Genomic DNA, 112033 nt, shown 5'->3' on the forward strand with positions numbered 1-112033 from the left:
AAGCGTATTACCGATGCTTGAAAACCGGTTTGCGTTTCTCCACGAACGCAGCCATGCCTTCCTTCTGATCTTCCGTCGCAAAAAGCGAATGGAACAGGCGTCGCTCGAAATGCACGCCTTCCGCGAGCGTCGTTTCATATGCGCGGTTGATCGACTCCTTCACCATCATCACCGCCGGCAGCGGGAATTCCGCAATGGTCGCGGCCGCAACGATCGATTCGTCAAGTAGCGACTCAGCCGGAATAACGCGCGAAACCAATCCGGCACGCTCGGCTTCCGCCGCGTCCATGAAACGGGCGGTCAAACAGAGATCCATCGCCTTCGCTTTCGAGACGGCGCGCGGCAGTCGCTGCGTGCCGCCTGCCCCCGGCATGATGCCGAGCTTGATTTCCGGCTGGCCGAACCTGGCACTGTCGGCAGCAAAAATGATGTCGCACATCATCGCCAGTTCGCAGCCGCCACCAAGCGCGAAGCCCGCGACCGCGGCGATGATCGGCTTGCGGATCGAGCGAACCGTCTCCCAGTTGCGAGTGATGTAGTCGCCTTTGTACACATCCATATAGGTGTAAGTCGACATCATGCCGATGTCGGCGCCGGCGGCAAACGCCTTCTCGCTTCCCGTCACCACCATTGCACCGATCGCGTCGTCGGCGTCGAACTCGCGCAGCGCGGCTCCCAGTTCGTCCATCAATGCGTCATTCAAGGCGTTCAACGCCTTCGGACGATTCAACGTGATCAAACCGACCCGTCCCCGCGTCTCAACCAGAATGTTCTCGTAAGCCATGCCGCCTCCTTCTAATGGTTAATCCCACGCGCGAAACGCTTCGCGCAGCTCTCTTAATAATGCTACCATTCGCCAACCAACCGGTCGGTCAATTATTAGACAGGCTTTTCCCCAACGCACAGCCAAGCCCTCTGCCATGACACATCCGCTATTCACCAAGCACGAAGACACGCTGCAAAAGGCACTCACCGCGACTGAAACGCGCGGTTACTGGAGCCCTTTCGTTGAAATGCCCAGTCCGAAAGTGTACGGGGAAACAGCCAACGCGGACGGTGAAGCCGCCTTCAAAGCGCTGCTCAACACGACGTTCGAACTGGACCAGCCGTCGACGGGCGAAACGGTCGGCGCCGAAGTTTCGCCGTTCGGCTTCCCACTCGGCGTGCAGTATCCGAAGGCCGATCCTGAGGCGCTGATCGCAGCCGCCGCCGTCGCGCAGCGTGACTGGCGCGCGGCAGGCCCGCAGGCGTGGATCGGCGTGTGCCTCGAAATCCTCGCGCGGGTGAATCGCGCCAGCTTCGAAATTGGCTACAGCGTGATGCACACGACCGGCCAGGCATTCATGATGGCTTTCCAGGCCGGCGGCCCGCATGCGCAAGACCGCGCGCTCGAGGCGGTCGTGTACGCGTGGGACCAACTGCGCCGCATTCCCGCCGATGCGCACTGGGAAAAACCGCAAGGCAAGAATCCGCCGCTTGCGATGCACAAGCGCTATACCGTCGTGCCGCGCGGCACCGGCCTCGTACTCGGCTGCTGCACGTTCCCGACGTGGAACGGCTACCCGGGCCTCTTTGCCGATCTGGCCACCGGCAACACGGTCATCGTCAAGCCGCATCCGGGCGCTATCCTGCCGCTCGCGCTGACCGTGCGAATCGCACGTGCCGTGTTGCGCGAAGCCGGCTTCGACCCGAACGTCGTCACGTTGCTGGCGACCGAACCGAACGACGGCGCGCTCGTCCAGGACCTGGCCCTGCGCCCGGAAATCAAGCTGATCGACTTCACCGGCAGCAGCCAGAATGGCACGTGGCTCGAGCGCCATGCACACCAGGCTCAGGTCTATACCGAAAAAGCGGGCGTCAACCAGATCGTGATCGACTCCGTCGACGACATCAAAGCCGCCGCGCGCAACATTGCCTTTTCACTGGCGCTGTACTCCGGCCAGATGTGCACCGCGCCGCAGAACATTTATGTGCCGCGAGCGGGTATCCGCACCGCCGACGGCACGCTCAGCTTCGACGAAGTCGCTCAGGCCATTGCCGGCGCAGTGCAAAAGCTAGTCGCCGACCCGGCTCGTGCAGTCGAACTGCTCGGCGCGATTCAGAACGAAGGCGTCACTCAGCGTATCGACGAAGCCGCCAAACTCGGCCGAGTTCTGGTCGAAAGCCAAACGCTAGAACATCCGGCGTTTGCCGGCGCCCGCGTCCGCACCCCGCTTGTGCTGCAACTGGACGCCGCCACCGACAACGCGCAGTTCGCCAAAGAATGGTTCGGCCCGATCTCGTTCGTCGTCGCAACGGACTCGACCGCGCAGTCGCTCGAACTCGCTGGTGCGATCGCCGCCGAGCACGGCGCGCTGACGCTGTCGGTATACAGCACCGACGAAGCAGTGCTCGATGAAGCGCACGAGGCATCGATCCGCGGCGGCGTTGCCCTGTCGATCAACCTGACCGGCGGCGTGTTCGTCAATCAGTCCGCGGCGTTCTCCGACTTCCACGGCACGGGCGCAAACCCGGCGGCCAACGCCGCGCTGGCCGATGCAGCCTTCGTCGCGAACCGCTTCCGCGTCGTTCAAAGCCGCGTTCATGTTGAACCGAAAGCGGCGCCGGCGGTAGCTGGCTGAATGGCATAAGACTAGCCATAAGAAAGCGCACGGCTCCGTTCCTATGCCGTTTGGCCGAATGGACCGGGCCGTGCGCCGCACCTAATATGAGACATCGGATCGGCATTGCGCGCCGCTCCGTCCAGCGGAAACTCCAATGAACGACGCCTTCATCTGCGATGCGATTCGCACACCCCTCGGCCGCTACGGCGGCGCACTGAAAGATGTCCGCGCGGACGACCTCGGCGCCGTGCCGATCAAGGCGCTGATGGAGCGCAATCCGGGCGTCGACTGGCGCGCTGTCGACGACGTGATTTACGGCTGCGCTAATCAGGCCGGTGAAGACAATCGCAATGTCGCTCGCATGTCGGCATTGCTGGCCGGTCTGCCCACGGATGCGCCGGGCGCGACGATCAACCGCCTGTGCGGCTCGGGCATGGACGCGGTCGGCACCGCCGCGCGCGCGATCAAGGCGGGCGAAGCGCGTCTGATGATTGCCGGCGGCGTAGAAAGCATGACGCGCGCGCCGTTCGTGATGGGCAAGGCAACGAGCGCGTTCTCGCGTCAAGCCGACATACACGACACGACCATCGGCTGGCGTTTCATCAATCCGCTAATGAAGCGTCAGTACGGCGTCGACTCGATGCCGGAGACCGCGGAAAACGTCGCGGTCGAGTTCGGTGTCAGTCGTGCTGACCAGGACGAGTTCGCGCTCGCGAGCCAGCAAAAAGCAGCCCGCGCGCAACGCGACGGCACATTGGCCGAAGAAATCGTTGGCGTCGATATCGCGCAGAAGAAGGGTGACCCCGTGCGCGTCCTGCTCGACGAGCATCCGCGGGAAACTTCGCTCGAAAGCCTGGGCAAACTCAAGGGTGTGGTTCGTCCGGACGGCAGCGTGACGGCCGGCAACGCGTCCGGCGTCAACGACGGCGCCTGCGCGCTGTTGCTCGCGAACCAGCAGGCAGCCGACCTGTACGGCCTGCGCCGCCGCGCACGCGTGGTGGGTATGGCAACCGCTGGCGTCGAGCCGCGCATCATGGGCATCGGTCCCGCGCCAGCGACGCAAAAGCTGCTCAGGCAACTCGGCATGACGCTCGAACAGTTCGACGTGATCGAGTTGAACGAAGCGTTCGCGTCGCAAGGACTCGCCGTGCTGCGCACGCTCGGTCTGCGCGACGACGATCCGCGCGTCAATCCGAACGGCGGCGCCATTGCGCTCGGCCATCCGCTGGGCGCATCGGGCGCGCGTCTGATCACGACCGCGCTGTATCAGCTGGAACGGATCAACGGCCGCTTTGCGCTGTGCACGATGTGCATCGGCGTAGGCCAGGGCATTGCGCTCGTCATCGAGCGGCTTTGAATTGCGCCGCAGCACCCGTCGGCTAAGAGACTTTGAGGAGACACCCAATGTCATATGAAGCGATTCGCCTGGATCTCGACGCATCGAGCCATGTCGCAACCATCACGCTGAACCGCCCTGACAAGCTCAACAGCTTCACGCGCGCGATGCACAGGGAACTGAGCGACGCGCTCGATCAGGTCGAAGCGTCAGGCGCACGCGCGCTCGTGCTGACAGGTGCGGGACGCGGCTTCTGTGCCGGTCAGGATCTCGCCGATCTCGACTTCACGCCCGGCGCAATGACGGATCTCGGCGAACTGATCGACGAGCATTTCAACCCGCTGATTCGCCGTCTGCAAGCACTGCCGTTGCCGGTGATCGCCGCGGTCAACGGCACGGCCGCCGGCGCCGGCGCCAATCTCGCGCTGGCTTGCGACCTCGTGCTCGCGGCTCGCTCGGCCAGCTTCATTCAGGCGTTCGTGAAAATCGGCCTCGTGCCCGATTCCGGCGGCACATGGTTGCTGCCGCAGCGCGTCGGCATGGCGCGCGCGTTGGGGCTGGCCATCACCGGCGACAAACTCGGCGCGGAAAAAGCCGAAAGCTGGGGCTTGATCTGGCAGACCTTTGACGACGCGGAACTCCCCGCCGTTGCCGCCAAACTCGCAGCCCAACTCGCGCAGCAACCCACACGCGCCATCGCGGCGATCAAGCAGGCCATGCGCGCGGGCGCGACGCAGACCCTCGACCAGCAACTCGATCTCGAACGCGATCTGCAACGCGAACTCGGCGCGTCTCACGATTACGCGGAGGGTGTGCAAGCCTTTGTGGAAAAGCGCGCGCCGCGCTTCGAGGGCCGCTGATATGTCCACTCAAACCACTTACGCCAATCAGATGACGCCAGACGAACTCGCTCGCGCAACGGCTGTTGCGATGTACGAAAACGACGCATGCAGCCAGACGCTCGGGCTCGAAATCGTGGAAGTCCGTCCAGGCTATGCCCGCTTGCGCATGGCAGTGCGCGACGACTTTCTGAACGGCCACCAGATTTGCCACGGCGGCCTGATTTTCACGCTGGCCGATTCGACCTTCGCGTTCGCCTGCAACACGTACAACATCAACACGGTCGCAGCCGGTTGTTCGATCGAATTCCTGAAGCCTGTGCGAGGCGGCGACGTGTTGACGGCTGAAGCGGTCGAACAGACACTCAGCGGCCGCACTGGCATCTACGATATTCGCGTCACCAATCGCGCCGACGAAACCGTCGCCATGTTTCGCGGAAAATCGGCGCAAATTAAAGGCAACCTGATTCCCACGGGCGACTGAAAGGCCAGCGCGCGTCGACCGCCGGCAAAGCGGCGCTCGATTCGCCGCAGCGCGCATCCGATTCGCAACAGCGTCGGGTGACCGGCGCGACATCTCAAAAAGTAGCAGCCCGTCCCCGGTTTTCGCGCGAGAAGCGCACCGCACATCAGACTCAAGCATTGAGGCAGCAAGGAGACATTCATGACGACCGCCCTTCCGCTCGACCCGATCGAGACCGCCAGCCGCGACGAACTTGCCGCGCTTCAACTTGAACGGCTCAAATGGTCGCTGAACCATGCGTATGAGAATTCGCCGGTCTATCGACGCAAGTTCGACGAAGCCGGCGTTCATCCGAGCGAAGTCACAACGCTCGCGGACCTGGCGCGCTTTCCGTTCACCACCAAGAAAGATCTGCGCGACAGCTATCCGTTCGGGATGTTCGCCGTACCGCAGGAGCAGATCTCACGTATCCACGCGTCGTCCGGCACGACCGGCAAGCCGACCGTCGTGGGCTACACCGCGCGCGACATCGACACGTGGGCGAATCTCGTCGCGCGCTCGATCCGCGCCGCCGGCGCGAAGCGCGGCGACAAGGTTCACGTGAGCTACGGCTACGGCCTGTTCACCGGCGGCCTCGGCGCGCATTACGGCGCTGAGCGCGCCGGCTTGACCGTGATTCCGTTCGGCGGCGGCCAGACCGAGAAGCAGGTGCAACTGATCCAGGACTTCCGGCCGGACATCATCATGGTGACGCCGAGCTACATGCTGTCGATCGCCGACGAACTCGAGCGTCAAGGCATCAATCCGGCCAGCTGTTCGCTACGCCTCGGCATCTTCGGCGCGGAGCCGTGGACAAACGACATGCGTCAGGCGATCGAAAAGCGCATGGGCATCGATGCCGTCGACATCTATGGACTGTCCGAGGTGATGGGCCCGGGCGTCGCGTCGGAGTGCGTGGAAACGAAGGACGGCCCGACCATCTGGGAAGATCATTTCTATCCGGAGATCATCGACCCCGAAACGGGCGAGGTGCTGCCGGATGGTGAGCTCGGCGAGCTGGTGTTCACGTCGTTGACCAAGGAAGCCTTGCCGATCATCCGCTACCGCACGCGCGACCTCACGCGTCTGTTGCCGGGCAGCGCGCGCACGATGCGGCGGATGGAAAAGATCACCGGCCGCTCGGACGACATGATGATCGTGCGCGGCGTGAACGTATTCCCGACGCAGATCGAAGAACTGCTGCTCAAGCAGCGTGCGCTCGCGCCGCACTATCAGATCGTGCTGACCAAAGAAGGCCCGCTCGACGTGTTGACGCTGAACGTCGAGCCCTGCCCGGAAACCGCGCCGGATACGGCTGCGCTGAGCACGGCGAAACAGGCTCTGGCCTACGACATCAAGGCGCTGATCGGCGTCAGCGCGGTGGTGAACGTGCTGGCGGTGAACGGCATCGAACGTTCGGTGGGCAAGGCGCGGCGCGTGGTGGACAAACGCAAGGCCGGGCTGTAAAAAACTCGCGGAAAAAAAACGGCGTCACTACGGATCTGTATCCGGACGTGACGCCGTTTTCAATTGCTCAGCGTGGCTCTCCGAAGCGCGGCATTAAGTTGACAACGCGCGCGGCCCACGTGATTCGCCAATCACGCGGCGGCGCCTTCGCTCCCCCAAGCCGCCGCTTCACTCACCCGTACGCTCACGAATTCGGCAGCAACAACCACATCCGGCCGCCCTGCTTCATCTTGCCGGCGAGATCGCCGGCGTCGTCACCGAGGCCCCAGAAATAGTCGGCGCGCACGCCGCCCTTGATCGCGGAGCCCGTGTCCTGCGCGAACACGAGGCGGTTCATCGGCGAGTTCGTCAACGGACGCGTGGTCTGCAGGAACACTGGCGTGCCGAGCGGAATCGACGTGGGATCGACCGCGATCGAACGCTCCGGCGTCAACGGCACGCCGAGCGCACCGATCGGACCGTCCGCGCCGGCGCTCGGCATGCTTTCGCCGGACGGCATCTCACGGAAGAACACGAAGCGCGGATTTGTATCGAGCAGCATGTCGACCCGCGTCGGGTTCGCACGTGCCCATGCCTTGATGCCTTGCATGGTCGCTTGCGCGGGCGTGATCTCGCCGCGATCCAGCAGCCAGCGCCCAATCGATTTGTACGGCTGATTGTTGGTACCGCCGAAGCCGACGCGCATCACGCTGCCATCTTCCATCACGATCCGCCCGGACCCCTGCACCTGCAGAAAGAACGCTTCGATCGGATCGTCGACCCAGACGAGTTCGTTGCCGTTGAGCACACCCGCGCGTTCGAGCTGCGCGCGCGCCGGCAGCGCCGAACCCGCGCGATAAGCGGCGGGCCAGCGATACAAAGCCGTCTGATACACGCCGTGGCGCGTCCGCGAGCCGCGCAGCAAAGGCTCGTAGTAACCGGTGACGAGACCGTCGAGCGTGCCGTCGGTATTCGCTAGCTGGAAAGGCGTGAAATAGGCTTCGAAAAAAGCCCGCGCACTGGTGACGTCGAGATCGTCGATCTGCGAAGCCGCCGCACAGGCGCGCGACCAGTTCGGTTGACGCGCAAGCCTCGCGCAGTTCTGCCGCAGCGCGGCCGTCGCGCCGATCAGCGAGTCGTCCTGCCAGCCCGGCACCTGCCGCCAGGCCACTGCCGTGAGTCGCGTCGCGGCAATCTGGCCGGGTATGATCGCGGCACCCGAGGGTGGCGCAACCGAAGGCCGGACCGCCCCGCCACCGCCGCAGGACGCCAGCAGCACTGCAACCGAAAGCGCGCCGAGCCATGCTCCGGCGTTGCGGACAAAACGCATACAATGTTCGTTCTTGATGGAAACCGCCATGTCTGATCTGTTCGACGAATACCCGATGCTCATCTTCGCGCTGGAAGCGCTCCTCGCGCTCTTCCTGCTCGTCTTCATCGTTGTGTGGACGTCGTCCGGCAGGAAGAAGGCCGCGCGTGCCTCTAAAAGCGAACAACCCAGGCAGCAAAAGCCGCAGTGACGCTATGCGCTCAACCGCGCGTTCAACGGCGCGATTGACTGCGCGTTTGACTGTTTAAAGACCGCAGGCGCGCGTTCCGGTTCAATGCAACGTGCGCGGCATGCGCAAGATGAATTCCGGCACCGGTGCGTCGAAACGCTCACCATCCTCTGCCACGCAGAAGTAATCGCCACGCATGGTGCCGACCGGCGTCGCGATAACCGCCCAGCTCGTGTATTCGAAATGCTCGCCCGGTTTGAGCAGCGGCTGATGTCCCACCACGCCCAGGCCTTTGACTTCCTGAACGTTGTTCTCGCTGTCGGTGATCACCCAGTGACGCGCGATCAACTGCGCGGGCACCTGACCGGTGTTACGGATGGTCAGCGTGTATGCGAACGCATACTGGCGGCGCTCCGGGTCCGACTCTTCGGGCAGATATTGCACCTGCGCCGAGACGCTGAATTCGTACTGGCTCATCCTGATTCCGATCTGATGAAACGGGCTGTGAAAAATCGCGAAAAGGCCCGAACGCCAATGGTTTTCGGTGCATCGGCGAAGCGGCGCTTCTGGTGTGGCATTCTGCTTGATGCGCGGCACGCCCGCAACCGGACATATCTTTCGGCCAGGCTGCGGTTAAGGAGCTTGTCACCAATCCAGCCGTTGCGGCGAACGTTGGCCGGCATCGAACCGTCCGCGCGCCGGTCCTGAGCTGCACAAACCGGTAAAATGACGCTTTCCCGCTTGCATCCGCTCCCCGCCATGACGCAATTTCGCATCGCCCCCAGCATTCTGTCCGCCGACTTCGCGCGCCTCGGTGAAGAAGTCCGCAACGTTGTCGCCGCCGGCGCCGACTGGATTCACTTCGACGTGATGGACAACCACTATGTGCCGAACCTGACCATCGGCCCGCTCGTCTGCGAAGCGATCCGCCCGCACGTCGACGTGCCGATCGACGTGCACCTGATGGTGCGCCCGGTCGACCGCATCGTGCCGGACTTCGCCAAGGCCGGCGCGAACCTGATCAGCTTCCACCCGGAAGGCTCGGACCATATCGACCGCACGCTGTCGCTGATCCGCGATCACGGCTGCAAGGCCGGCCTGGTGTTCAACCCGGCCACGTCGCTGAACTATCTGGATCATGTGATGGACAAGCTGGACCTCGTGCTGATCATGTCCGTGAATCCGGGCTTCGGCGGCCAGTCGTTCATTCCCGAAGCGCTCAACAAGCTGCGCGAAGCCCGCAAGCGCATCGACGCGTACAAGGAGCGCACCGGCCGCGAGATTCATCTGGAAGTGGACGGCGGCGTGAAGGTCGACAACATCGCGGAAATCGCGGCGGCCGGCGCGGACACGTTCGTGGCCGGCTCGGCGATCTTCGGCCAGCCGGACCACAAGGTCGTGATCGACAAGATGCGCGCGGCACTCGCCAACATCCAGCACTAACCACGCATCCGCCCTATGACCGCTCCGTTCCCTGCCCCAACCTTCACCGGCCCACGCCTGCAAGCCGCGATCATCGACCTCGACGGCACGATGATCGACACCGCCGACGATTTCACCGCCGGCCTGAACGGGATGCTCGCGCAACTCGACGCGGAGGAAACGTCGCGCGAGGAAGTGGTCGGCTATGTCGGCAAGGGTTCGGAGCATCTGATCCGCAGCGTGCTCGCGCCGCGCTTCGAAGCGGATCACGCGCAGGACCGCTTCGACGAAGCGCTCGCGATCTATCAAGAGGAATACGCGAAGATCAACGGTTTGCACACGCGGCTTTACCCCGATGTGGAAGCCGGTCTGATCGCGATGCGCGATGCCGGCCTCAAGCTTGCGTGCGTGACCAACAAGCCGCACCGGTTCGCGACGGAGCTGCTGCAACAGTACGGACTCGCGCAGTATTTCAGCGTCGTGCTCGGCGGCGACAGCCTCGCGAAAAAGAAGCCCGACCCGCTGCCGATGCTTACCGCCGCCGCGCAACTCGGCGTCGACGCGCAGGCCGTCGTCGCGATCGGCGATTCGGAAAACGACGCGCTCGCAGGCCGCGCGGCGGGCATGGCGACGCTCACCGTGCCGTACGGCTACAACCACGGCCAAGCTATACAAACAATAAAATCCGATGGTATAGTTGCCTCGCTGCTCGACGCCGCCAAGGCGATCGCAGCGCACCAATCCACGACTTGAAAAGTCCTTCATCCTCATGTTTCTGAATAAAAAACGGAGTCTGATTAGCATCGACCGGGGAGCCTGGCCCTGGCGTCGCTGGTCGCGCTAACCTCGCCTGAGGTACGCTGAAGCTCGTCTTCGGCAACCGTTTTTTACTTCGCTGCGCTCACGCGTTTTTTCCATCGTTCTGTTTCGCTGCATCGGTTGATTCGGCCTGCGTGTACCCGCAAAGTACATCCGTGCGCTGAAACCCTTTGCACGCGTCGATGGGAAACTCGCGCCGATCGGACTCATCGTGTCGACAACCCGACGCACGTCCCGACCGGTCGCGCAACGCCCCGCTTTGTCCGACGCACGCCGCCGCCGGACCACCGTACAGGATCGGAACATGACCGAACTCGAATTCCAGTCCCTCGCCAATGAGGGTTTCAATCGCATTCCGCTGATCGCCGAAGCGCTCGCCGACCTCGAAACGCCGCTCTCGCTGTACCTGAAGCTCGCGCAGACCGAGCGCAACGGCGCCAACTCGTTCCTGCTGGAATCGGTGGTGGGCGGCGAACGCTTCGGCCGCTATTCGTTCATCGGACTGCCGGCGCGCACGCTTTTGCGCACCCGCAACGGCGTGTCGGAAGTGGTGCGCGACGGCAAGGTCGTCGAAACGCATGAGGGCGATCCGCTCGAGTTCATCCAGCAATTCCAGGGGCGCTTCAAAGTGGCGCAGCGTCCTGGGCTGCCGCGTTTCGCGGGCGGTCTCGCCGGGTATTTCGGCTACGACGCGGTGCGCTACATCGAGAAAAAGCTCGCGCACAGCGCGCCGAAGGACGATCTGAATCTGCCCGACATCCAGTTGCTGCTGACCGAAGAAGTCGCGGTAATCGACAACCTCGCGGGCAAGCTCTATCTGGTGGTGTACGCCGATTCGACCCAGCCCGAGGCGTACACGAAGGCGAAACACCGTCTGCGTGAACTCCGTCAGCGTTTGCGTACGACCGTGCAGCCGCCGGTCACGTCAGCGAGCGTGCGCACCGAGACCTATCGCGAATTCGCGAAGGACGATTACCTCGCCGCCGTGCGCAAGGCGAAGGAATACATCGCCGCCGGCGAACTGATGCAGGTGCAGGTCGGCCAGCGTCTGACCAAGCCGTATCGCGACAATCCGTTGTCGCTCTATCGCGCGCTGCGGTCGCTGAATCCTTCGCCGTACATGTACTACTACAACTTCGGCGAATTCCACGTGGTCGGCGCGTCGCCGGAAATTCTGGTGCGCCAGGAAAAGCGCGGCGAAGATCGAATCGTGACGATCCGTCCGCTCGCCGGTACGCGTCCGCGCGGCAACACGCCGGAACGCGACGCCGAACTCGCGACCGAACTGCTGAACGACCCGAAGGAAATCGCCGAGCACGTGATGCTGATCGACCTCGCGCGCAACGACGTGGGCCGAATCGCGCAGATCGGCTCGGTGGTGGTGACCGACAAGATGGTGATCGAAAAGTACTCGCACGTGCAGCACATCGTGAGTTCGGTGGAAGGCAAGCTGAAGCCGGGCACCACCAATTTCGACGTGCTGCGCGCGACGTTCCCGGCCGGCACGTTGTCGGGCGCGCCGAAGGTCCGCGCGATGGAACTGATCGACGAACTCGAACCCGTGAAGCGCGGGCTGTATGGCGGTGCGGTCGGCTATCTGTCGTTCACCGGCGAGATGGATCTGGCCATCACGATCCGCACGGGCGTGATCGCGAACGGCAATCTGTATGTGCAGGCGGCCGCGGGCGTGGTCGCGGATTCGGTGCCGGAATCCGAATGGCAAGAGACCGAGAACAAGGCGCGCGCCGTGTTGCGCGCCGCCGAACAGGTTCAAGACGGCCTCGATAGCGACTTCTGACCGGAGACACACCATGCTGCTCATGATCGACAACTACGACTCGTTCACCTACAACCTGGTGCAGTACTTCGGCGAACTCGGCGAAGACGTGCGCACCTATCGGAACGACGAAATCACGCTGGACGACATCGCGAAGCTCAACCCCGAGCGCATCTGCCTGTCGCCAGGTCCCAGCAATCCGCAACATGCGGGCATCACGCTCGACGTGCTGCGCCAATTCGCCGGCAAGACGCCGATTCTCGGCGTGTGCCTCGGCCACCAGGCGATCGGCGAAGCGTTCGGCGGCCGCGTGGTGCGCGCACAAACCATCATGCACGGCAAGGTGAGCACGATCGAAACGGACTGCAAAGGCGTGTTCGCGGATCTGCCGAAGCATTTCGTCGTGACCCGCTATCATTCGCTCGCGATCGAACGCGAGTCGCTGCCCGACTGCCTCGAAGTGTCGGCCTGGACCGAAGACGGCGAGATCATGGGCGTGCGTCACAAGGAATTGGCCGTCGAAGGGGTGCAGTTCCATCCTGAATCGATCCTGTCCGAACACGGCCACGCGCTGCTCGAAAACTTCGTGAAGCAGTCGAAGCTCGCACACGGCAAGACGTCCCAACGCAACGCCTGATAAAAACAGAGAGACGAGATCATGTCGATTACGCCCCAGGAAGCGCTGCAACGGACCATCGAGCACCGCGAGATTTTCCACGACGAAATGCTGCATCTGATGCGGCTCATCATGCGTGGCGAACTCTCGCCCGTGATGGCCGCCGCGATCATCACCGGCTTGCGCGTCAAGAAAGAGACGATCGGCGAGATCACCGCCGCCGCCACCGTGATGCGTGAATTCGCGCGCCACGTCGACGTGCAGGACAACTCGAACTTCGTCGACATCGTCGGCACCGGCGGCGACGGCGCGCACACCTTCAACATTTCCACCGCGACGATGTTCGTGTCAGCGGCGGCTGGCGCGAAGGTCGCGAAGCACGGCAATCGCGGCGTGTCGAGCAAGTCGGGCAGCGCGGACGTGCTCGAAGCGCTCGGCGTGAACATCGATCTGCAGCCGGACCAGGTGGCGGCGTCGATCGCGGAAACCGGCATGGGCTTCATGTTCGCGCCGAACCATCACCCGGCCATGAAGAACATCGCGGCCGTGCGCCGCGAACTCGGCGTGCGGACCATCTTCAACATTCTCGGGCCGCTGACCAATCCGGCCGGCGCGCCGAACCAGTTGATGGGCGTGTTCCACGGCGACCTCGTCGGCATTCAGGTGCGCGTGATGCAGCGCCTCGGCGCGAAACACGTGCTGGTGGTGTACGGGATGGACGGCATGGACGAAGTGTCGCTCGGCGCGGCGACCCTGGTCGGCGAGTTGCGCGACGGCGAAGTGCGCGAGTACGAGATCCATCCAGAAGATTTCGGCATGCAGATGGTGTCGAACCGCACGCTGAAAGTGGCCGACGCGAGCGAATCCAAAGCGATGCTGCTCGAGGCGCTCGACAACAAGCCAGGCGTCGCGCGCGAAATCGTCACGCTGAACGCGGGCACGGCGCTGTACTCGGCGAACGTGGCGTCGTCGATCGCGGACGGCATTCAACTCGCGCGCGAAGCGATCGCGAGCGGCAAGGCCCGCGCGAAGGTCGACGACCTGATCCGCTTCACCCAGCAATTCAAGCAGTGACCCAGTAGCAATCAACGTAGCGAGACACTTATGAGCGACATCCTCGACCGCATCATCGCGGTCAAACGCGAAGAAGTTCGCGCGGCCGAACAGAGCGCGCCGCTGGAAGAGCTGCGCCTCGAAGCGTCGTCGCGCGATATCCGCGATTTCGTCGGCGCGTTGCGCGCCAAGCACGCGGCCGGTCTGGCCGCGGTGATCTCCGAAGTGAAGAAAGCGAGCCCGTCCAAAGGCGTGCTGCGCGAGAACTTCGACCCGGCCGAGATCGCGCGGTCGTATGAGAAGCACGGCGCCGCCTGTCTGTCCGTGCTGACCGACGTGCAGTTCTTCCAGGGCAGCGTCGCGTATCTGCAGCAGGCGCGCGCCGCGTGCCAGTTGCCGGTGCTGCGCAAGGACTTCATCGTCGATCCGTACCAGATCGTCGAAGCGCGCGCGATGGGCGCCGACGCGATCCTACTGATTGCCGCCGCGCTTGAAACGTCGGAAATGCAGGACCTCGAAGCGCTCGCGCATTCGCTGGGACTCGCGGTGCTGGTCGAAGTGCACGACAGCAACGAACTGAAAGAAGCCTTGACGCTGAAGACGCCGCTGATCGGCATCAACAACCGCAATCTGCGCACCTTCGAAACCTCGATCGAGACCACCATCGGCATGCTCGATGCGATTCCCGACGACCGCATCGTCGTCACCGAATCGGGCATTCTCGCGCGCGCCGATGTCGAAAGCCTGCGCGCGATGGACGTGCACACGTTCCTCGTCGGCGAAGCGTTCATGCGTGCGGACGAGCCGGGTGTGGAACTTGCGCGGATGTTTTTCTAAACACCGTCGGTAAGCGCAAGGACACGCATCATGGGCATGGAACGCGAAATCAAGCTGGCGCTGCCGGCTGGGCAGGTGCAGGCGGCGACGCAGTGGTTCGTCGCACGCACCGGCGAGCAGGGACGCCCGGTCGAGCTGGTGAACATCTACTTCGACACGCCGCAGCTTGCGTTGGCCGGCTCGAAGAGCGCGCTGCGTCTGCGCCAAACGCCCGACGGCTGGCTGCAAACCTTCAAGACGGTCGGCGAAGCGAAGGACGGTCTGCATAGCCGGCACGAGTGGGAGATGCCGGTGGCGGGCGCGAAGCTGGAGATCGACGCGTTGCTGCGCGCCTGCGACGAGCCGTCAGCGGCCGCCGCGTTGCGCGATGCAGCCCCGACGTTGATCGACCTGTTCCGCACGAATTTCACGCGCACGCTGTGGCACGTCGAAACAGACGGCGCGGAAATCGAAGCGGCGATCGATCAGGGCGACGTGCTCGCGGAGGTCGACGGCGACAAGCGCCGTGCGCCGATCTCGGAAGTCGAACTCGAACTGAAGTCCGGCGACGAAGCCGCGCTGCACGCGCTCGCGGTGGAACTCGGCAAGCGCGTAAGCGGCCTCGCGCCGGATAACGTCAGCAAAGCGCAGCGCGGGTATCGGTTGCGTTCGGGTTGAGCGGTGATGAACGCGCCGCCGCACCTTGAGCCGAAGCGCGTTTGCTGCGACACTCCCCCGCCATGACCTCCGCATCCCGAACCCGCTCCAACCCGTCGCAGGCTTCCCTGTTCGGCGACGCCGTCTCCACACCGGCCAGCGACGTGACTAGCCCGCCAAAGTCGCAACCGGAGCCATCGAGCACCGCCGTTCCGCCGACGCTCGAAGCCCAATTCGCCGCGCTCCCCTCGGCATGGCGCGCGCATCTGAAGCCGTTCATCGACAGCGACGCCTACGCGCCGCTGTGCCGTTTCGTCGACGGTGAACGCGCCGCCGGCAAAACCGTCTACCCCGCCGACGTGTTCCGCGCGCTGCGCCTGACGAGCCCCGACGAAGTCAAAGTGGTGATCCTCGGCCAGGACCCGTATCACGGCGAGGACCGCGGCACGCCGCAAGCGCACGGGCTCGCGTTTTCCGTCGCGCCGAATGTGCGCACGCCACCGTCGCTGCGCAACATTTTCAAGGAGATCGCCGCGAGTCTCGGCCACGAGCCGCCGCGTCACGGGTGCCTCGATACCTGGGCGAAGCAAGGCGTGCTGCTGCTGAACACGGTGCTCACAGTCGAACGTGACAGCGCGGCGAGTCACGCAAAACGCGGCTGGGAAAAATGCACGGACACGCTGATCCATGAACTGGCGATGCGCCACGACGGCCTCGTGTTCATGCTGTGGGGCGCCCATGCGCAAGCCAAGCGCGCGCTGCTCGGCGGCAAGTCGCACTACGTGCTGGAGGCGCCGCATCCGTCGCCGCTGTCGGCGCATCGCGGCTTTCTCGGCTGCGGGCACTTCATGAAGGCCAACGAATACCTGGTGAAGCACGGCCGCGCACCGATCGACTGGCGCCTGCCGGATGACGCGCAAATGCTGGCGTGACACCGCGACTCACACAGCCAGCTCGCCAATAGAAAACGCCACGGACTCTCGTCCGTGGCGTTTCGCTTTGAACCTTCATGCGCCGCAGTGAAGCGGCCAACCCCTTACGCAGCGGCGATCGCTTCGCGCGCCGCAGCCAGCGCGGCGGTGGCTGCGTCCGCACCCATGTTCAGGCCTTCCGCGTAGATGAAGTTCACGTCGGTCATGCCGAGGAAGCCGAGGAAGCTCTTCAGATACGGCGTCTGGCTGTCGTTCGGCGTGCCCAGATACTTGCCGCCGCGTGCCGACACGACATACACCTTCTTGCCCTTCACGAGACCTTCGGGGCCGTTCGCCGTGTACTGGAACGTGATGCCGGCGCGGGCGATGAAGTCGAAGTACGTCTTGAGTTGCGACGAGATGCCGAAGTTGTACATCGGCGCGCCGATCACGACGATGTCGGCGGCTTGCAGTTCGGCGATCAGCGCTTCGCTGCGCGCGGCGATCGCGGCTTGCTCGGCGGTGCGCTGGTCGGCCGGGGTGAAGAACGCGCCGAGGACGGCGTCGTCCAGGTGCGGCAGCGGTTCGGCTTGCAGATTGCGGACGACGACTTGCGCGCCCGGATTCGACTGTTGCAGCTTTTCGGTCAGCTCGTTGACGAGCAGCGTCGAATTCGCGCCTTGCGAGCGGGCTGCCGAGTTGATTTGCAGGATCGTGGTCATGGTTGACTCCAGTAGGGGCGCGCAATGTTGCGCGAGTGGAGGCATTGTGTTTTTTTACCGACCCGGGAAAAAGCCATCCGGCGGCGACGGATTGTTGCACTGGTAGAACAATCCGCCGGGCACGACCGTCAATTGATGCCGCCGCTGCCTACGATCAGCTTGCCAGCCAGCATTCGCGCGCCTTACGCGCGGCGGCCCGTTTGTCTGTGACCGCGAGTTTGTAGCGCGCCACCTCCGGCCCGTCCAGCTTGAGCTGGGTGGTGCGCAGCTCGTCGCGCCGGAACGCATGGATTTCGACCTTCGCGCCCGGCTGGTAGCGGGCGAGCAGGCCGTCGAGATTCGCGCCGGTAATGCGCAGGCCGTCGAGCGCGATCAGCACGTCGCCGGCCGACAGCCCCGCTTTCTGCGCGGCGCTGCCTTCGTGGACCGCCGCCAGCGTGCAATCCGCGCCGCCGCGCAGACGCGCGCCGAGCGACGGCTTGCCGTTCTTGTCCAGCTCGGGCGCGAGCGCGACGCCGAACGGCGCGAGCAGCGGGCCGAGCGGCAGATCGCGCGTACCGTGCACGGCTTCGGCGAACAGTTCGCCCAATTCCGCACCGGTCGCTTCCGCGAAAATCGTCTCGATCTCGCTTTCCTGCACGCCGGCCGGTTTGCCGCGATAAAAGTCACGGCCGAAGCGCTGCCACAACAGACGCATCACGTCGTCGAGCGATTTGCGGTTGCCGGTCTGTGCGCGGATCGTCAGATCGAACGCGAGTGCGACCAGCGAGCCCTTCGTGTAGTAGCTGACGATCGCGTTCGGCGCGTTCTCGTCCTGCCGGTAGTACTTGACCCACGCATCAAACGAGCTTTCGGCGACGGTTTGCTTGAGCCGCCCGCTACCGCGCTGCACGCCGCCGACCACCTTGCCGAGCAGGCCGAAATAGTCGTCCTGCGAAATCAGGCCGCTGCGCACGAGGATCAGGTCGTCGTAGTAGGACGTGAAGCCCTCGAACAGCCACAGCAGCGACGTGTAGTTTTCGACGCTCAGGTCATACGGCGCAAACACCGCCGGCTTGATGCGCTTGACGTTCCACGTGTGGAAGTATTCGTGGCTGCACAGGCCGAGGTAGGTTCGGTAGCCTTCGCTCATTGCGTCGCGGCCCTGCACTGGCAGATCGCCACGATTGCAGATCAGCGCGGTGGATGCGCGGTGCTCCAGCCCGCCGTAACCGTCGGTGACGGCTTGGGTCATGAACACGTAGCGGTCGACCGGCGCTTTCTTCGTCTTCGGTTCGAACAACGCGATCTGCGCTTCGCAGATGCGCTTCAGGTCAGCGGACAAGCGAGCCATGTCCAGCCCGATCACCCGCCCGGCGATCACGATGTCGTGCGGCACGCCATGCGCGTCGAAAGTCGCCAGCTGGAATTCGCCGAGCGTGACCGGATGATCGATCAACTCGTCGTAGTTCTGCGCGCGATATTCGCCGAAGCCGTAGCGCTTCGTGCCGCGCGCTTCCGGCAGCGCGGTCGCGACGCGCCAGTTGCGATACGCGGCGCCTTGCGGCTTCTGGATATCCACCACGCACTGCGCTTCCTCGTGACCGAGCGGCGACACGAATACGCTCGTGCCGTTGAAAAAGCCGGTCGTATCGTCGAGATGCGCGGCGCGCACCGACAGGTCCCACGCATATACCTCGTAGCGCAGCGTCAGCGCGCCTTTAACCGGCGCGACCTGCCACGTGTGCTTGTCGGTTTTTTCCACGCGCACCTTGCGGCCCGCGTCGTTCGTCGCGCGCAGTGTGACGATGTTGCGCGCGAACTCGCGCACCATGTAGCTGCCCGGAATCCACACCGGCAGCATGAAACGCTGGCCGGCCGGATCGGGATCTGCGACGGTTACGGTGACTTCAAACAGATGGGCGGCGGGTTGCTTCGGAACGATGGTGTAGCGGATCGGCTTCATCGGCGGGGATCAGGAGAGGTGAGGCGGGAAATTTGATCGATGCGTCGAATCGATGCAACGGGATCGACGCGGCGGCATGGATGCGGCGAGTCTGGATGCGAAAGGAGGCGCCTTGTGCGCCTCCTTGCTTCTGCCTGTGCCGCGCGGTTCAGTGCACTGCGGACATTTCGCGGTCCAGCCGGTCGGCCGGCACGGCGCCCGGCAGGCGGCGGCCGTCGGCGAGGAACACCGTGGGCGTGCCCTCGACGTTCATCGCGTGGCCGAGCGCCAGGTTCTTGTCGATCGCGGCGGTGTCGCAGGTGCCGGCGGCGGTGGGCGCCTGATGGTTCTGCATCCACGATTCCCAGGCCTTCGCGCGATCCGTCGAGCACCAGATCGACTTCGACTTGGCCGTCGAATCCGGCGACAGCACCGGGTACAGGAACGTGTAGACCGTGACGTTGTCGAGCGACTTCAGCGACGTTTCGAGCTGCTTGCAGTACGGGCAGTTCGGATCGGAGAACACGGCGATCTTGCGCGCGCCGTTGCCGCGTACGACCTTCACCGCGTTCGCGAACGGCAGGCTCGCGAAGTCGATGCGGTTGGTTTCGGACAGACGCGCTTCCGTCAGATTCTTGCGGGTCTTCGCGTCGACCATGTCGCCGAGCATCAGGTAATCGCCGTTCGCGTCGCTATAGACGATCTGCGTGCCGAGGTTCACTTCGTACAAGCCAGCGATCGGCGACTTCGTGATGCTCTTGATCGTCACGTCGGCCAGACGCGTTTGCAGGGTGGCTTTGAGCTTGTCGGTCGTCTGGTCGGCCTGCGCCGAGCAACCGATCGTGAAGGCGGCGATCGCAAGCGCGCCGGCCACCATGCGGAAGGTTTTTTTCATGCTGAATTCCTGGGTTTCGATCGCGCGTGCTGCGCGGTGTGTCACGTGCCCGGTCGGACCGGAACGCCGTCAATCCGCTCATGATACCTGTGTTGCCGGCCGTGGCTGCCGGTGCGCGCGTGTGTGCGCGCTTTAGCCGAGCGCGGCCGACACCAGCCAGCGCTTGATGAACGGCTGCGCGCCCACGAAGGCCATACCGGTGTTGCGCAGCGCCTTGGCGAACGGGCCGGGCACGGAGAACAGTTTTTGCAGCCCGTCGGTGGCGATCATCAGCGCGCGGATGTCTTCGCGGCGCGCGCGTTCGTAGCGGCGCAGCAGCACCATGTCGCCGAGATTGCGGAACGATTCCTTGCCCGCGACGGTGTCGGCGAGCGCGGCGACGTCGCGCAGCCCGAGGTTCATGCCTTGGCCCGCCAACGGATGAATCAGATGCGCGGCATCGCCGACCAGCGCGACGCGCGGCGCGACCAGCCGGTCCACCGTTTGCAACGCGAGCGGGAAGCCCTGCGCGGGGGTCACGCAGTCGAGCGCGCCGAACTGGCCGCCGGTCGCGCGCTCCACTTCGGCGGCGAGCTGCGCCGGATCGAGCGCGAGAAGCTGTTCGGCATGCTCGGTGCGCGCCGACCAGACTAGCGACACGTGACCGTCAGGCATTGGCAGCAACGCGATGATCTCGCCGTCGCGGAACCACTGGTAGGCGGTCTCGCCGTGCGGTTTTTCCGCTTTGAAATTGGCGACGACGCCGGTTTGCCGGTAGTCGCGCCGGTTCATCTTCGAGCCGATCTGCGCGCGCACCCACGAATGCGCGCCGTCCGCGCCGACCACCAGATCGGCCTCGACGACGTTGCCGTTGGCGAGACCGACGCTCGCGCTGTCGGCGGTGAAGTCCAGCGCCTGAGCGCGCGTGTCGATCCACGTGAGATTCGGCTGGAAGCGCAGCGCCGCATCCAGCGCGCGCTCGATCACCGACGACTCGACGATCCACGCGAGTTGCGGCACCGAAGCCTGAAACGCGGAGAAGTGCAGTTCAGCATGCGCGTCGCCGTAGACACGCATGTCGTAGACGGGGCCGAGCCGCGCCATGTCGAGCGCCTGCCAGACCCGCAGGCGTTCGAGCAGCGCCTGCGAACTCGACGACAACGCATAGACCCGCGAGTCGAAGGCGGCGCCGGCGGGCAATGCCGCGCACGGTTGCGCGAGCAGCGCCACGCGCAGTCCGCCTTGCGTGAGCGCGAGCGCCGCGGTCTTGCCGACGAGCCCGCCGCCGATCACGGCGGCATCAAAGGTCTGGTGATGTGCGTTCATCCGCGCATTATAGCTGCGGGGGTTGCGGGGGACGGATCGGCGCGTGCGGCATTTGCGCCTGAACAAGCCGCCTTTGACGGCTGGCCGCTAGTGTTGTGAACCCGCCGCCAGCGCCGCGTTCGCCTCGCGCAGTCGCATGAAGCGGCGATCGGCCTGGAGGATGCGCCACGCGCTCGCTTCGAGCTGGCCTTTGCGCTCGCGCTGGTCGCCCCGCACCGCGCAATCCGGAAAGACCTGGTCGTACACGCGCCAGAGCGAATCGAAGTCGTTTTTATCGGCGAATTGCGCGATGCGCAGCCGATCGTCCTGCGACAGGCGGTTCGTCAGGCAATCGACCGTCTGCCGGTCCGTGTTGGCCTGCGCGTCGTCGAAATTCTGTGATAACCAGGTCGCGACCGCGCCCCCGACCAGCACCACCCCCACGCCTGTTCCCAGCCATCTGACTACTCGCACATTGTTCCCCCGGAAAGAGCTCTGGCGGCTCTGAGCCGACGATTCTACAGCGGGCGCAGAAAAATAGGCCGGGATCGCGGTTGCCGCGCGGCCCGATTAGCTGGCCGTCCTTCCTGCTCGTGCTGCTCTTCGCTACCCTTCTCTGCCCCGCCCGCCTCTCCCGCCGCCGCAGCGGTAAGCCAGCGCGAACGGGTTACAATTGCGCTTTCCGTGAAACTCGCCCTCGATCGCGCACTCGACCATTGAGCCAACGCCCCGATTCGGTGACCTGTCCCGCTCCGCTGCGTTTGCCCGCCACGCCCCACGCGTAGGCTTCCGAACCCGCACGCAGCGTCGAGCGCATCACGCAACTTACTGATTCACTGAAGGATTTCCATGAGCCTCAAATGCGGCATCGTCGGCCTGCCTAACGTCGGCAAGTCCACCCTGTTCAACGCGCTGACCAAGGCGGGCATCGCCGCCGAAAACTATCCGTTCTGCACGATCGAGCCGAACGTCGGCGTGGTCGAGGTGCCGGATGCGCGTCTGAAGGCGCTCGCCGACATCGTCAAGCCGGAGCGCATCCTGCCGGCAGTGGTGGAGTTCGTCGACATCGCCGGTCTGGTGGCGGGCGCGAGCAAGGGCGAAGGCCTCGGCAACCAGTTCCTCGCGAACATCCGCGAAACCGACGCGATCACGCACGTGGTGCGCTGCTTCGAAGATGACAACGTGATTCACGTTGCGAACAAGGTCGATCCGCTGTCGGACATCGAAGTGATCAACACCGAACTCGCGCTGGCCGACCTCGCGACCGTGGAAAAGGCGCTGTCGCGCTATTCGAAGGCCGCCAAGTCGGGCAACGACAAGGAAGCCGCGAAGAACGCCGCCGTGCTGGAAAAGGTGCGTGCGCAACTCGACCAGGCCAAGCCGGTCCGCGCGCTCGATCTGTCGGACGACGAAAAGGCCACGCTCAAGCCGTTCTGCCTGATCACCGCGAAGCCGACCATGTACGTGGCGAACGTGAAGGACGACGGCTTCCACAACAACCCGCACCTTGACGCGGTGACGAAATTCGCGGCGGCCGAGAATGCGCCGGTGGTGGCCGTGTGCGCGGCGATCGAAGCGGAAATCGCCGACCTCGACGAAGCCGACATGGAAGTGTTCCTCGCCGACATGGGCATGGAAGAGCCGGGCCTGAACCGCGTGATCCGCGCGGGCTTCAAGCTGCTCGGCCTGCAAACCTACTTCACGGCCGGCGTGAAGGAAGTGCGCGCGTGGACGATCCACGTCGGCGACACCGCGCCGCAAGCGGCGGGCGCGATTCACACCGACTTCGAGCGCGGCTTCATCCGTGCGCAGACGATCTCGTTCAACGACTACATCACGTACAAGGGTGAGCAAGGCGCGAAGGAAGCCGGCAAGATGCGCGCGGAAGGCAAGGAATACGTCGTGCACGACGGCGACGTGATGAACTTCCTGTTCAACGTCTGAGTCGACGTTCGACCGCGCAGCCTGCGCGTTCAGAAAAGCCCGCTTTCCGCGGGCTTTTTTTATTGCCGCCGGCCGATTGCAGCGAGGCGCCGACCGCGCGCGCGAGATCGGTGCGGATCTGCGGCAGCGGCCCCTGGCCGCATCGAATCCAGTGGTGCGTTCTTTTTCGATTGTTTCCGTTTCGTGACAGCCGGTGTTAAATTGCGGCTTCCGGCGCGCCGTCGACCGCAGGCCGCGCCGCCCGGCTACCGACGCCACGTCCGACGCCGGACTGTCATCGAACACAAATAGAATCGCGCGATTCACTTCTGCGCCCATTCACGGAGACAAAATCGATGAATTGCAAGCCGCTGTTCCGTTCGCTATCCATTGCCGCCGCGTTGAGCATCGGCTTCAGCCAGGCGGCCCACGCCGCGACTGAAATTCAGTTCTGGCACGCGATGGAAGCCGCGTTGGGCGAACGTCTGGGCGACATCGCCACCGACTTCAACGCATCGCAAAGCGACTACAAGATCGTGCCGGTGTTCAAGGGCACCTACGACCAGACGCTCGCCGCCGGCATCGCCGCGTATCGCAGCGGCAACGCGCCGGCCATTCTGCAGGTCTACGAAGTCGGCACCGCCACGATGATGCAGGCGAAGAAGGCCGTGATCCCCGTCACCGACGTGTTCAAGCAGGCGGGCGTGCCGCTCGACCAGAAGGCGTTCGTGCCGACCATCGCGAGCTATTACAGCGACGCGAAAACCGGTCAGCTGATCTCGATGCCCTTCAACAGCTCGACGCCGGTGCTGTACTACAACAAGGACGCGTTCAAGAAGGCCGGGCTCGATCCGAACCAGCCGCCGAAGACCTGGGCCGAGCTGCAGACCGCCGCGCAGAAGCTGAAGGCGTCGGGCATGTCGTGCGGCTATTCGTCGGGCTGGCAGAGCTGGATTCAGCTCGAGAACTACAGCGCGTGGCATGCCGCGCCGTTTGCGTCGAAGAACAACGGTTTCGACGGCCTCGACGCGCAGCTCGAATTCAACAAGCCGTTGCAGGTCGCGCACATCCAGTTCCTGCAGAACATGCAGAAGGACGGCACCTTCACCTATGTCGGCCGCAAGGACGAACCGGTGTCGAAGTTCTATAGCGGCGACTGCGGGATCATCACGAACTCGTCGGGTTCGCTCGCCACGATCAAGAAGTACGCGAAGTTCAGCTTCGGCACCGGCATGATGCCGTACGACGCGAACGTGAAGGGCGCGCCGCAGAACGCGATCATCGGCGGGGCGAGCCTGTGGGTGTTGTCGGGCAAGGACCCGGCCGTCTACAAGGGCGTCGCGAAGTTCCTCGCGTATCTGAGTTCGGCGCCGGTGGCCGCGAAGTGGCACCAGGACACCGGCTATCTGCCGATCACGACCGCCGCCTATGATCTGACGCGCCAGCAGGGCTTCTACGAGAAGAACCCCGGCAGCGACACCGCGATCCGCCAGATGCTCAACAAGCCGCCGCTGCCGTTCACGAAGGGCTTGCGGCTGGGCAACATGCCGCAGATCCGCACGGTGATCGATGAGGAACTCGAACAGGTGTGGGCGCAGAAGAAGACGCCGCAACAGGCGCTCGACTCGTCGGTCTCGCGTGGCAACGAGTTGCTGCGCCGTTTCGAAAAAGCCGGCAACTAAGGCGGCAACCAAGAGACAACCGGGACGCATAAGGCGTTCGTCGGTACGGATTCCGGTGCGCTCGCACCGGAATCCGTAGTGCAGCCAACTTTGGAATCCTCGATGGAAAAGCGCTCCAGCTTCGGCACCAGCCTGCTGCCCTATCTGCTCGTCGCGCCGCAACTCGCGATCACGGTGCTGTTCTTTCTGTGGCCAGCGGGCGAAGCGCTCTGGCAATCCACGCAGAGCCAGGATGCGTTCGGCACGTCGAGCGAGTTTGTCGGGCTCGCGAACTTCAGGCAACTGCTTTCCGATCCGCTCTATCTGTCGTCGTTCAATACGACGCTGATCTTCTGCGCGCTCGTCACGGTGTCGGGGCTCGTGATCTCGCTGTTGCTCGCGGTCTGTGCCGATCGCGTGACGCGCGCCGCGAAGACCTATCAGACGCTGCTGATCTGGCCGTATGCGGTCGCGCCCGCCATCGCCGCGGTGCTGTGGACGTTCCTGTTCAACCCGAGCATCGGCCTCATCACCTACGCGCTGGCGAAGTACGGCATCGTGTGGAATCACGCGCTGAACGCGGGCCAGGCGATGTTCCTGGTGGTGCTCGCGTCGGTGTGGAAACAGATCAGCTACAACTTTCTGTTCTTCTATGCGGGCTTGCAGGCGATTCCGCGCTCGCTGATCGAAGCAGCGGCGATCGACGGCGCCGGTCCCGTGCGGCGCTTCTTCGGCATCGCGCTGCCGCTCCTGTCGCCGACCAGTTTCTTCCTGCTGGTGATCAACATCACCTACGCGTTCTTCGACACTTTTCCGGTTATCGACGCGGCCACCGGCGGCGGCCCCGCGCAAGCGACCCGCACGCTGATCTACAAGATCTTCGCCGAAGGCTTCCAGGGGCTCGACATCGGCAGCTCGGGCGCGCAGTCGGTGATCCTGATGGCGATCGTCGTCACGTTGACCGTCGTGCAATTCCGCTTCATCGAACGCAGGGTTCAATACTCATGATCGAGAACCGCCGCGGTTTCGACCTCTTCTGCCACGCGGTGCTGATTCTCGGCGTCGTGCTGGTGGTATTTCCGGTGTACGTCGCGTTTTGCGCGGCGACCATGAGCGAGCACGAAGTGTTCAGCGTGCCGCTGTCGCTCGTGCCGAGCACCCATCTATTCGAGAACGTCGCGACCATCTGGTCGCGCGGCAGCGGCAACGCGGCGGCGCCGTTCGGCCGCATGCTGTTCAACAGCCTCGTGATGGCGCTGGCGATCTCGATCGGCAAGATCGCGGTGTCGATGATCTCCGCGTACGCGATCGTGTTCTTCCGCTTTCCGTTTCGCACGCTGTCGTTCTGGCTGATCTTCATGACGCTGATGCTGCCGGTCGAAGTGCGGATCTTCCCGACCGTGCAGGTCGTGTCGTCGATGCACCTGAGCAACACGTACAGCGGTTTGACGTTGCCGCTGATCGCATCGGCCACCGCGACGTTCCTGTTCCGCCAGTTCTTCATGACGCTGCCCGACGAGCTGATGGAAGCGGCGCGCATCGACGGCGCGGGCGCGATGCGTTTCTTCTGGGACGTGGTGCTGCCGTTGTCGAAGACGAACATGGCCGCGCTCTTCGTGATCACGTTCATCTATGGCTGGAATCAATACTTGTGGCCGATCCTGATCACGAGCCAGCAATCGCTGATGACCGCGGTGGTCGGCATCCGCAGCATGATCGCATCCGGCGACACCGCAACCGAATGGCACCTCGTGATGACCGCGACGCTGCTCGCGATGCTGCCGCCGCTCGCCGTCGTGCTGACGATGCAGCGCTGGTTCGTGCGCGGGCTGGTGGATTCGGAGAAGTGATCGACGCGGCGTGGCATGGCGACACCCGGACACGACGATGGCATTGAACAGAAAACACCGCGCGGGGCGCGGCAAGCAACGAAAGGCTAAAACGGCATGGCTGCACTGACTCTGCAAGGCGTTAAAAAAACCTACGACGGCAAACAGTTCGTGCTGCACGGCATCGACGTCGACGTGGCCGACGGCGAGTTCGTCGTGATGGTCGGGCCGTCCGGCTGCGGCAAGTCCACGTTGCTGCGGATGGTGGCCGGACTCGAACGCATCTCGGATGGCCGCATCTCGATCGCGGGCAAAGTAGTCAACGAACTGGAGCCGAAGGATCGCAACATCGCGATGGTGTTCCAGAACTACGCGCTCTACCCGCATATGAGCGTGGCCGAGAACATGGGCTACGCGCTGAAGATTGCCGGCGTGGACCGCGCGCAGATCGCGAAGCGCGTGCAGGCCGCCGCGCAGATTCTCGAACTCGAAGCGCTGCTGCAGCGCAAGCCGCGCGAATTGTCCGGCGGGCAGCGGCAGCGCGTCGCGATGGGCCGCGCGATCGTGCGCGAGCCGGCGGTGTTTCTGTTCGACGAACCGCTGTCGAATCTCGACGCGCGTTTGCGCGTGCAGATGCGCCTCGAAATCCAGCGGCTGCATGCGCGCCTTGCCACCACGAGCCTGTACGTCACGCACGATCAGATCGAAGCGATGACGCTCGCGCAACGCGTAATCGTGATGAACAAGGGCCACGCCGAACAGATCGGCGCGCCGACCGAAGTCTATGAACGGCCGGCCACCGTGTTCGTCGCGAGCTTCATCGGCTCGCCGGGGATGAATCTGCTCGAAGGTCGCGTGTCCGATGACGGCGCCACGTTCGAGGTCGCGGGCAACGGGCCGAAGCTGCCGCTCGCGGGCGTGGCGTCGATCGGCCGCGAAGTCGCCAAAGGCCGCGAATGGACGCTCGGCATTCGCCCCGAGCACATGAGCCCGGGCCAGCCGGACGTCTCGCACGCGACGCTCACCGTCGATTCCTGCGAACTGCTCGGCGCGGACAATCTCGCGCACGGCCGCTGGGGCAAGCACGATGTGACGGTGCGTTTGCCGCACACGCATCGGCCCGCGGCGGGCGATGCGCTGCAGGTGGCGCTGCCGGCGCAGCATCTGCACTTCTTCGATGCGGCGACGGGACAGCGCGCGAACTAAGGCCCCGCGAAGCACGCGCCCGACCGGAACCAGAACAACCACCACGCGAAAGACCATGACGAGCATTGCCCTCAAGCGCATCGGCCGCCACGCGGCGGTGGCCGTGGCGCTGTTGTTCGGGGTGTCGGCGGCGCCGGTGTTTGCCTATGTAGCGCCCGCCGCGCCCGGCAGCACGCCGGACGAAGCGCACCTCAGCAATCACAACACCTACACCAATCGCGACGGCAACATCGTCCACGCGCCAGCGCGCTCGCTATCCGGCAACGCGCCGCAAGGCGCGAGCGCGCGCTGCCGCGACGGCACCTACAGTTTCAGCAAGCATCACAGCGGCACCTGCTCGCGACACGGCGGCGTCGCCGACTGGCTCTGAGCGTCCACGCCGCCGCGCGCAGCGGCGCATGAGCCTGCATCCGGCAGGCGCGCATTGTTGTCGCGGCACCCGCCGCTCTGGCCGAGACCATGACCGCACCTGCTCGCCACACGGCGGCATCGCTGCGGCTCCGCGCATCGCCACACGAGCCGACCGCTGCCCCCTGCCGCCCCACCCGCGCCGCGAAGTACAATGCCACTGAACCACCCGCCCGCGCGCGGGGCGTCGCGCAGTTCGACGCCGCACGCTATGCCGCGCCGGCCGGCGCCGGGCACTCGCCCGGCCTCAACACCGCTAAGACCGATTACCCATCCACCCCACGACTGCCCGCCCCACGCGGCCGGCGTCGTCAACGTCTATTGCAAGCAAATGGCCCAATACGTCTTCACCATGAACCGGGTCGGCAAGATCGTGCCGCCCAAGCGTCAAATCCTGAAGGACATCTCGCTGTCGTTTTTCCCCGGCGCGAAGATCGGCCTGCTCGGCCTGAACGGCTCGGGCAAGTCGACGCTGATCCGCATCATGGCCGGTGTGGACAAGGACATCGAAGGCGAAGCCACGCCGATGCCGAACCTGAACATCGGCTATCTGCCGCAGGAACCGCAGCTCGACCCGACCAAGACGGTGCGTGAAGCGGTCGAGGAAGGTCTCGGCGACGTCTTCAACGCGCAGAAGAAGCTCGACGAAATCTACGCGGCCTACGCGGAACCGGACGCCGACTTCGACGCGCTCGCCGCCGAGCAGGCGAAGTACGAAGCGATCCTCGCGACGTCGGATGGCGGCAGCGCCGAGCAGCAGATTGAAATCGCCGCCGACGCGCTGCGCCTGCCGGCCTGGGACGCGAAGATCGAGCATCTGTCGGGCGGCGAAAAGCGCCGCGTCGCACTCTGCAAGCTGCTGCTCGAAAAGCCGGACATGCTCCTGCTCGACGAGCCGACCAACCACCTGGACGCGGAATCGGTCGACTGGCTCGAACAGTTCCTGACGCGCTTCCCGGGCACCGTGGTCGCGGTGACCCACGACCGCTACTTCCTCGACAACGCCGCCGAGTGGATTCTCGAACTCGACCGCGGCCACGGCATTCCGTGGAAGGGCAACTACAGCAGTTGGCTCGATCAGAAGGAAGAGCGTCTGAAGCAGGAAGAGTCGTCGGAATCCGCGCGTCAGAAGGCGATCAAGAAGGAACTGGAATGGGTGCGCCAGAACCCGAAGGGCCGTCAGGCGAAGTCGAAGGCGCGTATCGCCCGCTTCGAGGAACTGAACAGCCAGGACTACCAGAAGCGCAACGAAACTTCGGAAATCTTCATCCCGGTCGGCGATCGTCTCGGCAATGAAGTGATCGAGTTCAAGAACGTCAGCAAGTCGTATGGCGACCGTTTGCTGCTCGATAACGTCAGCTTCAAGATTCCGGCGGGCGCGATCGTCGGCATCATTGGACCGAACGGCGCCGGCAAGTCGACGCTGTTCCGCATGCTGACCGGCCGTGAACAGCCGGACTCGGGCGAGATCGTCCAAGGCCCGACCGTCAAGCTCGCGTACGTGGACCAGAGCCGCGACGCGCTGGAAGGCTCCAAGACCGTGTTCGAGGAAATCTCCGGCGGCGCGGACGTGCTCACGGTCGGCAAGTACGAAACGCCGTCGCGTGCGTACATCGGCCGCTTCAACTTCAAGGGTGGCGATCAGCAGAAGATCGTCGGCAACCTGTCGGGCGGCGAGCGCGGCCGGCTGCATCTGGCGAAGACGCTGATAGCGGGCGGCAACGTGCTGCTACTCGACGAACCGTCGAACGACCTCGACGTCGAAACGCTGCGCGCGCTCGAAGACGCCTTGCTCGAATTCGCCGGCTCGGTGATGGTGATCTCGCACGATCGCTGGTTCCTCGACCGGATCGCGACACACATCCTCGCGTTCGAAGGCGATTCGCAAGTCACGTTCTTCGACGGCAACTACCAGGAATACGAAGCGGACAAGCGCGCGCGTCTCGGTGAAGAGGCTGCGCGGCCGAAGCGTCTGCGTTACAAGCCGATCACGCGGTAACGCGAAGATCGGCGGCCCGCCCGGTGGGTTCGGGGCGGGCCGCTTCGCTGTTTTTGCTTCGCTGTTTTTGCTTCGCTGTTTTACTTCGCGGTTCCGCGCTGCCGTTTCGCTTTGCCCGTTCACTCCGTCGTTGCGCGGGTCATGTCGGCGGCGGTTTCGCTCGCACCCGCTTTGCTTATCGCCGCGCGTCGTCGCGGGTAGCGGCCCCGTGCCCAGGCGCGACGCGCCTGTATCGCAGCGGCGAAATGGGCGGTAGGGCACACGCATTGCGAGCCGCAACGTGATACATGTCGTCGTTCTGGCGGGACGCAGACCCCTGCACCGGGATAGGCGTGCTCTACGCGATCTGCGTACGTAAAGAAAAGCAAGTCATAGCCACACCACGTGCGACGCGGTGACGAGGAGGCAAGCATGGCGATGTCGAAGGGCAAGCGCTGGTTGGTCGGCGTGGGCGGCGTGTTGCTGGTGCTGGTCGTCCTCGCGTTCGGCGCGTTGCGGTTCGCGCAGCAGGAGGTCAAGAATCGCGTGGTCGCGGCGCTGGGCCCGCTCGGTAGCGCCGAAAGCGTCGACGTCGGCCTCACCGCGGTTCATCTGACCCACGTGCTCATCAAGGCACCGCCGGGCTGGCCGGCCGGCGACCCGCTCCGAGCCGACGAAATCACCATTACTCCCGACATCCACGATCTGCTCGCGCGGCGTATGCACATCCGCAGCGTGGTGGTGCGCGGCTTCGACATGGCCGTGCTGCGCACGAAGGACGGGTCGATCAACCTGCTGCCGAATCTGCGTGAAGCGGTGAACCGCTCCGACGGCGAAGCCGGTGGCGTGATGACGCCCGCCTCGCGCGAGAAGCAGGTCGATCACATCAGCTTCGAGCAGGGCAACTTCCACTTCTACGACATGACGGTCGGGCCGCCGCCGTTCAAGGTGACGGTCAGCAACGCGAACGCGAGCGTCGACAATCTGCAATTGCCCGCGCTCAGCGAGCCGACCAACGTCAGCGTGAGCGGCTCGATCAAGGGACCGGCGCACACGGGCACCGTGTCGTTCGGCGGCTGGATCAAGATCGCCAGCCGGGATTCGCAGACCACCAGCACGCTGCGCGGCGTCGATCTCGTGATGCTCGACCCGTATCTGCTGAAAAAGGCCGGCGCGAGGGCGCAGGTGACGGGCGGCACGGTCGACCTGACGGTCGAATCGACGGTGCGCAACTATCGGTTGCATGCACCCGGCACGGTGACGGTCCACAATCTGCGGCTCGCCGATAGCGACAATCCGTTCGACACCTTCCTGTCGATTCCGACCAAGGCAGTCGTCGCCGCGCTCAAGTCGCACAACGGCGACATCACGTTGCATTTCGTGCTGGACGGCGATTTGCGCGATCCGAAATTCTCGGTGCGGGACGGGATCATGATGCGACTCGGCGCGGGCTTTGCGAAAGCGTTGGGCGTGAGCGTCGAGGGCGTGGCGAAAGGTGCGGGAGAGACGGTGAAGGGACTGGGGAACGCGTTGAAGAATCTGCTGGGTCAGTAGGTCGGGACGCGCGGTCGCCGAAGAGCGATGAAGATAAGCGAAGCCCGGTGAGCCAGCCTGCAAAAGCGAAACCGGCGCCGCGCATAAGACGCGAGCGCCCTCCTCACCGCCTTAAACCGGCAACCCCAATTCGCGCAGCTTCGCTTCGGTCTGCGCGGCGCTGACGTGATGCACGCCGTGCCAGCCGAGCGCCGTCGCGGCTTGCGCGTTCTTCAGATTGTCGTCGATGAAAACCAGTTCGCGGGGCTCGATGCCGGGCATCTGCACCTCGATCCGCTCGCGCATGGCGGCGAAGATCGCCGGATCGGGCTTCACCAGCCTCACCCGCCCCGACACGACGATGTCGCGGAACCGCTGCAGCACCGGGTAATGCTCCCACGCATACGGAAAGGTCTCCGCCGACCAGTTGGTCAAGCCGAACAGCGGCACGTTGGCGGCTTCGAGCTTTTCCATCAACGCGACGCCGTCGTCCAGCACACCGGCCACCATCACGTGCCAGCGCTCGTAGAACGCGCGGATCAACGCTTCGTGATCGGGAAACTTCGCGATCAGCTCGTCGGTGGCCTCGACGATCGGCTGGCCGCCGTCCTGTCGGATCACCCAGTCCATCGAGCACACGTGCGTCAGAAACCAGCGGCGCTCGGTTTCGTCGGGGATCAGCTCGCGATACAGATACTCCGGACTCCAGTCGATCAGCACGCCGCCGAAATCGAACACCACTGCCTTGATCGCCATGCGTTCTCCGTTAGCCGACTCGTTGGGACGTTCAGACGGGTTGCGTGCGCAACTCGAGCCACGCCTTCGCGTCACCCGACACGTGCGGCGACAGACGCTCGCGCACGGTTGCGTGATACGCGTTGAGCCACGCGCGTTCGTCGTCGCGCAGCAGCGACAGCTCGAGGCAGCGGGTGTCGATCGGGCACAGCGTCAATGTCTCGAACTTGAGGAAATCGCCGAACTCGGTTTTGCCGGCCGGCACGTTCAGCACGAGATTTTCGATCCGCACGCCCCACTTGCCCGGCCGGTAGATGCCGGGCTCGACCGACGTGATCATGCCTTCTTCCATCGCGGTCCACGGCTCGGCCGGCGCGTAGTGCGAGATCACCTGCGGGCCTTCGTGCACGTTCAGGAAGTAGCCCACGCCGTGACCGGTGCCGTGACCGTAATCGGCGCCGGCTTCCCAGATCGGCGCGCGAGCGATCGCGTCGAGCATCGGTGAACGGATGCCGCGCGGGAACTGCGCACGCGACAGCGCCATCGTGCCCTTGAGCACAATCGTGAAATCGCGCCGCTGGGCTTCGCTCGGTGTGCCGATCGGCACGACGCGCGTGATGTCGGTGGTGCCGCTCAGGTATTGCGCGCCGGAGTCGATCAGCAATAGGCCGTTGCCTTCGATCACCGCGTGCGCTTCATCGGTGGCGCGGTAGTGCGGCATCGCACCGTTCGCGTTGAAGCCCGCGATCGTCGCGAAGCTCAGCGATACGAAGCCCGGCCGACGCGCGCGCGCAGCCGTCAGGCGTTCGTCGATGGTCAGCTCGGTGATCGTCTCGCGGCCCAACGCGCTTTCGAACCACGCGAAGAATTCGGCCAGCGCGGCGCCGTCCTGCTCCATCGTCGCGCGCACGTGCCCGGCTTCGGCTGCGGTCTTGCACGACTTGAAGAAAGTGGACGGGTTGACCGACTCGACCACCTTGACCGTCGACGGCACCGCCTGCAGTGAACCGTAGGTGATGCGGCGCGGGTCGATCAGCAGCGTGCTGCCGGCGGGCAGCTCGGCGAGCGCATCCGCCGCCTTCGCGTATGGCTCGACACTGATGCCGTCGCGCGCGAGCGAGTCGGCCAGCTCGTTCGACACCTTGCCGTCCGCGACGAACAGCGACACGCGATCCACGCCGATCAGCGCATGGGCGACAAACACCGGGTTATAGCTGACGTCGGCGCCGCGCAGATTCAGCAGCCACGCGAGGTCGTCGAGCGTGGAGACGAAATGCCATTGCGCGCCCTGCTCCGCCATCGCGCGACGAATCCGCACGAGCTTTTCCGCGCGCTCGACGCTCGCGTGCGGCGCGGCGTGTTCGAACACGGCGGCGGCGGGCAGCGACGGACGTTGCGGCCAGATCGCGTCGAACAGATCGACGTCGGTGCGCAGTTGCACGCCACGCGCGTTGAGCGCCTGGCTCAAGGCCCGCGCCGCCGCCACGCCGAGCACCGCGCCGTCCACGCCCACCGTGCCGCCCGTCGCCACGTTCTGCGCGAGCCATTCGAAATGCGGCGAGGTCTGCTGGCCGCCGGTCATCTTCATCAATTGCACGCCGGTGCCGGCGAGTTGCGCGTTGGCCTGCTCCCAGTAGCGGCTGTCGGTCCACACGCCGGCGAAGTCGGCGGTGACGATCAGCGTGCCGGCCGAACCGGTGAAGCCGGACAGCCACTGACGGCCCTGCCAGCGCTCCGGCAGATATTCGGACAGATGCGGGTCGGCGGACGGCACCAGATAGGCGGCGACGCCTTCGCGCGCCATCGCGCCGCGCAAGCTCGCGAGCCGTTCGGGAATGGAGGAAGTGTCGGGGTGTCGGGCATTCATCGGAGTCACCTGCAAAGATTCATCGACGGGAAAGCAAGCCGACCGTCGCGGCCACAGCGATCATCGCGACGGCGGTGCAGACCGGCCATTCGAGCGTGTCGCCGTCATGAAAGAGACCGGTCACGTTGCCGGCCATTCGGGCGACGCTCGTGCCGAGCACGCCGGCCAGCAACGCCACCCACCAGCGGGCGCGGCTCGCGCCGCGCAACGGATGCAGCCACCAGCCCACAAGACCGATCGCCACCCCCAACACGATGATGCCGGGCCAGCCCATTATTGGCTGGCCTCGCGCACTTTCAGATTTATCTGATAGGCGCAAGGGGGCAAGACGACTAGCATTTTTGTCTCATTAACTTTAGAAGTTCAGCACGGCGCTTTCCGCATAGCGGTTGAGTTTAGGGGTCGGGGTGAGGTTAGGCAAGCCGCAAGCCTTGCGGAAAAGTCCAATGCCCGGTCGTTGCCAGCTGAAGCCGCCCCATGCGAATCGCCCTTATCGAACCGGATGTGCAACACGCTAAACTGGTCGACCGGCTGATCTTCGCCGGCGGGCATGTGTGCCAGCACTTCACTGCGAGCGCACCATTCCTGCATCGCGCCACCGACGAATTCTTCGACCTTCTGATCACCGAAAGCTGGGCCGGCGATCATTCCGCCGAAGACGTAATCGCGAGCGCCCGTTGCATCCTGCCGAGCCTGCCGGTCATCGTGCTGATGTCGGCGCCGCGCGAAAGCCAGATCGTCGCCGCCTTGCACGCCGGCGCCGACGACTGCCTGAGCAAGCCGGTGCGCGGCCCCGAGATGCTGGCGCGGGTGGATGCGCTGCTGCGCCGCGCGGGCCTGCGGCGGCCAGCTAACCGGCGGCGGGACATCATCGGCGGCTATGCGTTCGATGCCGCGCACTTCGCCGTCACCTTCCGCAATCTGACGGTCATCCTGACCCCGAAAGAATTCCGCCTCGCGCTGCTGCTGTTCAATAACCTCGCGCGACCGGTATCGCGCGCGCACATCCTCGAAACCGTCTGGGCGCGCCGCCGCGACGTAAAGTCGCGCACCATCGACACCCACGCGTCGCGTGTCCGAAGCAAATTGCAACTGCGCCCCGAGTTGGGCTACTCGCTGACGCCCGTGTACGGCTACGGTTATCAACTCGACGCGATCCCGCAGGAAGCCGCCGTCGAAGCGGGTTGACAGGCTCAGGATGTACGAATCGTGGAAACGCTATAATATTGCGCTAAACCATAGCTCCCCAAAATGCAGCTTCTAACGATCGGAATCAATCACCACACTGCGCCTGTCGCCTTGCGCGAACGCGTGGCGTTTCCGCTCGAACAGATCAAGCCCGCATTGGACACCTTCAAGAGCGTCTGGCTCGGCCGCACGGCCCGCACGGCGCCGGAAGCGGCGATTCTGTCGACCTGCAACCGCACTGAACTCTACTGCGCGACCGACGACCAGGCCGCCCGTGAGGCCGCGATCCAGTGGTTTTCGAAGTATCACAACCTGCCTATCGACGAACTCGCGCCGCACGTCTACGCGCTGCCGCAGTCGGAAGCGGTGCGCCATGCGTTCCGCGTCGCGTCGGGGCTCGATTCCATGGTGCTGGGCGAAACGCAGATCGTCGGACAGATGAAGGATGCGGTGCGCACCGCGTCCGAAGCCGGCGCGCTCGGCACCTATCTGAACCAGTTGTTCCAGCGCACGTTCGCCGTCGCGAAGGAAGTGCGCAGCACGACGGAGATCGGCGCGCAGTCGGTTTCCATGGCGGCGGCCGCCGTTCGGCTCGCCCAGCGCATTTTCGACAAGATCTCGAACCAGCGCGTGCTGTTCATCGGCGCGGGCGAGATGATCGAATTGTGCGCGACGCACTTCGCCGCGCAACATCCGCGTGAACTCGTCGTTGCCAACCGCACCGCCGAGCGCGGCTCGCGGCTCGCCGAGCGCTTCAACGGCCGGGCCATTCCGCTGTCGGAATTGCCGGCGCGAATGCACGAATTCGACATCATCGTGTCGTGCACCGCGTCCACGTTGCCGATCATCGGTCTGGGCGCGGTCGAGCGGGCGGTCAAAGCGCGTCGTCACCGGCCGATTTTCATGGTCGATCTCGCCGTTCCGCGCGATATCGAACCCGAAGCCGGCCAGCTCGAAGACGTGTTCCTGTACACCGTCGACGACCTCGGCGCGATCGTCCGCGAAGGCAATGCGTCGCGGCAAGCCGCCGTCGCGCAAGCTGAAGCGATCATCGAAACGCGCGTGCAGAATTTCATGCAGTGGCTCGACGCACGCAGCATCGTGCCGGTGATCCGCCACATGCACACGCAGGCCGACGTGCTGCGCCGCGCCGAAGTCGAACGCGCGCAGAAAATGCTCGCGCGCGGCGAAGACCCCGCCGCCGTGCTCGAAGCGCTGTCGCAGGCGCTGACCAACAAGCTGATCCACGGCCCCACGCACGCGCTCAATCGCGCGAGTGGCGAAAACCGTGACACGCTCATCGAACTGATGAGCGGCTTCTACAAACACTCCGGTTCCACCGAGCGTTAGCGGCGCAACTGCCGCCGCGCTTGTCCGCGCCGCCGCAAGTGGCGCGCGACGTGCTTCCGATCAGGGCATCTGCCCACTCCCCTAGTCGCCGTCCTTGCCGGAGTTCGCTCCGATACCCGTCCGATGAAAACGAGCATGCAACGCAAGCTCGACCAGCTCACCACCCGGCTGGCCGAACTGAACGACCTGTTGAGCCGCGAGGACATCACCTCGAATCTCGATCAATATCGCAAACTCACGCGCGAACATGCGGAGCTTGGGCCGGTGGTCGAACACTACGCGCTGTGGCGCGAAGCGCGCAGCGACGAGCAAACCGCGCAGGAACTGCTGACGGACGCGTCGATGCGCGATTTCGCGGAGGAAGAAATTCGCGCGGCGCGCGACCGGATGGAGCACCTCGGCGCCGGGCTGCAGAAAATGCTGCTGCCGAAAGACCCGAACGACGACCGCAACATCTTCGTCGAAATCCGCGCGGGGACCGGCGGCGATGAGTCCGCGCTGTTCGCCGGCGATTTGCTGCGTATGTACCTGCGCTATGCCGAGCGCAATCGCTGGCAAGTCGAGATGATGTCGGCGAGCGAGTCCGACCTCGGCGGCTACAAGGAAGTGATTGTGCGGATCGCCGGCGAAGCCGCGTATTCGAAGCTCAAGTTCGAATCCGGCGGCCACCGCGTGCAGCGCGTGCCGGCCACCGAAACGCAGGGCCGCATTCACACGTCCGCGTGCACGGTCGCCGTGATGCCGGAAGCGGACGAAATCGGTGAAGTCGAGATCAATCCTGCCGATCTGCGGATCGACACGTTCCGGGCGTCGGGCGCGGGCGGTCAGCACATCAACAAGACCGACTCCGCGGTGCGCGTCACGCACTTGCCGACCGGCATCGTCGTCGAGTGTCAGGACGACCGCTCGCAGCACAAGAACAAGGACCGCGCGCTGAAAGTGCTCGCCGCGCGCATCAAGGACAAACAGTCGCACGAACAGCAGGCGAAGGAAGCCGCCACGCGCAAGAGCCTTATCGGCTCGGGCGACCGTTCGGAGCGAATCCGCACGTACAACTTCCCGCAAGGTCGGTTGACCGATCACCGGATCAACCTGACGCTGTATCGGCTCGACGCGATTATGGACGGCGACCTCGACGAACTGATCGCGGCGCTCGTCAGCGAACATCAGGCGGAGTTGCTGGCTTCGCTGGGCGATGCGGACTGACGTGCCGATGATGCCCGCCACACCGGCCACCCCACTCACCCCCGCCGCGCTGCTGCGCGCTTCGTCGCTGCCGCCGCTCGAAGCGCGGATTCTGCTGACGCACGTGCTCGGCTGGCAGCGCACGCAGTTGATTACGCGCGGCGACGAGCCGCTGGACGACGCGAGCATCGCGCATTACCAGGCGCTGGAAGCGCGGCGTGTGGCCGGGGAGCCGGTCGCGCAACTGGTCGGTGCGCGGGAATTTTTCGGGCTGGATTTCGAAGTCACGCCGGACGTGCTGATCCCGCGTCCCGAAACCGAGTTGCTGGTCGAAACCGCGCTGGCGGCCATCGAAAACATCTCGCGGCCACGCGTGCTCGACCTCGGCACCGGCACGGGCGCGATTGCGGTGGCGATTGCGTCGACGCGGCCCGACGCGCAGGTTTGGGCGCTCGACCGCTCGGCCGAAGCGCTGGCGGTGGCTACACGCAACTCGACTCGCCTGCTGGACGCAAAACGCCTGGGCGGCGCCGTGGCACTCCAGCAAAGCGACTGGTACGGCTCGCTCGATCCGGCGCTGCGCTTCGACGTGATGGTCAGCAACCCGCCGTACATTGCGAGCGGCGATCCACATCTGTCGGAAGGCGATCTGCGTTTCGAGCCACGCGGCGCGCTCACCGACGAAGCCGACGGCCTGAGCGCGATCCGCGTGATCGTCGCCGGCGCGCCCGCTCGGCTGGCCGCCGGCGGCGCATTGTGGATCGAGCACGGCTACGATCAAGCCGAAGCCGTGCGCGGATTGCTGAGCGCGCAAGGTTTCGCCCAAGTGCGCTCGGAGCGGGACCTTGCCGGTATCGAGCGAATCAGCGGCGGCCGGCGCGGCGGCTAGCCGACCGTCGGCTGGGGCCAAATACCCACAGTCGGCGCGCGGCCAAAGCAACCCTCGGCCGGCCGTACCGAAATCCGCTATCATTTCAGCCTATTCCCTACACATCACGGAACCGCAAGGTCAGTCATGGATACGCAACAACGCATCAAGCAAATCGTCGACGACAACAATGTCGTCCTCTTCATGAAGGGCACAGCCCAGTTCCCGATGTGCGGCTTTTCCGGCCGCGCCATCCAGATCCTGAAGGCGTGCGGTGTCGGCGAGATCAAAACCGTCAACGTCCTCGAAGACGACGAAGTCCGCCAGGGCATCAAGACATTCTCCAACTGGCCGACCATTCCGCAGCTCTACGTGAAGGGCGAGTTCATCGGCGGCTCGGACATCATGATGGAAATGTACGAATCGGGCGAACTGCAGCAATTGTTCGCCGCGGCCTGAACGGCCCCCTCCCTCTCTCCCCAGTTTTCCCGACAAGGCGCCGCGAGCCATGGAAACACGCGCTGCGGCGCCCCGCCGACTGATCGTCGCGATCACCGGCGCGACCGGCGCCATCTACGGCATCCGGCTGCTCGAAACGCTGCGCAGGCTCGGCGGCGTCGAGAGCCATTTGCTGATTTCGAGCGCAGGCTGGCTCAATATCCAGCACGAACTCCAGTTGAGCAAAGAAGACGTTCATCCGCTCGCGGATGTCGTCCATTCGGTGCGCGATGTCGGCGCGAGCATCGCGTCCGGCTCGTTCGCCACCGACGGCATGGTGGTCGCCCCCTGCTCGATGAGGACGCTCGCGAGCGTCGCGCACGGCTTCTCCGACAACCTCATCACCCGCGCTGCCGACGTCACGCTCAAGGAGCGTCGTCGACTCGTGCTGCTCGTGCGCGAAACGCCGTTCAATCTCGCGCATCTGCGCAATATGAGCGCGGTCACCGAAATGGGCGGCGTGATCTTTCCGCCGCTGCCGGCGTTCTACAACCAGCCCGCGTCGATCGACGAAATGGTCGATCACACCGTGGCGCGCGTGCTCGATCTGTTTGCGCTCGGGCCGGCATTGTCGCCTGCATGGGCGGGATTGCGCGGCGGTCAGGAATAGCGCTCGGTTTCCCGCGCATCTGACCCGAGCGGCGCCGCCGGTTAATTGCCAACAGCAGCGACACAATCAATTCTGTTTTCGACCGTTTATCAAACGGCAGTGCGGGCCTATATTGCTAGTAACCCAACCTCTGCGCCGCGCCCTCGCGGCTGCCATGAACCGCCTACCCTCGCTTTTCCTGTCCCACGGCGCGCCTACGCTGCCGATCGACCCGTCCATGCCGTCCGCGGAATTCGGCGTGCTGGGCGCGCAACTGCCACGTCCCGAAGCCGTGCTGATGCTGTCGGCCCATTGGGGCACCGCCGAACCGCTGGCAAGCATCGCCACGGCGCCAGAAACCATCCACGACTTTTACGGCTTTCCGCGTCAGCTGTACGAAATTCAGTACCCGGCGCCGGGCGCACCCGATGTCGCGCGGCGCGCCGCCGTGCTGCTCGGCGACAGCGGTATTCGCGCGGATGTCCAGCCGCACGGCCTCGACCACGGCGCGTGGGTGCCGATGCTACTGATGTTCCCGCACGCCGACGTGCCGGTCGCCCAATTGTCGATCCAGCCGCATAAGGACGCCGCGCACCACTTCCGCGTGGGCCGCGCGCTGCGCTCGCTGAAAGACGACGGCGTAATGGTGATCGGCTCCGGTCAGATCACGCACAACCTGCGCGCCGCCGATTTCTCCGCGAGCCCGGAGGACGCCGATCCGCGCGTCACCGAATTCACCGACTGGTTCGAAGCAAAGCTCGCCGCGCACGACATCGACGCGCTGCTCGACTACCGTCGTCAGGCGCCGCACGCGGTACTCATGCATCCGACCGACGAACATCTGCTGCCCGTCTTCGCCGCTCTGGGCGCGGCCGACGACGACTATTCGCTGGCGATCCAATCGCTCGGCACCTATCAGCGCTCGCTCGCGATGACGAACTACGTCTTCGGCACCGCCTGAGCCTGGCGTCGGGATCAGACGCCCAACAAAAAGCCCGCCTGAGCAACTCAGGCGGGCTTTTTTCGTCCCGGAATCTCGAACGAGCGATCCAGTAGACAGGCTGAAACGCGGCTTAATGCGCGCCCATGCCTTCGAGCACTTCGTCGTGCGTCTGACGCTCTTCCAGATATTCCGAGCGATAGCCGCTGTGGACGCCCCAGTAATAAAACACCAGCGAGAAGCCGATCACGACCAGCATGTCCCAGCCGTAAGGCAGGACGCCGTAACCGCCGAACTCTTTGCTGCCGATCAGCGACAATACCGCCATGATCGGCAGGTAAGCGACCAGCCACCATGCGGCCTTCAGGTCGCGGCCCCAGCCGGCAAAGCCCGACTTCGCCTGGAAGTAGAAGTACACCGGCAGTGCAACGACCATCAGCAGAATAATTTCGCCGGTGAGCGGCCACTTGGCCCAGTACAGGATCAGCGACGCGCACACGAACGCGAACGGCGCGATCACCTTCATGCCGACGATGTGCAGCGGACGCTCCAGATCAGTCGCCGCGCGGCGCAGCGCCATCAGGCTGATCGGACCCGTCAGGTACGAGATCACGGTCGCGACCGAAATGACCGCCGCCAGCGAGCTCCAGCCGCGGAAGAAGAACAGGAAAATGAACGACACGAACAGGTTGAACCACATTGCCTGACGCGGCACGCCGTAGAACGGGTGCACGTTGCCGAACATCTTCGGCATCGTGTTGTTGCGCTCCATTGCGTAGATCATGCGGGTGGTGGTCGCCATATACGTCGTACCGGTGCCGCTCGGGCTGACGAACGCGTCGACGTACAGCAGGATCGCCAACCAGTTCAGGTTCAGCGCGATCGCGAGTTCCGCGAACGGCGATGCGAAGTTGAAGTGGCTCCAGCCCTTCATCACGTCGCCCGGGCTCACCGCGCCGATGTACGCGATCTGCAGCAGCACATAGATCACCAGCGCCAGCAAGATCGAGCCGATCACCGCGAACGGCACGCTCTTGGCCGGATTACGCGCCTCACCGGCGAGGTTGATCGGGCTCTGGAAACCGTTGAACGCGAACACGATGCCGCTCGTCGCCACCGCCGTCAGCACAGACGACCAGCCGTACGGCGCGAACGTGCTCACTTCGCCGAAGTTTTCCTTATGGAAGCCCGTCAGCATCAAGCCGAGGATCGTCGCGCCGGGGATCACGAACTTGAAGATCGTGATCGCCGAATTGGCGCGCGCGAACAGTTTGACGCCCCAGTAGTTCAGCAGGAAGTAAATGATCACGAGGCCGGCGGACAGCAATAACCCGTTTGTGGTTAATGACCCGTCGACGAATAACGCATGCGCCCACGCATAGGGCCACGTGCTCATATATTGAATGGAGGCTTCGGCCTCGATCGGAATCACCGAAACGATTGCGATCCAGTTGGCCCACGCGCTGATGAAACCGACCAGCGCGCCGTGCGAATAGCGCGCGTAACGCACCATCCCGCCGGACTCCGGGAACATCGCGCCGAGTTCCGCATAGGTCAAGGCAATCGCGAGAATCACGACCGCGCCGATGACCCAGGCACAAATGGCAGCGGGGCCGGCAATTTTGGCCGCCTTCCACGCGCCGAACAGCCAGCCCGACCCGATGATCGAACCCAGGCCGGTCAGCAGTAGTGCGAACGGCCCGATGTTCCGTTGTATAGAACTTTTCACGTCTTCTCCTGTATCAGAACCATGTCGGCACCGCGTGACAATCGCTTGTGGCGCTGGAGACGGGTGACGCGCATGCATGCGCGACGGAGCCATTCTGGCAGGTGCAACCGACGCGCGGCGCGTAGTTTAACGGTTGCACCGGCTTGCTGCAGCGAAACTAAGGGTTCTCCCTGGCAAAAAGATCCGATGCGCAGCAAGCTTTGTAAGCAAAATTTGCGCCCATCGGGCACAAATTCGTAAAGATTTGACGATACTGTTGACCTTCGCTCGAAATGGCCGTATAACGTTCGGGCAGGATTTCAAGCGGCGAGTGAATTGGTCTTTCGTAGTTCGCCCATCAACGGTACTCCGGTTGGTCCCATTACCCCCTTCCTTGATTTTCATGCACCCTCTGGGCTTCGGCCTTATTTACCATCTTTAGGAACAAGTAATATGGAAACCGGTACCGTCAAGTGGTTCAATGACGCAAAGGGCTTTGGCTTCATCACGCCGGACGGCGGTGGCGAAGATCTGTTCGCGCATTTCTCGGAAATCCGCACGGAAGGCTTCAAAACGCTGCAAGAAAACCAAAAGGTTACGTTTGAAGTGAAGACGGGCCCGAAGGGCAAGCAAGCCGCTAACATCAAGCCGGTGTAAGCGACACGCTTCCTTCTGGACGCAGAAAACCCCGCCTCGGCGGGGTTTTCTTATATCCGTCGCAAACTGAATGCGCTGATTATCTTCGCAGTATGCGACGGATTAGTTTGTTGGTTATCCGAACAAACGCCGGGCGTGAATACCGAGTCCCGTTGCGACGCTGGCGAGTCGATCGCCGAATACCGCTTTAGCATCCGGGAATGCCGAAGCCAATGCACCCGATAGAAACGCGAGTCCGGTTGACCCACCCGTGAAATAAATCGCACCGACGTCGCGCGGCGCAATGCCCGCCGCCTGCACCGTGTCGCGCGCCGCCTGCACGATGCGCTGCGTTTCTTCGTGGCCGGCCTTGATGAGCTGCGCTTCGTCGAAAGCGAGGCGCAGGTCGCCTTCCACTTCATCCAGATCGATCAGGGTCTCGCCGCCCGCCGCCACGCCGATTTTCGCCTCTTCCGCATGCGCCGCCAGCGCGTGCCCAAGGCGGCGCTCCACGACGCGCATCAGGCGGTCGTGGTGCCGGACCTCGGTGAACAGATGCCGCATCAGCGCGAGTTCACTGACGCGTTTGGGCGCGTAGACGGTATTGATCAGGTGCCAGGTCGCCAGATCGAAATAGACCCGGTTCGGGATTTCGCGCCCTTCAGGATCGAGCGTCTGATAGCCCAGCTCGCGCAGGATGGTCGCCAGCTCGACGCGGCGGTCGAAGTCCGTGCCCGCCACGTGGACGCCGTGGTGAGCCAGCACGTCGTCCTTGCGTTCGACGCGTTTCATCCGCTCCGGCCCGACCCGCACCAGCGAAAAGTCCGACGTGCCGCCGCCAATGTCGGCCACCAGCACGAGCCCTTCTTCCGTCAGATGCGATTCGTAGTCGAACGCGGCCGCGATCGGCTCATACTGAAAGTGGATCTCGCGCAAACCGACCGAGCGCGCGGCAGCTTCGAGCTGCTGCTGCGCCATCCGGTCGGCGCGCGGATCGTCGTCGACGAAAAACACCGGGCGGCCCAGCACCGCGCGCTCGATCGGGCCGCCGGCGCTCCGTTCGGCCGAGCGTTTCAGATGATCGACGAAAATCGCGATCACCTCCGTGTACTTGATCGCGGAGCCGTCGCCGAGATCCGTCGAGTTCTCGGCGAGCGGCGAGCCGAGAATGCTTTTCATCGAGCGCATCAGACGGCCGTCGAAGCCGTCGATGTACGCCGCCAGCGCCGCCCGCCCGAATTCGCGGGTGTCTTCGTCGGTATTGAAAAAGACGGAGGTCGGCAGCGTCGTGTAGGCGCCTTCGACCGGCGCGAGCTTGAGCGAAGCGCCGTCAGGCACGGCCACAGCCGAGTTGGAAGTACCGAAGTCAATCGCGCAATAGTTCATGGCAGGCATCGCCGCTCAGCTGGCGCGGACAGAAAGGGGAGCGGCTTTGTATCACGAAAGCTCGATGAGCATCAACTAACGCTTTCCAGCGTGGCCGCAGTATTGCAAAGCTTCGTTCGACGGAATGAATTTTGCTCTTTGCGACAGGATACGCCGCCAAATTTCCAGATTGAGGAGACCTCAAGCAATGAGCGCGCCGCCGACTGCCGCTGTCCACGAAAAAACCGCCACGCTGATTGAAACGGACCTGCCGTCGCGGCTCGACCGCCTGCCGTGGGGCCGCTTTCATTCGCTGATCGTGGTGGCGCTGGGCGTGACGTGGCTGCTCGACGGTCTCGAAGTGACGTTGGCGGGCGCGGTGGCGAGTGCGCTGAAATCCAGTCCGTCGTTGCGCTTTTCCAACGCCGACGTGGGGCTCGCGGGCAGCGCGTACATCGCCGGCGCGGTGCTCGGGGCGCTCGGCTTCGGCTGGCTGACCGACCGGCTAGGCCGCCGCAAGCTGTTTTTTATCACGCTCGCCGTCTACCTGGTCGCCACCGCGGCGACCGCGTTGTCGTGGAATCTCGCCAGTTTCCTGCTGTTTCGCTTTCTGACCGGCGCGGGCATCGGCGGCGAATACACGGCGATCAATTCGACCATCCAGGAATTCACCCCGGCGCGGGTGCGCGGCTGGACCGATCTCGGCATCAACGGCACGTTCTGGGTCGGCGCGGGGCTCGGCGCGGCCGGCTCGCTAGTGCTGCTCGACCCAGGTCTGCTGCCGGCCGACTGGGGCTGGCGCGCGTGCTTCTTCATCGGCGCGGTGCTGGCGCTGGCGATCCTGCCGATGCGCATCTGGGTGCCCGAAAGCCCGCGCTGGCTGCTTACACACGGCGACGAGCGCGACGCGCGCGCAATCGTCGAAGGCATCGAGACGCGCTTTCGCGACGAAGGTCACGCGCTTTCCGACGACACCCTCACTCGACTGCGGCTGCGCGCCCGCAACCATACGCCGCTGCGCGAGGTGTTTCACACGCTCTTCAACGTGCACCGCCGCCGCGCGCTGGTCGGCCTGACGCTGATGACCGCGCAGGCCTTCTTCTACAACGCGATCTTCTTCACGTACGCGCTGGTCCTTACCGACTTCTATCAAGTACCGGGCGAACACATCGGTTGGTATCTGCTGCCGTTCGCACTCGGCAATTTTCTCGGACCGCTGCTGCTCGGCCGGCTTTTCGACGTGATCGGACGGCGCAAGATGATCGCGACGACTTACGGGCTGTCCGCGATCCTGCTGACGCTGAGCGGCTATCTGTTCGAGCAGCAGATGCTCACCGTCGTCACGCAGACGATCGCCTGGATGGTGATTTTCTTCTTCGCGTCGGCGGCGGCGAGTTCGGCGTATCTGACGGTCAGCGAATCGTTTCCGCTCGAAATCCGCGCGCTGGCGATCGCGGTCTTCTACGCGTTCGGCACGGCGCTTGGCGGTATCGTCGGGCCAGCGTTCTTCGGCCGACTGATCGACACGCATGAACGCAGCGCGGTGTTCTCAGGCTATCTGGTGGGCTCGGCGCTGATGCTCGCGGCGGCGGTGGTCGCCGCAATCTGGGGCGTGGATGCGGAGCGCAAATCGCTGGAGCACGTGGCAACGCCGCTCTCAAGCGTCGCGGACGACGTGCAATAAAAAACGCGCGGACGGCGCCGCGCGTTTTGGGGATCGAGCGAGACTCGCTGCTTAGAGGGCCTTCTTCCAGCCGCCGCCGTAGGCGACGTCGGCCAGCGGCAGACGCTGGCGCACCGACTTCTCGCGCTCGCGCAGCACCGGATCCAGCTTGTCGACCTCACCGTAATGGCCGAGCGAAATGATCGCGAACACGTCGACGTCGGCCGGCAGCGCGAAGGTCGTGCGGAACGCGTTCGGGTCGAAACCGCTCATCTGATGCGCGGCGAGCCCGAGCGCATGCGCCTGCAACACGAGCGCCATTGCGGCGGCGCCGGCATCGTACGGCGCGCAGCGATTCACTTCGCCCTTGCTCGTCAGCGTGTGCGCGGTCACGGCGATCAGCACCGGCGCGCGCGTATTCCAGCCCTGATTGAACGGCACCAGCGTCGTGAACGCCTGCTTGAACGAGACTTCATCGACGCTGCGATCGAATACCAGAAACCGCCACGGCTGCGCGTTGTAGGCAGACGGCGCCCAGCGCGCTGCTTCGAGCACGGCACGCAGATGCTCACGGCTCACCGGCTCGCTCGAATACGCGCGCGGGCTCCAGCGGCCTGCAATCAGCTCGTGAATGGCAACTTCGGTAGGGGCGGGTTTCGTGGTCATGCGCTCTCTCGGTCGAAATTCATGATCGTCGGGCGGCTGCCCGGGGCCACATAGCATAACCGGGCTTCGCCGCGTGCGCTCCAACAAGCACTCAGTTTGTTTCCACGCCGGCTGCAAAAGAAAACGGCCCCGAGTGGGGCCGTCGCCGGTTGCCTCATTGCTTTGGCGCGCTCGCGCCGTGCGGCTTCACACCGCCTGCGGCTGCGGCACCTTTGCCGGCCGGTTGATCCGCAATACGATCACGGCGGCGATTAGACAGAGGCCACCTGAAATCATCGACGCCACGGTATAAGTGCCGAGGCTCGCGCGCAGCATGCCCGCGCCGAGCGCCGCGAACGCCGCCCCGAGCTGGTGGCCCGCGACCACCCAACCAAACACCACCGGCGCCGCTTCCTTGCCGTACACGTCGGTCGCGAGACGCACGGTCGGCGGAACGGTGGCGATCCAGTCGAGCCCGTAGAACACAGCGAATATCGGCAGACCGAAGAAGTCGATACCGAACGCGTGCGGCAGGTACATCAGCGACAGGCCGCGCAGACCGTAATACCAGAAGAGCAGCACGCGACTATTGAAGCGGTCCGACAGCCAGCCCGACAGCGTCGTGCCGAACAGATCGAAGATGCCCATCGCGGCGAGCAGCGACGCGCCCTGCACCTCGGTCATCCCATAGTCGCCGCACATCGCGATCAGATGGGTGCCGACGTAGCCGTTGGTGCTCGCGCCGCAAATGAAGAAGCTGAAGAACAGCAGCCAGAAGTCGCGGGTCTTGCTCGCCATGCCGAGCGTGCCGAACGCGATGGCGAGCGGATTCTGCTTCGTGACGGTGCTGGCGACCGGCGCGTCGTGCGGCTCGCCGTAGGGGCGCAACTGCATGTCGTCCGGGCGTTCGGGCAGCAGAAACGCGACCAGTGGAATCACCACGGCCGCCGCGAGCGCGACGACCCACACCACCTGGCGCCAGCCATAATGCTCGGCGATGGCCGCGAGCATCGGCAGGAACACCAACTGGCCGGTGGCCGAACTGGCCGTGAGAATGCCCATGACGAGGCCGCGGCGCGTGGTGAACCAGCGCGTCACCACGGTCGCCGACAACGACAGCGCCGCCACGCCCGTCGAGCCTCCGACCATCACGCCCCAGACCAGCACCATCTGCCACGGATGCGTCATCAGCGACGACAACGCCACCCCCCCGGCCATCGTGCCGAGCGCGACGAGCAGCGTGGGACGTACGCCGAAACGCTGCATCGCCGCCGCCGCGAACGGCCCCATCAGGCCGTAAAGCGCGATGTTCACCGAGATCGCCAGCGAAATCGTTGCGCGGCTCCAGCCGAATTGATGCTCCAGCGGCACCATCATCACGCTCGGCGTCGCGCGTGTGCCGGCCGCCGCCAGCAATACCAGAAACACCACCGCGACCGTCAGCCAGCCATAGTGGAACCGCCCGCCAATCAGTCTCGCTGCCCAGTTCATTGGACCTCCAGTCTACGCAGCGCCTTTCGCGGGCTGCGTCGTTCGTATTATTACGGGTTCAGTAAATGACTTGTGACAGATCGGTCACAATTGGTGTTGCGATATTAGTTACTGGTCGGTAACATGTCAAGGCATCAATTCAGTTCAACTCAGGTGGCCATCATGTCCGACAGCGAAACCCCGAAGCCGACCGGTAAAGCCCGCGCGCGGCGTGCGCGCGCTGTGCAGACGGCCGGCCCGCAGGCGCAGCGCAATCTGCTGCGCGCGGCGAGCGAGCTGTTTTATCGCGAAGGCGTGCGCACGGTCGGCGTCGATGCCGTGGTTGAGCGCGCCGGCGTGAACAAGATGAGTCTGTACCGCCAGTTTTCGTCGAAGGACGAGCTGGTGATGGCTTATCTGGAACAGCAGGACGAGCGGTTCTTCGGCTACGTGGAGCGCAGTTTCGCCCAACATCCGGGCGAACCGGCGAAGCAGCTTCAGCAGTATTTCGACGACCTCGCGGTGCGCGCATCCGTCAGCGACTATCGCGGCTGTCCGTTCGTGAACGTGTCGGTGGAATTTTCGGACACCGCGCATCCGGCACGGCAGTTCGTCTTCCGCAACAAGGAGCGTTTGATGGCGCGCCTCGTCGAACTGTCGACGGCTGCCGGCGCCGACGATCCCGAGGCTCTCGCGAATGCGCTCGGTCTGATGATCGAAGGCGTGTATGCGGCGAGTCAGACCTACGGGCCCGGATGCGGGCCGATTCTGGCCGCGCCGAAAGCTGCCGCGCAATTGATTGCCGCGGCCTGCGGCGGAAAACGCCCGACTTGAGATAATGCCGCGGATCGAGCGAAGCCGGATCCGGCTGCGCTTTTTGACGCCGCGGTTTGCGCCAGATGCGAAGCGGCGCGGGTTCGCGCCGTTAGAATGGCGCTTTTACCCATCGTATCGTCTGCCATGTCGCTGCCTGTCGAATCCCACGATGCCGTTGTTGCCGCCACTCGTCACTGGTTGACGGAGGCCGTGATCGGACTCAATTTGTGTCCGTTTGCGAAGGCAGTGCACGTGAAGGGACAGATTCGCTACGTCGTGAGCGACGCAGTGGACATGGAAGGCGTGTTGACGGATCTCGAAGCCGAGCTGCAAACGCTGGTCGCCGCCGATCCGGCCGCCGTCGACACGACGCTGTTGATCCTGCCCCGCGCGCTCGGCGACTTTCTCGACTTCAACGATTGCGTGTTCTTCGCCGACCGGCTCATCAAGCAGCTTCGGCTCGAAGGGATCGTGCAGATCGCGAGCTTCCATCCGTGTTATCAGTTCGAAGGCAGCGAGCCGGACGATATCGAGAACTATACGAACCGGGCGCCCTATCCGATCCTGCATTTGCTGCGCGAAGACAGCATCGAGCGGGCCGTTCAGGCCTTTCCCGACGCGGAAGCTATCTATGAGCGCAATCAGGCGACGCTACGGCGAATCGGTCTCGCCGGCTGGGACGAGTTGATGAAACGGGGAAGAAGCTTCGGCTCCGCCTCGCTTAAGCAGAATCAGGCGGCAACGAAAAAGCGCTCTTTCAACTCCTGAATCCCGAGCGTTTCCATCACTTCGTTGAGCCGCTCGGCCGGCCGGCGTCCCGGCAGATCCTTGTACTGCGCGATGATGAGTTCGTTCTTCATCGAATGCTCCCAGCCGACCAGTTCGGTCACGCTGACCTGATACCCGTGAGCCTCCAGCTGCAGGCAGCGCAGCACGTTCGTTATCTGGCTGCCGAATTCCCGCGTGTGCAGCGGGTGCCGCCAGATTTCGGTCAGCGCGTTCGCGAGCGACTTGCCCTTGTTCTGCCTTAGCACGCCGGCCACCTCGGCCTGGCAGCACGGCACCACCACGATGTATTTGGCCCGTTTTTCCAGCGCGAAACGGATTGCGTCGTCGGTCGCTGTATTGCAGGCGTGCAGTGCCGTGACGATGTCGATTTCCGCGGGCAAGCGCGCCGACGTGATCGACTCCGCCACCGACAGATTCAGGAACGACATCCCCGAAAAGCCCAGCCGGGCGGCCAGTTCTTCGGACTTCGTCACGAGTTCCTCACGGGTTTCAATGCCGTAAATGTGCGACGCCCCACCCGCCGCGCCCTGAAACTCCTTGAAGAAAAGATCGTAAAGAATAAAACCTAGATATGACTTGCCCGCGCCGTGGTCGACGAGCGTCAAGGCGCCCTGTTTGTCCTTCAGGTCTTTGAGCAACGGTTCGATGAACTGGAACAGGTGGTACACCTGCTTCAGCTTGCGGCGGCTGTCCTGATTCATCTTGCCGTCGCGCGTGAGGATGTGGAGCTCCTTCAGCAACTCGACGGATTGGTTCGGACGGATTTCGTGGGTTTTGCTGGACATCGTGTGGACCGTCATCAATTGCAACGCGAACGTGCGACAGATGACGGAAAAAGGGAAAAGTTGATGCCAGTTTACCCAAAGTGCGGTTCACTCACCGAAGGACCCATGCAAACCATGCGAAAAACGCGTCAACCTGGAACGCTTCCTGCTCGAAAAGCATCACGCGGGACGTCTCCGGAGTGACCGAAAAAAGCTTGTGGCCTGATAGCGCAAGCCGTGTCGCCCATAACAAGAGGCTGTCGGCCGTGGCATCGATCACGGGACCGAATGCATGTGGGGAGGACGGTCCAGGAATATGGGCCGAACGTTACGTAACCAGCAGCGTGCCGAGACTTCAAGCGGACGCGCGCTCGGATGATAGAAGAGGCGGCAATGGATACGGTACCCAACGGAAACGTAGAACAGAAATTTCAGGAAATGCTGGCGAAGCTCACCGCGACGCCGGCCTGGTCGGAGAAACAGCAACTCGAACTCGAGATGGCGCGCGACATCTCCACCGAAATGCTGCGCCTGGCCGAAGTCATGCGCGATGGCAGCGTCGACATGGAAACGTGTCTGACCATGCTCAAGTACGCCAAAGTGCTCGACTTCGTGATGACCACGCTCGCGTCGCGGCGCGATATCAAACCGCAAACGCTGCGGGTCATCTTCAAGCTCGCCGGACTGAAGGTGGACGAGGCTTACCCTGGCTAGCGCTTAAGGAGTCCCGTCACGCGCCGACAACACCGCGACCCGCGGGCGGCTTGCGCCGCTCGCCTGGGCCGTACCGCCCCCCCTCCCGTCCGCAAGGACGATCCCTCACGCGCGCGGTGTTTCGACCGGCGGCGTGCCGTCATGAAACAGCGTCTTGAGTTGCGAACGCAGTTCCGGTGAATCCGTGTGTTTGTGGACGGCGACCGCGTGCTGCACGGCCGCTTCGAGCAATTCGCTCTCGTTGTCGGCGGATAGCGCGACGGTGCAGTTCGTTTCACTTGGGAACTCGCGGCAATCGATGTATTTGCGGCTCATGGCTCACTCCTTGATCCAGACTGTCGACCCTCCACGCGTGCAACGGACGCGCGAGCCACATCGCCACCGGCCACGGCGCGGCGCGGCGGCGACGGCCGCCATGGTGGAATGGCGGGAGACGGGCCGCGTCGGGCGGTAAGCAGTCGGTGGGCTGGTTTGACGCGAGAAGACGCGCGCGGCGTCCGAGGGAGGGGTATCAAAAGTATAGTTTCGCGCGAGTCGGGAGCAAGGACGCGCACACACGGCGGGCGGTCACCGGCACGCCGGAATCCGGCTTTTTTCAGCCCGGCGGCCGGGCCGCGCGTTTGCCCTGTGCTGTCCGCGGTGTGAAAATAGCGCCCTTCGCGCCGTCCTGAATCGCCCGATCCGGCCGGCGCGCCGCCTCTTCGTTCCGCTCACCCGCAGGTCCCCATGCCATCTTCCTTCGATTCCGCCCGTGTCGCCGTGATTGGCGGCGGCCCCGCCGGCCTGATGGCCGCCGAGGCGCTCGCCCGGCGCGGCGTGCAAGTCGACGTCTATGACGCGATGCCGTCGGTCGGTCGCAAGTTTTTAATGGCGGGCAAAGGCGGCATGAACATCACGCATTCGGAACCGCTCGAACCGTTTCTCGGCCGCTACGGCGCGCGTCGCGGGCAAATCGCGCCGCTGCTCGACGCATTCGGGCCCGACGCATTGCGGGCGTGGTTGCAGGAACTCGGCGTCGAGACGTTCGTCGGCAGTTCGGGGCGCGTTTTTCCGTCCGACATGAAAGCCGCGCCGATGCTGCGGGCGTGGCTGCATCGGCTGCGGGAAGCAGGCGTGCAGTTCCACATGCGGCACAAGTGGAGCGGTTGGAGCTCCGACACCGATGACGCGGCGACGCACACGCTCCGCTTCGCGACGCCCGACGGCGAGCGGACGGTGACCTGCGACGCCCTCGTGCTCGCGCTTGGCGGCGCAAGCTGGCCGCGCCTCGGTTCCGATGCCGCCTGGGTGCCGCTGATGGTCGAACAGCGAGTGCCGGTGGCGCCACTGCGGCCCGCGAACTGTGGCTTCGACGCGGACTGGAGCCCATATCTGCGCGAGCGTTTCGCCGGCCAGCCGATCAAGCCGGTGGCCATCTCTCTCACCGATGTGGACAATAAAGTCCACAATCGACAAGGTGAAATACTTCTGACCGAAACGGGCCTCGAAGGGAGCCTGATTTACGCATTGTCGGCGCCGATCCGCGAGCGGATTCTGGCCGACGGCAACCTCACGATTTCACTGGATCTGGCGCCAGGCTTGGCGCTCGAGCGGGTCGTCGCGGAAGTGACGCGACCGCGCGGGTCACGTTCGATCGCGAGTCATCTGCACGGAAGGATCGGGATTAGCGGGGTAAAACTGGCGTTGCTGCACGAGGTTTTGTCGAAGGAGGCGTTTGCTGACGCGCTCGGCCTTGCGCATGCCATCAAGGCGCTGCCGGTGCGACTCACGCGAGCCCGGCCAATCGACGAAGCGATCAGCACCGCCGGCGGGATTCCGTTCGAAGCGCTCGACGCGCAGCTGATGATCGAGCGGCTGCCGGGCATCTTCTGCGCGGGAGAAATGCTCGACTGGGAAGCGCCGACCGGCGGCTATCTGCTCACCGCGTGTTTCGCCAGCGGGTTGGTGGCGGGCAGAGGCGCGGCGGACTATCTCGACGCACTTGGGGAGCGCGGCGCGTCGGCGTGATGTGCGTTGCCGCGCGGCTTTCGGACTGCGCGGCAACGCGTTTTTTGCCGCCGACGTTTGACTGACTAGCGCGCTTTCGGCGCCGCTGCGCTCGCGCTTGGGCTCGAGCGCAGCGCGCAATTCTCAGGACGCACGACGCGTGGCTCGACGTCCCCCACCACACGGCTTCCCGTCCGAGCGCCACACCGTCCCCGCTCAACGCGCCTTAAGACGCCACAGCGATGTCACTTCCGCCACACGCGCCTCGTGCAGTGCATCGGTTTCATCCGTCGACTTCGGGTGCCGCGGACGAATGTCCTCGCGACCCACCACCGTCAAACCGGCCTTTTCGATCTCCGCCAGTAACGACTCGCGCGTACGCAAGCCGAGGTGCTCGGCGAAATCCGACAGGATCAGCCAGCCTTCCCCGCCCGGCGACAAATGCTCCGCGAGCCCGTTCAGGAACCCGAGCAGCATGCGGCTTTCCGGGTCGTAGACCGCATATTCGACCGGCGACGCGGGCCGCGCCGGCACCCACGGCGGATTGCAGACGACGAGCGGCGCCCGGCCGTCCGGAAAAAGGTCCGCCTGAACGACCTCGACCTGCTGGTCGTAGCCGAGGCGCGCGAGGTTCTCACGCGCGCAGGCAAGCGCGCGCGGATCCTGATCGGTGGCGACGATTTTCTTCACACCGCGTTTGGCGAGCAGCGCGGCCAGCACGCCGGTGCCGGTGCCGATATCGAACGCCTTGTTCAGCGACGGCAGCGGCATGCGCGCGACCAGATCGACGTACTCGCCGCGCACCGGCGAAAACACGCCGTAGTGCGGATGAATGCGCTCGCCGAGCGCGGGAATTTCGACGCCCTTCTTGCGCCACTCGTGGGCACCGATCAGACCGAGCAGTTCGCGCAACGACACGACCGACGCTTCGTCGGTGGCCGGGCCGTAGGTTTCGATGCACGCGTGCTGCACGTCGGGCGCGCGGCGAAGCGGAATGCCGTAGGCGGCGTCGAGCGGAATCAGGATCATGCCGAGCGTGCGCGCGCGCTGCGACTGCGCCTGCCGATGCAGGTTGAACGCGTCGATCGGCGTTGCGCCCTGCTTGCGCGGCTTGCGCTCGAGCCGGCGGGTGACCGCCTGCAGCAATTGGCGAGCGTTCTGGAAGTCGCCGTTCCACAGCAGCGCGGTCCCTTCGCAGGCGAGGCGGTAGGCCGAGTCGGCGGTGGTGCGGTCATCCGCGACGACGACACGTTTGGGCGGCGGCACGGCCGCTTCGGAGCGCCAACGCGCGGTGCGGGGGCCGTCGGCTTCGGGCCAGGTAATGGTTGCAGGGCTGGTCATGGTGAGGTGGGATCGGTGTTGCGGGAGTGACGCGGGTGAGACGTTGCGTCGTCGGGGGGCGTGGCCCGCCGGTGTACTTGTAGATAGCGATGCCGACTGACGCCCGAATAGTACCTCTGTCGCGCAGGTTCGCGGTGCGCAATTCTTCGGACGGGCTGGCTGGAGCGGGGTCGGGATACTTTCGTAGACTTTATAGTCCACAATCGACAAGGTGAAAGAGATATGGCGATTTTGAGCGCCTTGTAGTCTCACCGATGCGGTTTGCGAGCGGCTCGATGCCGCTTGGCGGGCGCGGTCGCAGATTGGCTCCGGCTGATGTATGCCGGTCTATCGCCGTCATTGGCGCTATCGGCCCACCGACTGGCCGCCGTGCTCGTTGCTCGAAAAATCATCGCCGCATCGAGAACCCGCCGACGCCTGCTGGACGTGAAAACTTTAATCAACGCGAAAATATGCTAAATGGATAAATAGACACAGACTTAGCTATTGCGCGACGTCATGTTTTATCACGGCGCACCACTAGAAAATAGACAGACGCCAATCCACTCGGTATAGTTCTCGACAGCCGAATAAGGTTGTACAAAAGAACCTGAGAGATCACAAGTGGCCCGGGGCGTCAGCCCGTGTAGCGTCCAAATCCAATAAATAGACTTTTCGGTTGCGGACACCATCGGTGTTCGCAACTCATCTTTTTCTTTTAATCCTTTAATCGCCATTGGTGCAACGTTTGCGTTTAACGCATTCGGGCTCTTTTCCGCCAGCAATACGCGAGATTGCCTTTCTCGGTATCATTTAATTAATCGCGCCAAATGAAACGACTTCTGGACCGGTAAATAAAAAACGGGGTTTCTGATTGAACAGAAACCCCGTTTCATACTACTGGTGCCGGCTGCAGGACTCGAACCCGCCACCTCATGATTACAAGTCAAGCGCTCTACCTGATGAGCTAAGCCGGCATGAGGCCGTGATTCTACTTCATTTTACGATCTTGAGGCGAGCCCTTCCGCCACCTTTTGAACCATCGTCGTCAGGTTGCGGGCCGGTCGCCGCGCTATCCGTTTTCGCGGCGGCTGCATCGCCCGCCGGCGAGCTTTCGACCGCGCGCGGCGCTGGCGCATCGGCCTCGTCCGCTGGCACCGCGTCAGCGCCGGAATCCTGCGCTTCGCCGCCCGCCGATTCGACCGGGAACGCCATGCCCTGGCCATTTTCACGCGCGTAAATCGCGAGAATATTGGCGATCGGCACCTCGATCTTGTGCGACTTGCCGGAGAAACGCGCGCTGAACTCGATCCACTCGTTGCCCATCTGCAACTGGCTGGTCGCCTCGAAGCTGATGTTCAACACGATTTCGTTGTCGCGCACAAACTGACGCGGAACGCGCGTCTGATTGTCGACCCGGACCGCGATGTGCGGCGTATAGCCGTTATCCGTGCACCACTCGTACAGCGCGCGCAGCAGGTAAGGCTTCGTGGAAATCTCTTGCATCAACAGTCCTCTTACCGGGCGCGGGTCCGCGCAACGAGCTGCGCGGCGCCCTCGCCCCGAGCCAAACTCAACGACGCATCACCTTTTCCGAAGGCGTCAGCGCTTCGATATAAGCCGGGCGGCTGAAAATGCGCTCGGCGTACTTCATCAGCGGCGCGGCGTTCTTCGACAGTTCGATGCCGTAGTGATCCAGACGCCATAGGAGCGGCGCGATCGCGACGTCGAGCATCGAGAATTCTTCGCCGAGCATGTACTTGTTCTTCAGGAAGATCGGCGCGAGCTGCGTCAGGCGATCGCGGATCGCGAGGCGTGCCTTCTCGTGATTCTTCTCGGCGGCCTTGCCCTTCTCGTTTTCGAGCGTGCCGACGTGCACGAACAGTTCCTTCTCGAAGTTCAGCAGGAACAGGCGGGCGCGGGCGCGCTGCACCGGATCGGCCGGCATCAGTTGCGGATGCGGGAAGCGCTCGTCGATGTACTCGTTGATGATGTTCGATTCGTACAGAATCAGGTCCCGTTCGACGAGAATCGGCACCTGACCATACGGATTCATCACGGCGATGTCTTCCGGCTTGTTAAACAGGTCGACGTCGCGGATCTCGAAGTCCATGCCCTTTTCGAACAACACCAGCCGGCAGCGCTGGGAGAACGGGCAAGTTGTGCCGGAATACAGAACCATCATATTTACGTTTCCTCAAAAAGCTGAAAGGCCAGCGCGCGGAAAAACCGTTCAGCAGGTTTTTCCTGGCGCCGGCCCCACGCCGGGTGACGGCGTGATTATTTGATATGTTTCCAGTACGCGGCGTTCAGTCGCCAGGCGAAAAAGCTCAGGATACCGAGGAACAGAAGCACCCACACGCCAAGCTGTTTGCGGGTCTGCTGCGTCGGTTCGGACATCCATGACAGGTACGACACGAGGTCGGCCACAGCAGAATCATAATCTACCGGCGACATCGTCCCCGGAGTGAGCTGCTGGAAGCCGACAAATTTGTGTACCGTTTCGCCCGTTTTTTCGTCGGTTTCGTCACTGAACTTCGCTGCACGTTGCCCCTGAAGCTGCCACAGCACGTGAGGCATGCTCACGTTCTCGTACACCAGATTGTTCCAGCCGGTGGGCCGCGTATTGTCGCGATAAAAGCTGCGGAGATACGTGTACAGCCAGTCCTTGCCGCGCGCCCGCGCCTCCACCGACAGATCCGGCGGCGCCGCCCCGAACCACGCTTTCGCGTCTTCCGGTCGCATCGCCACGGTCATCGTGTTGCCGACCTTATCGGTGGTGAACAGCAGGTTCGCCTGAATTTCGCTCGGCGAAATGCCGATGTCGGTCAGGCGGTTGTAGCGCATCAGGTTCGCACTGTGGCAATTCAGGCAGTAGTTTACAAACAATTGCGCGCCGTGCTGCAAAGAAGCGAAATTCTCCGCGTTATCCGGCGCGCGGTCGAGATGGAAATTCTCGTCCGCGTGGGCCGGAGCGGCCAGCACCGAGAGCAGTGTCGCGCCGACCAGCGCGCACATCGAAAGCAGTTTCTTCATTTCGTGTTCTCCTGGCTCGCGATTAGTGAGGCGTGAACCGCACCCGTTCGGGCGGCTGCTTGAACGTGCCAAGCCGCGTCCAGAACGGCATGCCGAGGAAAAACGCGAAGTAGATCAGCGCACACACCTGGGCGATCAACGTCGAGGCTGGCGACGGCGGTTTAGTGCCGAGGAAGCCCAGCGTCAGGAAAGCGATCACGAAGATCCCGTAGAACACCTTGTGAAAAAACGGTCGGTAGCGGATCGACTTCACCGGCGAGCGGTCCAGCCACGGCAGGAAGAACAGCGAGATCACCGCGCTGCCCATCACCACCACGCCCCAGAACTTCGATTCGGTGAAGGCCATCGCCAGAATCACCAGCACCGCGAGCACCGGCAGGCCGAGCTTCCACTTGCCGCGCGCGCGCACCAGCGCGAGCAGGCCGAGCAGCGCGATCACGATCATCAGCACGATCTTGAACGGATCGGTGGTGGCGCGCAGCATCGCGTAAAACGCCGTGAAGTACCACACCGGCGCGATTTCAGGCGGCGTCTGCAGCGGATTAGCCGGCACGAAGTTATTGGCTTCGAGGAAGTAGCCGCCCATTTCCGGCGCGAAGAAAATGATCGCCGCGAAGATCAGCAGGAACACCGTGACGCCCATGAAATCGTGTACGGAGTAGAACGGGTGGAACGGAATGCCGTCGAGTGGCACGCCGTCCGGGCCCTTCTTCGCCTTGATCTCGATGCCATCCGGATTGTTCGAGCCGACTTCATGCAGCGCCACGAGGTGCGCGACGACGAGGCCGACCAGCACCAGCGGAATCGCAATCACGTGAAACGCGAAGAAGCGATTGAGCGTGACGTCCGACACCACATAGTCGCCGCGAATCCACAGTGACAGGTCCGGCCCGATGAACGGAATCGCCGAGAACAGGTTGACGATCACCTGCGCGCCCCAGAACGACATCTGCCCCCACGGCAACAGGTAGCCGAAGAACGCCTCGGCCATCAGGCACAGGAAGATCAGGCAACCGAAGATCCACACCAGTTCGCGCGGCTTGCGGTACGAGCCATACATCAGCCCGCGGAACATATGCAGATACACGACGACGAAAAACATCGACGCGCCCGTGGAGTGCATATAGCGGATCAGCCAGCCCCACGGCACCTCGCGCATGATGTACTCGACCGATGAGAACGCGAGCGTCGCGTCGGGCTTGTAGTTCATCGTGAGGAAGATGCCGGTGACGATCTGATTGACCAGCACCAGCAACGCGAGCGAACCGAAGAAGTACCAGAAGTTGAAGTTCTTCGGCGCGTAGTACTCGGAAACGTGCTTCTTCCAGGTGGACGTCAGAGGAAAGCGCCGATCGATCCAGCCGACCAGCCCGGTCGTCTCTACTTCGTGGTCCATCGCCATTACGCTTCTCCTTTCTCGTCCTTCCCGATCACGAGGCCGGTGGCCGACGTGAACATGAAGCGCGGGATGTCGAGGTTCTGCGGCGCAGGTTTGTTCTTGAAGACGCGGCCGGCCATGTCGTAGGTCGAGCCGTGGCACGGGCACAGGAAACCGCCTGGCCAGTCGTCCGGAAGATTGGGCTGCGCGCCCGCCTGGAAGCGCGGCGTCGGCGTGCAGCCCAGATGGGTGCACACGGCGACGGCAACTAGAAGATGCTTGTTCTCGGCGCGTGAACGGAATTCGTTGTTGCAGTACTCCGGCAACGGCATCGAAAAGGGATTCTTGGTGAGGGGGTCCGCTACCTGGTTATCGGCTTTCTGGACATCGGCGAGCATCTGGTCGGTGCGGTTGATGATCCACACCGGTTTGCCGCGCCAGGCGACCGTCATCATGTCGCCGGGCTTGAGACTGCTGAAATCGACTTCGACCGGGGCGCCTGCTGCCTTGGCCTTTTCAGATGGTGCAAACGAACTAACAAAGGGTACGACAATGGCAACGCCTCCTATGCCACCTGCTACGGTCGTCGCTACCAGCCAGTTCCGGCGGCTGCCGTCGACGCGCTCATCTTCTTTGTCTCGCATCACACGCCCCACTTCTGAGTTGGATTTTTCCTTCACGTCTCTTCTACCGCCGCTAGTTTGCGCGAATGGAGTCGCCATTTACAAGGGCCGCGCACCAAAAACCGTGCGAAGCCCTTGATAAATCAGGGTTTCTCCGTACGAATCGCAAACTTTTTTGCACCTCCTTTTAAGCGCCCTCTGCGTTATTCGTGCCTTTTTCTTCTTTAATGCAATTCGCAATTCAAACCGGATTAGGGATATCGATAAAGAGGTGTTCGATATCGAATTGCTCGGACAGATGTTTGCCCACCGCCTGCACGCCGAAGCGTTCGGTCGCGTGATGTCCGGCTGCAAGAAACGCGACGCCGCTCTCCGCCGACGTGTGCATCACCGACTCCGACACTTCGCCGGTCAGGTAGACGTCGGCGCCCGCGTTGATCGCCGCGTCGAACATGTTTTGCGCGGCGCCCGTGCACCAGCCCACGCGACGCAGTTCGCGATCCGGATCGCCGAACACGAGCGGCGTGCGGCCGAGTGTCTGTTCGATTTCCGCGGTGAAGTGCGCGAGCGTGATCGGCATCGGAAAGGTAGCGAGCCAGCCGAGGTCGTTCTCGCCGAAACGCGCGTCGCTGATCCAGCCCATCTTCGCGCCGATCTGCGCGTTGTTGCCGAAATCCGGGTGGTCGTCGAGCGGCAGGTGATACGCGAACAGGCTCAGGTCGTTGCCGATCAGCAGTTTCAGGCGCGCATGTTTGCGGCCGGTGATCTGCGGCGCTTCATTGCGCCAGAAGTAGCCGTGATGGACCAGCACGGCGTCCGCGCCCCAGTCGAGCGCGGCTTCGAGAAAGGCCACCGACGCGGTCACGCCGGTCGCGAGCTTATTGATCCGGCGACGCCCTTCGACCTGCAATCCATTGGGGCAATAGTCCTTGAAGCGCGCGGTTTCAAGAAGATTGTTCAAGTACAATTCAAGTTCGATCCGATCCATATAAACCTCTAGTCTTCAGATGCTTAGACGCTTTTGGCTGTTCTTTGCCCAAGCGGTGACTGTGCTGTTGGCGCTGATGTTCATCATTGCGACCCTCAAACCGCAGTGGCTCCAGCGTCAAGGGCAATTCGGCAAGCAACTCGCCGAACCGATCGTCGCCCTGCGGGAAGTGGCGCCAGGCATCGGCAGCGGGCCCGCTCAGGCGTCCTACGCGGATGCCGCGCAAAAGGCCATGCCCGCGGTCGTCAATGTGTTCTCCAGCAAGGATGGCTCGCTGCCGCCCGATCCACGCGCGAAAGATCCGCTGTTCCGCTACTTCTTCGGCGACAGGAACAAGGGCAAGCAGCAGGAGCAACCGGCATCCAATCTCGGCTCCGGGGTGATAGTGAGTTCGGAAGGGTACATTCTAACGAACCAGCACGTCGTGGACGGCGCCGATCAGATCGAAATCGCGCTGGCCGATGGTCGCACCACCAATGCGAAAGTGATTGGCGTCGATCCCGAAACGGATCTGGCGGTGCTCAAGGTCAACATGACCAATTTGCCCACCATCACGCTGGGCCGCATGGACCAGACACGCGTCGGCGACGTGGTGCTCGCGATCGGCAATCCGTTCGGCGTCGGGCAGACGGTGACGATGGGCATCGTCAGCGCACTCGGACGCAACCACCTCGGCATCAACACGTTCGAAAACTTCATCCAGACCGACGCGGCGATCAACCCCGGCAACTCGGGTGGCGCGCTGGTCGACGAAAACGGCAACCTGCTCGGCATCAACACCGCGATCTATTCGCGCTCCGGTGGCTCGCTCGGTATCGGCTTCGCGATTCCGGTGTCGACCGCGCGCAGCGTGCTGGAGAGCATCATCACCACCGGCACGGTGACGCGCGGCTGGATCGGCGTCGAGCCGCAGGATGTGACGCCGGAGATCGCGGAGTCGTTCGGGCTCGAGCAGAAGTCGGGGGCGATCGTCGCCGGCGTGCTGAAGAACGGTCCCGCCGACCGCGCGGGCGTGAAGCCCGGCGACATTCTGGTGAGCGTGAACGGCCAGGAGATCACCGACACCACGCGCCTGCTGAACGTCATCGCGCAGATCAAACCAGGTACGGCTGCGAAGGTGCACCTGGTGCGCAAGGGCCGCGAGATCGATCTGGACGTCACCATCGGCAAGCGGCCGCCCCCGCCGAAGCAGCCGGTCGAAGATAACGGCGGCGATCAGCAGGACGACGACGCCGGTTAAGGCCGCAAGAAAGTACGAAGCGGGTCGCGCAGGACCATTAGCGAGCGAGACCTGCCGTCGTCGAAACAGAAGCAGAAACAAAAAGGGCAGCCCGCAATGGACTGCCCTTTTGTCTGGTGGCCTGCCGGCTCCGCGCTCCGCCGCGCAAACGCCCGGCGCCTTCAATCAACCCGGCGGCGAACTCGCGTCCTCGACCACCGCCGGCTGCTTGCCGACAATCAGCCGCGCCGCAATGATCCCCGCCTCGTACAGCACGATCAACGGAATCGCCAGGATCAGTTGCGAGAACACGTCCGGCGGCGTCACCACGGCCGAGATCACGAACGCGCCGACGATCACATACGGCCGGATCTCCTTGAGCTTCTTCAGCGTGACCATGTTCATGCGGACCAGCAGCACGACGACGATCGGTACTTCGAACGTCACGCCGAACGCGATGAACATCGTCAGGACGAAGCTCAGGTAGTTGTCGATATCCGTGGTCATTTCCGCGCCGAGCGGCGCGTTGTAGTGCGCCATCACGCGGAAGATGGTCGGGAACACCACGAAGTACGCGAACGCCATGCCGCACAGAAACAGCGTGTAGCTGCTCGCGACCAGCGGCGCGACCAGCTTCTTCTCGTGCTGATAAAGCCCCGGCGCGACGAATGCCCAGATCTGGTACAGCACGATGGGCAGAGCGATCACGAACGCGACCAGCATCGTCACCTTCATCGGCACGAAGAACGAGCCGGTGACGTCGGTGACGATCATCTTGCCGTCCTTCGGCAGGTTCTGCATCAGCGGGCGTGCCAGCAGCCGGAAAATGTCCGGCGCCCAATACACGAGCCCGATGAACACCACGATGACAGCAAGGCCCGCGCGGATGATGCGGTCGCGCAGTTCAACGAGGTGTGAAATGAAGGTCTCTTCAGTGCCTTCGTCCTGGGTATGCTGGGGGTCGCTCACACCGGCCCTCGGTTAGAGATTGTCGTTGTGGTCATCAGAAGAACCGCGTCGGGCGACGCAGGGTGGCGGGCGTGTGCCGCGCGACGCGCGCCGCTCCCGACTGCACGCGCGTGCGACGCGTGGTGGCGCGCTTGTACCACGTGGGCATGGCGGTCTGCTTGACGCGCCAGTTTTTGCGCTTTGGCGCTGCGGCCGGCGTGCTGGTCGGCCACGACGTATTGCCGACGTCTTCGAGCGCACCGCCGGCAATACTCGGCGACACCGACGTCCCGCTGTTCCACGCGTCGTTCAGTTCGCTTTCGTGCTTGCGCAGATTGTCCTGGACGGACGTTTCGACATTGCTCGCGGCCGTTTCGAACTCGGTCTTCATGCGCCGCAATTCGTCGAGTTCGATTTCGCGCGTGACTTCCGACTTCACGTCGTTGATATACCGCTGCGCGCGGCCGAACAGCGCGCCTGCCGTGCGAGCGACGCGCGGCAGGCGCTCGGGTCCGAGGACGACCAGCGCGACGACGCCGATCAGCGCCATCTTGGTTAGACCGAGGTCCAGCATGAAGTGGGATGTCCGTCAGTAACGCGGGTCAGCCGCGGCTTAGCGGTAATCGCCGGAACGCGGCGCTTTTTCCTTCGCATCCACATCCACCGCGCCGTTGCGCGGCAACTCGCGCTGCTGCGCTTCGCCTGCCGGCGTTTCGGCTTCCTTCATGCCTTCCTTGAAACCCTTCACCGCGCCGCCCAGATCGCTGCCCATGTTGCGCAGCTTCTTCGTGCCGAACACGAGCGCCACGATCAGCAACACGATCAGCCAATGCCAAATGCTCAACGAACCCATGACTACTCTCCTTAACCCCGACACCGCACCGCGATGCGGTAAAAATTCGTGCGCCTTGCGGCGTGACCGAAGCACTCGCGCTTCTTCTGCCGCGCTTGCGCTTCCTCTATGCGTGTTCCGACTCAACCGGCGGCACGACGAAATGCCATTGTGGCCGGCTGAACGCGTCGTCGTTATTACAGTGCTTAAAAACGACGGCCGCGCTATTGTCCTCGACCAAAACTCGCTGCGGGCCCATGACCCGCGCTTTTCCGTCAGCCCATCCGTTGCCAGGGGCGCGGTCCCGCGAGAATGTGCGCGTGCAGGTGATACACCTCCTGGCCGCCGCCCGGACCGGTATTGATTACCGTGCGAAAACCCGTTTCGCCGCCGGTGTACGCCACGCCAAGCTGATCCGCCAGACGCGCTACCAGGACAAGCATTCTACCAAGCAGAGGCGCATCGCTTTCGGTGCAATTCGACAGCGTGGCAACGTGCTTGCGCGGAATCACCAGCACGTGCGTTTCGGCCGCCGGACGGATGTCGCGGAAGGCAACAAACTCTTCGTCTTCGTGGACTTTGGTCGACGGGATCTCGCCGGAGGCGATCTTGCAGAAAAGGCAGTTCGGATCGTGACTCATCGTATTCCTGACGCGGTATAACTGGAGCGCGAAACGTGACGCGGCGAGGTTCGAGCCGGGCCCGACGAACGGGCCGACTGCGCTCAGACCCAGCTGCGCGGATTCGCGAGCGGCTTGTTATCGTACAGATACAGCCAGCCCTTGATAATACGGTACAACATCCAGATGCTGACGGCCCACAGGACCGGAATGCCGATCACCACCAGCAGCAGCAGGCCGCCGATCGCATAGCCGAGCAGGCACAGCCAGAAAGAACGGATCTGCCACTCGAAGTGGGCTTCGTACGGCGTGCCCACCACATCGGGCCGCTTCACGTAGTTGATGATGATCGCGATCAGAATCGTCAGGCCGCCCGTCAGCCAGTGGACCGCGTACAGCGCATACAGCACGTGGGTGAGCGTGCGCAGGCTGCGTTCGCGCTCCGGCTCCATCGCATTGCGATAGACCGGCGGCGGATAGCTCTCGTGCGATTGTTCCATGCTTGCGTCCTCCCGAAGATGCGCTCAGTTGCGTTCCGTGCAATGTGGGCGCCGATGCTCGCGACTTCAAGCCGGGCCAGGCGATCAATCGCCGTTCTGCTCGCGTTCGCGGCTCTTGCGCAGCGCCTTTTCCTCGATGCCCGACAAACCTTCGCGGCGCTCGAGTTCGGCGAGTACATCCGCCGGGCTCAGATCGAAGTGCGACAGCATCACGAGGCAGTGGAACCACAGGTCCGCGACCTCACCGACCAACGCCTTCGGCGCGCCGCCGTGGCGCGTGTCCTTGGCGGCCAGCACGACTTCGGTGGCCTCTTCGCCGATCTTCTTGAGCACCGCGTCATCGCCCTTGTGGAACAGGCGCGACACGTAGGAGACGTCCGGATCGCCGCCCTTGCGGCTGTCGATGATCGCCGCGAGGCGCAGCAGGGTATCGGCGGTGGACGTGGTGTGCGTGGATTGCGTCATTTGTAGATGTGTTCGGGGTCTTTCAGCACGGGATCGACGGCGACCCAATCGCCGTCGTCCACCGAGCCTTCGAATTTCTGGAAAAAGCACGAGTGGCGGCCGGTGTGGCACGCGATGCCCGACACCTGCTCCACCTTCAGCAGCACGACGTCTTCGTCGCAATCGAGCCGCACTTCGTGCACCTGCTGCACGTGGCCGGACTCCTCGCCCTTGAACCACAGGCGCTGGCGCGAACGCGAGAAGTACACCGCGCGACCCAGTTCGATGGTCTTCGCCAATGCTTCACGGTTCATCCACGCGAACATCAGCACGTCGTTGGTGGACGCTTCCTGCGCGATTACGGGCACGAGCCCGTTCGCGTCCCACCTGACCTTGTCGAGCCAATTCACTGCAGAGGGATTCACCACGTCACAACCTCACCGAAATGCCTTGATCGGCCATGAAGCGCTTGGCCTCGCCCACGGTGTGCTCGCCGTAGTGGAAAATGCTCGCGGCCAAGACCGCGTCCGCGTGGCCGTTCTTGATGCCGTCCGCGAGATGCTGCAGGTTGCCCACGCCGCCCGACGCGATCACCGGAATCGGCACCGCGTCCGATACTGCGCGCGTGAGTGCGAGATCGAAGCCGCTTTTAGTGCCGTCGCGGTCCATGCTGGTCAGGAGGATTTCGCCGGCGCCGAGTTCGGCCATCTTGCGAGCCCATTCGACCGCTTCGAGACCGGTGGCCTTGCGCCCACCGTGCGTGAAGACTTCCCAGCGTGGCGTCTCGCCGTCCGCGGACACGCGCTTCGCGTCGATCGCGACGACGATGCACTGCGAGCCGTATTTGTCGGTGGCATCTTTCACGAGCTGCGGATTCGCGACCGCTGACGAGTTCATGCTGATCTTGTCCGCGCCCGCGTTCAGCAGACGCCGCACGTCTTCGACGGCGCGCACGCCGCCGCCGACCGTCAGCGGAATGAAGACCTGCGAGGCGACCGCCTCGATGATCGGCAGGATCAGATCGCGCTGGTCGGAGGTGGCCGTGATGTCGAGGAAGGTGAGTTCATCGGCGCCCTGATCGTCGTAGCGTCGGGCGATTTCGACCGGGTCGCCCGCATCGCGCAGTTCGACGAAGTTGACGCCCTTGACCACGCGTCCAGCCGTGACGTCGAGACAGGGGATGATGCGTTTAGCTAGAGCCATGATCTTGCAATTCTGCCAATACCGCTGATGAGGCCGCTTGCCTGAGGCTTGCGGCACGGTGCCGGCGCGACCAGCCACGCTCGGCTGCGTCACGCCGCGAGTGAAGCGCGGCCGTGCGGCGACGCGTTATCCTGGACGAAGCGCCGCGTCTGCTGCGAACGTCGCGCGACCGGTCCAGCGCGACGGCGCCGGACCCGACATCCGGTTCCGAAACCGACCGGCTTTACGCGTCGTCCGATTCGCGCAGGCGGTCCGCCAGCGTCTGCGCCGCCGCGAAATCGAGATCGCCCGAGTAGATCGCCCGGCCGCAGATCACGCCTTCGATGCCCTCGTCTTCGACTTCGCACAGCGACTCGATGTCCGCGAGGTTCGACAGACCGCCGCTCGCGATCACCGGAATCTTCACCGCGCGCGCGAGGCGCACCGTGGCTTCGATGTTGATGCCTTGCAGCATCCCGTCGCGGCCGATGTCGGTGTAGATGATCGACTCGCAGCCGTAGTCCTCGAACTTGCGCGCGAGGTCGGCGACTTCGTGGCCGGTCAGCTTGCTCCAGCCGTCGGTCGCGACCTTGCCGTCTTTCGCATCCAGCCCGACGATGATATGGCCGCCGAACGCCGTGCACGCGTCCTGCAGAAAGCCCGGATTCTTCACCGCCGCCGTGCCGATGATCACGTACGACAGCCCGTCGTCCAGATAGCGCTCGATCGTGTTCAGGTCGCGGATACCGCCGCCCAGCTGCACGGGAATCTCGCCGCCCACTTCCTCGATGATCGCCCGGATCGCGTCTTCGTTCTTCGGCTTGCCGGCGAACGCGCCATTCAGGTCGACGAGGTGCAGACGACGGGCGCCACGGTCGACCCAATGTCGGGCCATCGCCGCCGGTTCCTCGGAAAATATCGTCGCCTGGTCCATATCGCCTTGTTTGAGGCGTACACACTGACCGTCTTTCAGGTCGATGGCGGGAATCAGCAGCATAGCAATCGGGTGTTGTCTGGGAAGGGGTTGAAGGTCGACGCGAGCGGCTGGTGAGCCAGTCCGCCCAAACGCCGTTTCGCTAGTTTAGTACAACTCTTTCGGCGCCCTTGCGGAGCGCCCTGTGGAAGCGAAATCGTTGTGTTGCGGTGGCACGCGGCGCCCGCCCCGCTCGCGGCGGGACGGCGTGCGACGACCGGATGAAAAAAGGCGTTCACGGGTTCCAGTGCACGAAGTTGCGATACACGCGCAGCCCCGCGTCGGCGCTCTTTTCCGGGTGAAATTGGGTGGCGAAGATGTTATCCCGCGCCACCGCCGAGGTAAAGGGCACACCGTACACCGTTTCGCCCGCGGTGTGCGCGGCGTTGTCCGGCTGCACGTAATAGCTGTGCACGAAATAGAAGAACGCGTTATCGGCGACCCCGTCCCACAACGGATGCGGCTGCGCCTGGCGCACGCGGTTCCAGCCCATTTGCGGCACCTTGAAGCGCGACCCGTCGTCCTGGACCTGGCCTTCGAGATCGAAGCGCAGCACCTTGCCGGGCAGCAGGCCTAAACCCGGCGTGTTGCCCTCGGCGCTCCAGTCGAACAGCATCTGCTCGCCGACGCACACGCCCATCAGCGGCTTGCTGCGCGACGCCTCCATCACCGCTTCCTGCAGGCCGGACTCGCCGAGACTGCGCATGCAATCGGGCATCGCCCCCTGACCCGGCAGCACCACGCGGTCGGCCGCGCGAATCGCTTCCGGCTGGTCGACGATCGCCACGTCCGCTTCCGGCGCAGCCTTGCGCAATGCCTGGGCCACCGAGCGCAGGTTGCCCATTCCGTAATCCACAATCGCTATCGAAGTTTTCATTTCAAGTTTGGCGGCAATGCCGCCAATCCGACGGTGATGTCCCGCGCCGAACGACGGTTTGCCGACGCCCGGTGCTGGTCAATGAGTCGTCTAAAGTTGAATGGCCTGATTCCGCTTAAAGGCTGCCCTTAGTGGACGGAATCTGCCCGGCCGCGCGTTCGTCCATTTCCGTGGCCATGCGCAATGCCCGGCCGAATGCCTTGAACACCGTTTCCATCTGATGGTGAGCATTCAGGCCGCGCAGGTTGTCGATGTGCAGCGTGACGCCGGCGTGATTGACGAAGCCGCGGAAAAACTCGATCGACAGATCGACGTCGAACGTGCCGATGCGCGCACGCGTGAACGGGACATGAAACTCGAGACCCGGACGGCCGGAAAAATCGATCACGACGCGCGACAGCGCTTCGTCGAGCGGCACGTAGGAATGGCCGTAACGGCGGATGCCCTTGCGATCGCCGATGGCTTTCGCGACCGCCTGGCCGAGCGTGATGCCGGTGTCTTCGACCGTGTGGTGGTCGTCGATATGCAGGTCGCCATGCGCTTCGATCTCGAGGTCGAACAGACCGTGTCGTGCGATCTGGTCGAGCATGTGGTCCAGAAACGGCACGCCGGTGGCCAGCTTCTGCTGACCGGTGCCGTCCAGATTGATCTTCACACGGATCTGCGTTTCGCTGGTGTTGCGAACGACTTCCGCAAGGCGCATGGTAATTCCTCGAATCGAGCTAGAAAGCGATAGTAGTGTGGGGTGGGAAAACGGCAGCGCCGTTCAGTGCAGCACGAGCTTCAGTCCGGCGAGCAATTGCGCGTTTTCCTCCGGCGAACCGACGGTCAAACGCACGCAATTGGCCAGCAATGGGTGCATTTTACTCACGTTTTTGATCAGAACCCGCGCCGTAAGCAGCGTTTCGAACATCACGGACGCGTCGGGCACCCGCACCAGCAGGAAGTTGCCCGCGCTCGGGAACACTTCGGCGCCCGGCAACGCGGCCACTGCCTGCGCGAGTTTCGTGCGCTCCTCGCGCAATTGCGCGGCCTGCGCGTCGAGCACGTCGACGTGGTCGAGCAGGAAGTCGGCGGCGGCTTGCGTCAGCACGTTGGTGTTGTACGGCGGGCGTACCTTGTCGAATTCGGTCAGCCATGCGGGCTTGCCGACCAGGTAGCCGAGACGGATGCCGGCGAGGCCGAGTTTGGACACCGTGCGCATCACGACGACGTTGTCGAACGCGTCGGCGCGCGGCAGCCAGCTTTGCTGGGCGAACGGCTGATACGCCTCGTCGATCACCACGAGGCTCTTCGTCGCCGCGGCGATGATGCGCTCCATGTCCGCGTCGTCGAACAGCGTGCCGGTCGGGTTGTTCGGATAGGCGAGGTACACGATGGCAGGTTCGTGCTCGGCGATCGCGGCGAGCATCGCGTCGGTGTCGAGCGTGAAGTCCGGCTTCAACGGCACGCCGACGAACTTGAGGTTCGCCAGCTTCGCGGACATCTCGTACATCACGAAACCCGGCACCGGCGCGAGCACCTTCGCGCCCGGCTTCGCGCACGCGACCGACACCATGCTGATGATTTCATCCGAGCCGTTGCCGAGCAGCACGTCGCAGCTGGCCGGCACGCTCATCACGCGCTTGAGCTTTTCGATCAGCGCGTCCGGGCGCGGCGCCGGATAGCGGTTCAGCGCGACACCGGCAAGATGCTCGCCGAGATGCGCGGCGAGTACCGGCGGCAGCGGAAATGGGTTTTCCATCGCGTCGAGCTTGATGAAGCCCGTCGCGTCCGGAACCGGATAGCTCGTCATCGCGAGCACGTCGCGGCGGATGATGTCTTGAGGTGTCGTCATAGCTTTGTGGACCGGCCGTGAGGAAGATGCCGGCCGGGCATTGGCGGCACACGGGCCGCCCTGGTTGGTCTCTAATGTCGTTATGAACAGGAAAGTGAACGGGCGCGCGCAATCCGTCGCCGAAGGTTGCGGGCAGCGCCAGCGTCGCTTCTCTATCGGACTCGCCGCGCCGCTCCTAGCCGCGATCGTTGTTGTTCTGCCGCATCCGGTATTCGGCGCTGCGGGCATGAGCCTGCAGGCCTTCGCCGTACGCGAGTTCGGCCGCGATCTCGCCGAGCGTCTGCGCGCCTTCCGCGCTGACCTCGATCACACTGGAACGCTTGAAGAAATCGTAGACGCCCAGCGGTGACGAGAAGCGTGCGGTACGCGACGTGGGCAGCACGTGATTCGGTCCCGCGCAGTAGTCGCCCAAGCTCTCGCTGGTGTAGCGGCCGAGGAAGATCGCGCCGGCATGGCGGATCAGTTGGCCCCACTGATGCGGCTCCAGCGCGGAGATTTCGAGGTGTTCCGGCGCGATGTCGTTGGCGATCGCGCAGGCTTCCGCCATGTCGCGCACCTTGACGAGCGCACCGCGCCCTTCGAGCGACGCCTGGATCACGTCGCGGCGCGGTATGGTCGGCAGCAGTTCGTTGATGGCATCGTGCACGCGCGCGATGAACGCGTCGTCCGGACACAACAGGATGGATTGCGCGAGTTCGTCGTGCTCGGCTTGCGAGAACAGGTCCATCGCGACCCACCGCGGGTCGGTGGTGCCGTCGCACAGCACGAGGATTTCCGACGGTCCGGCGATCATGTCGATGCCGACCGTGCCAAACACGCGGCGCTTGGCCGACGCGACATACGCGTTGCCAGGACCGCAGATCTTGTCGACCGCGGGCACGCTCTGCGTGCCGTAGGCCAATGCGGCCACCGCCTGCGCGCCGCCGATCGTGAACACGCGGTCCACGCCGCCCAGCAGCGCGGCCGCCAGCACCAGCGGATTCTTCACGCCGTCCGGCGTGGGCACGACCATGACGATTTCGCGCACGCCGGCGACGCGCGCCGGAATCGCGTTCATCAGCACCGACGACGGATACGCCGCCTTGCCGCCCGGCACGTAGATACCCGCGCGATCGAGCGGCGTGACCTTCTGGCCGAGCACCGTGCCGTCGGCTTCCGTGTACTGCCAGCTATGGCTGCCGCACTCGATCTTCTGCTTCTCGTGATAGCCACGCACGCGCGCCGCCGCCGCTTCGAGCGCCGCGCGGCGCTTCGGCTCCAGGCTTTCGAGCGCCGCCTCCAGCTCGGACATCGGCAGTTCGAGCGCCGCGACGCTCTTCGCGTCGAGACGGTCGAAGCGGTTCGTGTACTCGAGCACCGCCTCGTCGCCGCGCGCCTTCACGTCGTTCAGAATCTGCGCGACCGAGCGCTCGATTGCTTCGTCTTCGCTCGCCTCGAACGCGAGCACCGCGTGCAGCGACTTCTGGAAGTCGGGAGCGGTGGAATCGAGTTTGCGAATCTTGATAGACATACGGGTATCCGTTCCGGTAAGGCTACAGCGTGGTCACACCACACAGTTTTCAGGCTGCCGTTCAGCCGGCCTTCGATGCGCGTTCGAACGCGTCGAGAATCGGCCGCAACGCGGCGCGCTTGAGTTTGAGCGCCGCCTGGTTCACGACGAGGCGCGACGAAATCTCCATGATCTCCTCCACCTCGACAAGATTGTTGGCGCGCAAGGTATTGCCCGAACTCACGAGGTCGACGATCGCATCGGCGAGGCCGACCAGCGGCGCCAACTCCATCGAACCGTACAGCTTGATCAGGTCGACGTGTACACCCTTGGCGGCAAAATGCTCACGTGCGGTCTCGACGTACTTGGTCGCCACGCGCAAGCGGGCGCCCTGGCGCACCGCCTTCGCATAATCGAAACCCGCCGCGACCGCGACCGACATACGGCAACGCGCGATATCGAGGTCCACCGGCTGATACAGACCGCTGCCGCCGTGTTCGAGCAGCACGTCCTTGCCCGCCACGCCGAAATCGGCCGCGCCGTATTCGACATAAGTCGGCACGTCGGTCGCGCGCACGATGATCACGCGCAGGTTCGCGTCGGTGGTCGGCAGGATCAGCTTGCGCGACGTTTCCGGGTCTTCGGCCACTTCGATACCGGCCGCCGCGAGCAGCGGCAGCGTTTCCTCGAAGATACGCCCTTTCGACAACGCCAGCGTGAGCGGCGCGCTCACCGCCGGCGACGACGACGTCTGCGGCATCGAACTCATGCCTGGCTCCCGGAGATGCGGCGTACCTTCGCGCCGATCGCGTTGAGCTTGGTTTCCATCCGGTCGTAGCCACGATCCAGGTGATAAATGCGGTCGATCAGCGTTTCGCCTTCGGCACGCAGCGCGGCGATCACGAGACTCGCGGACGCGCGCAGATCGGTGGCCATCACCATCGCGCCGGACAGCTTGTCGACGCCGTTCACGAGCGCGGTGTTGCCGTCGATCGTGATGCTCGCGCCGAGACGGTTCAGTTCCTGCACGTGCATGAAGCGGTTCTCGAAGATCGTTTCGACGACCTGCGAGGTGCCTTCCGCGATCGTATTCAGCGCCATGAACTGCGCTTGCATGTCGGTCGGGAACGCCGGGTATTCGGAGGTGCGGAACGTCACCGCGGCCGGACGCTTGTCCATGCGCACGCGCATCCAGTCGTCGCCCTCTTCGATCGTGACGCCCGCTTCGCGCAGCTTTTCGGTCACGGCTTCGAGAATCAACGGACGCACCTTGCGCAACGTCACATCACCGCCGGCCGCTGCGACCGCGCACAGGAACGTGCCCGCTTCGATGCGGTCCGGAATCACCGTGTGCTTCGCGCCGTGCAGCTTGTCGACGCCCTGGATGACGAGGCGGTCCGTGCCGATGCCTTCGATCTGCGCGCCCATCGCGACCAGCAGATGCGCGAGGTCGCCGACTTCCGGCTCGCGCGCGGCGTTCTCGATGACTGTCTCGCCGTCGGCCAGCACGGCCGCCATCAGCAGGTTTTCGGTGCCGGTCACGGTGATCATGTCGGTCACGATGCGCGCGCCCTTCAGACGCTTCGCGCGCGCTTCGATGAAGCCGTGCTCGATCGTGATCTCGGCGCCCATCGCCTGCAGGCCCTTGATGTGCTGATCCACCGGACGCGCGCCGATCGCGCAGCCGCCTGGCAGCGACACCCGCGCATGACCGAAGCGCGCGACCAGCGGGCCGAGCACGAGGATCGACGCGCGCATGGTCTTGACCATTTCGTACGGCGCGACGACGTTGTCGACCTTCGACGCGTTCAGCGTCACGCGGCCTTCGCCGCTTTCGATGCGCACGCCCATCTGACCGAGCAGCTTGAGCATCGTGCGCACGTCCTGCAGATCGGGCACGTTGTCCAGATGCACCGGCTCCGCGCTGAGCAGACCCGCACACAGGATCGGCAACGCCGCGTTCTTCGCACCCGAGACGACCACTTCACCCGACAGCGGGTAGCCACCTTCAATGACGAGTTTATCCATGCCTGTCAGTTCCTGATTGACCCGGACTTCGGCCGGGGCTGCATTGACCGTGTTCGACGCGCCGCTACCGGCGTCGCGTCCTTCTTGAGTAATTCGCACTAAATTTCCAGATTACGCGTTCTGCCATTCGGCGGGCGTCAGCGTCTTCATGCTGAGCGCGTGGATTTCTTCGCGCATGCGGTCGCCGAGCGCCGCATACACGAGTTGATGACGCTGGATCAAACGCTTGCCTTCGAAGCTCGGCGACACGATAGTCGCGAAGAAGTGCTGGCCGTCGCCTTCGACTTCGAGATGCTGGCAGGCGAGCCCAGCCGCAATGTATTGCTTGACCTGTTCAGGTGTCGGCAGCATGAGAGAAGCTCCTGATCAGTGGCGCAGTTTGTAGCCGGTCGCGAGCATGCGCATCGCGACCACCGCCAGCACCACGAAGAAACCGGCGACGATCGCGAGGCTCGCGAGCGGATTGATATCCGACATCCCGAAGAACCCGTAGCGAAAGCCGTCGATCATGTAGAAAAAAGGATTGAGCCGCGACACTTCGCGCCACACCGGCGGCAGCGTGTGCGTCGAGTAGAACACGCCCGACAGGAACGTGAGCGGCATGATCAGAAAGTTCTGGAACGCGGCGAGCTGGTCGAACTTCTCGGCCCAGATGCCAGCGATCAAGCCGAGCGTGCCGAGAATCCCCGCGCCGAAAATCGCGAACGCAATGATGTAGAGCGGCGCGGTGAAGCTGACCGGCACGAACCAGATCGTCACGATGAACACGCCGAAGCCGACCGCCAATCCGCGCGCGACGGCCGCGAGCACATAGGCCGCGAACATTTCGTAGTGCGACAGCGGCGGCAGCAGCACGAACACGAGATTGCCGGTGATCTTCGATTGAATCAGCGACGACGAACTGTTCGCGAACGCGTTCTGCAACACGCTCATCATCACGAGGCCCGGAATCAGGAAGCTCGTGTATGCGACGCCCGGGTAGACCTCCACGTGATCGCGCAACGCGTGGCCGAAGATGGTCAGATAAAGAAGCGCGGTGATGATCGGCGCGAGCACGGTCTGGAACGACACTTTCCAGAACCGCAGCAATTCCTTGTAAAACAGCGTACTGAATCCACTGTAGCCGCTCATGCAAGCCCCTCGATCACTTCCGGACCGTTCATCACCTGAACGAACACATCTTCGAGGTCGGCCTTGCGGACCTCGATTTCTTCGAATGTACAGCCCGCTGCGCGGCACTGCGCGAGAATCCGCTCGACGTCGTCGTAGCTCGTGAGTCGCAGCAGATGCTGGCGGCCATTGCCGTTGCCCGCGCCGCTTTCCGCTTCGAGCGGGCGCAGTTCGGCAGGCAGCACGCCCTGCGCGAAACGCACGAACAACTGCATGCCGGCAAAGCGCTGCAACAGCGTGCTGGTGCGCTCCAGCGCAACCACCTCGCCACGCCGCAACATCGCGATGCGGTCGCACAGCGACTCGGCTTCTTCCAGATAATGCGTGGTCAGCACGATCGTGTGGCCCTCGCGGTTCAGGCGCGAGATGAATTTCCAAAGCGTTTGACGCAATTCGACGTCGACGCCCGCGGTCGGCTCGTCGAGCACGATCACCGGCGGCCGATGCACCAGCGCCTGCGCGACCAGCACGCGTCGCTTCATGCCGCCCGACAGCGCGCGCATATTGGCGTCGGCTTTGTCGGTGAGGTCGAGATTGGCCATGATTTCGTCGATCCACGCGTCGTTGTTGCGCAGCCCGTAATAGCCGGACTGAATGCGCAAGGTCTCGCGGACGGTGAAGAACGGGTCGAACACGAGTTCTTGCGGCACCACGCCGAGCGCGCGGCGCGCGTCGCGGAAGTCGGTCACGACGTCATGACCGCGCACCGCGATGCTGCCTTCATCGGCGCGCGCGAGACCGGCGAGGATGCTGATGAGCGTTGTCTTGCCCGCGCCGTTCGGACCGAGCAGTCCGAAGAACTCGCCTTCTTCGACCGTGAGGCTGACGCCCTTGAGCGCCTGCAAGTCCTTGTAGCGCTTCTTGACGTTACGAATTTCTATGGCTGACATGACTATGGGCCGCGTGGGTCGCGGCGCCTGAAAGAGCCCTGAGGGAGCCCTGGAGCGGGCTCACAAATGCTGGAAAGAAACGGAATTGGGGCCGGTTAGACGCCCCAAAAAACGTTTGATTATAGGGCAAAAATCAGCAGCCCCGGCTCGACCGGGAGGATTGGGAGTGACGCGGGATTGAGCGTCAATGTCGCGCCGATATAAGGATATCGACGCCGTAGGCTTGCGCGAGACTGGCGAGACCAGCCGGCAGATTGACGATTTCGAACGTGGCGCCCCGCGCCTGGGCGGCACGCTGCCACGCGAGCAGCACGGCCAATGCGGACGAGTCGAATTGCGCGAGCGGCGCGCAGTCCACGCCGGTCGCGCCTGCCGCGATGCGTTGCAAACCCGCCGAGAGCGCGGCCTTCGCGCTCTCGTGGGTCAACGTCGCTGCGCTTTCAAAGCGATTAGCGACGGGGCTCAGCACTTCGCTCACGACTGCTTGCCCGCGGCCAGTTGCTGATTGCGCTGCGTGAGGAACTGGATCAGTCCGTCCACGCCCTTCTGCTGGATCTGCTCGTTGAACTGCTGCTGATACGCCTGGATCAACCATGCGCCGAGCACGTTGATGTCATACACGCGCCAGCCTTGCGGCGTCTTGTAGAGACGGTAGTCGAGTTCGATCGGCGAGCCGTTGTTCATCACGACCGAGCGCACCACCGTGTCGGTGTCGTCCGGATTCATGCGGAACGGCTTGTACTGGATCTGCTGGTCGCGCACTTGCGCAAGCGCGCCCGAGTACGTGCGGATCAGCAGCATCTTGAACTGCTCGACCACCTGGTTCTGCTGTTCGGGCGAAGCGGTGCGCCAGTTGCGGCCCATCGCCAGTTGCGTGGTGCGGCGGAAGTCCGTGTACGGCAGGATCTTCTCGTTGACGAGACGCGTGATGTGCGAGATGTCGCCTTGCTGAATCGACTTGTCGGCGCGGATCGCGTCGATCACCTGCTGGGTGACGGTTTTGATCATGCCGTCCGGCGAATTCGTGTCGACGGTTTGTGCCGATGCACCGACACTAGCGAACGAAAACAATGCGGCGAACAACGGAATCAGGAAAAACTTTTTCATATCGAGCCTAGCCTTAAAAGTAGTGCAAGCGTTTGAGCCGACCTTAACACGCGAGTTCGACGCCAATCCATGCGCAAACTGCGAGAGTCGTATCGATCTGTTACCGCCGCACGTTCAGCGCAATTTGAATGACGGAAAGTTGAAACGCGAAGGCGGGACCAGTTGGCCTGCCGGGATCTGCGTCGTTTCGGGACCGCCGTTCAGATCGAGCGGCGGCGTCTCTCCGTCGCTCGGTGCCGCTTCGGACGCAGCATGCGGCGGTGTCGCGCCGGCCGTACCGGATGCCGGAGCCGTCTTCGCAGCAGCACCCTGCGTGCCAGGCGCCGCGCCGGCCGGCGCGGCAGCCGCTCCGTCGACGTCTTCGTACTGCGGCAGCGGCGCTTCTTCATCGTAGTTCGGCAACGCCGACGGACGGCGCCGGCCGTCCGATAGCAGATACTGGCGGCGTTGCAGATACGCGTTACGCACGAACGAGTATTTGTCGAGCGCCGCGCCTTCCAGCACGTCGCTCGCATTCAGCAGATTCGCGCGCGTGTTGACGACGTTCAGGCCGTACAGCGCCCAGCTCAGACCCGGCGGATCGATGTAGCTCAGCGGGTTCACATAGTAGTTGCCGACCGAGCCGACCGCGTCGCGCACGGTGCTCGGCCCGAACAGCGGCAGCACCAGATACGGCCCCGGCGGCACGCCGTAATGACCGAGCGTCAGACCGAGGTCGTTCTCGTGCTTCGGCAGCTTCGCGAGCGTCGCCACGTCGAACAGGCCGCCCACGCCGAATACCGTGTTGATCACGATCCGCATGATGTCCTGCACGCCGTCGGTGATCTTCAACTGCAGCAGGTTGTTCGCCGCGATGTAGACGTCGCCGATGTTCGAAAAGAAGTTCGTCACACTGTCGCGCACCGGCTGCGGGGTCGCCCACACGTAGCCCTTGGCGACCGGCTTCAGCGCGTACTGGTCGATCTTGTCGTTGACGGTGAAGATGGTACGGTTCAGGCCTTCGAACGGGTCGCCCTTGGTCGGCGTCTGGACCGTGGTGCAGCCGGCCAGCAGCGCCGCCGCCACCACCACTTTGCCCAACTGGAAGGCGTGCGCGCCTCCGAAGCGTGTGGTCTGCATTGTTGTTCTCCTTATTGACCGGCCGCGCTGGCGGCAGGCGAACCCGGTACCGCGGCCGCCGGAGCGGGCGTGGCCGCGGCGGGCTTCGACGCGCCCGAATCGGCGGCCTTGCTATACAGGAACTGGCCGATCAGGTTTTCCAGCACGATCGCCGATTGCGTCATCGAGATCGTGTCGCCGGCCTTGAGCATTTCGCTGTCGCCTCCGGGTTCGAGCCCGATGTACTGTTCGCCGAGCAGACCCGAGGTCAGGATCTTCGCCGAGGTGTCCTTCGGAAACTGATATTGCTTGTCGAGATCGATCACGACGACAGCCTGATACGCATTGCTGTCGAAGCCGATCGAACCGACCCGGCCCACCGTCACGCCCGCGCTCTTCACCGGTGCGCGCGCCTTCAGCCCGCCGATATTGTCGAACTTGAGCTTGACCGGGTAAGTTGCCTGGAAAGACAACGAGCTCATGTTGCCGGCCTTCAGCGCGAGAAACAGCAACGCCACGAAACCCAGCACCACGAACAGGCCGACCCAGAAGTCGAGAGCAGTCTTTTTCATCGTCATCCCAAAGTGAATCCGCCACGCCGCCGACGCTTTCCGCAGCGCGCGTCAGTCAGTGACGCGCCGCCGGCGGCCAACGTGCCGCGCAGTCTTAGCTGAACATCAGTGCGGTCAGCAGAAAATCGAGTCCGAGCACCGCGAGCGACGCGTACACGACCGTCCTGGTGGTCGCGCGCGACACGCCTTCCGGCGTTGGCTTGGCTTCGTAGCCCTGAAACAGCGCGACAAAGGTCACCGCGAGGCCGAACACCACGCTCTTGACGACCCCGGCGCCGACATCGCGCCAGACGTCCACGCCGCCTTGCATCTGCGACCAGAACGCGCCGGGGTCGACGCCGATCAGCAGCACGCCCACCACATAACCGCCCAACACGCCGACCGCGCTGAAAATCGCGGCGAGGATCGGCATCGAGATAATGCCGGCCCACAGCCGCGGCGCGACCACGACCTTGACCGGGTCGACGGCCATCATTTCCATCGCGGTGAGTTGCTCGCCCGCCTTCATCAAACCGATCTCGGCCGTCAGCGACGTGCCGGCGCGGCCGGCGAACAGCAGCGCCGTGACCACCGGCCCGAGTTCGCGCACGAGTGACAACGCGACCAGCAGCCCGAGCGCCTGCTCGGAGCCATAGCGGTTCAGCGTGTAATAGCCCTGCAATCCCAGTACGAAGCCGACGAACAGCCCCGACACGGCAATGATCACCAGCGAATAATTACCCACGAAGTGGATCTGCTTCGTGACAAGACGCGGGCGGCGCAGCAGCGGGAAAAATTCGAGCAGCAGCCGGAGGAAAAAACGCGTGGCGTAGCCGGCCGTGCCCAAGCCGCCGATCACCGAGCGACCGATCGCACTAATCATGGCTGGCCTCCGCCGATGCCGAAGTCCGCCGCCAGCGGCGTCTTGCTCGGGTAGTGGAATTTGAACGGACCATCCGGCGCGCCATCGATGAACTGCCGCACCGTCGGATCGGTCGATGCGCGCAGCTCGGCCGGCGTGCCCTCGGCATGAACTCCGCCGTTGGCGAGGAAGTAGACATAATCGGCGATGGCGAACGATTCCGGCACGTCGTGCGTGACCAGGATCGAGGTCGCGCCCAGCGCCTGATTCAGCGCGCGAATCAGGTTCGCGGTGATGCCGAGCGAGATCGGGTCGAGACCCGCGAATGGCTCGTCGTACATCATTAGTTCGGGGTCGAGCGCGATCGCGCGCGCGAGCGCCACGCGCCGCGCCATGCCGCCCGAAATCTCCGACGGCATCAGGTCGCGCGCGCCGCGCAAGCCAACCGCGTTGAGCTTCATCAACACGAGGTCGCGCAGCAGTTCGTCCGGAAGATCGGTGTGCTCGCGCAGCGCGAAGGCGACGTTGTCAAACACCGACATGTCGGTGAACAGCGCCCCGAACTGGAACAGCATGCCCATTTTGCGGCGCAGCGCGTACAGGCCGTCACGCGTCTGCTGGCCGACGTCCTGGCCATGAAAAAGGATCTGGCCGCGTTGCGCACGCACGAGGCCGCCGATCAGCCGCAGCACCGTGGTCTTGCCGCAACCCGAGCCGCCCATGACCGCGACGACCTGACCGCGCTTGAAGCGCAGATTCAGGTTCGACAGGACGAGCCGGTCGCCGTAACCGAAGTCGACGTCGCGCAGCTCGAGTAAGGTCTCGGGGGAGGAAGACACGAAACTGACAGTCCTTTTACACGGAAGGCCGAATTATAGGGCCATCATGCAAAAGCTGCCGTGAGGTGCCCTGTCCGTTGACGAAGTCTGACGATTATTGCGTAAACGCTTGTTGCAGCGCAGAAACGGCGGCCGCCGGATCGGAAGCTTCCGTCACCGCGCGCACCACGGCCGCACAGCCGACGCCCGTCGCCAGCACATCGGGCAGCACCTGCAGATCGATCCCGCCGATCGCGACCAGTGGCACGACACCGTCGAGCAAGCGCACGTAGCGCGCCAGCCGCTTCAGGCCCTGCGGCGCGGTCGGCATGACCTTGGTCGTAGTCGGAAACACCGCGCCTAATGCAATGTAGCTCGGCCGAAAATGCAGCGCCTTCAGAATCTCGTAGAAACCGTGCGTGGACAGACCCAGCCGGACACCTGCCGCCGCCAGCGCGGACAGATCGGCGGTATACACGTCCTCCTGACCGAGGTGGACGCCGTACGCACCCGCCTCGAGCGCGGCCTGCCAGTGGTCGTTGATGAACACCTGGGCGTCGTGCGCGCGCCCGGCCGCCACGCAGCGGGCGATTTCGCGCTTCAGTTCGTCAGCGGGCTCCGCCGATTTGCGACGCAACTGCACCGTCTTCACGCCGAAGCCCACTACCCGCTCGACCCACTCGGCGGTCGGCAGCACCGGGTACAGGCCGAGCCGGTCCGGGCAGCGCGCGAACGCTTGCGCCGGCGCGCCCGGCAAACCGGCGAGGCGTGGGAAGCGCGCGAGATCGGTCGGGAAGGCGTCGTCCGCGCGGGTTTCGTCGCCGTCGCGCCACGCGAGCGCAAGCACCAGCGCATCGTGCGGATCGAAACCGCAGTCGAGAAACGCGGCCAGCGCGGGAATCCAGTCTTCCGGCAGGTGGCCTTCGAGGCGGTACTTTTCACCGCCCAGATGCAGCGTGGCCTTGTCCTCTGCCGCCTCGATCACGCCGGCGCCCTGCACCTGCCAGCGCGCCACCTGCTCGCCATGCTGCTGCGCGTCCGCGATCACGATCAGATCGCCGCCGTTCGGCTCGTCCGGCGCGGTGAGGCAGATGCGCCACGGCGCATGCGTCGGCGGCCAGTCGCCGAGGCGCGCGCGAATGCGCTCGGTGGTCTCGGTGAGTTCGTCGGCGGGTGGCCAGAACAGGTCGCGATCCTTCAATGCCAGTGTCTGCGTCATGCGGCGCTCCCGTCTTGATGCCAGAACGGCATGCCGACCACCGGCGTGCTCGCGTGCGCGCTTTCGCGCTCGGCCATCGGCCCCGCCAGAAAAGCCTGGCGGCCCGCTTCGGCACCCAGCGCGAACGCGCGCGCCATCGCATCGGGGTGGGTCGCCTGCGACACCGCGGTGTTCAGCAGCACGCCGTCGAAGCCCCACTCCATCACCTGCGCTGCATGCGACGGCACGCCGAGCCCGGCGTCGACGATCAGCGGCACGTCCGGCAGCCGCTCGCGCAACACGCGCAGCCCGTATGGATTGATCACGCCCTTACCGGTGCCGATCGGCGCGCCCCACGGCATCAGCGCTTCACAACCGGCGTCCAGCAGACGGCGGCCGATCACCAGGTCTTCGGTGCAATACGGCAGCACCTTGAAGCCGTCCTTGATCAACTGCGCGGCCGCTTCGATCAGGCCGATCGGGTCGGGCTGCAACGTGTAGTCGTCGCCGATCAGTTCGAGCTTGATCCAGTCGGTTTCGAAGATTTCGCGCGCCATGTGCGCGGTGGTCACCGCTTCGCCGACCGTCAGGCAACCCGCCGTGTTCGGCAGGAGCGGCACGCCGTGACGCTTGAGCAGGTCGAAGAAGCCGGCTTCAGCGCCGCCCTCGTTCATCTGCCGGCGCAGCGCGACGGTCACCATGCCGGGGCGCGCCGCGTCGATCGAATCGGACAGCGACTGCAGCGACGGATAGCGCGAGGTGCCGAGCAGCACTCGGCTCGCGAAGGTCTGGCCGTACAGCGTGAGCGCGTCGGCGGTCGGGGGGGAAGTCATTTGCATCATCTGGTCTCCGGCAAAGCGTGGCGGGGCGATGTTCAACCGCCGGCCACGGGTTGCACGACGTCGAGCCGGTCGCCCGGTTGCAGCGCGCGCGCCGTGTGCTGGGTGCGCGCGACGAAATCGCCGTTCAGCGCGACCGCGAACGGCGGGCGCGCGCCGTACGCGGCGAGCGCATCGGCGACGGTCGCGCCTTCGGGCAGCGACAACGGCTTCTGATTGATATGAATGTCCATGGTGTTCGAATACGGTTCAATCGATGGCGAAAGCGGTGTGGCGAGCGGCAATGAAGCGCGCAATGCTCATGCCGGCTCCCGCGTGCAATCCAGTTGGAAAAGCTCGCTCCAGCGCGCGTCGTGGCGCCAGTCGGCGAACGCGTCGGCGTCGGCAACGCGGCCGTCGAGCAGCGCCGACGCGAAGCGTGCGGCTTCGTCGGCGACTTCGGGCACGATCATGTAGCCGTGCCGGTACAGGCCGTTCACGCGCAGCGTCCGTGCGCCGTCCCACAGCAAGGCGGGCCGATGATCCGGCAGGGTCGGGCGGCACTGCGAATTCAGTTCGAGGATGCGCGCCTCGCCGAAGCCCGGATGCACGGAAAACGCCGCGCTCAGCAGTTCGAGTGCCGAACGCACGCTGACGGGAGACATGTCCTCGCCTTCGACTTCGGTGGCGCCGATCACGTAGAGGTCGTTCTGCTTCGGCGCGATATACAGCGGATAGCGGGGATGCAGCAGACGCACCGGGCGCGTCAGGTTGATTCCCGGCGCGTGCACGCGCGCGACTTCGCCGCGAATGCCGCGCAGCGTGGGCAGCACGGCCTTCGCGCCGAGCCCCCGGCAGTCGATCGTGATGCGCGCGGGCGGCAGCGAGCGTTCGTCGACGGGCGTGTTCCAGTGAATTTCGACGCCGCGTTGCGCAAGGCCCGCGGCCAGCGCGGCCAGCACCTGGCGGTTGTCCAGCTGGCCTTCGCGCGGCAACAGCCAACCCTGGTTGAAGCGGCCCGCCAACGCGGGCTCGGCGGCGCCGACCTGCGCGCCCGCGAGCGTCACGAAACCGCCGTCGAGCAGGTCTGCGGGCGCGTTCGAGCGCACGCGGCGCTCGAACAGCGGCGCTTCGGTACGGTCCGCGTGATGCCAGACAACCAGCGTGCCATTGCGCTGGAAGAACACCGGCTCGGGCAATTCGGCCAGCACTTGCGGCCAGGTATCGAGCGAACTCGCGCCTAGGCGCGTGATCAGCAGTTCGGCGCTCGCGGCTTCGGCAAGCGGCGCGAGCATCGCCGCGGCGACCCACGCGGCGGCCTGCGAGCCGGCGGCGTCACCGCGCTCATACAGCGCCACGCGATGCCCTTGCCCCGCCAGACGCCACGCGACCAGCCGGCCGCAAAGACCGCCGCCGAGGACGGCGAAATCGGGTTGTGCGGGACGGTTCATTGCAGGCACCCCCGCGCGCGCTCCGCGAGTTCCGTTTCACAGCGGCAAGCGGCAAGGCTAAAGCACGGCGCGCCGACGGCGACGTGGCGAAGAGCAAAACACATATCTGAAGAATTGGCGGTCATCGAGTCCTTTCCGTACGGCACAAAAAAACGCACGTACCCAGGACGAAACCGGCGGGTGAAGCCGGCCGGGCACTGCGCGCGTACCCATGTACGGACGCCGCCCGGCGGGGAATGGAAGACTGGATGCTTCCGGAAACTTCCCGCGCCGGTATTACCCGGATCGGGTGCAAAGGGTCTCTCTCAGCCTCGCCGCCGCAGCCTGAAAATCAAGCCGCCTGTGGGCGAAGCACCCCTGTTTCGTCGCAGGTCATTAGACCATAAAAGGCTGGACGCCCGCAAACCAGCGCCGTGCGCGCCCAGCCAAAGTTTGATCCGGCACCCTGTTTTTTGCGTCGATGCGAGCGGACTCCGCGCTCTGGCACAATGCCGGAACCGGATGCAGCGAGCACGCTCGGCGCGACGCGCGACGGGCGGCCTCGGGGCGAGGACCGGCGGCGAAAATTAATTTTCGCTTAAGGGCCTGCCGCCAGAATCGGGCGCTCGCCCGGACGCGCGTTCGCCGAACACGGCGTCCGGGCAGGTATCGCACCACCGTCGCAGAGCGGCCCGAAGCTTGGGCCGGTCCGCGGCGGCATAGCCCGACATGGGCCGGCCGGAACCGGGCCGGCGCTTCGGATCAGCACTTCGGGCCTGCACTTCTTCAGGACGCTCATGACACCCAATACTTCTGCCAGCCCCGCGCTGCCGCCCGACGAAAAAGTCTCCGCCTGGAGCCTGATCAAACCTTACTGGGTTTCCGAAGAACGCAAGATGGCGTGGGGTCTGCTCATTGCGATCATCGTGATGAACCTGCTCGTCGTGTGGATCAACGTGCGCCTGAATCGTTGGAGCGCCGACTTCTACAACGCGCTGCAAACCAAGAATGTGCGCGATTTCCCGCATCTGCTGATGGTGTTCTCGGGACTCGCGTTCGGCTTCATCATCCTCGCGGTGTACGGACGTTATCTGCGCCAGATGCTCGGCTTCCGCTGGCGCCAGTGGTTGACCACGCGCTACCTGAACGAGTGGCTGAAAGACAGCGCCTTCTACCGGATCGAACGCGACCGGCTCGCCGACAACCCCGACCAGCGGATCAGCGACGACCTGCAGTCGTTCGCCACCACCACGCTGTCGCTGACGCTCGACCTGCTGTCCACCGTCGTCACGCTGGTGTCGTTCATCACTATCCTGTGGTCACTAGCCGGCGCGCTGACCATCTCGCTCGGCGGCATGCCGCTGCAAATTCCCGGCTACATGGTGTGGGCCGCGGCACTGTACGCGGTGGTCGGTTCGCTGATCATCCAGAAGGTCGGCCATCCGCTCGTGTCGATCAACTACCAGGCGCAGAAAGTCGAGGCGGATTTCCGTTTCGGCCTGATTCGCCTGCGTGAGAACGCCGAGCAGATCGCGTTCTACAACGGCATGGACACTGAGAAATCGAACGCGCACTCGCTGTTCGGCCGCATCCGCGACAACTGGTGGCAGGTGATGAAGTACACCAAGCGGCTCACCTTCGTGCTGAGCTTCTACGGCCAGATCGCGATCATCTTTCCACTGGTGGTCGCCGCGCCCCGCTACTTCGCGGGCGCCTTCACCTTCGGCGTGCTGATGCAGATTTCAAGCGCGTTCGGCACCGTCAGCGATTCGTTCTCGTGGTTCATCAACAGTTATGCGAGCCTCGTCGAATGGCGCGCCACCGTGAACCGGCTGCGCGAATTCAAACGCGTCGTGCACGCGCCGCGTCTGAAGGAATCGGTCTCGCCGGCCACCGAGCATGGCGGCATCAACCTGCATTTCGTTGACGCCGATCAGCTTTCCACCGACGGCCTCACACTCGCGCTGCCGAACGGCAACCCGCTGTCGCGCATCCGCGATATCGCGATTCAACCGGGTTCGCGCTGGCTGGTGCGCGGTCCGTCCGGTTCGGGCAAGAGCACGCTGATGCGCGCGCTCGCCGGACTGTGGCCGTTCGGCGACGGCTCGATCGACGCGCCGGTCAACGCGCGCATGATGTTCATCCCGCAGGTCAGCTACATGCCGATCGGCACGCTGAAGGCGGCGCTCGCCTATCCGTCCTCGGCGAACGCCTACACCGACGACGAATGCCGCGAAGCGCTCATCACCTGTCACCTGTCGGAGTACGCCGACCGCCTGCAGGAATCGGGGCACTGGACGCGCATTCTGTCGCCGGGCGAACAGCAACGCCTCGCCGGCGCACGCGTGCTGCTGCACAAGCCCGACTACCTGTTCCTCGACGAAGCGACCAGCGCGCTCGACGCGGAAAACGAAGCGCGTCTGTATCGCCTGTTCACCGAGAAGCTGCCGAAGGCGGCGATCGTCAGCGTCGCGCATCGCGAATCCCTCGCTGCGTTCCACGACGAAACGCTCGACGTCGAGCGTGCGGGCGAAGCGGTCGCGGCGTGAGCATCGTGAGCGATAAATTCGATATGAGCCGTCACGTAAGCGGCGCCGGTCCCGAGCGCGTCGTGCTGATCACCGGCGCGGGCTCCGGCATCGGCGCGGCGCTCGCCCGGCGCCTCGCCGCGCCGCGCGTCGCGCTGATGTTGCATGCACGTGGCGCCGATAGCGCGGCCCGTGACCGTCTCGCCGAAGTCGCCGCCGAGTGCAGCGCCAGCGGCGCAAGTTGCGCGACGGTGTTCGGCGATCTTGCCGAACGCGGCGCCGCGGATCACGTGGTCCACGCAACGCTCGCGCACTTCGGTGCGCTCGATCAACTGGTCGCGAACGCGGGCCACGCGCAACGTCAGACCCTCAACGCGCTCCACCCCGACACCTTCAGCGCCGCCTTCGCCGCGATGCCGGCCGCGTTCGCTGCCCTCGTCAAACGCGCAACCGCAGCATTGGAAACGTCGAAGCGCGGCCGCGTGATCGCGCTGAGCTCGTTCGTGGCGCACCGCTACCGCGCGGACGCGCCGTTTGCCGCGACGGCGGCGGCGAAAGCGGCGCTCGAATCGCTGGCCAAAACCGCCGCCGCCGAACTCGCGCGGCACGGCGTGACCGTCAATTGCGTCGCGCCCGGCTACACCCGCAAAGATCGCGGCCCCAGCGCCGAGAATGCGTCGGTGTGGACGCGCGCCGCCGAAGCGACGCCGCTCGGCCACGTCGCCGAGCCCGCTGATGTCGCTGCGCTGATCGCGTTTCTGCTGTCCGACGAAGCGCGTCATATCACCGGGCAGGTGATTCATATCGATGGCGGACTCACGCTGGGCTGAGCGGCATCACGCGACGGCGCCTCCGCTCCGCAACACGACGCAACATCCTGAAACACGCGAGAAGAGTTCGAAAGCATTTGCGAAGCGGGCAAGCTGTTCCTCGCTTTGAAAATGCTTCCCGGCAGCGACGATAGTCGTGCGGGCCAACCCGTCCTGGCCCCAACGTCATTCACTGCTAACGGACTCTCCGCCTATGTCATTCGCTCGCCGCTCCCATCCTTTGCCCCAACGCGTCGCGCTCGCTTTCGGCGCAGCCTTGCTGCTCGCGAGCACCGCGCACGCAGCGCAAGCCACTCAACCGAACGAGCCGGCAGACGTTTGCCCCGCGCTCCAACACATCGTCGACGCCGCCGATTTCCGGCAGTTGCACAGTCAGCCCGCCGCGCAACTGCCGGGCGTGTCGAACGCCGACGACTGCCGCGCCAGCACGCACGCGTACGATTGCCACTGGCGCGCGCACTGGCAAGCCGACGGCGTGATCAACGATCCGCTCGAAGAATTCGGCGCCGACATCGCCGCGTGTTTCCCGAACCTCGTGCACGACGTCAACACACCGACGCGTCAGCATTTCATCGTGACGACCGCCGAGCGGCGCGTCAGCGTCACGGCGAGCGTGCAAGGGCAGAACGAATTGCGCCTGCGCGTCACGCGCTGAGCGTGCGTCCGCGCGCCGTTCTTCGTGGCGAGCCGTCGCCGCCTTCCCCGAACGCCACCAGGCATCGCCTCATGACCTTCACGCCGAGCCTATGCGCCGACGCTTTCATGCAAGCATCCCGAGCCGCGTGGGTCAGGTTGTGGCGGCCGTGCGCGTGGCTGACCGTCGCCGCGCCGCTCGCATTCGGGCTGAACGGCTGCGCGTGGACGCTGATCTCGGCGGCCGACGCCACCGGCTCCGTGATCCAGGCGGGCTACGCGATCGCGGCGAACTATTCATCGCCGACCTTCGTCAACGGCAGGCCCGCCGACCTGCATCACGTCTGCATCGAAGTGAATCAGACGGTGTCGGTTGGCGATTTCGTGCCGGCGCTGCAACTCGCGCTCGACCGTCGAGGCATTCGTTCGGACGTCTATAATCCGGGCACCTCGCCGGCGGGCTGCGAGGCGCGGCTCGTCTACAACGCGGCAATCGACTACGGCCGCCGCTCGTTCAGCGACGAGTCGATCCAGTACCTGTCGATCATCGATCTGACGCTGATCCACGACGGCCGCATTCTCGTCACGGCTCGCTATCAAACCGGCGGCCTCAACACCGACCGCTTCTCTTCCGCGTCGACCAAGCTCAGCGGTTTGATCGACCGGATGGTGGTCGATCAAACCGATTTCGCGCGCCAGCCGCTGCAAACCATTCAAACGTCGCAGGCAAATTGAGCGCGGCCTCCTTGCTTTGTCTTACCCGAGAAAGGATTCGAAAGTGTCGCGCGCTTTGCTCCGCACGCGCGTATCACTAAGATGACCTGAATGAACCAAACCATTCTTGTCGTCGACGACGACCCCGTCGTCCGAGAGCTCGTCAGCGAATATCTTCAGGGACGCGGCTTCAAGGTCGTCACGCTCGAACACGGCATGGCGCTGCAGCGTAAATTGCAGGAAGAGCGTCCCGCGCTGATCGTGCTCGACATCATGATGCCGGAACTCGACGGCATCAGCGCACTGCGCGCATTGCGCGTCGCCGGCGACGATATTCCCGTGATCCTGCTGACCGCGCGTGCCGATCCGATCGACCGTGTGATCGGTCTCGAACTCGGCGCCGACGATTATCTCGGCAAGCCGTTCGAACCCGGCGAACTGGTCGCGCGAATTCGCACCGTGCTGCGCCGGCGCGGCGCGATTGCGCCGAGCGCGCCGGAACAGCGTGCGCCATATCATTTCGGGCGTTTCGAAGTGAATTTCCCGGCGCGCGAATTGCGTCGCGACGGCGAGCGCATCACGCTGCGTTCAAGCGAATTCGCAATGCTGAAGGTGTTTGTCACACACGCGATGACCGTGCTCACGCGCGCGCAACTGCTGGAGAAACTGCACGGCAATAGCGAGGCGCATCGCAATCGCAGTCTGGACGTGTCGATCTGGCGGTTGCGCCGGTTGATCGAAGTGGACCCGTCGGAGCCACGCTATGTGCAGACCGTGTGGGGACGCGGCTATGTGTTCGTGCCGGACGGCGAGATTGGCGCGGCGGAACGCAGCGCGGCGCTTGCCTGACGCGGCGCGCGGCGTGCCGCTCGGAGCGCGCGGCCTCGCCTCACCATCACGCACACAGCGTCAGAAAGTCAGCACGCTCAGGAACATTCTCTGCAACCAGCCCATCGTAGTGGCGTCGGACACCATGCCCACGCCGGCCTGCTCGATGCGCGCGTTCGCGACCTTGCTCGACGCCACGTAGTTGCCTGCTTCGATGTCCTTCGGATTGACGATGCCCGACAACCGCAGACGGTCGCGGTTGCCGCCCATCGCGATCACTTTCTCGCCCGATACCACCAGGTTGCCCGTCGGCATCGTGCCGATCACGGTGACGGCCAACGTGCCGGTCATGCCGCTGACGTCGGTGAGGCTGCCCTGCCCTTTGTTGTCGGTGCTCGCCGAGCCGATGTTGAAAAGCCTCGCGAGACGCGCGGCGGCGTTGGTGGAGTGATCGGCGGCATCGGCGGTGATGCTGCTCGCGCGGCTCGCCGCGGCGGTCGAGCTGTTGTTGCCGCTATACGATTCCGCGAGACGGATCGTCAGCACATCGCCGATATGTTGAGCGCGCGGCGTCTCGTACAACAATAACGGCGTGCCCGCCTGGTAGATCGCGCCTTGCGTGTTGACGTTCAGCGGCGCCGACGCGAGCGGCGGCGCCATCGGCGTCTCGACGATCGAGTTCTGCTGATGGCTCGCGCAAGCAGCGAGACAAGCCGCGACGCTTAATGCGACCGTGAAACGTAGCGCGGTCATGCGTGCTCCCTGAAGCGGATCGGCCGGACAGGCCGGGTTATAAATGGGCTTGGCGCACGTGGGATAAACGCGCACGACAAGAGCCACAAGCGACATCACGCCAGGCACCAAGGCGACTCATCACCCCGCCTCGGCGCCGCTTGCCTGCCATTGCCGCACGACCGATTTCACCCACGCGTCCGAACCCTTCAGCAGATACGTGAGCGTGCCGTTGCGACTGCCGGGCAAAAAGCACAACGTGATCGAGCTGACCGCGTTTTCCCACACATACATCGGCAACGCGCTCGACGACGCCACGCTGTGCGTCGCGAGACGCGGCGGCCCGTAGCGATCCGCGAGCGCTTCACGCAAGTCCTCGGCGGTGAGTTCGTCGATCACGAACGAAATCTCGTACAGGCGCAGCGCGCTTTGCGCATCGGTGCGTGCGAAGCGCAGCACGTGCTCGAGCGCCGGCGCGCCGTCGACCACCGCTTGCGACATCGCCCAACGATCATCCACGCGATGCGCCCAACGGCACGCGACCGTCAGGCTCTCGCGCGACTTCAGCCGCATGCCGAGCGTGCCCGCCTGCACATCGGTCTCGCAGACCGGCACGCTGCCGAGCGGCGTCGCGCGCACGGTCGAGCTCGCGCGGAATTCGTCGAGCGTGATGCCGAGCGCGACGCCGCGAAAAGCAAACGGCGCGTCCTGCGAGCGCCGCCGTGCGTCGGCGGACGCGTTGTTCGACGCGCCGCCGGACGCCTTCGCTTCGCGCGCGGCGGGCTGTGCGTGAGCGGTCAGCGAAACGACGCCGCCCAGCAGCGTCAATGCGCAGACAATCCGTGTGAGAGTCATGGTTCAGTCGATCGCGGAGGCACACATATCGAACGGCGTGGCCGCGGCATGGCCGACGACCGGGATGATTTTCAGCGTGGCCGAAGTCAGCCGGCACGGCAGCGCGGCGGCGGCACAGCCGCCGAGCGGCAGCAGCGCCGCGCCGAACCCGAGGCACGCGGCGACACGCAGGGAGCGGTTGAGAATTCTCGGAATCGACACACGGGCCTCGTGGGATCAGGCTGTCGTATTGACGTTATGTCCGACGAGCCCCGTGGGCGGCGACGGCTGCGTGCGAACCGCGCTCTCCTGCGGCTGCGCACTCGCGGCCGGGCCGTTGGCGGTCGCGGGTTTGGCCGTCGCCGGCGTGGACGCCGGTGACGGAAAGTGGGTCGAACTGAGGTTGCTGGGAATGGTCATGATGAGCCTCGCGTGGCACGGGTTTCGATTTCACGCCGCGGCCGCGATCCAGCGCATCGAGGCTGTCTGCGGCACGCGACGCAACGTACTTCACGGCGAATCATCGCGCCGCATTGGCGGCGGCGATGCGCGAAGCAAAGCGCGCTTTCCGGCGCTGCTTACGAGGCGTTCCGAGTGGTTGCCATTGGTTCCAACGGCTTCGACGGCTGCGAATGCGGACCGTCATTTTTGACCGGACGGAGAGCGGCGATACGGCACGAATTCCGCGAAACTGCGCGCGCCGGCATGCTGCGAGCCGCATTGAAATATGCCGTCAGCCTTGCGTGGCGGGCCTCACGCGCTAGTCGACCGGGGCCACGCGGCGCATCGTAAGCATTGGTAAGAAAACAGCGGGGCGCGCGTCGCGTGCGCCAGTCTAGAATTTCGCCATGAATCCACAGGTCCTTATCGTCGACGACGATCCGGTCGTACGCGATCTGCTATGCAAGTTTCTGCAATCGAACGGCTTCGACGCGTCCGTGCTGCACGACGGCACCCATCTCCAGCGGCGGCTCGAACGTGAGCGGCCGTCGGTCGTCGTACTCGACATCATGATGCCGAACACCGACGGCCTGCGTGCGCTCACCGCGCTGCGCGCCGCCGGCGACGACATTCCGGTGATCTTCGTGACCGCGCGCGGCACCGTGGCCGACCGCATCGTCGGGCTGTCGCTCGGCGCGGACGACTACCTCACCAAGCCGTTCGATCCGCGCGAATTGCTCGCGCGCATCCAGACCGTGCTGCGCCGTCGCGGGCCGTCCACGACGAGTGCTCCGGAAGCCCGCAAGCGCTATCGTTTCGGCCCGTTCGAACTCGACTTCGCGACCCGTTCGTTATCGCGCGACGATTCGAAGCTGCCGTTGCGCGACAGTGAATTCGCGCTCCTGAAGATTTTCGTCAACAACCCGTACAAGGTGTTGTCGCGCGTGCTGATTCACGACCTCGTGCATCGTGACGACCTCGCGTTCCGCGACCGCAGTCTAGACGTGCCGATCTGGCGCCTGCGCCGCGTGATCGAGGACGACCCGTCCAATCCCTGCTACGTGCAGACGGTGCGCGGCAAAGGCTACGTGTTCGTGCCCGACGCCGACGGCACACCCTTCGCCGACGAGGCCACACCAGGCGCATGAAAAATCCGCTGAACACGCTGTTCGGCAGAATGGCGTTGCTGTCGGCGGCGGTGTTGTTCGCGATTCAGGCCGGCTGGTTCGTGCTGGTGGTGATGCAGCCGCCGCGCCATGAAGTCGACGGCTTTGCACGCGGCATTCTGCTGGTGCTGCAAGCGATCAACGGCGAGCCGCTCAAGGGCGCCGCGCTCGCGCCCGCGTTGCGCGTGCATCTGGTCCCCACCTGGAACATGCCGGCCAGCGTGCATCTGCGCACGCCGACCACTCATCCGCTCGTTGAACTGACCCGGCATCTGCGAGAGAACCTGCCGCCCGGCACGCAGATCGCCGTCGACGACGTGCATCCGCCGCAACTCTGGGTGCTGTTCCCGGGCAAGTCGAACTGGGTCGTCGTGCCGGTCGACGTGCCGCCGCGCCCGCGCTTTCTGATCGAAGGCGCGTCGATGCTGCTCGCCGCGCTGATACTTTCGCTGTTCGCCGTGTGGCAGATGCAGCGGCCGCTGTCGCGTGTTGCCGACGCCGCGCGCGCATTCGGCTCGGGCGGGCGGCCCGAGCCGGTGACCGTGCAAGGTCCGCGCGAACTGCGCGATCTGATCGGCTCGTTTAACGACATGATGCGGCGTCTGAACGAAGCCGGCGACGACCAGGCGGTGATGCTGGCCGGCGTCGCACACGACCTGAAAGCGCCGCTCACGCGGCTGAAGTTGCGCGCGAGCGTGCTGGTGGCGGAGAGCGAGCGCGCCGGTCTGATCCGCGACGTCGATTCGCTGACCAACATCGTCCAGCAGTTTCTCGAATTCGCCGGTCAATCCGCCGACGCCGGTCCGCCGATCGAAGTCGAAGAGTTTCTGCGCGAGCAGTTCTCGTCCGGCGACGCTATCGGCGAGACGTCGGGCGACAGCGCGGAAGCGCCGCTGTTCAGGCTCGATCTGCAGGCAGGCCCATCGTTCACGTTGCCGCGCACGCTGCTCGACCGGCTCGTGACGAACCTCGTCGACAACGCGCTCGAACACGGCACGCCGCCAGTCGACATCGCCACCGCGCGTGACGATCGCCACTGGGTGATCAGCGTGCGGGACCACGGTCCCGGCATTCCCGACGAGCGCATCGCCGCCGCGATGAAACCATTCGTGCGACTCGACGCGGCGCGTGGCGGCGAAGGCCATTGCGGACTTGGCCTCGCGATCGTCGCGCGGCTCGCGCATGATCGCGGCGGACGTTGTCATGTGCGCAATCACGCGCAAGGCGGGCTGGACGTGCGGATCGAATTGCCGGTTGCGGCGGCTCCGGCGTAATCGGAAAGCGCCGAGGAGCGGATCGGCGTACGGGGCGCTTACGTGCCCTTACCGGATGGACCTTCGCGATAATCGCGGCCGTATAGTCATCGACTGCAACCTCGATGCCGCCCTTCTCTGTCCGCCCGCCTACCTGGGGCGGACTTTTTTTTGCCCGCGACGCTCGCGCGGTTCAGCTCACGAGCCGGGCGCGCAACGTGTCGATCGTGGTTTGCGACATGCCGAGGCCGCGCGTCAGATAGTTCGCCATCGTGCCGTAGCTCGACTGCACCTGATCGAAGCCGGCTTGCAGATAACTCTCCTGAACTTCCAGCAACGGCAACTGGATCGCGGCGACGGCCTCGCCGTCCTGCGCGCGCAGCGTGTCGGCCTGCGCATTGATCGACGTCGCCAGATAGATGTTGCTGAGCAGATAGTCCTGCATGATCACGTCGAGCGGCACGTTGGAGATGCTCAGCAGCAGCGCCGCGACCCAGCCCGCGCGATCCTTACCCGCGTTCGAATGAAACAGTTGCGCGCCGGCGCCGTCGGCCAGATGCGTCAGCAGCGTGCCGTATGCCGCGCGTTGCGCGGCGCCGGTCACATAGCCGCGCGCTTGTGCTTCCATGAATGCGGCGGCGGCCGCCGCCGTGTCCAGCGGGGGCACCACGAAGTCGCTGCTGCCGAGCACGTTGAACGTCTGCGCCGTCGCGCCGGCCGGCAGCACATCGTCGTCCCGCGCGACTTCGCCGGGCGTGCGCAGATCGTAGACCGATGCGATGCCGAGTTTGTCGATCGACGCTTCGTCGGCGCTGCTCAGTGTCAGCACATTCGCGCGATAGAACGCACCGCGCCGCATCCGCTTGCCGTCGACGGTCATGTAGCCCGCGCCGACACCCGCCAGATCGCGAAAGTTGCTGACCGACGCAAGACGCGGCGTTTCCGGCAACTCGGCGTCGAGATTGCCGCCGCCGCACGCCGACAGCAGCGCGCCGCCGAAACCGGAGGCCAGCACCACATTCGCGGAGCCCTTCAGGAAGCCCCTGCGCGACAGCGATACCGAGTCGCGCATGCCGTACTGGGCCCTCACGATCGAACTCGCGAAGCGGCGGGACGGCGAGCGGTTTTTCGCGGTTGCGGGCATTAGGCGTGGGTGACGCGGACGTGAGGAGGGGGTTCGCAGCATCGACGCTGCGCGCGCAGTTTAACGGTGGTCAATATCTTTTGCGTTACACGGTAGTAGTTGGTAAGGGAAGGCGAGGTGCGGGTTGGGCCACTGGCGGCGGCATGATCGGCCAGCCTGCAAGACGTTGCGCTGCGTGCGGAGCCGTTTCCAGTGGCCTGCTTTCTTATCGGCGATTAGCGACGGTTAGCGACGCTTATCCGCGATTACCGAGCCCGCCATTTTTGACCACAACTGGCCGCACGACGCCTCATCCCCGTAGAATACAAACACCCTTCTATCAAGCCGCCGCCGGCAGAAAGACCTGGAGACCACAACAAAACATGCCTTCTCTCCAATGGTTCACCGAGCTGACCACGCGCGAACGTCGCACGCTTTACGCCGGTTTCGGCGGCTATGCGGTCGATGCCTTCGACTTCATGATTTACTCGTTCCTCATCCCGACGCTGATCGCGACATGGGGGATGACCAAAAGCGAAGCTGGCATGATCGCCACCAGTTCGCTGATCTCGTCGGCCATCGGCGGCTGGCTCGCAGGCATTCTCGCCGACCGCTATGGGCGCATCCGCGTGCTGCAATGGACCATCGCCACCTTCGCGATCTTCACCTTCCTCTCCGGCTTCACCAATTCGTTCTGGCAACTGCTCACGACGCGCACGCTGCAGGGCATCGGCTTCGGCGGTGAGTGGTCGGTGGTGACGATCATGATGGCCGAGACGATCCGCTCGCCGCAGCATCGCGCCAAAGCGGTCGGCACCGTGCAAAGCAGCTGGTCGTTCGGCTGGGCCGCGGCGGCGATCGTCTACTGGGCAGCCTTCGCCCTGCTGCCGGAACAGTACGCCTGGCGCGCGTGCTTCTGGATCGGCCTGCTGCCCGCGGCGTGGATCATCTACATCCGCCGCAATGTGAGCGACCCGGAGATTTACCTGGAGACGCGCCGCGCCCGCGAAAGCGGTTTCGACACCTCGCATTTCATGCAGATCTTCTCGGCCGCGCATGTGAAGACCACGCTGCTCGGCAGCGTGTTGTGCACCGGCATGCTCGGCGGCTATTACGCGATCACCACGTGGCTGCCGACTTATCTGAAGACCGTGCGCCATCTGTCGGTGTTCAACACCAGCGGCTATCTGATCGTGCTGATCGTCGGTTCGTTCACCGGCTATATCGTCGGAGCCATCCTGTGCGACCGGATAGGCCGGCGTCCGTCGTTCGTGCTGTTCGCGATCGGCTCGTTCGTGCTCGGCATGGTCTACACGATGCTGCCGATCACCGACCTGATGATGCTCGCGCTCGGCTTTCCGCTCGGCATCGTCGTGCAAGGGATTTTCGCTGGCGTGGGCGCGTATCTGTCGGAGCTTTATCCGAACGAAATACGCGGTTCGGGCCAGGGCTTCTGCTACAACCTTGGGCGCGGACTCGGCTCGTTCTTTCCGATCCTCGTCGGTACACTGTCGCAAACCATGACGCTCGTGAAGGCGATGGGCATCGTGGCCGGCTCGGGCTACCTGCTCGTGATCGTCGCCGCGTTGTGTCTGCCTGAAACCAAGGGCAAGGTGCTTGGGGCGACCCGCACCGCTTCCTGAAGTCGCCAGCATTCGCCCGAATTCGCGCAGTACACACACATGAAAACGATCGTTCTCGGCGGCGGCGTGATCGGCGTCGCCAGCGCTTTTTACCTGTGCCAGCAGGGCTGCGACGTCACGGTGATCGAGCGCGAACCCGACGTCGCGCTCTCCACCAGCTTCGGCAACGCGGGCGTCATCGCGCCGGGCTACGTGACGCCGTGGGCCGCGCCGGGCATGCCGGCGAAGATTCTCAAGTACCTGTTCAAGCCAGCCTCGCCGCTGATCTTCCGGCCGACCTTCGATCCCGCGCAATGGCGCTGGATCGCGCGCTGGCTGCGCGAATGCGATCTCGAACGCTTTCGCGTCAACAAGCAGCGGATGCAGCGCATCGCCTACTACAGCCGCGATTGCCTGCACGAATTTCGCGGCCGCCATCCGTTTGACTACGGCCGCAGCCAGGGCTATCTGCAACTGTTCCGCAGCGAGTACGACCTCGAACTTGCGCAACCGGCGCTCGCGGTGCTGCGCGATGCGGGCATCGTGCATCGGGAGATCGGCGCGGCGCAGTGTGTCGAGATCGAACCGGGTTTGCGCTGGGCGCGCCAGACGCCACTCGCGGGTCTCTATCTGCCCGACGACGAAGCCGGCGACTGCGCGCGCTTCACCCGCGAGTTGCGGGCGATCTGCGAGCGCAACGGTGTGCGCTTTCGTTTCGACACGAGAGTCGCGTCGCTCGATGTACGCGGCTGCAAGGTGCGTGGTGTGCATATCGACAGCGAGCGCGGCGAGGAGACGGTGCAGGCCGAGGCCGTGGTGGTCGCACTCGGCGTGGATAGCGCGGCGCTGCTCGCGCCGCTCGGCGTGAAGGTGCCGCTCTATCCGGTGAAGGGCTATTCGGCGACGCTGCCCGTCATCGACGAAGAAAAAGCGCCGCGCGCGGCGCTGATGGACGAGTCGCTGAAAACGGCGATCACGCGCTTCGGCAACAATCTGCGCGTGGCCGGCACGGCGGAACTCGGCGACAGCCGAACGACCTTGCGCGAGCAGGCGTTGCAGACGTTGCTGAAAGTACTCGGCGACTGGTTCCCGCACGCGGCCAATCCGACCTCCGCGCATTTCTGGGTAGGCCGCCGGCCGATGACGCCCGACGGCGCGCCGCTGCTCGGTCCGTCGGGCGTGGAGAATCTGTGGCTGAACCTTGGACACGGCTCGACCGGCTGGGCGATGTCGATGGGTTCGGGACGCGTGGTCGCGGACCTGATCGCGCGGCGCAAGCCGGAGATCGATCTCGACGGGCTGACATTGGCACGGTATCGGAAGTAGCGGCGCATTTCCATCGCGCCAGCGGGCGGCAGGAAGCGCCCAGATGTTGAAAAGCCGGGTCCACCTTCGCAGGTGGCCCGGCTTTGTTTTTTTACCGCTTGCTGTACCGCTTTATGTGCCGCTTATGTAGCACATTGTCGTCTCCACCTCTTCCTGCAAACGGGTGGCTGGCTTTCGCGCTTCAGCGGCGAAACCAGCCCGAGAGACGTTTAACTTAACGCGGCAGCTCCGAATGACCCATCAGGAACGCATCGACCGAGCGCGCGCACTGACGACCTTCGCGGATCGCCCACACCACCAGCGACTGACCACGACGCATATCGCCCGCGGTGAACACCTTGTCCACCGACGTGTAATACGACTTGTCGCCTTCGGTCGCGGCGCGCACGTTGCCGCGCGCATCCTTGTCGACGCCGAACGCTTCGAGCACTGGCGACACCGGCTGCGTGAAACCCATCGCGAGCAGCACCAGATCGGCCTTCATTTCGAATTCCGAGTTCGGCACTTCCTGCATCTTGCCGTCCTTCCATTCGACGCGCGCGGCAATCAGCTTCTCGACCTTGCCGTTCTTGCCTTCGAGGCGCTTGGTCGCAACCGCCCAATCGCGCTCGCAGCCTTCGTCATGCGACGACGACGTGCGCAGCTTGATCGGCCAGTACGGCCACACGAGCGGCTTGTTCTCTTCTTCCGGCGGTTGCGGCAGCAGTTCGAATTGCGTGACGCTCTTCGCGCCATGACGATTCGACGTGCCCACACAGTCCGAACCCGTATCGCCGCCGCCGATCACGACGACGTGCTTGCCCTTCGCGAGCAGCTGGTTCGTGACCTTATCGCCAGCATTGACCTTGTTCTGCTGCGGCAGGAAGTCCATTGCGTAGTGCACGCCTTCCAGCTCACGGCCCGGCACCGGCAGATCGCGCGGCGTTTCCGAGCCGCCGGCAATCACGACCGCGTCGAACTGTTCCTTCAGCTCGGCCGGCGTGATGGTTTCCTTCGCCGTGTTACCGATGTAGGCCGGCAGCGAATCCGCCTTGCCGACGAACACGTTCGCGCGGAACGTCACGCCTTCGGCTTCCATCTGGCGCATGCGGCGATCGATCAGCCACTTCTCCAGCTTGAAGTCGGGAATGCCATAACGCAGCAGGCCGCCGATTCGGTCGTTCTTCTCGAATATAGTGACATCGTGCCCCGCGCGCGCGAGTTGCTGCGCGACGGCCAAACCGGCGGGGCCAGAGCCGACCACCGCGACCTTCTTGCCGGTCTTGTGCTTCGGCGGCTGCGGCGCAACCCAGCCTTCGGCCCACGCTTTGTCGATGATCGCGTGTTCGATCGACTTGATGCCAACCGGGTCGTCGTTGATGCCGAGCGTGCACGCCGCTTCGCACGGTGCCGGGCAGATGCGGCCCGTGAACTCGGGGAAGTTGTTCGTCGAGTGCAGCACTTCGATCGCGTTCTTCCAGTCCTGATGGAACACCAGGTCGTTGAAGTCCGGGATGATGTTGTTCACCGGGCAGCCGTTGTTGCAGAACGGAATGCCGCAGTCCATGCAACGCGCGCCTTGAATCTTCGCTTCGTCGTCGGTGAGTGCCGCGACGAATTCCTTGTAGTGCTTCACACGCGTGAGCGGAGCTTCGTACGCCTCGTGGCGGCGTTCGAACTCGAGAAAACCGGTTGCCTTGCCCATGTGGTTCTCTTCTCTATCTGTATCTAGGGGTGATCTGGTCCCGCCGCGCATCGGCTTGCCGAGCGGCGGCGGGTACGGCTAAAGGTGACGTCCTGCTGATGAACAGCGCGGCGGATCAGGCGGCGAGCACTTCCTTGTTCGCCTTCTTCGCTGCGAGTTCGCCCAGCGCGCGCTTGTATTCGGTCGGGAACACCTTCACGAATTGACGGCGCGACGCGTCCCAGTTTTCGAGCAGCGCTTTCGCACGCGGCGAACCGGTGAACTGGAAGTGACGTTCGATGAGGCCCTTGAGCAGCGCTTCGTCGGTCGTCGCGCAGTGCCACAGACCCTTGTCGACCGTGCGCTCCTGTTCGGCCTGTTGCAGAACCGGCTCGAGCGCGACCATCGACTTGTTGCACTTGCCCGCGAACGTGCCGTCCGGATCGAACACATAAGCGATGCCGCCCGACATGCCGGCCGCGAAGTTACGGCCCGTTTCGCCGAGCACGACCACCGTGCCGCCCGTCATGTATTCGCAACCGTGATCGCCGGTGCCTTCGACGATCGCCGTCGCGCCCGAGTTACGCACGCAGAAGCGCTCGCCCGCGACGCCGCGGAAGAATGCTTCGCCTTCGATCGCGCCGTACATCACCGTGTTGCCGCAGATGATGTTCTCTTCCGACTTGCCGCGGAAATCGTTGGTCGGACGGATGATGATGCGGCCACCCGACAGGCCCTTGCCCACGTAGTCGTTGCCGTCGCCGACCAGATCCAGCGTCACGCCCTTCGCGAGGAACGCGCCGAAGCTCTGACCCGCGGTGCCTTTCAACTGGATGTGCACCGTGTCGTCGGCGAGACCGTCGTGGCCGTACTTCTTCGCGATCGTGCCGGACAGCATCGCGCCGACCGTGCGGTTTACGTTGCGCACCGGCTGGATGAACGACACGTGCTCGCCCTTCTCGATTGCCGCCTTCGCCTTCTCGATCAGCGTGTGGTCGAGGGCCTTGTCGAGGCCGTGGTCCTGCACGTCGACGTGCTTGCGCGCCACTTCAGCCGGCACTTGCGGCAGATAGAACACGCGCGAGAAGTCGAGACCCTTCGCCTTCCAGTGCTCGATGCCCTTCTTCGTGTCGAGCAGCTCGGCGCGGCCGATCAGGTCGTCGAACTTGCGGATGCCGAGTTGCGCCATGATTTCGCGCGCTTCTTCCGCAACGAAGAAGAAGAAGTTCACAACGTGTTCCGGCTGGCCCTTGAACTTCGCACGCAGCACCGGATCTTGCGTCGCGACGCCGACCGGGCACGTGTTCAGGTGGCACTTGCGCATCATGATGCAGCCTTCGACGACGAGCGGCGCCGTCGCGAAACCGAACTCGTCCGCGCCGAGCAGCGCGCCGATCACGACGTCGCGGCCGGTCTTCATCTGACCGTCAGCCTGCACGCGGATACGACCGCGCAACTGGTTCAGCACCAGCGTTTGCTGCGTTTCGGCGAGACCGAGTTCCCACGGCGTGCCGGCATGCTTCACCGACGACAGCGGCGATGCGCCCGTGCCGCCATCATGGCCGGCGATCACGACGTGATCGGCCTTCGCCTTCGCGACACCCGCGGCAACCGTGCCGACGCCCGATTCCGACACCAGCTTCACCGACACGCTGGCTGCCGAGTTGGCATTCTTCAGGTCGTGAATCAGCTGCGCCAGATCTTCGATCGAGTAGATGTCGTGGTGCGGCGGCGGCGAAATCAGGCCGACGCCCGGCACCGAGTAACGCAGCTTGCCGATGTACTCGGACACCTTGTGACCCGGCAGCTGACCGCCTTCGCCCGGCTTCGCGCCCTGCGCCATCTTGATCTGGATCTGATCGGCCGACGCGAGGTATTCCGCCGTCACGCCGAAACGGCCAGACGCCACCTGCTTGATGCGCGAGCGCAGCGAATCGCCTTCCTTCAATGGAATGTCGACGATCACTTCGTCGCCGATCACGGACTTCATCGTGTCGCCGTTCTTGATCGGAATGCCGCGCAGTTCGTTGCGATAACGGTTCGCGTCCTCGCCGCCTTCGCCGGTGTTCGACTTGCCGCCGATGCGGTTCATCGCAACGGCCAGCGTGGCGTGCGCTTCGGTGCTGATCGAGCCCATCGACATCGCGCCGGTCGCGAAACGCTTGACGATATCCTTCGCCGATTCGACTTCGTCGAGCGGGATCGCCTTGGTCGGATCGAACTTGAATTCGAACAGGCCGCGGAACGTCATGTGCCGCTTGGTCTGATCGTTGATCAGATGCGCGTATTCCTTGTACGTCTGGTACGAGTTGCTGCGTGCCGAGTGTTGCAGCTTGGCGATCGCATCCGGTGTCCACATGTGTTCTTCGCCGCGCACGCGATACGCGTACTCGCCGCCCGCGTCGAGCATGTTCGCGAGGACCGGGTTGTCGCCGAACGCGTCGCGATGCAGACGGATCGCTTCTTCCGCGACGTCGAACAGCCCGATGCCGCCGACCTTCGACGACGTGCCCTTGAAGTACTTCTGCACGAGGTCTTCAGCGAGACCGACCGCTTCGAAAATCTGCGCGCCGGTGTACGACATGTAGGTCGAAATGCCCATCTTCGACATGACCTTCATCAGGCCCTTGCCGACTGCCTTCGTGAAGTTGTAGACCGCCTTCTCCGCCGACAGGTCGCCCTTCAGCCCGCTGGCGAGCTGGCCGAGCGTTTCCATCGCGAGGTACGGGTGCACGGCTTCCGCGCCGTAGCCCGCGAGCAGCGCGAAGTGGTGCGTTTCACGCGCCGAGCCGGTTTCGACGACCAGACCCGTGCTCGTGCGCAGACCTTGCTGCACGAGGTGCGTGTGGATCGCGGCGGTGGCGAGCAGCGCCGGAATCGCGACGTTGTCGCGGTCGGTCTTGCGGTCCGACACGATCAGCATGTTGTAGCCGGACTTGACCGCATCGACGGCTTCCGCGCACAGCGATGCGAGACGAGCCTCGATGCCTTCCTTGCCCCAAGCCACCGGATAGCAGATGTTCAGTTCGTACGAGCTGAACTTGCCGCCCGTGTACTGATCGATCGCGCGGATCTTCGCGATGTCCTTGAAGTCGAGCACCGGCTGCGACACTTCGAGACGCATCGGCGGGTTGATGTTGTTCGTGTCCAGCAGGTTCGGCTTCGGACCGACGAACGACACCAGCGACATCACCATGTTTTCACGGATCGGGTCGATCGGCGGGTTCGTCACTTGCGCGAACAGCTGCTTGAAGTAGTGATACAGCGTCTTGTTCTTGTTGGACATGACCGCCAGCGGCGAGTCGTTGCCCATCGAGCCGACCGCTTCTTCGCCGGCTTGCGCCATCGGTGCCATCAGGAACTTGAGGTCTTCCTGCGTGTAGCCGAACGCCTGCTGACGATCCAGCAAAGCAGCGGCTTCGCGGCGTTCCGTCGCGACGTCTTCGGCCTTCGGCTCGATTTCGTCGAGCTTGATCCGGACCGCGTCGATCCAGCTCTTGTACGGCTTGGCGTTCGCGAGGTTGTCCTTCAATTCCTTGTCGTCGATGATGCGGCCGTGCTCCATGTCGATCAGGAACATCTTGCCCGGCTGCAGACGCCACTTCTTGACGATCTTCGACTCGGGGATCGGCAGTGTGCCCGCTTCCGACGCCATGATGACGAGGTCGTCATCCGTGACGATGTAGCGCGCCGGACGCAGACCGTTACGGTCGAGCGTCGCGCCGATCTGACGACCGTCGGTGAAGGCGATCGCGGCGGGGCCGTCCCACGGCTCCATCATCGCGGCGTGGTATTCGTAGAACGCGCGGCGATTGTCGTCCATCAGCGTGTGCTGTTCCCACGCTTCCGGGATCATCATCATCATGGCGTGGACGAGCGGGTAGCCGGCCATCACGAGCAGTTCGAGACAGTTGTCGAACGACGCGGTGTCCGATTGGCCCGGATAGATCAGCGGCCACAGCTTCGGCAGGTCGTCGCCGAGCACGTGCGACGCGATCGCGCCGGTACGGGCGTTCAGCCAGTTGACATTGCCCTTCACCGTGTTGATTTCGCCGTTGTGGGCGATCATGCGGTACGGGTGAGCCAGTTCCCACGCCGGGAACGTGTTGGTCGAGAAGCGTTGGTGCACCAGCGCGAGAGCCGAGACGGTGCGCTCGTCCTGCAGGTCGCGGTAGTACACGCCGACCTGGCCGGCCAGCAGCAGGCCCTTGTAGACGACCGTGCGTGCGGACATCGACGGCACGAAGTATTCCTTGCCGTGCTGCAGCTTGAGCGCCTGAATGCGGTGGCTCGCGGTCTTGCGGATCACGTACAGCTTCCGCTCGAGCGCGTCGGTCACCATGATGTCCTTGCCGCGGCCGATGAAGATCTGACGGATCAGCGGCTCGCTCGCCTTCACGGTCGGCGAAATCGGCATCGTGTGGTCGACCGGCACGTCGCGCCAGCCCAGCACGACCTGGCCCTCGGCCTTAACCGTACGCTCCAGCTCCTGCTCGCAAGCGAGGCGCGATGCGTGTTCCTTCGGCAGGAACACCATGCCGACGCCGTACTCGCCGTGCGGCGGCAGCGTCACGCCCTGCTTCGCCATTTCCTCACGATAGAAACCGTCCGGAATCTGGATCAGGATGCCTGCGCCGTCGCCCATCAGCGGATCGGCGCCGACAGCACCCCGGTGGTCGAGGTTCTCGAGAATCTTCAGACCTTGCTCGATGATTTCGTGGCTCTTCTGGCCCTTGATGTGAGCGACGAAGCCGACGCCGCAGGCGTCGTGCTCGTTTTGCGGGTCGTAAAGACCTTGCGCGGCGGGAACCGGGTGAATCGGTTGCTGGTGGTCGTTCATGGGGACACCGTCTGTGAGGGGCCGAACAGGCCGTTAAAACCGTTTTTCTATTGCCGCGGCTGGCAGCGCACCCGCGACGGCGCTCTCTACGCTGGATGACACGCGTATCGAAAAGCGCCGGAATTCGGAATATACGCGACGAATCAAAGGAATAGCAAATAAAACGTGATGTTCGATCCCCAATTATCAAATTGGTGCATTGCGGTCATTTTTTATTGGTGCCATATCAAAATGGGGCAAAAGAAAACGGCATGCACGATGCCGTTTCCGTGTAGCTCCTTGATGCGAAACGCTTTATTGCGTATGCGGCGTCTCGCGCACCTTGCGCGGCCGGCCGCGCGGCAGCGGCGACACGCGCCGATTTGCCGCCCGCGCGGCCCATTCCCGGTACGTGTCGCTGCCCAACACCCAGCCTTTTAGCGTGGCCTGCTGAAGCTGGCTGGCTTCGCGCTCGTCGAGCGGCTGTTCGCACAATTCGCGATACGCGCGCTGCCGCTCGAACGGCGTATTGCCTAGCGACCAGTACAACGGATGGTCGGTGATCAGGCTGTCCAGCGTGAGCCCGATGTGGTGGCGGTAGCTCGACCAGCGATAGTCCTCCGGCGCGCTGACGAGCTGCGCGCGCACCGGGCACATTTCGACGACGCGGCTCGCGAGCAGGAAGTAGCGCTCGCCTTCGATCACCGTGGCCCGGTAGCGGCCTTCCCAGAGTGTGCCGCGGCGCGCGTAGCGCCGGTTGAAGTGCGCGACGTAGCGACGCCCCACCGCCTGCATTGCCTTGGGCAAACTCGACTCCTCGGTCGGCGTGACGAGCAGTTGCACGGCGCCCGGCATCAATGCGTACGCGTGGATCGAAAGGTGATGGTCGCGAGAAGCCGCTTTCAGACAGTCGATGAAGAGTTCGTAGTCCTGGTCGTCGACGAAGGCGGGCTGCTGGTCGAGCCCGCGAAGGATGACGTGCTGCGGCTGGTCAGGGACATAAAGACGTGCAAGCCGTGCCATGCTGGAGTATCCAATAGTCGCGTTGGTACATACCCGAAGGTCCGAAGAACCGCATGCGCTCAAGGTTCGGCGCGGCGCGGCTAAGCCAGAAACCGCGCGGTGCTTAGGGAGAAAGCTCTAACCGCCGCGTATGGTTTGTTTCAAACGTTCTCGTCATAATGAGCGGGCCTTTTTTGGAGGAGCACATATGAAATTAAAACAGGCCGTAACGGGGATGGCGGCGCTAGCCTGCATGACAACGGCAGCGCACGCGCAATCGGCCGGCAGCTTTTACGTCACGACGGGTTGGTTCCATCTTGCGCCTCAATCGAGCAGCGACCCGTTGAGAGTGACAAGCATCGGAGGCAGCCCAACCAACATCACTGAACCCAACACCGGCGCATCGCTCAGTTCAGCCGACACTATCGGCTTCACTGCCGGTTACTTCGTCACCGATCACATCGCAACCGAATTCGTGATCGGCTATCCGCCTTCTTTCGATCTGAACGGCACGGGCAGCCTCGAACAATTCGGCAAACTGGGCCAGGCAAAACAGTGGAGCCCGACTCTGCTGTTCAAGTACTACTTCAACGCGCCGACCGCCGCATTCCGTCCGTATCTCGGCGTCGGTGTGAGCCGGATCTGGTTCACGGACGAAAAGATCACCAACGGCGCATTCGAAGCCAACGTCCTGCATGGTCCGACCAGCGTCTCAACGGATAGTTCGTGGGAGCCGGTGTTTAATGCCGGCTTTACCTACGCGTTCAACCAGCACTGGTTCGCGGGCGTCTCGATCTCGTATCTGCCGCTCAGCACCACGGCCAAGCTGAACACTGCCGCGAACACGCCGGTCGGCACGCTGAACGTGCAGTCGCAAACCAAGATCAAGCTGAACCCGATCGTTAGCTACGTCAACATCGGTTACCGTTTCTAACGCCTCGTGAAATTGAGGGACCGTAGAGCTAGGGTAGTCGAATTTTCGTGGCTTGGACAAACGCCGTCACCTATCCGATGACGGCGTTTTTTATTTGGCGCCTATAGCGACGAGTAGCGAGCCGTCTGTCGCAGGTTGCTCGTTGACACGCGTGAGCATTTGTAAATTTGACCCGGAATCGGCCCGGCTCGTGCAATATCTGCTGAGGTTTGTTGATCCGCGCCACGCCCACAAGGCTTCTACGGGTTTGGCATTGAAGTTGCGTTCTCACGGTGTTTCCGCGTCGTGACGCGATTGCGTCTCGGTGACAACGCGTGAACCTTTTCACCCTCATCGACGGAGCGACCATGACAGCACTTCCGAATACGAGAGACGCCCTCGGCGAATCCTGGACCAGCACGAGCCGCCGCGCGCGGCGCATCGCCCGCCACAGCCGCCATGCGGCTGAAGACATCGCAGGCGAGTTGCGCACGCTGTTGGGCGAACTCGAATCCACGCTGGCGGACGGTACCCAGGCCGACGCCGCGGCATTGCGCGGCAAGTTGCGCAAACAGCTGGACGCCGCGCGCGCCCGCCTGAACGACACCCGCGACGCCGTACGCGAACGCGCCGAAGTCGCGATCTCCGACGCCGACGAGTACGTGCATGAAAATCCGTGGCAGACGATTGCGATCGTCGGCGGAGTGGCGCTGATCGCGGGCGCGCTGTTCGCGTCGCGGTTGCGCTGAGATGCACTTCAGCGCGCGTTCGAGTTGCACTCGTTGACGCTGCGCTGAGTGAGAGTCGAGTCGCCGTGTTTTTTGGCGGCCTCGACCTCCGTTGATCGACCAGGATGACGGGTGCGCGATTGCACCACCGGCGCGCGCCTGGCGCCGACGCGCACTAGCGTCTCTTCCTAGTTGTCGTCGATCACGAACAGCCGCTGATACTCCTTCACAGCATAGCGATCCGTCATGCCCGCGATGTAGTGGGCAATCAGGCGCGACTGCTGCGTCACGTCCGCCGATTGATAGCTCGGCGGCAACAGCCGCGGGTCATCCGTGAACGCGTCGAACAGTCCGACCACGACGCGCCGCGCCTTGTTGGCCATGCGCATCACGCGGTAGTGGCGATACAGGTTCTTGAACAGGAAGCGCTTGAGCGCCGCGGCCTGCGCGGCAATCGCGTCGCTGTGCGCGACGAGCGGGGGCGCGGCGCGCACGGCGTCCAGCGAGGCGGGCGCGTGGCGGGCCACGTTTTGCCGCGTCGTATCGATCAGATCGACGACCAGCGTATTGATGATCCGGCGCACCGTTTCATGGATCAATCTGCGCCCTTCGATCTGCGGATAATCGCGCCGCGACGTTTCGTAATGCGTCTGCCACAACTCCACTTCGGCGAGCTGCTCGACCGTGAGCAGGCCTGAGCGAAGACCGTCGTCGACGTCGTGGTTGTTGTACGCGATTTCATCGGCGACATTCGCGATCTGCGCTTCGATGGACGGCTGCCGCCCTTCGAGAAAACGCTCGCCCAACGCGCCGAGCCGTCGCGCGTTTTCGCGCGAGCAATGCTTGAGGATGCCCTCGCGCGTTTCGAAGCACAGGTTCAGACCGTTGAACGCGCCGTAGTGCTCCTCGAGATCGTCGACCACGGCGAGGCTCTGCAGGTTGTGCTCGAAGCCGCCATGCTCGCGCATGCATTCGTTGAGCGCGTCCTGGCCGGCATGGCCGAATGGCGTATGCCCGAGATCATGAGCAAGCGAAATCGCTTCGACGAGATCTTCGTTGACGCGCAGATTGCGCGCCACCGAACGCGCGATCTGCGCGACTTCGAGACTGTGCGTGAGACGCGTGCGGAAGAGATCGCCCTCGTGATTCACGAACACTTGAGTCTTGTACTCGAGCCGGCGAAACGCCGTCGAATGGACGATGCGGTCGCGGTCGCGCTGGAATTCGGTACGCGCGCTGGGCGCGGCTTCGGGATAACGGCGGCCCCTCGACTGGGCGGAATGCGCCGCGTACGGCGCGAGATGCGCTTCGAGTGCGTCCTGGGTCGGCACGGCGATCGTCGCCATGTCTGCCGGGTCATGCTGTACAACGTCGCTGCGCCTGTCAGTCACCGGGTTCTCCGAAACATGGGCGGCGCCTCGTGACGCTGGTGCGCGATGCGTGGCTTGGCGCTGTGTCTTGTCTAGACGGCGGCGGCCAGCGTGGCGTGCACCTCGGCGTCGGGTGCCTGGGTGATCAGCGTCTCACCGAAACGCTTGAGCAGAATGAATTTGATCGCGCCCGCTTCCGCCTTCTTGTCGACCTGCATCAGTTCGACGTAACGCGCTTCGCCGAGCGCAGGCGCTTTGGTCGGCAAATGCGCGGCGACGATCACGTCGACCAGACGGCGACGCGCCGCATCGTCGAGATAACCGAGGCGCACGGACAGATCCGCCGCCATCGCCATTCCGCAGCCGACCGCCTCGCCATGCAGCCACTCGCCGTAGCCGAGGCCGGCCTCGATCGCGTGACCGAACGTGTGGCCAAAGTTAAGGATGGCGCGCAGTCCGCCTTCGCGCTCGTCCTTGGCCACCACCGACGCCTTGATCTCGCACGAGCGCTTGACCGCTTCGGTGAGCGCCGCGGGTTCGCAGCGATTCAACGCGTCGACATTGGCTTCGATCCAGTCGAAGAAACTGGCGTCGGCGATCGCACCGGTCTTGATCACTTCGGCGACACCCGCCGCCAGTTCCCGCGCGGGCAGCGTGCGCAGCGCGCCGATATCGGCGATCACGGCTTGCGGCTGGTAGAACGCGCCGATCATGTTCTTGCCGAGCGGGTGATTGATGCCGGTCTTGCCGCCCACCGACGAATCCACTTGCGACAGCAATGTGGTCGGCACCTGGATGAACGGCACGCCGCGCATGTAGCAGGCCGCGGCAAACCCCGTCATGTCGCCGATCACGCCGCCGCCCAACGCGATCAACGTCGTCTTGCGATCGGCGCGCGAGCCGAGCAGCGCGTCGAAGATCAGGTTCAGTGTTTCGAGATTCTTGTGCGCTTCGCCATCCGGCAAAACGACCGTCGACACCTGTTTGCCGAGCGGCGCCAGCGCCGCGCGCAGCGTGTCGCCATAGAGCGGGTCGACCGTCGTGTTCGTGACGATGGTGACCGAGCTGCCGGCGATATGCGGCGCGAACAGCGCGGTCCGGCCGATCAGGTCGGCACCGATATGGATGGGGTAGGCGCGCTCGCCCAGTTCGACGTTGACGGTAATCATATGGTCCATTATGACGCAGGATGTTTGGCGACGCCGGCCATCTCGAGCTGCATCAGAACCATGTTGACGAGTCCGTTGACCGAAGGCCGGCCGGTTTCAATCACGAAATGTGCGCATTCGCGGTACAGCGGATCACGCACTTCGTAGAGCGCTTCGAGGCGCGCTTTGGGATCTTCGGTCTGCAAAAGCGGACGGTTCTTGTCGCGCCGCGTGCGCAGCCACAGGTCATGAGGATTGGCGCGCAGATAGATCACCACGCCGTTATTCCGCAGCGCCGCGCGGTTTTCCGGCCGCAGCACCGCACCACCGCCGGTGGCCAGCACGATATTGTCGCGCCCCGTGAGGTCGGAAATCACACTCGCCTCGCGCTCGCGGAAGCCCGCTTCGCCCTCCAGCTCGAAGATCACCGGAATACGCGCGCCCGTGCGCGCCTCGATTTCATGATCGGAATCGAAGAACGGGCGATCGAGACGGCGCGCAATGGCCCGGCCCACGGTGGTTTTCCCTGCCCCCATGAGACCTACAAAAAATACATTGGCGTGTGCGTCCCGCGCTTGCAACGGTGTCCTCTGGCTAATCCGGTATGGTTCGTGCCGCAGCTTACTGGCAAAGCGGCTGCCTTGTCGAGCCTGCGCGCCGCCGCTGGCGCGCGGCGGCGGCCCGCCCCTAATTTATCGGGACGACGCGCGGCGTGATGAATACAGCCAGTTCGCTGCGCTGATCGCGATGCGCCCGATTGCGGAAAAGCGCGCCCAAAACCGGTATTTTGCCCAGGACAGGCACCCGAGTCACATCGTCCCGGTCATCGGACGCGTAAATTCCGCCGATCGACACCGTACCACCATCCTCGACTTCGACGCGCGTTTGCACGTGTTTGGTGTTGATCGCGGGCCCGGCATCGGTCTGCTCGCCGACGCTGTCCTTGGCGACATCGAGGTCCAGCACCACACGGCCGTCGGGCATGATTTGCGGCTCGACCTCCAGTTTGAGCGTGGCCCGCCGGAACTGCACGCCCGACACGCCTTGCCCTACCTTGGCCTGATACGGCAGCTCGGTGCCCTGTTCGACTACCGCTTTCATCCGGTCCGCCGTGACCACCCGCGGGCTCGAGATGATTTTCCCGCGCCCCTCGGCTTCGAGCGCGCTCAATTCGATGTTCAGGAGCCGCGTCGCCCCGGCCGCGAACAACGTGAGCCCGGCGGTGGCGACATCGAAACCGGAGATCGGGCGAGCCGACAAATCGTAGACGGTGCCGTCCGTGCCGCCGCTCAGGCCTTTCGCCGTACCGTCGGTGCTGGTGGCGGCCAGTGAGAGCCGCACGCCGAGATTGCGTGAAAAGCCGTGATCGCCCTCGACGATGCGCGCTTCGATCAACACCTGGCGGGTCGGCCGGTCGAGGGAAACGAGCAGCGCCGCGATCTGTTCGAGCCGCCCCGCGAGATCGGTGATGAACAGCAGATTGGTGCGCGGATCGGCGGTCACGGCGCCGCGTTTGGACAGCACGCGCTGCGCGCCCGAGCCGGTCAACAGACGCCGCACGTCCTCGGCGTGCGCGTAGTGCAGCTCGAAGGTGCGGCTTGCGAGCGGCTCGAGATCGGCGGCTCGCGCGTGCGCTTCGAAACGCTGACGCTCGCGCGCGGCGAGATCCGCAACCGGCGCGACCCAGATTACATTGCCGTGACGCTCCATCGCCAGATTGTTGACGTCGAGCAAGGTATCGAATGCGGTGCGCCAAGGCACCTTGTCGAGCCGCAGCGACACGGCGCCCCGCACTCTTTCGCTCGCGACGATGTTCAAGCCCGTGAACTCGGCGAACGCCTTGAGCACGGCGCCGAGTTCGGCGCGCTGGAAGTTCAGCGAGATCGGTTTGTCGTCGGCGGCCAGTCCGGCGTCGGCGGAGGTTCGCGGCGCGTCGCTCAGGCGCACACGCGGCGGCAGCGGTACGGGCGGACCTTCGAGCGCAGCGGCGCCGCCCCCGGCATCGTCGCGCGTCGCGGCCGCCGCCTGCTTTGCGCCCAGCGGCACGGAGCCTTCGGCCGCCGCGGCGAAGTCGTCCGGATTGGCGTTGGCATTGGCCGACTGCGCGGCCGTTCGTGCTACGCCGGAGTCCTCGGCTGTCTCGTCGCGAAACGGGTTCGGCACGTCGGCGGATACCCCGCGCGGCAACGGCGCTGCGCCATACGCGGGATCGGCGGGCGCGACCGCGTCGTCGAGCGGCATCGAGTCCGGCAACGGCGGCAGTAGTGGCAGCGGTGGCGCCGAAGCCTGCGCGACCCCGCCGCTTAGCGCGGCACTGACGCAAAGGCCGATGCACGTTCGCAACCAGGGACGCACGCGGCCATGAAGAGATGCACGCTTGGAGCGGGCGCCCGCGCAGTTCGCGAGCAAAGGCTTCGCCAATCTTTCCGTCATGAAGCCTCCGCCAGCGCGAGCGTGCGCGTCGTGCCGCCTTTGGCGAGCGTAATGCCGAGCGCGTCGAGCCGCGTGACGCGCTCCGCGCCAAGCTGCTGCCCGGACGCGACGGTCGTCGCGCCATCCGGTGTGTCGAGCAGGGCCAGCCCACGTGTGCGATCGCGCAGCACGCCGACCAGGCGCAATTGCGACAACTCGGGGAGCTCGCCGGCGGCCTGCATCTGTGGATGCGCGAACGGATCGAAGAACACGATGT

General features: G+C 64.2%; 113 protein-coding genes, 1 tRNA gene and 1 riboswitch (1 of these 115 cut by a window edge). Of the genes, 48 read left to right on the plus strand and 66 right to left on the minus strand.

Going from position 1 to position 112033, the window contains the following annotated elements:
* Positions 1-7 precede the first annotated feature (7 nt).
* On the minus strand, positions 8-784 hold the full coding sequence (locus BGI01S_RS25630) for an enoyl-CoA hydratase (RefSeq protein WP_042329044.1): 777 nt from the start codon (positions 782-784) through the stop codon (positions 8-10).
* A gap of 136 nt (positions 785-920) precedes the next feature.
* Between BGI01S_RS25630 and paaN the strand changes: the two genes are divergently transcribed.
* The 5 genes from paaN (at position 921) to paaK (ending at position 6747) form a co-directional block, all read left to right on the plus strand.
* Positions 921-2621: a phenylacetic acid degradation protein PaaN gene (gene paaN / locus BGI01S_RS25635; RefSeq protein ID WP_042329046.1), complete on the plus strand. Its 1701-nt coding sequence runs from the start codon at positions 921-923 to the stop codon at positions 2619-2621.
* Positions 2622-2757: 136 nt separating this feature from the next.
* On the plus strand, positions 2758-3960 hold the full coding sequence (gene pcaF, locus BGI01S_RS25640; protein ID WP_042329048.1) for a 3-oxoadipyl-CoA thiolase: 1203 nt from the start codon (positions 2758-2760) through the stop codon (positions 3958-3960).
* Between the two features lie 47 nt (positions 3961-4007).
* Entirely contained in the window at positions 4008-4799 is a 792-nt protein-coding gene (paaG, locus tag BGI01S_RS25645; protein ID WP_042329050.1) for a 2-(1,2-epoxy-1,2-dihydrophenyl)acetyl-CoA isomerase PaaG, read from the plus strand.
* Between the two features lies 1 nt (position 4800).
* Positions 4801-5262 (plus strand): hydroxyphenylacetyl-CoA thioesterase PaaI, encoded by a 462-nt coding sequence (gene paaI / locus BGI01S_RS25650; RefSeq protein ID WP_042329053.1) that lies wholly within the window; start codon positions 4801-4803, stop codon positions 5260-5262.
* A 180-nt stretch (positions 5263-5442) separates the two neighbouring features.
* Complete coding sequence (gene paaK, locus BGI01S_RS25655; RefSeq protein WP_042329055.1) at positions 5443-6747, plus strand: phenylacetate--CoA ligase PaaK; 1305 nt, start codon at positions 5443-5445, stop codon at positions 6745-6747.
* 184 nt (positions 6748-6931) lie between these two features.
* On the opposite strand, the gene mltA is transcribed toward paaK, so the two are convergent.
* Positions 6932-8056 (minus strand): murein transglycosylase A, encoded by a 1125-nt coding sequence (mltA, locus tag BGI01S_RS25660; RefSeq protein ID WP_042329057.1) that lies wholly within the window; start codon positions 8054-8056, stop codon positions 6932-6934.
* A gap of 28 nt (positions 8057-8084) precedes the next feature.
* Here mltA and BGI01S_RS30680 point away from each other — a divergent pair, with 28 nt between their 5' ends.
* Positions 8085-8246, plus strand: coding sequence for a hypothetical protein (locus BGI01S_RS30680; protein WP_042329059.1), 162 nt, complete (start codon positions 8085-8087; stop codon positions 8244-8246).
* 81 nt (positions 8247-8327) lie between these two features.
* Here the strand turns inward: BGI01S_RS30680 and apaG are convergent, their stop codons facing one another.
* The gene (apaG, locus tag BGI01S_RS25670) at positions 8328-8702 is read right to left on the minus strand and encodes a Co2+/Mg2+ efflux protein ApaG (RefSeq protein ID WP_042329261.1); all 375 of its coding nucleotides are present in this window, start codon (positions 8700-8702) and stop codon (positions 8328-8330) included.
* 282 nt (positions 8703-8984) lie between these two features.
* On the opposite strand from apaG, the gene rpe reads away from it, so the two are divergent.
* The 8 genes from rpe (at position 8985) to BGI01S_RS25710 (ending at position 16317) form a co-directional block, all read left to right on the plus strand.
* A complete protein-coding gene (rpe, locus tag BGI01S_RS25675) occupies positions 8985-9668 on the plus strand; it encodes a ribulose-phosphate 3-epimerase (protein WP_013340602.1) in 684 nt (227 codons plus the stop codon).
* Between the two features lie 15 nt (positions 9669-9683).
* A complete protein-coding gene (locus tag BGI01S_RS25680) occupies positions 9684-10400 on the plus strand; it encodes a phosphoglycolate phosphatase (protein ID WP_042329061.1) in 717 nt (238 codons plus the stop codon).
* 370 nt (positions 10401-10770) lie between these two features.
* The gene (trpE, locus tag BGI01S_RS25685) at positions 10771-12264 is read left to right on the plus strand and encodes an anthranilate synthase component I (protein ID WP_042329064.1); all 1494 of its coding nucleotides are present in this window, start codon (positions 10771-10773) and stop codon (positions 12262-12264) included.
* Positions 12265-12277: 13 nt separating this feature from the next.
* Positions 12278-12880: an aminodeoxychorismate/anthranilate synthase component II gene (locus BGI01S_RS25690; RefSeq protein WP_042329066.1), complete on the plus strand. Its 603-nt coding sequence runs from the start codon at positions 12278-12280 to the stop codon at positions 12878-12880.
* A gap of 21 nt (positions 12881-12901) precedes the next feature.
* On the plus strand, positions 12902-13933 hold the full coding sequence (gene trpD, locus BGI01S_RS25695) for an anthranilate phosphoribosyltransferase (protein ID WP_042329068.1): 1032 nt from the start codon (positions 12902-12904) through the stop codon (positions 13931-13933).
* A gap of 30 nt (positions 13934-13963) precedes the next feature.
* Positions 13964-14749, plus strand: a complete 786-nt coding sequence (gene trpC / locus BGI01S_RS25700) for an indole-3-glycerol phosphate synthase TrpC (protein WP_042329071.1) — start codon at positions 13964-13966, stop codon at positions 14747-14749.
* Positions 14750-14779: 30 nt separating this feature from the next.
* The gene (locus BGI01S_RS25705; RefSeq protein ID WP_042329073.1) at positions 14780-15406 is read left to right on the plus strand and encodes a CYTH domain-containing protein; all 627 of its coding nucleotides are present in this window, start codon (positions 14780-14782) and stop codon (positions 15404-15406) included.
* Between the two features lie 62 nt (positions 15407-15468).
* Complete coding sequence (locus tag BGI01S_RS25710) at positions 15469-16317, plus strand: uracil-DNA glycosylase (protein ID WP_042329074.1); 849 nt, start codon at positions 15469-15471, stop codon at positions 16315-16317.
* 104 nt (positions 16318-16421) lie between these two features.
* On the opposite strand, the gene BGI01S_RS25715 is transcribed toward BGI01S_RS25710, so the two are convergent.
* From BGI01S_RS25715 to BGI01S_RS25735, 5 genes are all read right to left on the minus strand, one after another.
* Positions 16422-17018: an FMN-dependent NADH-azoreductase gene (locus BGI01S_RS25715; protein WP_042329075.1), complete on the minus strand. Its 597-nt coding sequence runs from the start codon at positions 17016-17018 to the stop codon at positions 16422-16424.
* Between the two features lie 154 nt (positions 17019-17172).
* Positions 17173-18963: a M61 family metallopeptidase gene (locus BGI01S_RS25720; protein WP_042329078.1), complete on the minus strand. Its 1791-nt coding sequence runs from the start codon at positions 18961-18963 to the stop codon at positions 17173-17175.
* Positions 18964-19111: 148 nt separating this feature from the next.
* Positions 19112-19837, minus strand: coding sequence for a DsbC family protein (locus BGI01S_RS25725; protein ID WP_042329079.1), 726 nt, complete (start codon positions 19835-19837; stop codon positions 19112-19114).
* Positions 19838-19969: 132 nt separating this feature from the next.
* On the minus strand, positions 19970-21142 hold the full coding sequence (locus BGI01S_RS25730; protein WP_042329081.1) for a UbiH/UbiF family hydroxylase: 1173 nt from the start codon (positions 21140-21142) through the stop codon (positions 19970-19972).
* Between the two features lie 87 nt (positions 21143-21229).
* On the minus strand, positions 21230-21595 hold the full coding sequence (locus tag BGI01S_RS25735; RefSeq protein ID WP_042329082.1) for a hypothetical protein: 366 nt from the start codon (positions 21593-21595) through the stop codon (positions 21230-21232).
* A gap of 375 nt (positions 21596-21970) precedes the next feature.
* On the opposite strand from BGI01S_RS25735, the gene ychF reads away from it, so the two are divergent.
* From ychF to BGI01S_RS25775, 8 genes are all read left to right on the plus strand, one after another.
* Positions 21971-23065, plus strand: a complete 1095-nt coding sequence (ychF, locus tag BGI01S_RS25740; RefSeq protein WP_042329085.1) for a redox-regulated ATPase YchF — start codon at positions 21971-21973, stop codon at positions 23063-23065.
* A gap of 335 nt (positions 23066-23400) precedes the next feature.
* Positions 23401-24726, plus strand: coding sequence for a sn-glycerol-3-phosphate ABC transporter substrate-binding protein UgpB (gene ugpB / locus BGI01S_RS25745; protein WP_042329088.1), 1326 nt, complete (start codon positions 23401-23403; stop codon positions 24724-24726).
* Between the two features lie 102 nt (positions 24727-24828).
* Positions 24829-25713, plus strand: a complete 885-nt coding sequence (ugpA, locus tag BGI01S_RS25750; protein WP_042329090.1) for a sn-glycerol-3-phosphate ABC transporter permease UgpA — start codon at positions 24829-24831, stop codon at positions 25711-25713.
* Complete coding sequence (gene ugpE / locus BGI01S_RS25755; RefSeq protein WP_042329092.1) at positions 25710-26555, plus strand: sn-glycerol-3-phosphate ABC transporter permease UgpE; 846 nt, start codon at positions 25710-25712, stop codon at positions 26553-26555. Before ugpA ends, ugpE begins: the two co-directional genes overlap by 4 nt.
* A 96-nt stretch (positions 26556-26651) precedes the next feature.
* Entirely contained in the window at positions 26652-27740 is a 1089-nt protein-coding gene (locus BGI01S_RS25760) for a sn-glycerol-3-phosphate import ATP-binding protein UgpC (RefSeq protein ID WP_042329094.1), read from the plus strand.
* Between the two features lie 55 nt (positions 27741-27795).
* Positions 27796-28110 (plus strand): DUF3761 domain-containing protein, encoded by a 315-nt coding sequence (locus BGI01S_RS25765; protein WP_042329096.1) that lies wholly within the window; start codon positions 27796-27798, stop codon positions 28108-28110.
* Positions 28111-28479: 369 nt separating this feature from the next.
* Positions 28480-30147 carry an energy-dependent translational throttle protein EttA gene (ettA, locus tag BGI01S_RS25770; protein WP_042329098.1) on the plus strand — a complete coding sequence of 556 codons (1668 nt, stop codon included), beginning with the start codon at positions 28480-28482 and terminating at the stop codon, positions 30145-30147.
* A 411-nt stretch (positions 30148-30558) separates the two neighbouring features.
* A complete protein-coding gene (locus tag BGI01S_RS25775; protein ID WP_042329100.1) occupies positions 30559-31680 on the plus strand; it encodes a DUF748 domain-containing protein in 1122 nt (373 codons plus the stop codon).
* A 111-nt stretch (positions 31681-31791) separates the two neighbouring features.
* Here BGI01S_RS25775 and BGI01S_RS25780 read toward each other — a convergent pair whose 3' ends face one another.
* The 3 genes from BGI01S_RS25780 to BGI01S_RS25790 are packed head-to-tail and all read right to left on the minus strand — an operon-like array spanning position 31792 to position 34535.
* A complete protein-coding gene (locus BGI01S_RS25780; protein ID WP_042329102.1) occupies positions 31792-32415 on the minus strand; it encodes an HAD family hydrolase in 624 nt (207 codons plus the stop codon).
* 31 nt (positions 32416-32446) lie between these two features.
* Positions 32447-34261, minus strand: coding sequence for an aminopeptidase P family protein (locus tag BGI01S_RS25785; RefSeq protein WP_042329103.1), 1815 nt, complete (start codon positions 34259-34261; stop codon positions 32447-32449).
* 19 nt (positions 34262-34280) lie between these two features.
* Positions 34281-34535, minus strand: a complete 255-nt coding sequence (locus tag BGI01S_RS25790) for a hypothetical protein (protein WP_042329106.1) — start codon at positions 34533-34535, stop codon at positions 34281-34283.
* 203 nt (positions 34536-34738) lie between these two features.
* Between BGI01S_RS25790 and BGI01S_RS25795 the strand changes: the two genes are divergently transcribed.
* The 7 genes from BGI01S_RS25795 (at position 34739) to BGI01S_RS25825 (ending at position 40900) form a co-directional block, all read left to right on the plus strand.
* The gene (locus BGI01S_RS25795; protein WP_042329108.1) at positions 34739-35449 is read left to right on the plus strand and encodes a response regulator transcription factor; all 711 of its coding nucleotides are present in this window, start codon (positions 34739-34741) and stop codon (positions 35447-35449) included.
* Positions 35450-35512: 63 nt separating this feature from the next.
* Positions 35513-36799: a glutamyl-tRNA reductase gene (gene hemA / locus BGI01S_RS25800; RefSeq protein WP_042329109.1), complete on the plus strand. Its 1287-nt coding sequence runs from the start codon at positions 35513-35515 to the stop codon at positions 36797-36799.
* Between the two features lie 123 nt (positions 36800-36922).
* A complete protein-coding gene (gene prfA / locus BGI01S_RS25805) occupies positions 36923-38005 on the plus strand; it encodes a peptide chain release factor 1 (RefSeq protein ID WP_042329111.1) in 1083 nt (360 codons plus the stop codon).
* Between the two features lie 7 nt (positions 38006-38012).
* Positions 38013-38873, plus strand: coding sequence for a peptide chain release factor N(5)-glutamine methyltransferase (gene prmC, locus BGI01S_RS25810; protein ID WP_084585505.1), 861 nt, complete (start codon positions 38013-38015; stop codon positions 38871-38873).
* A 126-nt stretch (positions 38874-38999) separates the two neighbouring features.
* Positions 39000-39311, plus strand: a complete 312-nt coding sequence (gene grxD / locus BGI01S_RS25815; RefSeq protein WP_042329114.1) for a Grx4 family monothiol glutaredoxin — start codon at positions 39000-39002, stop codon at positions 39309-39311.
* A 49-nt stretch (positions 39312-39360) separates the two neighbouring features.
* On the plus strand, positions 39361-39960 hold the full coding sequence (locus BGI01S_RS25820) for a UbiX family flavin prenyltransferase (RefSeq protein ID WP_042329115.1): 600 nt from the start codon (positions 39361-39363) through the stop codon (positions 39958-39960).
* 154 nt (positions 39961-40114) lie between these two features.
* Positions 40115-40900, plus strand: coding sequence for a DODA-type extradiol aromatic ring-opening family dioxygenase (locus BGI01S_RS25825; protein WP_042329118.1), 786 nt, complete (start codon positions 40115-40117; stop codon positions 40898-40900).
* Positions 40901-41012: 112 nt separating this feature from the next.
* Here BGI01S_RS25825 and BGI01S_RS25830 read toward each other — a convergent pair whose 3' ends face one another.
* The gene (locus BGI01S_RS25830) at positions 41013-42608 is read right to left on the minus strand and encodes an APC family permease (protein WP_042329119.1); all 1596 of its coding nucleotides are present in this window, start codon (positions 42606-42608) and stop codon (positions 41013-41015) included.
* Between the two features lie 432 nt (positions 42609-43040).
* Here BGI01S_RS25830 and BGI01S_RS25835 point away from each other — a divergent pair, with 432 nt between their 5' ends.
* Positions 43041-43244 carry a cold-shock protein gene (locus tag BGI01S_RS25835; protein ID WP_007180251.1) on the plus strand — a complete coding sequence of 68 codons (204 nt, stop codon included), beginning with the start codon at positions 43041-43043 and terminating at the stop codon, positions 43242-43244.
* Positions 43245-43358: 114 nt separating this feature from the next.
* Here BGI01S_RS25835 and BGI01S_RS25840 read toward each other — a convergent pair whose 3' ends face one another.
* A complete protein-coding gene (locus BGI01S_RS25840; RefSeq protein ID WP_042329121.1) occupies positions 43359-44609 on the minus strand; it encodes an Hsp70 family protein in 1251 nt (416 codons plus the stop codon).
* Positions 44610-44796: 187 nt separating this feature from the next.
* Between BGI01S_RS25840 and BGI01S_RS25845 the strand changes: the two genes are divergently transcribed.
* Entirely contained in the window at positions 44797-46272 is a 1476-nt protein-coding gene (locus BGI01S_RS25845) for an MFS transporter (RefSeq protein ID WP_042329123.1), read from the plus strand.
* Between the two features lie 51 nt (positions 46273-46323).
* Here the strand turns inward: BGI01S_RS25845 and BGI01S_RS25850 are convergent, their stop codons facing one another.
* Positions 46324-46917 carry a nitroreductase family protein gene (locus BGI01S_RS25850; protein ID WP_042329125.1) on the minus strand — a complete coding sequence of 198 codons (594 nt, stop codon included), beginning with the start codon at positions 46915-46917 and terminating at the stop codon, positions 46324-46326.
* A 186-nt stretch (positions 46918-47103) separates the two neighbouring features.
* A complete protein-coding gene (locus tag BGI01S_RS25855) occupies positions 47104-48387 on the minus strand; it encodes an MFS transporter (RefSeq protein ID WP_042329126.1) in 1284 nt (427 codons plus the stop codon).
* 162 nt (positions 48388-48549) lie between these two features.
* Here BGI01S_RS25855 and BGI01S_RS25860 point away from each other — a divergent pair, with 162 nt between their 5' ends.
* The gene (locus tag BGI01S_RS25860) at positions 48550-49200 is read left to right on the plus strand and encodes a TetR/AcrR family transcriptional regulator (protein WP_042329127.1); all 651 of its coding nucleotides are present in this window, start codon (positions 48550-48552) and stop codon (positions 49198-49200) included.
* Between the two features lie 126 nt (positions 49201-49326).
* Entirely contained in the window at positions 49327-49950 is a 624-nt protein-coding gene (locus tag BGI01S_RS25865) for a DUF1415 domain-containing protein (protein WP_084585498.1), read from the plus strand.
* Here the strand turns inward: BGI01S_RS25865 and BGI01S_RS25870 are convergent.
* The gene (locus BGI01S_RS25870; protein WP_042329263.1) at positions 49914-50756 is read right to left on the minus strand and encodes a class I SAM-dependent methyltransferase; all 843 of its coding nucleotides are present in this window, start codon (positions 50754-50756) and stop codon (positions 49914-49916) included. The genes BGI01S_RS25865 and BGI01S_RS25870 overlap by 37 nt on opposite strands.
* 372 nt (positions 50757-51128) lie before the next feature.
* Here BGI01S_RS25870 and BGI01S_RS25875 point away from each other — a divergent pair, with 372 nt between their 5' ends.
* The gene (locus tag BGI01S_RS25875; protein WP_042329129.1) at positions 51129-51449 is read left to right on the plus strand and encodes a type II toxin-antitoxin system HicA family toxin; all 321 of its coding nucleotides are present in this window, start codon (positions 51129-51131) and stop codon (positions 51447-51449) included.
* 105 nt (positions 51450-51554) lie between these two features.
* Here the strand turns inward: BGI01S_RS25875 and BGI01S_RS25880 are convergent, their stop codons facing one another.
* The gene (locus BGI01S_RS25880) at positions 51555-51764 is read right to left on the minus strand and encodes a DUF1059 domain-containing protein (protein ID WP_042329130.1); all 210 of its coding nucleotides are present in this window, start codon (positions 51762-51764) and stop codon (positions 51555-51557) included.
* Between the two features lie 411 nt (positions 51765-52175).
* Here BGI01S_RS25880 and BGI01S_RS25885 point away from each other — a divergent pair, with 411 nt between their 5' ends.
* Entirely contained in the window at positions 52176-53456 is a 1281-nt protein-coding gene (locus BGI01S_RS25885) for a TIGR03862 family flavoprotein (RefSeq protein WP_042329132.1), read from the plus strand.
* Positions 53457-53651: 195 nt separating this feature from the next.
* Here BGI01S_RS25885 and BGI01S_RS25890 read toward each other — a convergent pair whose 3' ends face one another.
* The 8 genes from BGI01S_RS25890 to BGI01S_RS25925 all read right to left on the minus strand — a co-directional run bounded on the left by BGI01S_RS25890 (position 53652) and on the right by BGI01S_RS25925 (position 60780).
* Positions 53652-54776, minus strand: a complete 1125-nt coding sequence (locus BGI01S_RS25890) for a methyltransferase (protein ID WP_042329134.1) — start codon at positions 54774-54776, stop codon at positions 53652-53654.
* An 880-nt stretch (positions 54777-55656) separates the two neighbouring features.
* Positions 55657-55732: transfer RNA gene (locus BGI01S_RS25895), tRNA-Thr, on the minus strand.
* Positions 55733-55751: 19 nt separating this feature from the next.
* The gene (locus BGI01S_RS25900) at positions 55752-56261 is read right to left on the minus strand and encodes a ClpXP protease specificity-enhancing factor (protein WP_042329136.1); all 510 of its coding nucleotides are present in this window, start codon (positions 56259-56261) and stop codon (positions 55752-55754) included.
* 67 nt (positions 56262-56328) lie between these two features.
* Positions 56329-56940 (minus strand): glutathione S-transferase N-terminal domain-containing protein, encoded by a 612-nt coding sequence (locus BGI01S_RS25905; RefSeq protein ID WP_006052302.1) that lies wholly within the window; start codon positions 56938-56940, stop codon positions 56329-56331.
* Between the two features lie 95 nt (positions 56941-57035).
* A complete protein-coding gene (locus BGI01S_RS25910; RefSeq protein ID WP_042329137.1) occupies positions 57036-57791 on the minus strand; it encodes a cytochrome c1 in 756 nt (251 codons plus the stop codon).
* 22 nt (positions 57792-57813) lie between these two features.
* The gene (locus tag BGI01S_RS25915) at positions 57814-59193 is read right to left on the minus strand and encodes a cytochrome b (protein ID WP_042329140.1); all 1380 of its coding nucleotides are present in this window, start codon (positions 59191-59193) and stop codon (positions 57814-57816) included.
* A complete protein-coding gene (gene petA / locus BGI01S_RS25920; protein WP_042329143.1) occupies positions 59193-59813 on the minus strand; it encodes a ubiquinol-cytochrome c reductase iron-sulfur subunit in 621 nt (206 codons plus the stop codon). The genes BGI01S_RS25915 and petA overlap by 1 nt, the downstream gene beginning before the upstream one ends.
* Positions 59814-60033: 220 nt before the next feature.
* A complete protein-coding gene (locus BGI01S_RS25925; protein WP_042329145.1) occupies positions 60034-60780 on the minus strand; it encodes a Nif3-like dinuclear metal center hexameric protein in 747 nt (248 codons plus the stop codon).
* Positions 60781-60799: 19 nt separating this feature from the next.
* Here BGI01S_RS25925 and BGI01S_RS25930 point away from each other — a divergent pair, with 19 nt between their 5' ends.
* Positions 60800-62020, plus strand: a complete 1221-nt coding sequence (locus tag BGI01S_RS25930; RefSeq protein WP_042329147.1) for a Do family serine endopeptidase — start codon at positions 60800-60802, stop codon at positions 62018-62020.
* A 165-nt stretch (positions 62021-62185) separates the two neighbouring features.
* Here BGI01S_RS25930 and tatC read toward each other — a convergent pair whose 3' ends face one another.
* The 28 genes from tatC to BGI01S_RS26070 all read right to left on the minus strand — a co-directional run bounded on the left by tatC (position 62186) and on the right by BGI01S_RS26070 (position 83692).
* Positions 62186-62968 (minus strand): twin-arginine translocase subunit TatC, encoded by a 783-nt coding sequence (tatC, locus tag BGI01S_RS25935; RefSeq protein WP_042329150.1) that lies wholly within the window; start codon positions 62966-62968, stop codon positions 62186-62188.
* Between the two features lie 34 nt (positions 62969-63002).
* Positions 63003-63521, minus strand: coding sequence for a Sec-independent protein translocase protein TatB (gene tatB, locus BGI01S_RS25940; RefSeq protein ID WP_042329154.1), 519 nt, complete (start codon positions 63519-63521; stop codon positions 63003-63005).
* 39 nt (positions 63522-63560) lie between these two features.
* Positions 63561-63800, minus strand: a complete 240-nt coding sequence (gene tatA / locus BGI01S_RS25945; RefSeq protein WP_042329157.1) for a Sec-independent protein translocase subunit TatA — start codon at positions 63798-63800, stop codon at positions 63561-63563.
* A 254-nt stretch (positions 63801-64054) separates the two neighbouring features.
* Positions 64055-64420 (minus strand): histidine triad nucleotide-binding protein, encoded by a 366-nt coding sequence (locus tag BGI01S_RS25950; protein ID WP_042329160.1) that lies wholly within the window; start codon positions 64418-64420, stop codon positions 64055-64057.
* Positions 64421-64503: 83 nt separating this feature from the next.
* Positions 64504-64899: a DUF4870 family protein gene (locus BGI01S_RS25955; protein ID WP_042329162.1), complete on the minus strand. Its 396-nt coding sequence runs from the start codon at positions 64897-64899 to the stop codon at positions 64504-64506.
* Positions 64900-64983: 84 nt separating this feature from the next.
* On the minus strand, positions 64984-65364 hold the full coding sequence (locus BGI01S_RS25960; RefSeq protein WP_042329164.1) for a phosphoribosyl-ATP diphosphatase: 381 nt from the start codon (positions 65362-65364) through the stop codon (positions 64984-64986).
* Positions 65361-65771 (minus strand): phosphoribosyl-AMP cyclohydrolase, encoded by a 411-nt coding sequence (gene hisI, locus BGI01S_RS25965; protein WP_174447446.1) that lies wholly within the window; start codon positions 65769-65771, stop codon positions 65361-65363. The genes BGI01S_RS25960 and hisI overlap by 4 nt, the downstream gene beginning before the upstream one ends.
* A gap of 1 nt (position 65772) precedes the next feature.
* Positions 65773-66546 (minus strand): imidazole glycerol phosphate synthase subunit HisF, encoded by a 774-nt coding sequence (hisF, locus tag BGI01S_RS25970; protein WP_042329265.1) that lies wholly within the window; start codon positions 66544-66546, stop codon positions 65773-65775.
* 223 nt (positions 66547-66769) lie between these two features.
* The gene (hisA, locus tag BGI01S_RS25975) at positions 66770-67522 is read right to left on the minus strand and encodes a 1-(5-phosphoribosyl)-5-[(5-phosphoribosylamino)methylideneamino]imidazole-4-carboxamide isomerase (RefSeq protein WP_042329166.1); all 753 of its coding nucleotides are present in this window, start codon (positions 67520-67522) and stop codon (positions 66770-66772) included.
* A 211-nt stretch (positions 67523-67733) separates the two neighbouring features.
* Positions 67734-68375 (minus strand): imidazole glycerol phosphate synthase subunit HisH, encoded by a 642-nt coding sequence (gene hisH, locus BGI01S_RS25980; protein ID WP_042329169.1) that lies wholly within the window; start codon positions 68373-68375, stop codon positions 67734-67736.
* Positions 68376-68490: 115 nt separating this feature from the next.
* Positions 68491-69078, minus strand: coding sequence for an imidazoleglycerol-phosphate dehydratase HisB (hisB, locus tag BGI01S_RS25985; protein ID WP_042329170.1), 588 nt, complete (start codon positions 69076-69078; stop codon positions 68491-68493).
* A 63-nt stretch (positions 69079-69141) separates the two neighbouring features.
* On the minus strand, positions 69142-70212 hold the full coding sequence (hisC, locus tag BGI01S_RS25990) for a histidinol-phosphate transaminase (protein WP_042329173.1): 1071 nt from the start codon (positions 70210-70212) through the stop codon (positions 69142-69144).
* Between the two features lie 175 nt (positions 70213-70387).
* Positions 70388-71722 (minus strand): histidinol dehydrogenase, encoded by a 1335-nt coding sequence (hisD, locus tag BGI01S_RS25995; protein WP_042329174.1) that lies wholly within the window; start codon positions 71720-71722, stop codon positions 70388-70390.
* A gap of 61 nt (positions 71723-71783) precedes the next feature.
* Complete coding sequence (hisG, locus tag BGI01S_RS26000) at positions 71784-72470, minus strand: ATP phosphoribosyltransferase (protein ID WP_042329176.1); 687 nt, start codon at positions 72468-72470, stop codon at positions 71784-71786.
* The gene (gene murA, locus BGI01S_RS26005; RefSeq protein ID WP_408638617.1) at positions 72467-73822 is read right to left on the minus strand and encodes a UDP-N-acetylglucosamine 1-carboxyvinyltransferase; all 1356 of its coding nucleotides are present in this window, start codon (positions 73820-73822) and stop codon (positions 72467-72469) included. The genes hisG and murA overlap by 4 nt, the downstream gene beginning before the upstream one ends.
* 18 nt (positions 73823-73840) lie before the next feature.
* On the minus strand, positions 73841-74080 hold the full coding sequence (locus tag BGI01S_RS26010; protein WP_006052280.1) for a BolA family protein: 240 nt from the start codon (positions 74078-74080) through the stop codon (positions 73841-73843).
* A 15-nt stretch (positions 74081-74095) separates the two neighbouring features.
* Positions 74096-74860, minus strand: coding sequence for an ABC transporter permease (locus tag BGI01S_RS26015; RefSeq protein ID WP_042329179.1), 765 nt, complete (start codon positions 74858-74860; stop codon positions 74096-74098).
* Positions 74857-75789: an ABC transporter ATP-binding protein gene (locus BGI01S_RS26020; protein ID WP_042329180.1), complete on the minus strand. Its 933-nt coding sequence runs from the start codon at positions 75787-75789 to the stop codon at positions 74857-74859. Before BGI01S_RS26020 ends, BGI01S_RS26015 begins: the two co-directional genes overlap by 4 nt.
* A 184-nt stretch (positions 75790-75973) precedes the next feature.
* A complete protein-coding gene (locus tag BGI01S_RS26025; protein ID WP_042329181.1) occupies positions 75974-76267 on the minus strand; it encodes an STAS domain-containing protein in 294 nt (97 codons plus the stop codon).
* Complete coding sequence (locus BGI01S_RS26030; protein WP_042329183.1) at positions 76264-76896, minus strand: MlaC/ttg2D family ABC transporter substrate-binding protein; 633 nt, start codon at positions 76894-76896, stop codon at positions 76264-76266. The genes BGI01S_RS26025 and BGI01S_RS26030 overlap by 4 nt, the downstream gene beginning before the upstream one ends.
* A gap of 114 nt (positions 76897-77010) precedes the next feature.
* Positions 77011-78015, minus strand: coding sequence for an MlaA family lipoprotein (locus BGI01S_RS26035; protein WP_042329185.1), 1005 nt, complete (start codon positions 78013-78015; stop codon positions 77011-77013).
* 11 nt (positions 78016-78026) lie between these two features.
* Complete coding sequence (gene mlaD, locus BGI01S_RS26040) at positions 78027-78566, minus strand: outer membrane lipid asymmetry maintenance protein MlaD (RefSeq protein ID WP_042329267.1); 540 nt, start codon at positions 78564-78566, stop codon at positions 78027-78029.
* Between the two features lie 94 nt (positions 78567-78660).
* Entirely contained in the window at positions 78661-79428 is a 768-nt protein-coding gene (gene mlaE, locus BGI01S_RS26045; protein ID WP_042329187.1) for a lipid asymmetry maintenance ABC transporter permease subunit MlaE, read from the minus strand.
* Entirely contained in the window at positions 79425-80246 is an 822-nt protein-coding gene (locus BGI01S_RS26050) for an ABC transporter ATP-binding protein (RefSeq protein WP_042329188.1), read from the minus strand. The genes mlaE and BGI01S_RS26050 overlap by 4 nt, the downstream gene beginning before the upstream one ends.
* A gap of 94 nt (positions 80247-80340) precedes the next feature.
* Positions 80341-81444 (minus strand): thiamine phosphate synthase, encoded by a 1104-nt coding sequence (gene thiE, locus BGI01S_RS29825; protein ID WP_084585499.1) that lies wholly within the window; start codon positions 81442-81444, stop codon positions 80341-80343.
* Positions 81441-82256, minus strand: coding sequence for a thiazole synthase (locus BGI01S_RS26060; protein ID WP_042329270.1), 816 nt, complete (start codon positions 82254-82256; stop codon positions 81441-81443). Before BGI01S_RS26060 ends, thiE begins: the two co-directional genes overlap by 4 nt.
* Before the next feature lie 41 nt (positions 82257-82297).
* Positions 82298-82495, minus strand: coding sequence for a sulfur carrier protein ThiS (thiS, locus tag BGI01S_RS26065; RefSeq protein ID WP_042329272.1), 198 nt, complete (start codon positions 82493-82495; stop codon positions 82298-82300).
* Between the two features lie 66 nt (positions 82496-82561).
* On the minus strand, positions 82562-83692 hold the full coding sequence (locus tag BGI01S_RS26070; RefSeq protein WP_042329190.1) for an FAD-dependent oxidoreductase: 1131 nt from the start codon (positions 83690-83692) through the stop codon (positions 82562-82564).
* A 245-nt stretch (positions 83693-83937) separates the two neighbouring features.
* A riboswitch (TPP riboswitch) is annotated at positions 83938-84061 on the minus strand.
* Between the two features lie 407 nt (positions 84062-84468).
* Here BGI01S_RS26070 and BGI01S_RS26075 point away from each other — a divergent pair.
* The 5 genes from BGI01S_RS26075 to BGI01S_RS26095 all read left to right on the plus strand — a co-directional run bounded on the left by BGI01S_RS26075 (position 84469) and on the right by BGI01S_RS26095 (position 89225).
* Positions 84469-86220, plus strand: a complete 1752-nt coding sequence (locus tag BGI01S_RS26075) for an ABC transporter ATP-binding protein/permease (RefSeq protein WP_042329192.1) — start codon at positions 84469-84471, stop codon at positions 86218-86220.
* A 23-nt stretch (positions 86221-86243) separates the two neighbouring features.
* Positions 86244-87029 carry an SDR family NAD(P)-dependent oxidoreductase gene (locus BGI01S_RS26080; RefSeq protein WP_042329274.1) on the plus strand — a complete coding sequence of 262 codons (786 nt, stop codon included), beginning with the start codon at positions 86244-86246 and terminating at the stop codon, positions 87027-87029.
* Between the two features lie 193 nt (positions 87030-87222).
* A complete protein-coding gene (locus tag BGI01S_RS26085) occupies positions 87223-87684 on the plus strand; it encodes a hypothetical protein (RefSeq protein ID WP_042329194.1) in 462 nt (153 codons plus the stop codon).
* 71 nt (positions 87685-87755) lie between these two features.
* The gene (locus BGI01S_RS26090) at positions 87756-88397 is read left to right on the plus strand and encodes a hypothetical protein (RefSeq protein WP_042329196.1); all 642 of its coding nucleotides are present in this window, start codon (positions 87756-87758) and stop codon (positions 88395-88397) included.
* Between the two features lie 90 nt (positions 88398-88487).
* Positions 88488-89225, plus strand: a complete 738-nt coding sequence (locus BGI01S_RS26095; RefSeq protein WP_042329200.1) for a response regulator — start codon at positions 88488-88490, stop codon at positions 89223-89225.
* Positions 89226-89285: 60 nt separating this feature from the next.
* On the opposite strand, the gene BGI01S_RS26100 is transcribed toward BGI01S_RS26095, so the two are convergent.
* The 4 genes from BGI01S_RS26100 to BGI01S_RS29830 all read right to left on the minus strand — a co-directional run bounded on the left by BGI01S_RS26100 (position 89286) and on the right by BGI01S_RS29830 (position 91190).
* Positions 89286-89957, minus strand: coding sequence for a flagellar basal body L-ring protein FlgH (locus tag BGI01S_RS26100; RefSeq protein WP_042329202.1), 672 nt, complete (start codon positions 89955-89957; stop codon positions 89286-89288).
* A gap of 120 nt (positions 89958-90077) precedes the next feature.
* Positions 90078-90791, minus strand: a complete 714-nt coding sequence (locus BGI01S_RS26105) for a hypothetical protein (RefSeq protein ID WP_042329204.1) — start codon at positions 90789-90791, stop codon at positions 90078-90080.
* 3 nt (positions 90792-90794) lie between these two features.
* Positions 90795-90962 (minus strand): DUF6726 family protein, encoded by a 168-nt coding sequence (locus tag BGI01S_RS26110; RefSeq protein ID WP_322786973.1) that lies wholly within the window; start codon positions 90960-90962, stop codon positions 90795-90797.
* A 45-nt stretch (positions 90963-91007) separates the two neighbouring features.
* A complete protein-coding gene (locus tag BGI01S_RS29830; RefSeq protein WP_084585501.1) occupies positions 91008-91190 on the minus strand; it encodes a hypothetical protein in 183 nt (60 codons plus the stop codon).
* Here BGI01S_RS29830 and BGI01S_RS29835 point away from each other — a divergent pair.
* The 3 genes from BGI01S_RS29835 (at position 91189) to BGI01S_RS26125 (ending at position 93651) form a co-directional block, all read left to right on the plus strand.
* The gene (locus tag BGI01S_RS29835; RefSeq protein ID WP_157004265.1) at positions 91189-91422 is read left to right on the plus strand and encodes a hypothetical protein; all 234 of its coding nucleotides are present in this window, start codon (positions 91189-91191) and stop codon (positions 91420-91422) included. The two genes, BGI01S_RS29830 and BGI01S_RS29835, sit on opposite strands and share 2 nt — an antisense overlap.
* Positions 91423-91618: 196 nt before the next feature.
* A complete protein-coding gene (locus BGI01S_RS26120; protein ID WP_042329208.1) occupies positions 91619-92359 on the plus strand; it encodes a response regulator in 741 nt (246 codons plus the stop codon).
* Positions 92356-93651, plus strand: coding sequence for an ATP-binding protein (locus BGI01S_RS26125; protein WP_042329209.1), 1296 nt, complete (start codon positions 92356-92358; stop codon positions 93649-93651). Before BGI01S_RS26120 ends, BGI01S_RS26125 begins: the two co-directional genes overlap by 4 nt.
* A gap of 172 nt (positions 93652-93823) precedes the next feature.
* Here the strand turns inward: BGI01S_RS26125 and BGI01S_RS26130 are convergent, their stop codons facing one another.
* Complete coding sequence (locus tag BGI01S_RS26130; protein ID WP_042329211.1) at positions 93824-94774, minus strand: tyrosine-protein phosphatase; 951 nt, start codon at positions 94772-94774, stop codon at positions 93824-93826.
* Positions 94775-95136: 362 nt separating this feature from the next.
* Between BGI01S_RS26130 and BGI01S_RS26135 the strand changes: the two genes are divergently transcribed.
* Positions 95137-96396, plus strand: a complete 1260-nt coding sequence (locus tag BGI01S_RS26135; RefSeq protein ID WP_042329213.1) for an MFS transporter — start codon at positions 95137-95139, stop codon at positions 96394-96396.
* 39 nt (positions 96397-96435) lie between these two features.
* A complete protein-coding gene (locus BGI01S_RS26140; protein ID WP_042329215.1) occupies positions 96436-97701 on the plus strand; it encodes a D-amino acid dehydrogenase in 1266 nt (421 codons plus the stop codon).
* 214 nt (positions 97702-97915) lie between these two features.
* On the opposite strand, the gene BGI01S_RS26145 is transcribed toward BGI01S_RS26140, so the two are convergent.
* From BGI01S_RS26145 to BGI01S_RS26155, 3 genes are all read right to left on the minus strand, one after another.
* Positions 97916-99385 (minus strand): glutamate synthase subunit beta, encoded by a 1470-nt coding sequence (locus BGI01S_RS26145; protein WP_042329218.1) that lies wholly within the window; start codon positions 99383-99385, stop codon positions 97916-97918.
* A 115-nt stretch (positions 99386-99500) separates the two neighbouring features.
* Complete coding sequence (locus tag BGI01S_RS26150; RefSeq protein WP_042329219.1) at positions 99501-104204, minus strand: glutamate synthase-related protein; 4704 nt, start codon at positions 104202-104204, stop codon at positions 99501-99503.
* A gap of 294 nt (positions 104205-104498) precedes the next feature.
* Positions 104499-105206 carry a transposase gene (locus BGI01S_RS26155; RefSeq protein WP_042329221.1) on the minus strand — a complete coding sequence of 236 codons (708 nt, stop codon included), beginning with the start codon at positions 105204-105206 and terminating at the stop codon, positions 104499-104501.
* A gap of 187 nt (positions 105207-105393) precedes the next feature.
* Between BGI01S_RS26155 and BGI01S_RS26160 the strand changes: the two genes are divergently transcribed.
* Both BGI01S_RS26160 and BGI01S_RS26165 read left to right on the plus strand, forming a co-directional pair.
* Complete coding sequence (locus BGI01S_RS26160) at positions 105394-106119, plus strand: OmpW/AlkL family protein (RefSeq protein WP_042329223.1); 726 nt, start codon at positions 105394-105396, stop codon at positions 106117-106119.
* Between the two features lie 347 nt (positions 106120-106466).
* Positions 106467-106847 carry a DUF883 family protein gene (locus tag BGI01S_RS26165; protein WP_042329225.1) on the plus strand — a complete coding sequence of 127 codons (381 nt, stop codon included), beginning with the start codon at positions 106467-106469 and terminating at the stop codon, positions 106845-106847.
* A 167-nt stretch (positions 106848-107014) separates the two neighbouring features.
* Here BGI01S_RS26165 and BGI01S_RS26170 read toward each other — a convergent pair whose 3' ends face one another.
* The 5 genes from BGI01S_RS26170 to BGI01S_RS26190 all read right to left on the minus strand — a co-directional run.
* Entirely contained in the window at positions 107015-108217 is a 1203-nt protein-coding gene (locus tag BGI01S_RS26170) for a deoxyguanosinetriphosphate triphosphohydrolase (RefSeq protein WP_042329227.1), read from the minus strand.
* A gap of 71 nt (positions 108218-108288) precedes the next feature.
* Positions 108289-109374 carry a 3-dehydroquinate synthase gene (aroB, locus tag BGI01S_RS26175; RefSeq protein WP_174447447.1) on the minus strand — a complete coding sequence of 362 codons (1086 nt, stop codon included), beginning with the start codon at positions 109372-109374 and terminating at the stop codon, positions 108289-108291.
* On the minus strand, positions 109374-109925 hold the full coding sequence (locus BGI01S_RS26180; protein ID WP_084585503.1) for a shikimate kinase: 552 nt from the start codon (positions 109923-109925) through the stop codon (positions 109374-109376). Before BGI01S_RS26180 ends, aroB begins: the two co-directional genes overlap by 1 nt.
* A gap of 106 nt (positions 109926-110031) precedes the next feature.
* Complete coding sequence (locus tag BGI01S_RS26185) at positions 110032-111777, minus strand: type IV pilus secretin PilQ (protein WP_084585504.1); 1746 nt, start codon at positions 111775-111777, stop codon at positions 110032-110034.
* Positions 111774-112033 carry the 3' end of a hypothetical protein gene (locus BGI01S_RS26190; RefSeq protein WP_042329231.1) on the minus strand. Its footprint extends 661 nt past the window's final position, so the window shows 260 of its 921 coding nt (coding positions 662-921); its start codon lies off the right edge, out of view; the stop codon is at positions 111774-111776. The genes BGI01S_RS26185 and BGI01S_RS26190 overlap by 4 nt, the downstream gene beginning before the upstream one ends.

Source organism: Paraburkholderia ginsengisoli NBRC 100965 (assembly GCF_000739735.1).
Classification (GTDB): Bacteria; Pseudomonadota; Gammaproteobacteria; order Burkholderiales; family Burkholderiaceae; genus Paraburkholderia; species Paraburkholderia ginsengisoli.

Coding starts and splice junctions, on each gene's coding strand:
- BGI01S_RS25630 (WP_042329044.1), bottom strand. CDS start 784: ATGGCTTACGAGAACATTCTGGTTGAGACGCGGGGACGGGTCGGTTTG.
- paaN (WP_042329046.1), top strand. CDS start 921: ATGACACATCCGCTATTCACCAAGCACGAAGACACGCTGCAAAAGGCA.
- pcaF (WP_042329048.1), top strand. CDS start 2,758: ATGAACGACGCCTTCATCTGCGATGCGATTCGCACACCCCTCGGCCGC.
- paaG (WP_042329050.1), top strand. CDS start 4,008: ATGTCATATGAAGCGATTCGCCTGGATCTCGACGCATCGAGCCATGTC.
- paaI (WP_042329053.1), top strand. CDS start 4,801: ATGTCCACTCAAACCACTTACGCCAATCAGATGACGCCAGACGAACTC.
- paaK (WP_042329055.1), top strand. CDS start 5,443: ATGACGACCGCCCTTCCGCTCGACCCGATCGAGACCGCCAGCCGCGAC.
- mltA (WP_042329057.1), bottom strand. CDS start 8,056: ATGCGTTTTGTCCGCAACGCCGGAGCATGGCTCGGCGCGCTTTCGGTT.
- BGI01S_RS30680 (WP_042329059.1), top strand. CDS start 8,085: ATGTCTGATCTGTTCGACGAATACCCGATGCTCATCTTCGCGCTGGAA.
- apaG (WP_042329261.1), bottom strand. CDS start 8,702: ATGAGCCAGTACGAATTCAGCGTCTCGGCGCAGGTGCAATATCTGCCC.
- rpe (WP_013340602.1), top strand. CDS start 8,985: ATGACGCAATTTCGCATCGCCCCCAGCATTCTGTCCGCCGACTTCGCG.
- BGI01S_RS25680 (WP_042329061.1), top strand. CDS start 9,684: ATGACCGCTCCGTTCCCTGCCCCAACCTTCACCGGCCCACGCCTGCAA.
- trpE (WP_042329064.1), top strand. CDS start 10,771: ATGACCGAACTCGAATTCCAGTCCCTCGCCAATGAGGGTTTCAATCGC.
- BGI01S_RS25690 (WP_042329066.1), top strand. CDS start 12,278: ATGCTGCTCATGATCGACAACTACGACTCGTTCACCTACAACCTGGTG.
- trpD (WP_042329068.1), top strand. CDS start 12,902: ATGTCGATTACGCCCCAGGAAGCGCTGCAACGGACCATCGAGCACCGC.
- trpC (WP_042329071.1), top strand. CDS start 13,964: ATGAGCGACATCCTCGACCGCATCATCGCGGTCAAACGCGAAGAAGTT.
- BGI01S_RS25705 (WP_042329073.1), top strand. CDS start 14,780: ATGGGCATGGAACGCGAAATCAAGCTGGCGCTGCCGGCTGGGCAGGTG.
- BGI01S_RS25710 (WP_042329074.1), top strand. CDS start 15,469: ATGACCTCCGCATCCCGAACCCGCTCCAACCCGTCGCAGGCTTCCCTG.
- BGI01S_RS25715 (WP_042329075.1), bottom strand. CDS start 17,018: ATGACCACGATCCTGCAAATCAACTCGGCAGCCCGCTCGCAAGGCGCG.
- BGI01S_RS25720 (WP_042329078.1), bottom strand. CDS start 18,963: ATGAAGCCGATCCGCTACACCATCGTTCCGAAGCAACCCGCCGCCCAT.
- BGI01S_RS25725 (WP_042329079.1), bottom strand. CDS start 19,837: ATGAAAAAAACCTTCCGCATGGTGGCCGGCGCGCTTGCGATCGCCGCC.
- BGI01S_RS25730 (WP_042329081.1), bottom strand. CDS start 21,142: ATGAACGCACATCACCAGACCTTTGATGCCGCCGTGATCGGCGGCGGG.
- ychF (WP_042329085.1), top strand. CDS start 21,971: ATGAGCCTCAAATGCGGCATCGTCGGCCTGCCTAACGTCGGCAAGTCC.
- ugpB (WP_042329088.1), top strand. CDS start 23,401: ATGAATTGCAAGCCGCTGTTCCGTTCGCTATCCATTGCCGCCGCGTTG.
- ugpA (WP_042329090.1), top strand. CDS start 24,829: ATGGAAAAGCGCTCCAGCTTCGGCACCAGCCTGCTGCCCTATCTGCTC.
- ugpE (WP_042329092.1), top strand. CDS start 25,710: ATGATCGAGAACCGCCGCGGTTTCGACCTCTTCTGCCACGCGGTGCTG.
- BGI01S_RS25760 (WP_042329094.1), top strand. CDS start 26,652: ATGGCTGCACTGACTCTGCAAGGCGTTAAAAAAACCTACGACGGCAAA.
- BGI01S_RS25765 (WP_042329096.1), top strand. CDS start 27,796: ATGACGAGCATTGCCCTCAAGCGCATCGGCCGCCACGCGGCGGTGGCC.
- ettA (WP_042329098.1), top strand. CDS start 28,480: ATGGCCCAATACGTCTTCACCATGAACCGGGTCGGCAAGATCGTGCCG.
- BGI01S_RS25775 (WP_042329100.1), top strand. CDS start 30,559: ATGGCGATGTCGAAGGGCAAGCGCTGGTTGGTCGGCGTGGGCGGCGTG.
- BGI01S_RS25780 (WP_042329102.1), bottom strand. CDS start 32,415: ATGGCGATCAAGGCAGTGGTGTTCGATTTCGGCGGCGTGCTGATCGAC.
- BGI01S_RS25785 (WP_042329103.1), bottom strand. CDS start 34,261: ATGAATGCCCGACACCCCGACACTTCCTCCATTCCCGAACGGCTCGCG.
- BGI01S_RS25790 (WP_042329106.1), bottom strand. CDS start 34,535: ATGGGCTGGCCCGGCATCATCGTGTTGGGGGTGGCGATCGGTCTTGTG.
- BGI01S_RS25795 (WP_042329108.1), top strand. CDS start 34,739: ATGCGAATCGCCCTTATCGAACCGGATGTGCAACACGCTAAACTGGTC.
- hemA (WP_042329109.1), top strand. CDS start 35,513: ATGCAGCTTCTAACGATCGGAATCAATCACCACACTGCGCCTGTCGCC.
- prfA (WP_042329111.1), top strand. CDS start 36,923: ATGAAAACGAGCATGCAACGCAAGCTCGACCAGCTCACCACCCGGCTG.
- prmC (WP_084585505.1), top strand. CDS start 38,013: ATGATGCCCGCCACACCGGCCACCCCACTCACCCCCGCCGCGCTGCTG.
- grxD (WP_042329114.1), top strand. CDS start 39,000: ATGGATACGCAACAACGCATCAAGCAAATCGTCGACGACAACAATGTC.
- BGI01S_RS25820 (WP_042329115.1), top strand. CDS start 39,361: ATGGAAACACGCGCTGCGGCGCCCCGCCGACTGATCGTCGCGATCACC.
- BGI01S_RS25825 (WP_042329118.1), top strand. CDS start 40,115: ATGAACCGCCTACCCTCGCTTTTCCTGTCCCACGGCGCGCCTACGCTG.
- BGI01S_RS25835 (WP_007180251.1), top strand. CDS start 43,041: ATGGAAACCGGTACCGTCAAGTGGTTCAATGACGCAAAGGGCTTTGGC.
- BGI01S_RS25840 (WP_042329121.1), bottom strand. CDS start 44,609: ATGAACTATTGCGCGATTGACTTCGGTACTTCCAACTCGGCTGTGGCC.
- BGI01S_RS25845 (WP_042329123.1), top strand. CDS start 44,797: ATGAGCGCGCCGCCGACTGCCGCTGTCCACGAAAAAACCGCCACGCTG.
- BGI01S_RS25850 (WP_042329125.1), bottom strand. CDS start 46,917: ATGACCACGAAACCCGCCCCTACCGAAGTTGCCATTCACGAGCTGATT.
- BGI01S_RS25855 (WP_042329126.1), bottom strand. CDS start 48,387: ATGAACTGGGCAGCGAGACTGATTGGCGGGCGGTTCCACTATGGCTGG.
- BGI01S_RS25860 (WP_042329127.1), top strand. CDS start 48,550: ATGTCCGACAGCGAAACCCCGAAGCCGACCGGTAAAGCCCGCGCGCGG.
- BGI01S_RS25865 (WP_084585498.1), top strand. CDS start 49,327: ATGTCGCTGCCTGTCGAATCCCACGATGCCGTTGTTGCCGCCACTCGT.
- BGI01S_RS25870 (WP_042329263.1), bottom strand. CDS start 50,756: ATGTCCAGCAAAACCCACGAAATCCGTCCGAACCAATCCGTCGAGTTG.
- BGI01S_RS25875 (WP_042329129.1), top strand. CDS start 51,129: ATGGATACGGTACCCAACGGAAACGTAGAACAGAAATTTCAGGAAATG.
- BGI01S_RS25880 (WP_042329130.1), bottom strand. CDS start 51,764: ATGAGCCGCAAATACATCGATTGCCGCGAGTTCCCAAGTGAAACGAAC.
- BGI01S_RS25885 (WP_042329132.1), top strand. CDS start 52,176: ATGCCATCTTCCTTCGATTCCGCCCGTGTCGCCGTGATTGGCGGCGGC.
- BGI01S_RS25890 (WP_042329134.1), bottom strand. CDS start 54,776: ATGACCAGCCCTGCAACCATTACCTGGCCCGAAGCCGACGGCCCCCGC.
- BGI01S_RS25900 (WP_042329136.1), bottom strand. CDS start 56,261: ATGCAAGAGATTTCCACGAAGCCTTACCTGCTGCGCGCGCTGTACGAG.
- BGI01S_RS25905 (WP_006052302.1), bottom strand. CDS start 56,940: ATGATGGTTCTGTATTCCGGCACAACTTGCCCGTTCTCCCAGCGCTGC.
- BGI01S_RS25910 (WP_042329137.1), bottom strand. CDS start 57,791: ATGAAGAAACTGCTTTCGATGTGCGCGCTGGTCGGCGCGACACTGCTC.
- BGI01S_RS25915 (WP_042329140.1), bottom strand. CDS start 59,193: ATGGCGATGGACCACGAAGTAGAGACGACCGGGCTGGTCGGCTGGATC.
- petA (WP_042329143.1), bottom strand. CDS start 59,813: ATGCGAGACAAAGAAGATGAGCGCGTCGACGGCAGCCGCCGGAACTGG.
- BGI01S_RS25925 (WP_042329145.1), bottom strand. CDS start 60,780: ATGGATCGGATCGAACTTGAATTGTACTTGAACAATCTTCTTGAAACC.
- BGI01S_RS25930 (WP_042329147.1), top strand. CDS start 60,800: ATGCTTAGACGCTTTTGGCTGTTCTTTGCCCAAGCGGTGACTGTGCTG.
- tatB (WP_042329154.1), bottom strand. CDS start 63,521: ATGCTGGACCTCGGTCTAACCAAGATGGCGCTGATCGGCGTCGTCGCG.
- tatA (WP_042329157.1), bottom strand. CDS start 63,800: ATGGGTTCGTTGAGCATTTGGCATTGGCTGATCGTGTTGCTGATCGTG.
- BGI01S_RS25950 (WP_042329160.1), bottom strand. CDS start 64,420: ATGAGTCACGATCCGAACTGCCTTTTCTGCAAGATCGCCTCCGGCGAG.
- BGI01S_RS25955 (WP_042329162.1), bottom strand. CDS start 64,899: ATGGAACAATCGCACGAGAGCTATCCGCCGCCGGTCTATCGCAATGCG.
- BGI01S_RS25960 (WP_042329164.1), bottom strand. CDS start 65,364: ATGACGCAATCCACGCACACCACGTCCACCGCCGATACCCTGCTGCGC.
- hisF (WP_042329265.1), bottom strand. CDS start 66,546: ATGGCTCTAGCTAAACGCATCATCCCCTGTCTCGACGTCACGGCTGGA.
- hisA (WP_042329166.1), bottom strand. CDS start 67,522: ATGCTGCTGATTCCCGCCATCGACCTGAAAGACGGTCAGTGTGTACGC.
- hisH (WP_042329169.1), bottom strand. CDS start 68,375: ATGAAAACTTCGATAGCGATTGTGGATTACGGAATGGGCAACCTGCGC.
- hisB (WP_042329170.1), bottom strand. CDS start 69,078: ATGCGCCTTGCGGAAGTCGTTCGCAACACCAGCGAAACGCAGATCCGT.
- hisC (WP_042329173.1), bottom strand. CDS start 70,212: ATGACGACACCTCAAGACATCATCCGCCGCGACGTGCTCGCGATGACG.
- hisD (WP_042329174.1), bottom strand. CDS start 71,722: ATGTCTATCAAGATTCGCAAACTCGATTCCACCGCTCCCGACTTCCAG.
- hisG (WP_042329176.1), bottom strand. CDS start 72,470: ATGAGTTCGATGCCGCAGACGTCGTCGTCGCCGGCGGTGAGCGCGCCG.
- BGI01S_RS26010 (WP_006052280.1), bottom strand. CDS start 74,080: ATGCTGCCGACACCTGAACAGGTCAAGCAATACATTGCGGCTGGGCTC.
- BGI01S_RS26015 (WP_042329179.1), bottom strand. CDS start 74,860: ATGAGCGGCTACAGTGGATTCAGTACGCTGTTTTACAAGGAATTGCTG.
- BGI01S_RS26020 (WP_042329180.1), bottom strand. CDS start 75,789: ATGTCAGCCATAGAAATTCGTAACGTCAAGAAGCGCTACAAGGACTTG.
- BGI01S_RS26030 (WP_042329183.1), bottom strand. CDS start 76,896: ATGAAAAAGTTTTTCCTGATTCCGTTGTTCGCCGCATTGTTTTCGTTC.
- BGI01S_RS26035 (WP_042329185.1), bottom strand. CDS start 78,015: ATGCAGACCACACGCTTCGGAGGCGCGCACGCCTTCCAGTTGGGCAAA.
- mlaD (WP_042329267.1), bottom strand. CDS start 78,566: ATGAAAAAGACTGCTCTCGACTTCTGGGTCGGCCTGTTCGTGGTGCTG.
- mlaE (WP_042329187.1), bottom strand. CDS start 79,428: ATGATTAGTGCGATCGGTCGCTCGGTGATCGGCGGCTTGGGCACGGCC.
- thiE (WP_084585499.1), bottom strand. CDS start 81,444: ATGACGCAGACACTGGCATTGAAGGATCGCGACCTGTTCTGGCCACCC.
- BGI01S_RS26060 (WP_042329270.1), bottom strand. CDS start 82,256: ATGACTTCCCCCCCGACCGCCGACGCGCTCACGCTGTACGGCCAGACC.
- thiS (WP_042329272.1), bottom strand. CDS start 82,495: ATGGACATTCATATCAATCAGAAGCCGTTGTCGCTGCCCGAAGGCGCG.
- BGI01S_RS26070 (WP_042329190.1), bottom strand. CDS start 83,692: ATGAACCGTCCCGCACAACCCGATTTCGCCGTCCTCGGCGGCGGTCTT.
- BGI01S_RS26075 (WP_042329192.1), top strand. CDS start 84,469: ATGACACCCAATACTTCTGCCAGCCCCGCGCTGCCGCCCGACGAAAAA.
- BGI01S_RS26080 (WP_042329274.1), top strand. CDS start 86,244: ATGAGCCGTCACGTAAGCGGCGCCGGTCCCGAGCGCGTCGTGCTGATC.
- BGI01S_RS26085 (WP_042329194.1), top strand. CDS start 87,223: ATGTCATTCGCTCGCCGCTCCCATCCTTTGCCCCAACGCGTCGCGCTC.
- BGI01S_RS26090 (WP_042329196.1), top strand. CDS start 87,756: ATGACCTTCACGCCGAGCCTATGCGCCGACGCTTTCATGCAAGCATCC.
- BGI01S_RS26095 (WP_042329200.1), top strand. CDS start 88,488: ATGAACCAAACCATTCTTGTCGTCGACGACGACCCCGTCGTCCGAGAG.
- BGI01S_RS26100 (WP_042329202.1), bottom strand. CDS start 89,957: ATGACCGCGCTACGTTTCACGGTCGCATTAAGCGTCGCGGCTTGTCTC.
- BGI01S_RS26105 (WP_042329204.1), bottom strand. CDS start 90,791: ATGACTCTCACACGGATTGTCTGCGCATTGACGCTGCTGGGCGGCGTC.
- BGI01S_RS29835 (WP_157004265.1), top strand. CDS start 91,189: ATGATGAGCCTCGCGTGGCACGGGTTTCGATTTCACGCCGCGGCCGCG.
- BGI01S_RS29830 (WP_084585501.1), bottom strand. CDS start 91,190: ATGACCATTCCCAGCAACCTCAGTTCGACCCACTTTCCGTCACCGGCG.
- BGI01S_RS26120 (WP_042329208.1), top strand. CDS start 91,619: ATGAATCCACAGGTCCTTATCGTCGACGACGATCCGGTCGTACGCGAT.
- BGI01S_RS26125 (WP_042329209.1), top strand. CDS start 92,356: ATGAAAAATCCGCTGAACACGCTGTTCGGCAGAATGGCGTTGCTGTCG.
- BGI01S_RS26130 (WP_042329211.1), bottom strand. CDS start 94,774: ATGCCCGCAACCGCGAAAAACCGCTCGCCGTCCCGCCGCTTCGCGAGT.
- BGI01S_RS26135 (WP_042329213.1), top strand. CDS start 95,137: ATGCCTTCTCTCCAATGGTTCACCGAGCTGACCACGCGCGAACGTCGC.
- BGI01S_RS26140 (WP_042329215.1), top strand. CDS start 96,436: ATGAAAACGATCGTTCTCGGCGGCGGCGTGATCGGCGTCGCCAGCGCT.
- BGI01S_RS26145 (WP_042329218.1), bottom strand. CDS start 99,385: ATGGGCAAGGCAACCGGTTTTCTCGAGTTCGAACGCCGCCACGAGGCG.
- BGI01S_RS26150 (WP_042329219.1), bottom strand. CDS start 104,204: ATGAACGACCACCAGCAACCGATTCACCCGGTTCCCGCCGCGCAAGGT.
- BGI01S_RS26155 (WP_042329221.1), bottom strand. CDS start 105,206: ATGGCACGGCTTGCACGTCTTTATGTCCCTGACCAGCCGCAGCACGTC.
- BGI01S_RS26160 (WP_042329223.1), top strand. CDS start 105,394: ATGAAATTAAAACAGGCCGTAACGGGGATGGCGGCGCTAGCCTGCATG.
- BGI01S_RS26165 (WP_042329225.1), top strand. CDS start 106,467: ATGACAGCACTTCCGAATACGAGAGACGCCCTCGGCGAATCCTGGACC.
- aroB (WP_174447447.1), bottom strand. CDS start 109,374: ATGGACCATATGATTACCGTCAACGTCGAACTGGGCGAGCGCGCCTAC.
- BGI01S_RS26185 (WP_084585504.1), bottom strand. CDS start 111,777: ATGACGGAAAGATTGGCGAAGCCTTTGCTCGCGAACTGCGCGGGCGCC.